General features: G+C 71.6%; 95 protein-coding genes, 1 tRNA gene and 1 pseudogene (2 of these 97 cut by a window edge). 45 read left to right on the top strand and 52 right to left on the bottom strand.

Annotated features, from left to right (window positions below; translation table 11 throughout):
* The 10 genes from secG to HC362_RS26175 all read right to left on the bottom strand — a co-directional run.
* Positions 1-69 carry the beginning of a preprotein translocase subunit SecG gene (secG, locus tag HC362_RS26220; RefSeq protein ID WP_209267090.1) on the bottom strand. 165 nt of this gene lie to the left of the window's left edge, so the window shows 69 of its 234 coding nt (coding positions 1-69); it begins with the start codon at positions 67-69; its stop codon lies off the left edge, out of view.
* Between the two features lie 147 nt (positions 70-216).
* On the bottom strand, positions 217-993 hold the full coding sequence (gene tpiA / locus HC362_RS26215) for a triose-phosphate isomerase (protein ID WP_243086607.1): 777 nt from the start codon (positions 991-993) through the stop codon (positions 217-219).
* 96 nt (positions 994-1089) lie between these two features.
* Positions 1090-2301 (bottom strand): phosphoglycerate kinase, encoded by a 1212-nt coding sequence (locus HC362_RS26210; RefSeq protein ID WP_243086606.1) that lies wholly within the window; start codon positions 2299-2301, stop codon positions 1090-1092.
* 118 nt (positions 2302-2419) lie between these two features.
* A complete protein-coding gene (gene gap, locus HC362_RS26205) occupies positions 2420-3424 on the bottom strand; it encodes a type I glyceraldehyde-3-phosphate dehydrogenase (RefSeq protein ID WP_209267087.1) in 1005 nt (334 codons plus the stop codon).
* Between the two features lie 199 nt (positions 3425-3623).
* Positions 3624-4601 carry a DNA-binding protein WhiA gene (whiA, locus tag HC362_RS26200; RefSeq protein ID WP_016468208.1) on the bottom strand — a complete coding sequence of 326 codons (978 nt, stop codon included), beginning with the start codon at positions 4599-4601 and terminating at the stop codon, positions 3624-3626.
* Positions 4592-5668: a uridine diphosphate-N-acetylglucosamine-binding protein YvcK gene (yvcK, locus tag HC362_RS26195; RefSeq protein ID WP_243086605.1), complete on the bottom strand. Its 1077-nt coding sequence runs from the start codon at positions 5666-5668 to the stop codon at positions 4592-4594. The genes whiA and yvcK overlap by 10 nt, the downstream gene beginning before the upstream one ends.
* Before the next feature lie 5 nt (positions 5669-5673).
* Complete coding sequence (rapZ, locus tag HC362_RS26190; protein ID WP_243086604.1) at positions 5674-6615, bottom strand: RNase adapter RapZ; 942 nt, start codon at positions 6613-6615, stop codon at positions 5674-5676.
* 76 nt (positions 6616-6691) lie between these two features.
* Positions 6692-8779, bottom strand: a complete 2088-nt coding sequence (gene uvrC, locus HC362_RS26185; protein WP_243086603.1) for an excinuclease ABC subunit UvrC — start codon at positions 8777-8779, stop codon at positions 6692-6694.
* Positions 8780-8880: 101 nt separating this feature from the next.
* A complete protein-coding gene (locus HC362_RS26180) occupies positions 8881-9537 on the bottom strand; it encodes an MBL fold metallo-hydrolase (RefSeq protein WP_243086602.1) in 657 nt (218 codons plus the stop codon).
* Positions 9538-9592: 55 nt separating this feature from the next.
* Positions 9593-10318, bottom strand: a complete 726-nt coding sequence (locus tag HC362_RS26175; RefSeq protein ID WP_243086601.1) for a maleylpyruvate isomerase family mycothiol-dependent enzyme — start codon at positions 10316-10318, stop codon at positions 9593-9595.
* A 196-nt stretch (positions 10319-10514) separates the two neighbouring features.
* On the opposite strand from HC362_RS26175, the gene uvrA reads away from it, so the two are divergent.
* The 3 genes from uvrA to HC362_RS26160 all read left to right on the top strand — a co-directional run bounded on the left by uvrA (position 10515) and on the right by HC362_RS26160 (position 17653).
* Positions 10515-13508, top strand: a complete 2994-nt coding sequence (gene uvrA, locus HC362_RS26170) for an excinuclease ABC subunit UvrA (RefSeq protein ID WP_243086600.1) — start codon at positions 10515-10517, stop codon at positions 13506-13508.
* A gap of 31 nt (positions 13509-13539) precedes the next feature.
* A complete protein-coding gene (locus tag HC362_RS26165; protein ID WP_243086599.1) occupies positions 13540-13977 on the top strand; it encodes a Rieske (2Fe-2S) protein in 438 nt (145 codons plus the stop codon).
* 412 nt (positions 13978-14389) lie between these two features.
* Complete coding sequence (locus HC362_RS26160; protein ID WP_243088822.1) at positions 14390-17653, top strand: phosphodiester glycosidase family protein; 3264 nt, start codon at positions 14390-14392, stop codon at positions 17651-17653.
* A gap of 136 nt (positions 17654-17789) precedes the next feature.
* Here the strand turns inward: HC362_RS26160 and HC362_RS26155 are convergent, their stop codons facing one another.
* From HC362_RS26155 to uvrB, 4 genes are all read right to left on the bottom strand, one after another.
* The gene (locus HC362_RS26155) at positions 17790-18785 is read right to left on the bottom strand and encodes a TerC family protein (protein WP_243086598.1); all 996 of its coding nucleotides are present in this window, start codon (positions 18783-18785) and stop codon (positions 17790-17792) included.
* A 263-nt stretch (positions 18786-19048) separates the two neighbouring features.
* Entirely contained in the window at positions 19049-21124 is a 2076-nt protein-coding gene (locus HC362_RS26150) for a TerD family protein (protein ID WP_243086597.1), read from the bottom strand.
* Positions 21125-21225: 101 nt separating this feature from the next.
* Entirely contained in the window at positions 21226-21804 is a 579-nt protein-coding gene (locus HC362_RS26145) for a TerD family protein (protein WP_243086596.1), read from the bottom strand.
* Positions 21805-21949: 145 nt separating this feature from the next.
* The gene (gene uvrB, locus HC362_RS26140) at positions 21950-24082 is read right to left on the bottom strand and encodes an excinuclease ABC subunit UvrB (RefSeq protein WP_279240138.1); all 2133 of its coding nucleotides are present in this window, start codon (positions 24080-24082) and stop codon (positions 21950-21952) included.
* A 205-nt stretch (positions 24083-24287) separates the two neighbouring features.
* Between uvrB and HC362_RS26135 the strand changes: the two genes are divergently transcribed.
* The 3 genes from HC362_RS26135 to HC362_RS26125 all read left to right on the top strand — a co-directional run bounded on the left by HC362_RS26135 (position 24288) and on the right by HC362_RS26125 (position 27506).
* Complete coding sequence (locus HC362_RS26135) at positions 24288-25286, top strand: glycerophosphodiester phosphodiesterase family protein (protein WP_243086595.1); 999 nt, start codon at positions 24288-24290, stop codon at positions 25284-25286.
* Positions 25287-25356: 70 nt separating this feature from the next.
* Positions 25357-25947, top strand: a complete 591-nt coding sequence (locus HC362_RS26130; RefSeq protein ID WP_243086594.1) for a methylated-DNA--[protein]-cysteine S-methyltransferase — start codon at positions 25357-25359, stop codon at positions 25945-25947.
* A gap of 221 nt (positions 25948-26168) precedes the next feature.
* Positions 26169-27506, top strand: coding sequence for an MFS transporter (locus HC362_RS26125; protein ID WP_243086593.1), 1338 nt, complete (start codon positions 26169-26171; stop codon positions 27504-27506).
* A gap of 82 nt (positions 27507-27588) precedes the next feature.
* Here HC362_RS26125 and HC362_RS26120 read toward each other — a convergent pair whose 3' ends face one another.
* The 6 genes from HC362_RS26120 to HC362_RS26095 all read right to left on the bottom strand — a co-directional run bounded on the left by HC362_RS26120 (position 27589) and on the right by HC362_RS26095 (position 35513).
* Positions 27589-28371, bottom strand: a complete 783-nt coding sequence (locus HC362_RS26120; protein WP_243086592.1) for a PIG-L deacetylase family protein — start codon at positions 28369-28371, stop codon at positions 27589-27591.
* 191 nt (positions 28372-28562) lie between these two features.
* Positions 28563-29036 (bottom strand): type II toxin-antitoxin system PemK/MazF family toxin, encoded by a 474-nt coding sequence (locus HC362_RS26115; RefSeq protein WP_243086591.1) that lies wholly within the window; start codon positions 29034-29036, stop codon positions 28563-28565.
* A 162-nt stretch (positions 29037-29198) separates the two neighbouring features.
* Positions 29199-29960: a hypothetical protein gene (locus tag HC362_RS26110; protein WP_243086590.1), complete on the bottom strand. Its 762-nt coding sequence runs from the start codon at positions 29958-29960 to the stop codon at positions 29199-29201.
* Positions 29961-30508: 548 nt separating this feature from the next.
* Positions 30509-31876 carry an SWIM zinc finger family protein gene (locus HC362_RS26105; protein ID WP_243086589.1) on the bottom strand — a complete coding sequence of 456 codons (1368 nt, stop codon included), beginning with the start codon at positions 31874-31876 and terminating at the stop codon, positions 30509-30511.
* A complete protein-coding gene (locus HC362_RS26100) occupies positions 31873-34920 on the bottom strand; it encodes a DEAD/DEAH box helicase (RefSeq protein ID WP_243086588.1) in 3048 nt (1015 codons plus the stop codon). The genes HC362_RS26105 and HC362_RS26100 overlap by 4 nt, the downstream gene beginning before the upstream one ends.
* A gap of 197 nt (positions 34921-35117) precedes the next feature.
* Positions 35118-35513 carry a hypothetical protein gene (locus tag HC362_RS26095; protein ID WP_243086587.1) on the bottom strand — a complete coding sequence of 132 codons (396 nt, stop codon included), beginning with the start codon at positions 35511-35513 and terminating at the stop codon, positions 35118-35120.
* Between the two features lie 142 nt (positions 35514-35655).
* Here HC362_RS26095 and HC362_RS26090 point away from each other — a divergent pair, with 142 nt between their 5' ends.
* Both HC362_RS26090 and HC362_RS26085 read left to right on the top strand, forming a co-directional pair.
* Complete coding sequence (locus HC362_RS26090) at positions 35656-36966, top strand: amidase (RefSeq protein WP_347568489.1); 1311 nt, start codon at positions 35656-35658, stop codon at positions 36964-36966.
* Positions 36966-37520 carry an HAD domain-containing protein gene (locus tag HC362_RS26085; protein WP_243086586.1) on the top strand — a complete coding sequence of 185 codons (555 nt, stop codon included), beginning with the start codon at positions 36966-36968 and terminating at the stop codon, positions 37518-37520. The genes HC362_RS26090 and HC362_RS26085 overlap by 1 nt, the downstream gene beginning before the upstream one ends.
* Positions 37521-37551: 31 nt before the next feature.
* Here HC362_RS26085 and HC362_RS26080 read toward each other — a convergent pair whose 3' ends face one another.
* The 4 genes from HC362_RS26080 to rpsA form a co-directional block, all read right to left on the bottom strand.
* Entirely contained in the window at positions 37552-37998 is a 447-nt protein-coding gene (locus HC362_RS26080; RefSeq protein ID WP_243086585.1) for a tetratricopeptide repeat protein, read from the bottom strand.
* A gap of 36 nt (positions 37999-38034) precedes the next feature.
* Entirely contained in the window at positions 38035-38631 is a 597-nt protein-coding gene (gene coaE, locus HC362_RS26075) for a dephospho-CoA kinase (protein ID WP_243086584.1), read from the bottom strand.
* Between the two features lie 37 nt (positions 38632-38668).
* Entirely contained in the window at positions 38669-39628 is a 960-nt protein-coding gene (locus tag HC362_RS26070) for a PAC2 family protein (protein ID WP_243086583.1), read from the bottom strand.
* A 375-nt stretch (positions 39629-40003) separates the two neighbouring features.
* On the bottom strand, positions 40004-41524 hold the full coding sequence (rpsA, locus tag HC362_RS26065) for a 30S ribosomal protein S1 (RefSeq protein WP_243086582.1): 1521 nt from the start codon (positions 41522-41524) through the stop codon (positions 40004-40006).
* A 341-nt stretch (positions 41525-41865) separates the two neighbouring features.
* Here rpsA and HC362_RS26060 point away from each other — a divergent pair, with 341 nt between their 5' ends.
* Positions 41866-42744 (top strand): class I SAM-dependent methyltransferase, encoded by an 879-nt coding sequence (locus tag HC362_RS26060; protein ID WP_243086581.1) that lies wholly within the window; start codon positions 41866-41868, stop codon positions 42742-42744.
* Positions 42657-45326: pseudogene (hrpB, locus tag HC362_RS26055) on the top strand (ATP-dependent helicase HrpB); the annotation flags it as partial. The gene HC362_RS26060 and the pseudogene hrpB, both read left to right, overlap by 88 nt.
* On the opposite strand, the gene HC362_RS26050 reads toward hrpB, so the two are convergent.
* The 4 genes from HC362_RS26050 to polA all read right to left on the bottom strand — a co-directional run bounded on the left by HC362_RS26050 (position 45230) and on the right by polA (position 51381).
* Positions 45230-46351 (bottom strand): DUF3068 domain-containing protein, encoded by a 1122-nt coding sequence (locus tag HC362_RS26050; RefSeq protein ID WP_243086580.1) that lies wholly within the window; start codon positions 46349-46351, stop codon positions 45230-45232. The pseudogene hrpB and the gene HC362_RS26050 overlap by 97 nt on opposite strands.
* A gap of 18 nt (positions 46352-46369) precedes the next feature.
* Positions 46370-46504, bottom strand: coding sequence for an SPW_0924 family protein (locus tag HC362_RS26045; protein ID WP_243086579.1), 135 nt, complete (start codon positions 46502-46504; stop codon positions 46370-46372).
* 184 nt (positions 46505-46688) lie between these two features.
* A complete protein-coding gene (locus HC362_RS26040) occupies positions 46689-48413 on the bottom strand; it encodes a lytic transglycosylase domain-containing protein (protein WP_243086578.1) in 1725 nt (574 codons plus the stop codon).
* A 223-nt stretch (positions 48414-48636) separates the two neighbouring features.
* Positions 48637-51381, bottom strand: coding sequence for a DNA polymerase I (polA, locus tag HC362_RS26035; RefSeq protein WP_243086577.1), 2745 nt, complete (start codon positions 51379-51381; stop codon positions 48637-48639).
* Positions 51382-51529: 148 nt separating this feature from the next.
* Here polA and HC362_RS26030 point away from each other — a divergent pair, with 148 nt between their 5' ends.
* From HC362_RS26030 to HC362_RS25995, 8 genes are all read left to right on the top strand, one after another.
* Positions 51530-53806: an FdhF/YdeP family oxidoreductase gene (locus HC362_RS26030; RefSeq protein ID WP_243086576.1), complete on the top strand. Its 2277-nt coding sequence runs from the start codon at positions 51530-51532 to the stop codon at positions 53804-53806.
* Between the two features lie 61 nt (positions 53807-53867).
* Positions 53868-54320, top strand: coding sequence for a hotdog fold thioesterase (locus HC362_RS26025; protein WP_243086575.1), 453 nt, complete (start codon positions 53868-53870; stop codon positions 54318-54320).
* Positions 54321-54397: 77 nt separating this feature from the next.
* On the top strand, positions 54398-54976 hold the full coding sequence (locus HC362_RS26020) for a Tat pathway signal sequence domain protein (RefSeq protein ID WP_243086574.1): 579 nt from the start codon (positions 54398-54400) through the stop codon (positions 54974-54976).
* Positions 54977-55262: 286 nt separating this feature from the next.
* A complete protein-coding gene (locus HC362_RS26015; RefSeq protein ID WP_243086573.1) occupies positions 55263-56507 on the top strand; it encodes a branched-chain amino acid ABC transporter substrate-binding protein in 1245 nt (414 codons plus the stop codon).
* Between the two features lie 94 nt (positions 56508-56601).
* Entirely contained in the window at positions 56602-57531 is a 930-nt protein-coding gene (locus HC362_RS26010) for a branched-chain amino acid ABC transporter permease (protein ID WP_209266862.1), read from the top strand.
* 5 nt (positions 57532-57536) lie between these two features.
* Positions 57537-59390 carry a branched-chain amino acid ABC transporter permease gene (locus HC362_RS26005; RefSeq protein ID WP_243086572.1) on the top strand — a complete coding sequence of 618 codons (1854 nt, stop codon included), beginning with the start codon at positions 57537-57539 and terminating at the stop codon, positions 59388-59390.
* Between the two features lie 6 nt (positions 59391-59396).
* The gene (locus tag HC362_RS26000) at positions 59397-60374 is read left to right on the top strand and encodes an ABC transporter ATP-binding protein (protein WP_243086571.1); all 978 of its coding nucleotides are present in this window, start codon (positions 59397-59399) and stop codon (positions 60372-60374) included.
* Positions 60371-61087, top strand: a complete 717-nt coding sequence (locus HC362_RS25995) for an ABC transporter ATP-binding protein (protein WP_243088819.1) — start codon at positions 60371-60373, stop codon at positions 61085-61087. The genes HC362_RS26000 and HC362_RS25995 overlap by 4 nt, the downstream gene beginning before the upstream one ends.
* Before the next feature lie 71 nt (positions 61088-61158).
* Here the strand turns inward: HC362_RS25995 and HC362_RS25990 are convergent, their stop codons facing one another.
* Complete coding sequence (locus HC362_RS25990) at positions 61159-61755, bottom strand: response regulator (protein WP_243088818.1); 597 nt, start codon at positions 61753-61755, stop codon at positions 61159-61161.
* Positions 61756-61941: 186 nt separating this feature from the next.
* Between HC362_RS25990 and HC362_RS25985 the strand changes: the two genes are divergently transcribed.
* Positions 61942-62016 (top strand) — tRNA-Leu (locus tag HC362_RS25985).
* A 45-nt stretch (positions 62017-62061) separates the two neighbouring features.
* Here HC362_RS25985 and HC362_RS25980 read toward each other — a convergent pair.
* Together HC362_RS25980 and HC362_RS25975 are read right to left on the bottom strand one after the other, a co-directional pair.
* A complete protein-coding gene (locus HC362_RS25980) occupies positions 62062-62361 on the bottom strand; it encodes a helix-turn-helix transcriptional regulator (RefSeq protein ID WP_243086570.1) in 300 nt (99 codons plus the stop codon).
* On the bottom strand, positions 62358-62711 hold the full coding sequence (locus tag HC362_RS25975) for a type II toxin-antitoxin system RelE/ParE family toxin (RefSeq protein ID WP_243086569.1): 354 nt from the start codon (positions 62709-62711) through the stop codon (positions 62358-62360). Before HC362_RS25975 ends, HC362_RS25980 begins: the two co-directional genes overlap by 4 nt.
* A gap of 138 nt (positions 62712-62849) precedes the next feature.
* Here HC362_RS25975 and pepN point away from each other — a divergent pair, with 138 nt between their 5' ends.
* The 5 genes from pepN (at position 62850) to pyk (ending at position 71140) form a co-directional block, all read left to right on the top strand.
* Positions 62850-65393, top strand: a complete 2544-nt coding sequence (gene pepN / locus HC362_RS25970; RefSeq protein ID WP_243086568.1) for an aminopeptidase N — start codon at positions 62850-62852, stop codon at positions 65391-65393.
* Between the two features lie 219 nt (positions 65394-65612).
* Positions 65613-67337: a pyridoxal-dependent decarboxylase gene (locus tag HC362_RS25965; protein WP_243086567.1), complete on the top strand. Its 1725-nt coding sequence runs from the start codon at positions 65613-65615 to the stop codon at positions 67335-67337.
* Positions 67316-68776, top strand: a complete 1461-nt coding sequence (locus HC362_RS25960; protein WP_243088817.1) for a SidA/IucD/PvdA family monooxygenase — start codon at positions 67316-67318, stop codon at positions 68774-68776. The genes HC362_RS25965 and HC362_RS25960 overlap by 22 nt, the downstream gene beginning before the upstream one ends.
* Complete coding sequence (locus HC362_RS25955) at positions 68773-69513, top strand: SIMPL domain-containing protein (RefSeq protein ID WP_243086566.1); 741 nt, start codon at positions 68773-68775, stop codon at positions 69511-69513. Before HC362_RS25960 ends, HC362_RS25955 begins: the two co-directional genes overlap by 4 nt.
* Before the next feature lie 199 nt (positions 69514-69712).
* On the top strand, positions 69713-71140 hold the full coding sequence (gene pyk, locus HC362_RS25950) for a pyruvate kinase (protein ID WP_243086565.1): 1428 nt from the start codon (positions 69713-69715) through the stop codon (positions 71138-71140).
* A 120-nt stretch (positions 71141-71260) separates the two neighbouring features.
* Here the strand turns inward: pyk and HC362_RS25945 are convergent, their stop codons facing one another.
* From HC362_RS25945 to HC362_RS25930, 3 genes are all read right to left on the bottom strand, one after another.
* Positions 71261-71584 carry a chorismate mutase gene (locus tag HC362_RS25945; protein WP_243086564.1) on the bottom strand — a complete coding sequence of 108 codons (324 nt, stop codon included), beginning with the start codon at positions 71582-71584 and terminating at the stop codon, positions 71261-71263.
* A gap of 184 nt (positions 71585-71768) precedes the next feature.
* On the bottom strand, positions 71769-72725 hold the full coding sequence (locus tag HC362_RS25935; protein ID WP_243086563.1) for a Ppx/GppA family phosphatase: 957 nt from the start codon (positions 72723-72725) through the stop codon (positions 71769-71771).
* A 116-nt stretch (positions 72726-72841) separates the two neighbouring features.
* Positions 72842-73138 carry a hypothetical protein gene (locus HC362_RS25930; protein WP_243086562.1) on the bottom strand — a complete coding sequence of 99 codons (297 nt, stop codon included), beginning with the start codon at positions 73136-73138 and terminating at the stop codon, positions 72842-72844.
* 299 nt (positions 73139-73437) lie between these two features.
* Between HC362_RS25930 and HC362_RS25925 the strand changes: the two genes are divergently transcribed.
* Both HC362_RS25925 and HC362_RS25920 read left to right on the top strand, forming a co-directional pair.
* Positions 73438-74325, top strand: coding sequence for a hypothetical protein (locus HC362_RS25925; protein WP_243086561.1), 888 nt, complete (start codon positions 73438-73440; stop codon positions 74323-74325).
* Between the two features lie 64 nt (positions 74326-74389).
* Positions 74390-74854, top strand: coding sequence for a PPOX class F420-dependent oxidoreductase (locus HC362_RS25920; RefSeq protein ID WP_243086560.1), 465 nt, complete (start codon positions 74390-74392; stop codon positions 74852-74854).
* 35 nt (positions 74855-74889) lie between these two features.
* Here HC362_RS25920 and HC362_RS25915 read toward each other — a convergent pair whose 3' ends face one another.
* From HC362_RS25915 to HC362_RS25905, 3 genes are read right to left on the bottom strand one after another with little or no spacing between them, the layout of a single operon-like run.
* The gene (locus HC362_RS25915) at positions 74890-75873 is read right to left on the bottom strand and encodes a carbohydrate kinase family protein (protein WP_243086559.1); all 984 of its coding nucleotides are present in this window, start codon (positions 75871-75873) and stop codon (positions 74890-74892) included.
* Entirely contained in the window at positions 75864-76343 is a 480-nt protein-coding gene (locus HC362_RS25910; RefSeq protein ID WP_243086558.1) for an SCP2 sterol-binding domain-containing protein, read from the bottom strand. Before HC362_RS25910 ends, HC362_RS25915 begins: the two co-directional genes overlap by 10 nt.
* Entirely contained in the window at positions 76340-77617 is a 1278-nt protein-coding gene (locus tag HC362_RS25905) for an NAD(P)-binding domain-containing protein (RefSeq protein WP_243086557.1), read from the bottom strand. The genes HC362_RS25910 and HC362_RS25905 overlap by 4 nt, the downstream gene beginning before the upstream one ends.
* Before the next feature lie 172 nt (positions 77618-77789).
* Here HC362_RS25905 and HC362_RS25900 point away from each other — a divergent pair, with 172 nt between their 5' ends.
* The 7 genes from HC362_RS25900 (at position 77790) to HC362_RS25870 (ending at position 85346) form a co-directional block, all read left to right on the top strand.
* Complete coding sequence (locus HC362_RS25900) at positions 77790-78296, top strand: hypothetical protein (RefSeq protein ID WP_243086556.1); 507 nt, start codon at positions 77790-77792, stop codon at positions 78294-78296.
* The gene (locus HC362_RS25895; protein WP_243086555.1) at positions 78293-79930 is read left to right on the top strand and encodes a multicopper oxidase family protein; all 1638 of its coding nucleotides are present in this window, start codon (positions 78293-78295) and stop codon (positions 79928-79930) included. The genes HC362_RS25900 and HC362_RS25895 overlap by 4 nt, the downstream gene beginning before the upstream one ends.
* Before the next feature lie 211 nt (positions 79931-80141).
* Entirely contained in the window at positions 80142-81344 is a 1203-nt protein-coding gene (locus HC362_RS25890) for a nucleotide disphospho-sugar-binding domain-containing protein (protein WP_243086554.1), read from the top strand.
* Positions 81332-83188 (top strand): asparagine synthase (glutamine-hydrolyzing), encoded by a 1857-nt coding sequence (gene asnB / locus HC362_RS25885; protein WP_243086553.1) that lies wholly within the window; start codon positions 81332-81334, stop codon positions 83186-83188. Before HC362_RS25890 ends, asnB begins: the two co-directional genes overlap by 13 nt.
* A 36-nt stretch (positions 83189-83224) precedes the next feature.
* On the top strand, positions 83225-83899 hold the full coding sequence (locus HC362_RS25880; RefSeq protein ID WP_243086552.1) for a TenA family transcriptional regulator: 675 nt from the start codon (positions 83225-83227) through the stop codon (positions 83897-83899).
* 50 nt (positions 83900-83949) lie between these two features.
* Positions 83950-85149 (top strand): cytochrome P450, encoded by a 1200-nt coding sequence (locus HC362_RS25875; protein ID WP_209242364.1) that lies wholly within the window; start codon positions 83950-83952, stop codon positions 85147-85149.
* Positions 85149-85346 carry a ferredoxin gene (locus HC362_RS25870; RefSeq protein WP_243086551.1) on the top strand — a complete coding sequence of 66 codons (198 nt, stop codon included), beginning with the start codon at positions 85149-85151 and terminating at the stop codon, positions 85344-85346. The genes HC362_RS25875 and HC362_RS25870 overlap by 1 nt, the downstream gene beginning before the upstream one ends.
* Before the next feature lie 147 nt (positions 85347-85493).
* Here the strand turns inward: HC362_RS25870 and HC362_RS25865 are convergent, their stop codons facing one another.
* From HC362_RS25865 to HC362_RS25845, 5 genes are all read right to left on the bottom strand, one after another.
* The gene (locus HC362_RS25865; RefSeq protein WP_243086550.1) at positions 85494-86681 is read right to left on the bottom strand and encodes a glutathionylspermidine synthase family protein; all 1188 of its coding nucleotides are present in this window, start codon (positions 86679-86681) and stop codon (positions 85494-85496) included.
* A gap of 30 nt (positions 86682-86711) precedes the next feature.
* Positions 86712-87146, bottom strand: coding sequence for a hypothetical protein (locus HC362_RS25860; protein ID WP_243086549.1), 435 nt, complete (start codon positions 87144-87146; stop codon positions 86712-86714).
* Between the two features lie 46 nt (positions 87147-87192).
* The gene (locus HC362_RS25855) at positions 87193-87966 is read right to left on the bottom strand and encodes a hypothetical protein (RefSeq protein WP_243086548.1); all 774 of its coding nucleotides are present in this window, start codon (positions 87964-87966) and stop codon (positions 87193-87195) included.
* A gap of 117 nt (positions 87967-88083) precedes the next feature.
* Entirely contained in the window at positions 88084-89703 is a 1620-nt protein-coding gene (locus HC362_RS25850; protein WP_243086547.1) for an FAD-dependent monooxygenase, read from the bottom strand.
* Between the two features lie 31 nt (positions 89704-89734).
* Positions 89735-90751: an acetylserotonin O-methyltransferase gene (locus HC362_RS25845; protein WP_243086546.1), complete on the bottom strand. Its 1017-nt coding sequence runs from the start codon at positions 90749-90751 to the stop codon at positions 89735-89737.
* A gap of 221 nt (positions 90752-90972) precedes the next feature.
* On the opposite strand from HC362_RS25845, the gene HC362_RS25840 reads away from it, so the two are divergent.
* Complete coding sequence (locus tag HC362_RS25840) at positions 90973-92613, top strand: FAD-dependent monooxygenase (RefSeq protein ID WP_243086545.1); 1641 nt, start codon at positions 90973-90975, stop codon at positions 92611-92613.
* Positions 92614-92628: 15 nt separating this feature from the next.
* The gene (locus HC362_RS25835; protein ID WP_243086544.1) at positions 92629-93654 is read left to right on the top strand and encodes an acetylserotonin O-methyltransferase; all 1026 of its coding nucleotides are present in this window, start codon (positions 92629-92631) and stop codon (positions 93652-93654) included.
* A gap of 48 nt (positions 93655-93702) precedes the next feature.
* Here the strand turns inward: HC362_RS25835 and HC362_RS25830 are convergent, their stop codons facing one another.
* The 3 genes from HC362_RS25830 to HC362_RS25820 all read right to left on the bottom strand — a co-directional run bounded on the left by HC362_RS25830 (position 93703) and on the right by HC362_RS25820 (position 96654).
* Entirely contained in the window at positions 93703-94803 is a 1101-nt protein-coding gene (locus tag HC362_RS25830) for a CDP-alcohol phosphatidyltransferase family protein (RefSeq protein ID WP_243086543.1), read from the bottom strand.
* A 194-nt stretch (positions 94804-94997) separates the two neighbouring features.
* On the bottom strand, positions 94998-95921 hold the full coding sequence (locus HC362_RS25825) for an NADP-dependent oxidoreductase (RefSeq protein WP_243086542.1): 924 nt from the start codon (positions 95919-95921) through the stop codon (positions 94998-95000).
* A 232-nt stretch (positions 95922-96153) separates the two neighbouring features.
* Positions 96154-96654, bottom strand: coding sequence for a MarR family transcriptional regulator (locus tag HC362_RS25820; RefSeq protein ID WP_243086541.1), 501 nt, complete (start codon positions 96652-96654; stop codon positions 96154-96156).
* Between the two features lie 117 nt (positions 96655-96771).
* Between HC362_RS25820 and HC362_RS25815 the strand changes: the two genes are divergently transcribed.
* The 3 genes from HC362_RS25815 (at position 96772) to HC362_RS25805 (ending at position 99911) form a co-directional block, all read left to right on the top strand.
* Positions 96772-97302: a hypothetical protein gene (locus tag HC362_RS25815; protein WP_243086540.1), complete on the top strand. Its 531-nt coding sequence runs from the start codon at positions 96772-96774 to the stop codon at positions 97300-97302.
* A 151-nt stretch (positions 97303-97453) separates the two neighbouring features.
* Positions 97454-98773, top strand: a complete 1320-nt coding sequence (locus HC362_RS25810; RefSeq protein WP_243086539.1) for a cation:proton antiporter — start codon at positions 97454-97456, stop codon at positions 98771-98773.
* A gap of 262 nt (positions 98774-99035) precedes the next feature.
* The gene (locus HC362_RS25805) at positions 99036-99911 is read left to right on the top strand and encodes a glycosyltransferase (RefSeq protein WP_243086538.1); all 876 of its coding nucleotides are present in this window, start codon (positions 99036-99038) and stop codon (positions 99909-99911) included.
* A gap of 319 nt (positions 99912-100230) precedes the next feature.
* Here HC362_RS25805 and HC362_RS25800 read toward each other — a convergent pair whose 3' ends face one another.
* Positions 100231-101049, bottom strand: a complete 819-nt coding sequence (locus HC362_RS25800) for a helix-turn-helix domain-containing protein (RefSeq protein WP_243086537.1) — start codon at positions 101047-101049, stop codon at positions 100231-100233.
* Between the two features lie 187 nt (positions 101050-101236).
* Between HC362_RS25800 and HC362_RS25795 the strand changes: the two genes are divergently transcribed.
* On the top strand, positions 101237-101599 hold the full coding sequence (locus HC362_RS25795) for a VOC family protein (RefSeq protein WP_243086536.1): 363 nt from the start codon (positions 101237-101239) through the stop codon (positions 101597-101599).
* A gap of 27 nt (positions 101600-101626) precedes the next feature.
* Complete coding sequence (locus tag HC362_RS25790) at positions 101627-102043, top strand: SRPBCC family protein (protein WP_243086535.1); 417 nt, start codon at positions 101627-101629, stop codon at positions 102041-102043.
* 311 nt (positions 102044-102354) lie between these two features.
* Here the strand turns inward: HC362_RS25790 and HC362_RS25785 are convergent, their stop codons facing one another.
* The 6 genes from HC362_RS25785 to HC362_RS25760 form a co-directional block, all read right to left on the bottom strand.
* Entirely contained in the window at positions 102355-103221 is an 867-nt protein-coding gene (locus tag HC362_RS25785; RefSeq protein ID WP_243086534.1) for an LLM class flavin-dependent oxidoreductase, read from the bottom strand.
* 11 nt (positions 103222-103232) lie between these two features.
* On the bottom strand, positions 103233-104276 hold the full coding sequence (locus HC362_RS25780; protein WP_243086533.1) for an acetylserotonin O-methyltransferase: 1044 nt from the start codon (positions 104274-104276) through the stop codon (positions 103233-103235).
* Positions 104273-105856, bottom strand: coding sequence for a peptide MFS transporter (locus tag HC362_RS25775; RefSeq protein WP_243086532.1), 1584 nt, complete (start codon positions 105854-105856; stop codon positions 104273-104275). The genes HC362_RS25780 and HC362_RS25775 overlap by 4 nt, the downstream gene beginning before the upstream one ends.
* Entirely contained in the window at positions 105853-107319 is a 1467-nt protein-coding gene (locus HC362_RS25770; RefSeq protein ID WP_243086531.1) for an NAD(P)/FAD-dependent oxidoreductase, read from the bottom strand. Before HC362_RS25770 ends, HC362_RS25775 begins: the two co-directional genes overlap by 4 nt.
* A 176-nt stretch (positions 107320-107495) precedes the next feature.
* The gene (locus HC362_RS25765) at positions 107496-108698 is read right to left on the bottom strand and encodes an FAD-dependent monooxygenase (RefSeq protein ID WP_243086530.1); all 1203 of its coding nucleotides are present in this window, start codon (positions 108696-108698) and stop codon (positions 107496-107498) included.
* A gap of 306 nt (positions 108699-109004) precedes the next feature.
* Positions 109005-110660, bottom strand: a complete 1656-nt coding sequence (locus HC362_RS25760) for a multicopper oxidase domain-containing protein (protein ID WP_243086529.1) — start codon at positions 110658-110660, stop codon at positions 109005-109007.
* A 148-nt stretch (positions 110661-110808) separates the two neighbouring features.
* On the opposite strand from HC362_RS25760, the gene HC362_RS25755 reads away from it, so the two are divergent.
* The 5 genes from HC362_RS25755 to HC362_RS25735 all read left to right on the top strand — a co-directional run.
* Entirely contained in the window at positions 110809-111495 is a 687-nt protein-coding gene (locus HC362_RS25755; protein WP_243086528.1) for an SDR family NAD(P)-dependent oxidoreductase, read from the top strand.
* A gap of 154 nt (positions 111496-111649) precedes the next feature.
* Positions 111650-112051, top strand: coding sequence for a VOC family protein (locus HC362_RS25750; protein WP_243086527.1), 402 nt, complete (start codon positions 111650-111652; stop codon positions 112049-112051).
* Positions 112052-112256: 205 nt separating this feature from the next.
* Entirely contained in the window at positions 112257-112703 is a 447-nt protein-coding gene (locus HC362_RS25745) for a VOC family protein (protein WP_209266907.1), read from the top strand.
* A gap of 115 nt (positions 112704-112818) precedes the next feature.
* Positions 112819-114051: a cytochrome P450 gene (locus HC362_RS25740; RefSeq protein ID WP_243086526.1), complete on the top strand. Its 1233-nt coding sequence runs from the start codon at positions 112819-112821 to the stop codon at positions 114049-114051.
* A 75-nt stretch (positions 114052-114126) separates the two neighbouring features.
* Positions 114127-115343: the 5' portion of an MFS transporter gene (locus HC362_RS25735; RefSeq protein ID WP_243086525.1), read on the top strand. It continues 487 nt past the right edge of the window; 1217 of the gene's 1704 nt are visible here — the first part of the coding sequence; the start codon lies at positions 114127-114129; its stop codon lies off the right edge, out of view.

Below are 115343 nucleotides of genomic sequence, written 5' to 3'. Positions count from 1 at the left end.
GTGCATCAGCACCAGCAGCAGCAGAAGCGCGCTGAAGACGATGAGGGCGATTGAGAACCCCATGACCACGGCTGGACCAACTCTCTCGGATCGTGGCTGGATACTTGACGTATGCGATTGCTTACGGGGCCGCGGCGCGAGCCCCGGCCCCGTAAGACTACGACGCGCGACAGTCGATCGTCACACGCCGCTACTGCTCACCGGTCGCGGCTGCGCTCACTGGTCACGGAAGCGGACGATCTTGACGAACTCGTCCGCGTCCAGCGAGGCACCGCCGACCAGCGCCCCGTCGATGTCGGGCTGCGCCATGATCTTGGCGACGTTCCCGGCCTTGACGGAGCCGCCGTACTGGATGCGGACCCGCTGCGCGGTCTCCTCGTCGTACAGCTCGGCCAGCCGGCCGCGGATCGCGCCGCAGACCTCCTGCGCGTCCTCCTCGCCGCAGACCTTGCCGGTGCCGATCGCCCACACCGGCTCGTAGGCGATGACCAGCTCGGCCACGGCCTCGGCGGGGACGCCCTCGAGGCCGCCGTCCACCTGGGCGAGAGTGTGGGCGACGTGGTTGCCCGCCTCGCGGACGGCCAGCTCCTCGCCGACGCACACGATCGGGGTCAGGCCGTGCTTGATCGCCGCCTTGACCTTGGCGTTGACGACCGGCTCGTCCTCGCCGTGGTACTGGCGGCGCTCCGAGTGGCCGATGGCGACGAAGGAGCAGTTGAGCTTCGCCAGCATCGCGCCGGAGATCTCACCCGTATAGGCACCGGAGTCGTGTGCCGAGACGTCCTGCGCCCCGTACTTGATCCGCAGCTTGTCGCCGTCGACCAGCGTCTGGACCGAGCGCAGGTCGGTGAAGGGCGGCAGGACCGCGACCTCCACGGCTTCGTAGTCCTTGTCCGTGAGCGCGAAGGCGAGCTTCTGGACGTGCGCGATGGCCTCGAGGTGGTTGAGGTTCATCTTCCAGTTGCCCGCCATCAGCGGGGTACGGGTAGCCATGCCCCTCCTTCCTTGTTCGCTTCTCCGCCCGCGCGGCGCAGTGCGAGTCTCGTAGTTGTCTGCGGCCCGGCAGCCGCGCGTGCGACGCTCACGGCGTCAATCCTCCAGTGCGGCCAGGCCGGGAAGCGTCTTGCCCTCGAGGTATTCGAGGCTGGCGCCACCGCCGGTCGAGATGTGTCCGAACGCGTTCTCGTCGAAGCCCAGCTGACGGACCGCGGCGGCGCTGTCGCCACCGCCCACGACCGTGAAGGCGGGAGAGTCGAGCAGACCCTGCGCGACGGCCTTGGTGCCCTCGGCGAAGTCCGGGTGCTCGAAGACGCCCATCGGACCGTTCCAGAAAACGGTGGCCGCATCCGCGAGCTTCGCGGCGTAGAGCTTACGGCTCTCCGGGCCGATGTCCAGGCCCTCCAGCTCGGCCGGGATGGCATCGGCCGCAACGGCCGTGGGGTTGGCGGGCGCCTTGGTCTTCAGGTCGGGGAACTCGGGGGCCGCCAGCACGTCCACCGGCAGCACGAACTCCACACCCAGCTCCTCGGCCCGCTCCAGGTAGCCCTTGACGGCCGGGAGCTGGTCCTCCTGGAGCAGCGACTTGCCGACCTCGTACCCCTTGGCCTTGAGGAAGGTGTAGGCCATGCCGCCGCCGATCAGCAGCCGGTCGGCCTTGCCCAGCAGGTGGTCGATGACGCCGAGCTTGTCGGAGACCTTGGCGCCGCCCAGGATCACGGCGTACGGCCGCTTGACGTCCTCGGTGAGCTTCTTCAGCACGCCGACCTCGGTGGCGATCAGATACCCGGCGGCGTGCGGGAGGCGCGCCGGGAGGTCGTAGACGGAGGCGTGCTTGCGGTGCACGGCGCCGAAGCCGTCGCTCACATAGGCGTCGGCGAGCGCGGCCAGCTCGTCGGCGAAGGCGCCCCGCTCGGCGTCGTCCTTGCTGGTCTCGCCGGCGTTGAAGCGGAGGTTCTCCAGCAGCGTGACCCCGCCGTCGGCGGTGTCGCCGACGGTGGCCTTCGCGCTGTCCCCCACGGTGTCGGTCGCGAACGCGACCGAGCTGCCGAGGAGTTCGCCGAGCCGCCGCGCCACGGGCGCGAGCGAGAACTGCGGGTCCGGGGCGCCCTTGGGGCGGCCCAGGTGGGAGGCCACGACCACCCGCGCGCCGCTGTCGGCGAGCTTCTTGATCGTGGGAACGGCGGCCCGGATGCGGCCGTCGTCGGTGATGGTGTCGCCGTCGAGCGGGACGTTGAGGTCGGCACGGACGAAGACCCGCTTGCCGGACACGCCCTCGCCGACGAGTTCGTCGATCGTCTTCATGGATGGCTCCTGTGGTGGGCCCGGGGAGGCGCCCCGGGAAGTACGCAGCAGGCAGAGCATGGGACGGGGCTCGTGCGCGGCGCACGAGCCCCGTGACTCACCTCGGTCGGCGCGGGTTCTAAAGCTGCGAGCCGACGTAGCTGGTGAGGTCGACCAGCCGGTTGGAGTAACCCCACTCGTTGTCGTACCAGCCGATGATCTTGGCCTGGTTGCCGTCGACCATGGTGAGGGAGGCGTCGAAGGTGCAGGACGGCGGCTGGTTGACGATGTCCGAGGAGACGATCTGGTCCTCGGTGTAGTCGATGATGCCCTGCAGCTGGCCCTCGGCGGCCTTCTTGAAGGCGGCGTTGACCTCGTCCTTGGTGGTCTCGCGCTTGAGCTCGAGCACCAGGTCGGTGACGGACCCGGTGGGGACGGGGACGCGCATGGCGATGCCGTCCAGGCGGCCCTTGAGCTGCGGGAGGACCAGCGCGGTGGCCTTGGCGGCACCGGTGGTGGTCGGGATGATGTTCTCGGCGGCGGCCCGGGCGCGGCGCAGGTCCTTGTGCGGGAAGTCCAGGATGCGCTGGTCGTTGGTGTAGGCGTGCACCGTGGTCATCAGACCGCGCTCGATGCCGAAGTTCTCGTCCATGACCTTGGCCATCGGCGCCACACAGTTGGTGGTGCAGGAGGCGTTGGAGATCACGTGGTGCTCGGCGGCGTCGTACTTGTCCTGGTTGACGCCCATCACCACCGTGATGTCCTCCTCCTTGGCCGGAGCCGAGATGAGGACCTTCTTGGCGCCCGCGGCGAGGTGCTTGGCAGCGTCCTCGCGCTTGGTGAAGATGCCGGTGGACTCGACCACGACGTCGGCGCCCAGCTCGCCCCAGGGGAGCTTGGCCGGGTCCTTCTCCGCCATCGTCTTGAAGGTCTGCTTGCCGACCGTGATGGTGTCCTCGGTGTGGCTGACCTCGTACGGGAGGCGCCCGAGGACGCTGTCGTACTTGAGCAGGTGCACCAGGGTGGCATTGTCGGTCAGGTCGTTGACACCGACGATCTCGATGTCCGCACCCTGGTTCAGCAGCGCGCGGAAGTAGTTACGACCGATACGGCCAAAGCCGTTGATGCCTACGCGGATCGTCACGAACCGATCTCCTCGCTAGGTACGCCGGTAAGGACACCGGCGAGGGCTGTTTGGGATGTCCCCGACCGACTCCGACCCTACCTCTCCATTGCGGCCGGGCTCACATCGGCTGGGCGGGCAAATCCGGACGGCTCAGGCGAGCACGAGGTGGCTCAACTGGCCATCCCGCCGGGCCGTTCTTCGCCGCTCTCCGGTCGTATCAGCCGACCATTTCCTCGGTCAGATTGGACTCGGTTCCGGGGATGCCGAGGTCCTGTGCGCGCTTGTCCGCCATGGCCAGCAGCCGCCGGATACGGCCCGCCACCGCGTCCTTGGTCAGCGGCGGGTCGGCGAGGGCGCCCAGCTCCTCCAGCGAGGCCTGCTTGTGCTCCATCCGCAGCCGCCCGGCCGCGGCCAGGTGCTCGGGCACCTCGTCACCGAGGATCTCCAGCGCGCGCTGCACCCGGGCACCGGCGGCCACCGCGGCACGGGCCGAGCGGCGCAGGTTCGCGTCGTCGAAGTTGGCCAGCCGGTTGGCGGTGGCGCGCACCTCCCGGCGCATCCGCCGCTCCTCCCACGCCAGCACCGACTCGTGGGCGCCCAGCCGCGTCAACAGTGCGCCGATGGCATCACCGTCCCGGACGACGACCCGGTCCACGCCGCGTACCTCGCGGGCCTTCGCAGCGATCTGGAGTCTGCGGGCCGCGCCGACGAGGGCCAGCGCCGCCTCCGGGCCCGGGCAGGTGACCTCCAGGGACGAGCTGCGCCCCGGTTCGGTCAGCGAGCCGTGCGCCAGGAAGGCGCCGCGCCAGGCGGCCTCCGCGTCGCAGGTGGCCCCCGAGACCACCTGCGGGGGCAGCCCCCTGATGGGGCGGCCGCGGCCGTCCACCAGACCGGTCTGCCGGGCGAGCTGGTCACCGCCGGCAACCACCCGTACGACGTACCGGCTGTTGCGGCGCAGCCCGCTGGGCGCCATCACCACCAGGTCGGAGGAGTGTCCGAAGATCTCCAGGATGTCCTTGCGCAGCCGCCGGGCCGCGATGCCCGTGTCCAGCTCCGCCTCGATCACGATCCGCCCGCTCACCAGGTGCAGCCCACCCGCGAAGCGCAGGATCGACGAGACCTCTGACTTCCGGCAGCAGGTCCGGGTGACGGGGAGCCGGGAGATCTCGTCCTTCACCGCAGGCGTCATCGCCATGGGCCGATCCTTCCATGCATCCGAAAAATACGGTCGTACGCGGCGGCCAGCAGCTCCGGGTCGTGCCGGGCGGTCCCTCCCTGGGGCTCCCGCTCCGGCCTGCGGCCGGGCGGTGTCCGGTGGGAGGTTCCCCCGGCCGCCGCCACCGGCGCCAGCTCGACCTTTCCGCCGAGCTGGTCGGCGGCCTCGCTCAGGGAGTCCTGGTCGGGCACGGCGTCCTGGTCGGCCAGCACCACGTCGAAGGTGAGTTTAGGGGCGTGTCGGGCCAAAACCTCCAAATGACGCTGCGGGGAAAAACCGTCCGTTTCTCCCGGCTGCGGAGCGAGGTTGAGAGAGAGGACCTTCCGGGCCTTGGTCTCGGTCAGCGCCTCCAGCAGCTCCGGCACCAGCAGATGCGGGATGACGGAGGAGAACCAGGAGCCGGGGCCCAGCACCACCCAGTCGGCGTCCAGCACGGCGCGTACCGCCTCGGGGACGGCCGGTGGATCGTTGGGGACCAGGTGCACCTCCTGGACCTCGCCGCGGGTGAGCGCGACGGTGGCCTGGCCCCGGACGGTGGACAGCTCATCGGGGCGCGCGGGGTCGTGACCGCGCACGCTGGCGCGCAGCTCCAGCGGCACGGCTGACATCGGCAGAACCCTGCCGTGCGCCCCCAGCAGCTTGCCGACCAGGTCGAGCGCCTGGACATGGTCGCCCAGCTGCTCCCACAGGGCGACGATCAGCAGATTGCCGACCGCGTGCTCGTGCAGCTCGCCCCGGCTCTCGAAGCGGTGCTGGATGACCTGGGCCCACGTGCGGCCCCATTCGTCGTCCCCGCACAGCGCCGCGAGCGCCTTGCGCAGATCGCCGGGGGGCAGCACACCCAGTTCGTCGCGGAGCCGCCCGCTGGAGCCGCCGTCGTCGGCGACGGTGACCACCGCCGTGAGGTCTCCGGTGATCCGGCGCAGCGCCGTCAGCGAGGCCGACAGGCCCATGCCACCGCCGAGCGCCACCACCTTGGGCTGCTTGGAGGTCAGACCGCGCAGCGTCGCGCGCCGGCCCAGATGCCGCAGGCTCCTACGGGCCATGGGCGTCACTCACGCCCCATGTCACGGTGGACGACCACCGTCTCCACGCCCCCGTCGGCCAGCCTGCGGGCGAGCTTCTCGGACATGGCGACGCTGCGGTGCTTGCCTCCGGTGCAGCCGACGGCGACGGTGACGTACCGCTTGCCCTCCCTGCGGTAGCCGGCGGCGATCAGCTGCAGCAACTCCGTGTAGCGGTCCAGGAACTCCTTGGCGCCGGGCTGGTTGAAGACGTAGTTGGAGACCTCCTCGCTGGTGCCCGTGTAGGGGCGCAGCTCGGGGACCCAGTGCGGATTGGGCAGGAAGCGGCAGTCGACCACCAGGTCGGCGTCCACGGGCAGTCCGTACTTGTAGCCGAACGACATGACGGTGGCGCGCAGTTCGGGCTCCTCCTCGCCGGCGAACTGGGCGTCCAGTTTGGCGCGCAGCTCGTGCACGTTGAGGCTGGAGGTGTCGATCACCAGGTCGGCGTCCCCGCGCAGCTCGCGCAGCAGATCGCGCTCGGCGGCGATGCCGTCCACGATCCGCCCGTCGCCCTGCAGCGGATGGGGCCGGCGCACCGACTCGAAGCGGCGCACCAGGGCGTCGTCGGACGCCTCCAGGAAGACGATGCGCCGGGCGACGTTGTAGGCGGCCAGGTCGGCGAGGGAGCCCTTGAGGTTGTCGAAGAAGTTACGGCCGCGTACGTCCACCACGACGGCGATCCGGGCCACATTCCCCTGGGATCGGGCGCCCAGATCGACCATCGTGGGGATCAGCTCGGGCGGCAGGTTGTCGACGACGAACCAGCCCAGATCCTCCAGACACTTGGCTGCGGTGCTGCGGCCGGCGCCCGACATCCCGGAAATGATCACCAGCTCCGGGATCGTCCCGCCCGCCTCCTGCGGCTGCGCCGGGTTGAGGGTACTCACCACTGCTCCGTCTCCGCGCTGCTCGCGCTCCGCACTCATGCTGTCATTCCCCGACTGTCGGTCTTCGTGCCGGCTGTGTCGCTCTCCGTGCCACAGGTTCACTCTTCTTCGCTCGTCACTCTTCTTCAACGATCTCACCGGTCGCGGTATTCACCGCGGGACGCGAGGGCGCCGCCTGGGACAGCGCCGCGGCGACCGTCTCGGCCGTCTTCCGGCCCACCCCGGGGACCTCGGAGATCTCCTCGACCGAGGCCGCGCGCAGCTTCTTGACCGAGCCGAAGTGCTTGAGCAGGGCCTTCTTGCGGGTCTCACCCAGGCCGGGGACGGTGTCCAGCGGGCTGCCGCGGAGCCGTTTGCCTCGCTTGCCGCGCTGATAGCGGATCGCGAAACGGTGCGCTTCGTCACGGACGCGCTGCAGCAGGTAGAGGCCCTCGCTGCTGCGCGGCAGCACCACCGGATCGCTCTCGCCGGGCAGCCAGACCTCCTCCAGCCGCTTGGCCAGGCCGCACACGGCCACATCGTCGACCCCGAGCTCGTCCAGCGCGGCCTGCGCCGCCGCCACCTGCGGCAGGCCGCCGTCGACGACGACCAGCTGCGGCGGGTAGGCGAACTTCTTGGGCCGGCCCTCCTCGTCCCGGCCGGCGCCCTGCGCGGGCTGCGCGTCCTGCGCGGGCTGTTCCCGGCCGGGCTCCGGGGTGGGCCGGGGAGCGGGGGCCTCGCCGGCCGGGCCGCTCTCCAGCTCGCCGCCCAGCTCCTCCTCCGGCCACTCCCCGGTCTTCTGCTTCTCCACCAGATAGCGCCGGAAGCGGCGGCTGATCACCTCGTGCATGGACCGCACGTCGTCCTGTCCCTCGAACGACTTGATCTGGAAGCGGCGGTACTCGCTCTTGCGGGCCAGCCCGTCCTCGAAGACGACCATGGAGGCCACCACGTCGTCGCCCTGGAGGTGCGAGATGTCGAAGCACTCGATACGCAGCGGCGCCGAGTCCAGGTCGAGGGCCTCGGCGATCTCCTCCAGGGCACGGGAGCGGGTGGTCAGGTCCGAGGCGCGCTTGGTCTTGTGCAGCACCAGGGCGTGCTCGGCGTTGCGGTTGACGGTCTCCATCAGGGCGCGCTTGTCGCCCCGCTGCGGAACGCGCAGGCTCACCTGGGCGCCCCGGCGCTCGGACAGCCACTGCGCTATGGGCTCGACGGGCTCGGGCAGCGCGGGGACCAGCACCTCCTTGGGGACGCCTCCGCTGCCGCCACCGGCCGCCGCGTCGCCCTGCTCGGCTCCGTAGAGCTGCTGGAGCGCGTGTTCGACCAGCTCGGCGGTGCCGACGGCCTCCACCTTGTCGGTGACCCAGCCGCGCTGGCCGCGCACCCGGCCGCCGCGTACGTGGAAGATCTGGACGGCGGCCTCCAGCTCGTCCTCGGCCACCGCGATCAGGTCGGCGTCGGTGGCGTCGGTGAGCACCACCGCGTTCTTCTCCATCGCGCGCTTGAGCGCGTCGATGTCGTCCCGCAGCCGGGCTGCCCGCTCGTACTCCAGCTCCTCGGCCGCCTCCTGCATCTCGCGCTCCAGGCGGCGCAGATGGGAACCGGTGTGACCGGCCATGAAGTCGCAGAACTCCTCGGCCAGTTCGCGGTGCTCCTCGGGGCTGACCCGGCCCACACAGGGGGCCGAGCACTTGCCGATGTAGCCCAGCAGACAGGGCCGGCCGATCTGCGCCGAGCGCTTGAACACGCCCGCGGAGCAGGTGCGCACGGGGAAGACGCGCAGCAGCAGGTCGACCGTCTCGCGGATGGCCCACGCCTGCCCGTACGGGCCGAAGTAGCGCACGCCCTTCTTCTTGGGGCCGCGCATCACCTGGACGCGCGGGAACTCCTCGTTCATCGTCACCGCGAGGGACGGGTAGCTCTTGTCGTCGCGGTATTTGACGTTGAACCGCGGGTCGAACTCCTGGATCCAGGTGTACTCCAGCTGGAGCGCCTCGACCTCGGTGCCGACCACCGTCCACTCGACGGAGGCGGCCGTGGTGACCATCGTGCGGGTGCGCGGATGCAGCCCGGCCAGGTCCTGGAAGTAGTTGTTGAGCCGCTGACGGAGGCTCTTCGCCTTGCCGACGTAGATCACCCTGCGGTGCTCGTCGCGGAAGCGGTAGACCCCGGGCGAGTCGGGGATCTCTCCCGGTTTCGGACGGTAGGTGGAGGGGTCTGCCATGGTGCCCACCCTACTGGCGCGCACCGACAACGATCAGCGTGCGCAGCTCCCGGGCGGGCGCGCGGCCGCCGTGCCCGCACCCGCCCGTACCGCGCCGCCGGCTACCAGCCGCGCTCGCGCCACTCCGCCAGGTGGGGGCGCTCGGCGCCCAGCGTGGTGTCGGCGCCGTGGCCCGGGTACACCCAGGTCTCGTCGGGGAGTTGGCCGAAGAGCTTGGTCTCCACGTCCTCGATGAGCCGGGCGAAGTTCTCCGCACTGCCGAAGGTGTTGCCCACTCCGCCGGGGAAGAGGCAGTCACCGGTGAACAGGTGCGGGTGGCCGCTCGGGTCGTCGTAGACCAGGCAGATCGAGCCGGGGGTGTGGCCGACCAGATGGCGCGCTGTCAGCTCCACCTCGCCGACCCGCACGGTGTCGCCGTCGTCCAGCGGCACGTCGGTGGGAACGGGGATGCCCTCGGCGTCGTGGCGCCCGGCGTACGTACGCGCGCTGGTGGCCCGCACCACCTCTTCGAGCGCCTGCCAGTGGTCGCCGTGCCGGTGGGTGGTGACGACGGAGGCGATGCCGTCGTCACCGATGAGCTCCAGCAGGGTGCCCGCGTCGTTCGCGGCGTCGATCAACAGCTGCTCGCCGGTGGCCCGGCAGCGCAGCAGATACGCGTTGTTGTCCATCGGGCCGACGGCGGCCTTGGAGATCATCAGATCCCGCAGCTCGTGCACGTCCGCGGGGCCGCCGACCTGAACCGTTCCGCTGTATGGCATGCCGCCAGCCTATGGGGTGCCCTCCACATTTCGGGTGCCCGGCACGGGGGGCGTCTCAAAGCGCGGGAAGCGCCGGAAGAGGGCCCCGTGCCGAGAGGCCGCTCCCGTTCGTGCGGCCGGTCAGCCAGCCGACGAGGGCGACAGGGCTGCCGGCCACGACGAAGGGGCCCTCCGGGCCTGCCTCCGCTGCGCCGGTGCGCCAGCTGCGGCCGTCCTCGGCGCGCAGCTCGATGGCGACGGGCACCTCGGGGTGCTCCGTGAAGCGGCGGGCCATGTTGGTCAGCTCGCGGTCCACGAAGGTGCCCGGCAGATCCTCCAGCGTGTAGCCGACGCCGAGGTCCACATGGTGCAGCTCGACCTCGATCCAGCGGCGGAAGGGGATCGAGGAGGCGAGATCGGTCACACCGTTGCGCAGGGTGACGGTGCGGTTCCAGCCGTCGTCGTCCAGCGCTGCGAAGGCGCTCTCCAGCCGGGAGGCGCTGGCGCGTACGTCGTCGACGAGGGCGTCGAGAGAGCGCTCGGCGCCGCGCTCGATGTCGGCCTCGCGGGCCTCGGCACTGGCGTACATGGGTTCGCCCGCGAGTACGTTGACGAGGGCGTCCGCGTTGCGGGCGAGGTGGGTGAGCACATGGGCGCGGGTCCAGCCCGGCAGCTGGGAGGGCTCGGCCACCTCGGGGGCCTCGAGCTTGACGGTGTCGCTCAGCAGCTGTCCGGTCGCGGTCCGTACGAGTTCGGCGTCGTGCGCGGGCGTGGTCGCAGGCGTGGTCCCAGACGTGGTCATGATCCAAAGCTACTGGTGTCCCCCGTTCGTGGGGAAGATGGCAAGGCCCGCCGCAATTCGAAAGAACGTGCTATATGGTCGAGCCCGGCTCCCGTGCCGGAAGCGAACGACACTCCGCGCGGCGCCGTCCTACTCTTGGTCGGGGACTCCCGCTCGCCGCGGGCTCCCGCTTCTCACACGAAAGGTGCCGACAGGCGTGGCCGACCGTCTTCTCGTCCGTGGCGCTCGCGAGCACAACCTGCAGAACGTCTCGATAGACCTCCCTCGCGACTCGCTCATCGTCTTCACGGGGCTCTCGGGCTCCGGGAAGTCCTCGCTCGCCTTCGACACGATCTTCGCCGAGGGCCAGCGGCGCTACGTCGAGTCGCTGTCCGCCTACGCACGGCAGTTCCTCGGGCAGATGGACAAGCCCGACGTCGACTTCATCGAGGGCCTCTCACCCGCGGTCTCCATCGACCAGAAGTCCACCTCGCGCAACCCGCGCTCGACGGTCGGCACCATCACCGAGGTCTACGACTACCTGCGGCTGCTCTACGCCCGTATCGGCAAGCCGCACTGTCCGGCCTGCGGCCGCCCGATCACCCGCCAGTCGCCGCAGGCCATCGTGGACAAGGTGCTCGACCTGGAGGAGGGCAGCCGCTTCCAGGTGCTCTCCCCGCTGGTGCGCCAGCGCAAGGGCGAGTTCCTCGACCTCTTCAACGAGCTGCAGACCAAGGGCTACAGCCGCGCCCGCGTGGACGGGCAGACCGTCCAGCTGTCCGAGCCGCCGAAGCTGAAGAAGCAGGAGAAGCACACGATCGAGGTGGTCGTCGACCGCCTGACCGTCAAGCCCACCGCCAAGCGGCGGCTCACCGACTCGGTGGAGACCGCGCTGGGCCTCTCCGGCGGCATGGTCATCCTCGACTTCGTCGATCTGGAGCCGGACGACCCGCAGCGCGAGCGGATGTACTCCGAGCATCTGTACTGCCCCTATGACGACCTCTCGTTCGAGGAACTGGAGCCGCGCTCCTTCTCCTTCAACTCGCCCTTCGGCGCCTGCCAGGAGTGCACCGGCATCGGCACCCGGATGGAGGTCGACCCGGAGCTGATCGTCCCCGACGAGGACAAGTCGCTGGACGAGGGAGCCCTGCACCCCTGGTCGCACGGGCACACCAGGGAGTACTTCGGCCGCCTCATCGGCGCGCTGGCCGACGCGCTCGGCTTCCGTACGGACATCCCGTGGGCGGGCCTGCCCGCACGGGCCAAGAAGGCACTGCTGTACGGGCACAAGACACAGGTCGAGGTCCGCTACCGCAACAGGTACGGCCGCGAGCGCGCCTACACCACCGCGTTCGAGGGCGTCGTACCGTTCGTCAAGCGGCGGCACTCCGAGGCGGAGACCGACAGCAGCCGGGAGCGCTTCGAGGGCTATATGCGCGAGGTGAACTGCCCCGCGTGCGAGGGCACCCGGCTCAAGCCGCTCATCCTCTCGGTGACCGTGCAGGGCAAGTCGATCGCGGAGGTCTCCGCGATGTCGATCACCGAGTGCGCGGAATTCCTCCGCGAGCTGGAGCTGAGCGGACGCGACAAGCAGATCGCCCAGCGGGTGCTCAAGGAGGTCAACGAGCGGCTGCGCTTCCTGGTGGACGTCGGCCTGGACTACCTGACGCTCAACCGCGCGGCGGGCACCCTCTCCGGAGGCGAGGCCCAGCGCATCCGGCTGGCCACCCAGATCGGCTCCGGTCTTGTCGGTGTGCTGTACGTGCTGGACGAGCCGTCCATCGGCCTGCACCAGCGCGACAACCACCGGCTGATCGAGACCCTGGTGCGGCTGCGCGACCTGGGCAACACCCTCATCGTCGTCGAGCACGACGAGGACACCATCAAGGCGTCCGACTGGGTGGTGGACATCGGTCCGGGCGCCGGCGAGCACGGCGGCAAGGTCGTGCACAGCGGCCCGTTGAAGGAGCTGCTGGCCAACGAGGACTCGGTCACCGGCGACTATCTGTCAGGCAAACGCGAGATCCCCACCCCGCAGGTGCGCCGCCCCGTCGACCCGGCACGGCAGTTGACCGTACGCGGCGCACGCGAGAACAACCTGCGCAACATCGACGTCTCCTTCCCGCTGGGCGTGCTGACGGCCGTCACGGGCGTGTCGGGTTCCGGCAAGTCCACGCTGGTCAACGACATCCTCTACACCCATCTGGCGCGCGAGCTGCAGGGCGCCAAGACGGTGCCCGGCAGGCACACCCGCGTCGAGGGCGACGATCTGGTCGACAAGGTGGTGCACGTCGACCAGTCGCCGATCGGCCGTACGCCGCGCTCCAACCCGGCCACGTACACCGGCGTCTTCGACCATGTGCGCAAGCTGTTCGCCGAGACGACCGAGGCGAAGGTCCGGGGCTACCAGCAGGGCCGCTTCTCGTTCAACGTCAAGGGCGGCCGCTGCGAGAACTGCGCGGGCGACGGCACGATCAAGATCGAGATGAACTTCCTGCCGGATGTGTACGTGCCCTGCGAGGTCTGCCACGGTGCGCGCTACAACCGGGAGACCCTGGAGGTGCACTACAAGGGCAAGAACATCGCCGAGGTCCTGGACATGCCGATCGAGCAGGCCATGGACTTCTTCGAGGCGGTGCCGGCGATCGCCCGCCATCTGCGGACCCTCAACGACGTGGGCCTGGGCTATGTGCGCCTCGGCCAGCCCGCGCCGACTCTTTCGGGTGGTGAGGCGCAGCGGGTCAAGCTCGCCAGCGAGTTGCAGAAGCGGTCCACGGGACGCACCGTCTACGTCCTGGACGAGCCCACGACCGGCCTCCACTTCGAGGACATCAGGAAGCTGATCGGCGTCCTGGAGGGCCTGGTCGACAAGGGCAACTCGGTACTGGTCATCGAGCACAACCTGGACGTCATCAAGACCGCCGACTGGGTCGTGGACCTCGGCCCCGAGGGCGGCAACGGCGGCGGCCTGGTGGTCGCGGAGGGCACCCCGGAAGAGGTGGCGGCGATCCCGGGCAGCCACACCGGGAAGTTCCTCCGCGAGATGCTGGGCGACCGTGTCAGCGACGCGGCGGCCCCGCCGAGGCCCGCCGCGAAGGCTCCCGCAAAGAAGGCCCCTGCCAAGAACGCTCCCGCCAGGAAGGCCCCCGCCAAGGAGGGGGCAGCGAAGAAGGCCGCCGCCGCGAAGAAGTCGGCAGCCCGCAAGCGCTGACCTGGTGCACCATCGGTGCGGCGGACGTAGAGTGCGGCGCGTGACAACGAGCGAGGAATCGACGGCCACGCGCCGCACCGTGCTGTGCGGTGCCGCGCTGGCCGCGCTGGGACTGACCGCCGCGGCGTGCGGCGGAGGCGGTGAATCGGACAAGGGTTCAGCGGAGCCGACCACCGACAAGCCTGTCGAGCTGGGCGACGCCGAGGCGGTGCCGGTGGGCGGAGCCAAGCTGTACGCGGATCAGAAGGTGCTGGTCTCGCAGCCCGAGAAGGGTGACTTCAAGGCGTTCAGCGCCGTGTGCACCCACCAGGGGAGCACCCTCGACCGGATCGACGGCGAGGTCGCGGTCTGCCCCCTGCACGGGAGCCGTTTCCAGGTGGACTCCGGCAAGGTGGCGAAGGGGCCGGCCACCACGGCACTGCCCTCGATGCCGGTGAAGGTGGAGAAGGGCAAGCTCCTCGCGGGATGACCCGTGCCGGGGTGTTCCGAGGAGGGGCTGCGCAGTTCCCCGCGCCCCCTGACGGGGCGCCTACGGCCAACCGGTGGAAGTAACGCACCGTTTCCCCCGACTTCGCTCCGGCCCTCTGGTGTAGACCGGTCCCCCTTGGGACCCTGTGCGGCACTGTGCGCAAAAAGTGCCGAGATCACTGGTCTTAGTGGGGGACGTCGTGAGACAGGTCCACGCTCGCGCAAGACTCGCCCGTGCCGGATTCGCCAGGTCGCTGCTGACGGCCGCGGCCGTCTCCGCGCTGCTCACCGGCGTGCTGCCGTCCGGCCCGGCCCTGGCCACGGCCGGGCGGCCCGCCGCCGCGACGGCGGCGACCGCGGCGCCCGAGCCGCCCGGCCCGCCGAAGCCCGGAGCCGTCCCCGACGGCGACGGCATGGAACTCTCCCGCACCACCCGCCCCCTCGCCCCCGGAGCCGAACTCACCTCCTTCGAACGGCTCGAGTCGGACAAATGGCTGCGTGCCGACGCGCTCACGCTCAAGCTGGGCGAGGCGCGCACCGGGGCGACTGCCGACCACCTCTCCTCCGGCAAGGTCACCGAGCGCCGGACGGTCAGGCAGCTCGCCGAGGAGCACGACCCCGGCAAGGGGCGCCGCACCATCGCCGCGCTCAACGGCGACTTCTTCGACATCAACGAGACGGGCGCCCCGCTCGGCCCCGGTGTACGCGACGGGAAGCCCACCCACTCGCCGGAGCCGGGCGTCTCCGAGGCGGTCGGCATCGGCCCGGGAGCCGCGGGGCGCATCCTGGACCTGTACTTCGAGGGCACCGTCACCCTCCCGGGCGGTACCGTGCCGCTCGGCGGCCGGGACGCGGCCAATGTGCCCGCGAACGGTATCGGCCTGTACGACGCCGACTGGGGTGCGGCGGACCGCGCCCTGACGGTCGACCAGGCGAAGGACGTCACCGAGGTGACCGTCGAGGACGGCAAGGTCTCCGGCGTGGCCGAGAAGCCCGGAAAGGGGGACATCCCCGAGGGTGTGAGCGTCCTCCTCGGCCGGGGCGACGGCGCCCAGCGGCTGGCGGCGCTGGACACCGGCGACCCGGTCGGCTTCGAGTACCGGGTGCGCACCGACGACGGTTCCCCCGTGCCGCGCACAGCGGTCGGCGGGCGCGGGGTGCTCGTCGAGAACGGAGAGCCGCAGAACTGGGACGGCAGGCCGAACAACACCGCGGCGCCGCGCACCGCGGTCGGCTTCTCCAAGGACGGCGGCACCATGCACGTGCTGACGGTGGACGGCAGGCAGGCGGCCTCGGGCGGGGTGACGCTGACCGAGCTCGCGCTGATGATGAAGAAGCTCGGCGCCCACAACGCGCTCAACCTGGACGGCGGCGGCTCCTCCACCCTGCTGGCCCGCGAGCCGGGCAGCAACACGCTCAAGCTGGAGAACTCCCCCTCGGACGGCGAGGAACGGGAGGTCCCCGACGGGCTGGCACTGACGGCGCCCGCGGGCTCGGGGCGGCTGTCCGGCTTCTGGGTGAAGACGGCCATCGACCCGGACGAGGCGGCCACGGCCGACAACATGCCCGGCGGTCACCCCGACCGCGTCTTCCCCGGCCTGACGCGCGAGCTCACGGCGGCCGCGTACGACGAGACCTACGGGCCCGCCGACGGCGCGCCACGGCCGCGCTGGCGTGCCCAGCGGCCGGGAGTGGGGCGGGTGGACGCGCGGGGCGTCTTCCATGCGCGCCGCGCAGGACACACCGACGTCACCGCGCGCGCCGGCGCGGCGCGGGGCAGCACCCGGCTGCGGGTCCTCGGGGAGCTGGACCGTATCCGGCCCACGACCGACCGGGTGGGGCTGGCGGACGGCGGGGCCGACGGCTCGTTCGGGCTGCTCGGCTACGACGCGGACGGCAACAGCGCGCCCGTCGAACCGGCCGACGCACAACTCTCCTACGACCGTTCGCTGTTCTCGATCGTTCCGGACAAGGACGCCGGAAGCGGCGCGTTCACCGTCAGGACCCGTTCCGGGCAGGGGTCCGCCTCCGGCACCGTGATCATCACGGTGAGGGGACACTCGACACGGCTGGCCGTCACGGTCGGGCTGCGGGAGCAGCAGGTGGCCGATTTCGAGGACGCCTCCAGCTGGACGTTCAGCGCCGCGCGGGCCAGCGGATCGGTGGCCTCGGAACCAGCGGGCAAGGAGGGGGCGGGGCTGAAGCTCAGCTACGACTTCACCCAGTCGACAGCCACTCGCGCCGCCTACGCCAAACCGCCCTCGGAGCGGGAGATTCCCGGCCAGCCGCGCAGCTTCACCCTGTGGCTCAAAGGCGACGGGTCGGGCGCGTGGCCCTCGCTCCATCTCAAGGACGCGGCAGGCACCGACCAAGTGCTGCGCGGACCACTGGTCGAGTGGCGGGGCTGGCAGCGGATCACCTTCGAGGTTCCCGAAGGGGTGGCCTACCCGCTGAAACTGCACCGCTTCTATGTCGCCGAGACCCGGCCCACCGCGCAGTACAAGGGCGAGGTGGTGCTGGACGAACTGGTGGCGCGGACCCCGCCGGACGTCGACCTGCCGACCGCGGGACGGCCGCACGATCCGCTGATCTCCACGGCGGCCGACACGGCGGGCCGCGACTGGCGGTTCGCCGTGATGTCGGACGCGCAGTTCGTGGCACGTGACCCGGACAGCGAGGGCGTACGGCAGGCGCGCAGGACCCTGCGGGAGATCCGCGCGGCGCGGCCCGACTTCGTCGTCATCAACGGCGACCTGGTGGACGAGGGAGCACCGGCGGATCTGGCGTTCGCGCGCAAGATACTCCAGGAGGAGCTGGGTGACGCCGTCGACTGGTACTACGTACCGGGCAACCATGAGGTGATGGGCGGCTCGATCGCCAACTTCATCAAGGAGTTCGGTCCCACCCAGCGCACGTTCGACCACCGCGGAACACGGTTCATCACGCTGGACACCTCGTCGCTGACGGTACGCGGTGGCGGATACGCGCAGTTCCAGGAGTTGCGGCGGCAGTTGGACGACGCGGCCCGCGACCGCCGTATCAGCTCGGTCGCCGTCATTCAGCACGTGCCGCCGCGCGACCCGACGCCGCAGCGGGCCAGCCGGCTCACCGACCGGATGGAGGCCGACCTGCTGGAGAGGTGGCTGGCCGACTTCCGCTCCCGCTCGGGGAAGGGCGCGGCACTGGTGGCGGGCCATGTCGGCGTCTTCGACGCCTCGCGGGTGGATGGCGTGCCCTATCTGGTGAACGGCAACTCGGCCAAGACCCCCGCCGCGCCGCCGGGCGAGGGCGGCTTCACCGGCTGGTCGCTGCTGGGCGTCGACCAGGGGCGGTCGCGGGACGGGGACTGGATCTCGGTGCAGACCCGCCCCCATGTGGACGGACTGCTGCTGGAAGCCCCCGAGCGGCTCTCGGTGGGCGGCGAGGCGAAGGCGTCGGCGACCGTGGAGCAGGGCAGCGGACCGACCGCTCGCCGGGTCCCGGTCGGCTGGCCGGTGAGCGCGGACTGGCCGGGCTCCCCGGGGCTGTGCGTCAAGGGCGCCGTGCCCCGTGGACGCTGCGTGGCCTCCTACGATCCGGCCGACGGCACCCTCACCGGGCGCAGTCCCGGCACGGTCGCTCTTTCGGTGATCGTCAACGGTGAACGCGCCACGCGGAAGGTGACCGTGGGCGGGTGACCGTGGGCGGGTGACCCTCGGCGGGTGACGCGGCAGGGCCGGGTCACCGCGCCAGTGGAAAGATCCCGGCCCCGCCCCCTACCGGAAGGAGGCGGGGCGGGGCCGGGAGACCGGATCAGCGCGCCGGGCCGCGCGCTCAGGAGTCGGCGTGGGCGCGCTCCTCCCGCTCGGCGTCCTTCTCGGCGGCGGCCTGCTTCCGGGAGGCGGCCAGCGAGGTGATCGTGGTGACGATCAGCACGGCGCAGATGACGCCCAGCGAGACCGGAATGCTGATCTCCGGCACATGCACCCCCGTCTCGTGCAGGGCGTGCAGCACCAGCTTGACGCCGATGAAGCCGAGGATGACCGACAGCCCGTAGGACAGGTGGACCAGCTTCTGCAGCAGGCCCCCGATCAGGAAGTAGAGCTGCCGCAGGCCCATCAGCGCGAAGGCGTTGGCGGTGAAGACGATGTACGGGTCCTGGGTGAGGCCGAAGATCGCGGGGATGGAGTCCAGCGCGAAGAGCACATCGGTGGTGCCGATCGCCAGCATCACGATCAGCATGGGCGTCATCAGACGCTTGCCGTTCTCGACCACGAACAGCTTGGTGCCGTGGTACTTGTCCGTCGAGGGGAAGCGCCGCTCGACCGCCTTGAGCAGGCGGTTCTCCTCGAACTCCTCCTCCTGCTCGCCGGAGCGCGCCTCCTGGATGAGCTTCCACGCGGTCCAGATGAGGAAGGCGCCGAAGATGAAGAAGACCCAGGAGAAGGTCGAGATGATCGCCGCGCCCGCCGCGATGAAGATGCCCCGCAGCACCAGCGCGATCAGCACCCCCACCATCAGCACCCGCTGCTGGTAGACGGACGGTACGGCGAACTTCGCCATGATCAGGACGAAGACGAAGAGGTTGTCGACGCTGAGCGACTTCTCGGTGATGAAGCCGGCGAAGAACTCGCCGGACGCCTGACCGCCGCCGAAGAGGAAGAGGCCGAGTCCAAAGAGCACCGCCAGCACGATCCAGACCGTGGTCCAGATGCCGGCTTCCTTGAGGGAGACGTCGTGCGGCTTGCGGCCGCCGATGAAGAAGTCGACCGCGATCAGGGCGCACAGACCGACGATGGTCAGCACCCAGGCGGTTGCAGAGATGTCCACGGGCGTTCCTCCGGCTTGCATTTCAAGCATGGGCCGGAGGTCTCTTCCACCCGGCGCGCCGCCCATAGCGACCGGGCCGGTGCCCCGGGACCGTCCTGTCCGGCCCGTACTGACGGGGACACCGCATGGCTGGGAATACTCCCCTCCGTTGAAGAGAGAGTAAAGTAATCCCATGAAAAGGTAAAGTGCGGGGTCCGGGAGGGCCCGCACCTCGCCGGAGGCGGGAAGAGATCAGTCCGCGGGGAGTGAGCTCCCCGGGGGGCTCAGCTCCCCGAGGAGTGGCGCGCGGCCACGACGCGCCGCAGCACCTGCGGCACGACCTGGCTGCCGCTGGGCGCCAGCGGCGGCTCGTACGTCCAGGCGTGCCCCACCCAGGGGTCGGCGAGATGGTCGTCGGGCACCGGCGTCAGCCGCAGCAGCGAGCGCCACAGCGGGTCGAGAACCGGCCCGTAGCCCCGTGCCTCCTCCCGGTCGGCCACCATCAGCAGGCTGACCCCCACCGACGGCCCCTCGTCCGCGAGGTAGCGCAGCTGGTTGACCGCCCGGTCGTCGAAACCGTGCGGGAAGTCGTGGACGACCAGGAGCTGATCGGCCAGGTCCAGGTCGGGCGGTAGCGCGTCGGTGGCGCGGCTGCGGACCGCCATCTGCACCAGATCCACCCGCTGCGTCAGCCGCTCCAGCGTGCGCGCCACCCCGGAGGCGCCGGCTGCGGGCGGCTCCCGCAGCACGCCCGACTCCACCAGCGGCAGCAGCGCCGTGGCGGCCGACCCCGCCGGGTCGATGACGTGCAGCGTCAGCTCGTCAGCCGGGTGCACGGCGACGATCCGGGCGGCCAGCGCCGTGGCCGTCGCCTGCGCGAGGCGGCGCAGCTCGTCCGCGTCCACCAAGGCGGACTCGCCACCCCGCGGGCGGCCGCTGTCGATCCACAGCCCCCGCTCCAGCGGCAGCCGCACCAGCATGGGTATCCGCAGCTCCGCGCGCTCGGGGATGCTCAGATCGCCCACCCGCAACGCCATGGGGGGCTCGGCGGGTGGCTCGTACGCCTGCCATACGGGGTTGTCCCAGCGGGCCAGCGCGGGCGGCAGGGCCGGTTCGACCACCTCGGACTCGGCCTCGAGCTGGCCCATGTCCCGCTCCAGGGCCGCCCGGGCCTGCTCGATGAGCGCGTCCCGCTTGGCCTGGGCCTGGGCGCGGGCCGCCTCCGCCGCCGGGCCGACCCGGGCCCGCGGGTCGTCGAGCACGCTGTCGAGCTCCCGGTCCATCCGGGAGTCGGCGAAATCGACGGCCGAGCGGTAGGCCGCCACGCTGCGCGCCAGGTCCTCGAACATGCCCCACACCTGGTTGTAGAGCCGCTCCTCCATCGACCAGCCGGGGGCGTCTCCGGCGACGGGCTGCGAACTGTCGGCCCCACCGGGCTGCCCCGGTGCGGGGCGCGGCCCCGGGCCCGGCTGCGGGGCCGTACCGGACTGCGCGGGCGGGCCGGACTGCGCGGGCGGGCCGGACTGCGCGGGCGGGCCGGGCTGCGCCGGGACCGCGCCGGGCCGGGGCTGCCCGGCGGGGGCGGCCGGTGGGGTGGGCGGTGAGGCGGGTGTGGCGCGGCGCGGGTGGCGGTAGTCGATCGGGCCGCCGCCATGGGTTCCGTCGGCCCCGTCGGCGGGCTGTTGTGCCCCGGGGGCCGGCCGGCCCCCGGGCGGCGGTGGCGGCGGCGAGGCCGACTGTGCCGGCTCCGTGCGGGCGCCCGTGGCGTGCCGGGTCGGCCCCTGGGGGGCGTGCCCGAACGAGCGGGCCATTCCGGCCGCCACCGCCTCGTTGATGGTGTCGGCGAGAGCGCCGGCCTCGGCCAGCCCCTGGTCGGCGAGCATTGCGGCGAGCCCTCCGGCGTACCCCTGTCCGACGGCACGCACCTTCCAGCTGCCCTGCCGCAGATACAGCTCCAGGGCGACCACGGCCGACTCGGCGCTCAGCCCCGTCGCCGTGTAGCTGACGATCTCCTCGCCGTCCAGACCGGTGACGGCGAGGAAGGGGGCGGCGAGAGAGGAGAAGTCGGGCGGGAACTCCGGCCCGGTGGGCAGGGCGAGCAGGATGTTGACCCGGTGCACGTCCTGCGGCAGCGCGTCCAGATCGACGGCGAGGTGGTGCACGGCCGCCGCCTGGCGGGAGACCTCGACCCCCGGCAGTTGGGGCGCTGCCGGGTGGGCCGTCCACCCCGCGTCACGCATCCGCCCCTGCTGGTCGTTGAGCGTCACCCCGGCGATGACCGGGGTGCCTGCCGAGACCCGGATCTCCACCCGGGTCCCGGGCAGCGGGCGGTTCTGTCCCCGGACCAACTCGGCCGTCATCGTCGTGCCTCTCCCCTGGCTCGTCACACCTACGACGGATTCCGGCCTGCCACAGCTGGGACAGCGCCGGGGACCGCTACAGCCGGTTCAGACCGGGCCGTTCACAGCTTCGGCAGGATCGTCGGCATCAGGTCCTGGAAGGTGCGGCCGTTGGCGGGCTCCCCGATGGCGGTCATCTGCCAGCCGTTCCCCTGCCGGTGCACCTTGGCCATGATCTGCGCCGTGTACTGGCCGCCGCCGGTGAGGGTGTAGCGGGCCAGCTCCTCGCCGGTGGTCTCGTCGACGATGCGGCAGAAGGCGTTCTCGACCTCGGCGAACGTCTGTCCGGTGAACGAGTTGACCGTGAAGACGATCTGGTCGATGTGGACCGGCACGCGCTGCAGGTCCACCATGATCGCCTCGTCGTCGCCGCCCTGGCCCGCGCCGCCCACCAGGTTGTCACCGGTGTGCTTGACCGAGCCGTCGTCGCTCACCAGGTGCCGGAAGAAGACCACGTCGACCGGCTGCTTGTCGGCGAAGAGCACCGCCGAGGCGTCGAGGTCGATCTCCTTGGTGCGCTTGCCGAACAGCCCGCGACGCGGTGCGGCCCGCCAGCCCAGGCCCATGCGCACCGCCGTGAGCGTCGCCCCGTCGCTCTTCTGCAGGCTGATCCCCTGGCCCTTGGACAAGTTGACCGACACGTGCGTCCCCTCTCTGAACCGGGGCCGCCACCGGCCGACGGCCACCAGGCACAGCACCCTACGCAAGGGCACCGACAGCCTGGGTGGCCGCCCGGGACTTGTGTCGGTCTTGCAACACTCCGCGCGGCACCGCCAGCGCAGGGCGCTACTTGAGCCCCGCCTCCTTCATCTGACGCAGCTCCTTCTTCAGCTCGCCGACCTCGTCCCGCAGCCGCGCTGCGACCTCGAACTGGAGCTCGGCCGCCGCGGCGCGCATCCGCTCGGTCAGGTCCTCGATCGTCTGCGCCAGCTCGGCGGCGGGCCGGTCGGTCAGCTCCCCGGCTCCGGCGCCCTTGGCGGCCTTGCCCTTGGCGGGGGTCGGCGCCTTGCCCTTGGCCGCCTTGCCGCCCTTGCCCGTCTCGTCCCGCTGGCGGTAGCCCGTATCCAGCAGCGCCTCGGTGTCGATCTGCTCCCGGGCGATGTCCGCGACGATGTCGCCGATCTTCTTGCGCAGCGGCTCGGGGTCGATGCCGTGTTCCGCGTTGTAGGCGATCTGCTTCTCGCGGCGCCGGTTGGTCTCGTCGATCGCCCGCTGCATTCCGGGGGTGACCTGGTCGGCGTACATATGGACCTGACCCGAGACGTTACGGGCCGCGCGGCCGATCGTCTGGATCAGTGAGGTGCCGGAGCGCAGGAAGCCCTCCTTGTCGGCGTCCAGGATCGCCACCAGCGAGACCTCGGGCAGGTCGAGGCCCTCACGCAGCAGGTTGATGCCCACCAGGACGTCGTACTCACCCGAGCGCAGCTCGCGCAGCAGTTCGATGCGGCGCAGGGTGTCCACGTCGCTGTGCAGATACCGGACGCGGATGCCCAGCTCGAGGAAGTAGTCCGTCAGGTCCTCGGCCATCTTCTTGGTGAGGGTGGTGACCAGCACCCGCTCGTCGCGCTCCTCGCGCAGCCGGATCTCGTGCACCAGGTCGTCGATCTGGCCCTCGGTGGGTTTGACGACGACCTCGGGGTCGACCAGCCCGGTGGGACGGATGACCTGCTCCACATAGCCGTCGGAGCGGGCCAGCTCGTAGGGGCCGGGGGTGGCCGACAGGTACACCGTCTGGCCGATGCGCTCGAGGAACTCCTCCCACTTCAGCGGGCGGTTGTCCAGCGCGGAGGGCAGCCGGAAGCCGTGTTCGATCAGGGTGCGCTTACGTGCCGCGTCGCCCTCGTACATGGCGCCGATCTGCGGCACCGTCTGGTGCGACTCGTCGATGACCAGCAGGAAGTCGTCGGGGAAGTAGTCCAGCAGGGTGTGCGGCGCGGAGCCGGGGTCACGGCCGTCGATGTGCCGCGAGTAGTTCTCGATACCGGAGCAGGTGCCGATCTGGCGCATCATCTCGATGTCGTACGTCGTACGCATCCGCAGCCGCTGGGCCTCCAGGAGCTTGCCCTGCTTCTCCATCGTCTCCAGCGTCCCGGCCAGCTCGGCCTCGATCGCGCTGATGGCGCGCTCCATGCGCTCGGGGCCCGCCACATAGTGCGAGGCGGGGAAGACGTACAGCTCCTGGTCGTCCGTGATCACCTCGCCGGTGAGCGGGTGCAGGGTGGAGAGCGCCTCGATCTCGTCACCGAACATCTCGATGCGGACGGCCAGCTCCTCGTAGACCGGGAAGATCTCGATGGTGTCGCCGCGCACCCGGAAGGTGCCCCTGGTGAACGCCATGTCGTTGCGGGTGTACTGCACATCCACGAAGCGGCGCAGCAGCTCGTCCCTGTCGACCTCCTGGCCGACCTTGAGCGGCACCATGCGGTCCACGTACTCCTGCGGGGTGCCCAGGCCGTAGATGCAGGAGACGGAGGCGACCACGACCACGTCACGCCGGGTCAGCAGCGAGTTCGTGGCACTGTGGCGCAGGCGTTCGACCTCCTCGTTGATCGAGGAGTCCTTCTCGATGTAGGTGTCCGTCTGCGGGACGTACGCCTCCGGCTGGTAGTAGTCGTAGTACGAGACGAAGTACTCGACCGCGTTGTTCGGCAGCAGCTCGCGGAACTCGTTGGCCAGCTGCGCGGCCAGCGTCTTGTTCGGCGCCATCACCAGGGTCGGGCGCTGGAGCTTCTCGATCATCCAGGCCGTGGTGGCCGACTTGCCGGTGCCCGTGGCACCCAGCAGCACGACATCCTTCTCACCCCCGGTGACCCGCTGCGCGAGCTCGGCGATCGCCGTCGGCTGGTCGCCGCTGGGCTGATAGGGGCTGACGACCTCGAAGGGCGCCACCTTGCGTTCGATCTCGGTGTTGGGCCGCATGTTCACCACGGTACGACTCACCACTGACAGCGGGCTCCGGTGCGCAAACTACCCCCCACTGGCAGATAGCTGCCAATTTCTTCCGTCGCAGGTCAGCGGCTTGGGCACGCCGTATTCAGCACTACGCCACTTTGTCCCCGCTTGTTTGTATTGCGCATCGGGAACTGTTTCCGCAGTCCGTGCAGGCACAAGCGAGGAGACCCGCATGTCGATACGCCCGCTGACCGCTACCGCAGCAGGGGCACTGCTGGGTATGAGCGCGCTCTTCCTCACCGCCGCGCCGACCGCCGCCGCCTCGGAACGCCCGGCGAGACAGATCCCGGAGCCGGGCGTAAACTTCCCCGGCTTCTCCGACCACGACCCCGACCCCGACCCCGATCTGCGGCCGCAGAGCGACGTGCGGAAGCCGCACCGGCCGCCCCTGACCGTGGCACACCGGGGAGCGTCGGCCTACGCGCCCGAGAACACCCTGGCCGCGGTGGACAAGGCACACGAGCTCGGCATCGACTGGGTCGAGAACGATGTGCAGCGCACCAAGGACGGCGAGCTGGTCGTCATCCACGACACCACGCTCTCACGCACCACCGATGTCGAGGACCGCTTCCCCGACCGCAGTCCGTGGAAGGTCTCCGACTTCACCCTCAAGGAGATAAAGACGCTGGACGCGGGCAGCTGGTTCGACCCGCGGTTCAAGGGCGAGAAGATCCCCACCCTGGGCGAGTACCTGGACCGCATCTCCCGGAACGGCCAGGAGCTCCTGCTGGAGCTGAAGTCGCCGTCGGCCTACCCCGGGATCGAGCAGGAGACCCTCGGCGAGCTGCGGCAGAAGGGCTGGCTGGACCGTCGGCACATCCGGAGCAGGCTGATCATCCAGAGCTTCGACAAGTCGTCGATCCAGGAGGTGCACCAGCAGAACCCCGAGGTGAAGACGGGCTTCCTGGGCACCCCGAAGGTCGCCGACCTGAAGGAGTACGCGAAATTCACCGACCAGATCAACCCCACGTACACGGACGCGACCAAGTCCTATGTGGACGCCGTGCACGCGCTCAAGGGTCCGCACCACAAGACGCTGGAGGTCTTCACCTGGACCGTGAACGACGCCGACACCGCCCGTAAGGTCGCGGACGCGGGTGTGGACGGCATCATCACCAACAAGCCGGACGTGATCAGCGGCGCCGTACAGCGGACGGCACGCGTCGGCTGATCCCTCCTCCCGCGAAGGCGCCGGCCGGCCGCCACCGGGCACTGTCAGTGGGGGCCTCTAGGGTGCCGATATGACTGACACCCCGGCGCGGCCGCCGGCCTGGACCCTGCGGGAGACGCCCATCGGGCCCCTGCTGCTCGCGGCCACGGAAAAGGGCCTGGTCAACGTCGTCTTCCACGCGGAAGGACGCACCGTCGACCGGGCTCTCGCCCGGCTCTCCGCCCGCCTCGGCGCCGAGCCGGAGCCCGCGGAGTCCCCACCCGCGCAGCCCCCGCCCGACGAGCAGGGCCCCGTGCCGACCGGCCACCTCGCCGCTGCCGTGGCGGCGCTCGACCGCTACTTCGGCGGCTCTCCCGGTCCCCTCACCGTCCCGCTGGACTGGTCGCTGTCGGGCGGTTTCAACGAGCGGGTGCTGCGCGCGCTGGCGGCCCAGGTGCCGTACGGGGCGACCGTCGGCTACGAGGATCTCGCGCGGCGCGTCGGCGAACCGGGCGCGGCCCGCGCTGTGGGCGTCGCCATGGGCTCCAACCCGCTGCCGGTCGTGGTGCCCTGCCACCGGGTGCTGGAGAGCTCCGGCGGGATAGGCGGCTTCGGGGGCGGCCTGGAGACCAAACGCGCCCTCCTCGCCCTCGAAGGCGTACTCCCCCAGCCCCTGTTCTGATCCGCCGCAGACGGTCCCCAAGTCCGTGGTGATGGCCGGGGCCGGGTGCCAGACTGCGCGACGTGACTGACATTCATGAAACGGCAGACGGTGGTGACACGCCGGGGGACATAGCGGCGGGGAGCACAGGGGGGACGGCGGGGAGAGCGGTGGAGAAGCCGGGGGAAACGGCGGCGGCGGGGAGGGCAGAAGAGTCGGCCGCCGGGCCGCGCGGAGAAGGCGTGCCCGGCAAGCTGCTCGCAGGGCACTCGGCGCCCGGCGGGATCGATCTGCCGGCCGCGCGACGGCGGGTGCAGCTGGCCCTGGTCATCAGCCAGATCCTCGGCGGCCTCGGGGTCTCCACGGCGGTGGCGCTGGCCGCCGTGCTGGCCGAGGAGGTGGGCGGCTCGGAGGCCGTGGCCGGTCTGGCGTCCACGTCCTCCGTCATCGGCACGGCGCTGCTGTCGCTGCCGTTCGCGGCGCTGATGGCGCGGCGCGGGCGGCGCGTCGGACTGACCTCCGCCTACGCGGTCGCCGCCGTCGGCGGGCTCGTCGTGGTGACCGGAGCCGCGATGCGCAACTTTCCGCTGCTGCTGGTCGGCATGGCCGCCTTCGGCGCCAGCAACACCGCCAACCTCCAGGCGCGCTTCGCCGCAGCCGACCTGGCCGAGCCGCTGCACCGGGCACGCGCCATCTCGACCGTGGTGTGGGCGACCACCATCGGCGCCGTGCTGGGACCGAACATCGCGGCGCCCGCGGGCAAGAGCGTGTCCGGCCTCGGCATACCGGAGGCGGCGGGGCCGTTCCTGTGGGGCACCGCCGTCTTCCTGGCGGCCGGCGCCGTGCTCCATCTGCTGCTGCGGCCCGACCCGCTGCTGACTGCCCGCGCGCTGGCACGCGCGGAGACCCCGGCAGCTGCAGAGGAGGCCCCCGCCGGTGCGGAGGGAGCCGCGCGAGGGGATCACGCGCCGAGCGCGAGCCAGAGCTCCGACAGTGAGCGCTCACTGCGGGCCGGGATACGCGCTGTGGCCGCCTCGGCGCCCGCCCGCGTCGCCCTGGTCTCGATAGCCGGCTCACACACCGTGATGGTCTCCGTCATGGTGATGACCCCCGTCGACCTGGGCGGACACGGCGCGGGCGTGGAACTGATCGGCCTGGTCATCAGCGGGCACATCACCGGGATGTACGCCTTCTCGCCCGTGATGGGCTGGCTCGCCGACCGGATCGGCCGGTTCAGCGTGATCCTGATCGGCGTGGCACTGCTGGGGTGCGCCACGGGACTGGCCGGGACGGCGGACGGGAACCATGTGCAGTCCGCCGTGGGGCTGTTCCTGCTGGGGCTCGGCTGGTCGGCGGGGCTGGTCTCCGGCTCCGCGCTGCTGACCGACTCGGTCCCCCAGCAGGCCCGCGCCGCTGTGCAGGGCTTCTCCGACCTGATCATGAACTCGGCCGCGGGCGTCGGCGGCGCCCTCTCCGGCCTCGTCGTCGCGCAGGCGGGCTACGGCTGGCTCAACCTGCTCGCCGCCGCGCTGCTGGTGCCGGTGGCCGCGGTGACGGTGGCCGTCGCCGCCCGGCGCTGAGCCGCCACCGTCTCTCCCCGCCGCGGCGGGGAGAGACCTGCCGGTGCACCACGGCCGTGGACGGGCACCGGGCACCGAGAGGTCAGCGGGCGTGGAGTTCGAAGGCGACCGAGCGGCGGCCGCCGTTCAGGTGACCGTAGCGGTCCAGGCCGCCGTAGACGACGGAGCGCGCGTACTCCTCGGGGTCCTGGTCGGTGAGCGCCTCGATATAGGCCCGGTGCTCCAGCAGTGAGGCAAGCCCCTTGCGGGCCGCCTCCTCCCCCACCTGCACGGCGTGCGTCACCTCCGGTGCGGCGGCGACGGCGACCCACCGCACCCCGCCCCAGGGCAGGACGCCGTCGCTCTCCAGCTGGTCGCTGAAGATCCAGCGATTGCCCGCGTCCCCCACGGCGTCGAGGACGGAGCGGCCCAGCGCCCGGTGGTCGGGGGTGTTCCAGGGGCTGCCGGGGCCGCCGCCCCAGGTGTCGTAGTGGTTGAGGGTGAGCACCAGTTCGGGCCGGTGCCGGCGGATCGCCGCCGCGATGTCCCTGCGCAGCGCCGGGCCCTCCTCCAGGACGCCGTCGCGATGGCCGAGGAACTCGACCTCGGAGACCCCCACGACCCCCGCGCTGGCGCGCTGTTCGGCCTCCCGGACGCGTGCGGCCTCGGCGGGGTCCATGGTGTCGATGCCCGCCTCGCCCCGGGTGGCGAGCACATAGACGACCTCCTTGCCCCGCGCCGTCCACTCGGCGACGGCGGCGGCAGCGCCGTACTCCAGGTCGTCCGGGTGTGCGACCACCGCCAGCGCCCTGGTCCAGTCCTCCGGCATCTCTGCCAACTGCGACACCGTGCCGTGCTCTTCCGTGCTCTGCGCCGTGGCCGTCATCCCGTTTTGCCCTTCGTTCGTGTGCGCCCCCGGTGGCGCTGGTCAACGATGCAACACCCGTGCTGCGGCGAACTGTTCCCACAGCACCGTTCAGCGTTCCAGCCCGGCGGTCCCGCCGCACGTCCGCGCGGCGTCCGGCGCGGCGCGCCGGGCCGACTCCCTGTGCCAGGACGGCTCCTTGCCAGGACGACTCAGTGCCACCCGTAGACCTGCTGCAAGCGGTGCACCACGGCGTTGAAGCGTGCGCGGTCCAGGGCGCACGCCTCGCGCCGCATACCGCCCGGGTGCACCCGCAGCACCCGATCGAGCCCCACCCATGACTCCCGCCCCTCCCGGTCCCAAGGGCCGGTACCCAGCGGCAGCCACTCCTGGTCGCCTTCCCTGGCCTTGGAGGTGAGCTGGACGGCCAGGCACGGTGACCGGTCGCTGTGTCCCTCCCGCGCGACGATCAGCACGGGCCGGTCCTTGCCGCGGCCGTCGGCCTCCTCGTAGGGCACCCAGGTCCATACGATCTCTCCCGGGTCGGGCTCACCGTCCGGGTCGGGCGCGTACCGCGTCCGCACGGTACCGACCGCGCGGGGATCGACCTCGACCGTCGCCGCCGCCCCGCCCCTGCCGGGAAAGCTCTCGTTCCGCTGGCCCCACTGGCCGACTGTCCCACTCATGAGCTCAAGCTATCGGCCGGTGAACGGCGTTGGTCCGCGGGGTCCGCAAGGCCGTTGAAGCGGGCGGGCGACGGCTCCGGAAACACCGACGGCGCCGCGCTCGGGGAGCGCGGCGCCGTGGGACAGAGGCGCGGCCGGCCGACGGACGGCCAGCCGGCGGTGTCACCCGTACGGGTTGTTGCGGGGGTCGGCGGGAGCGCCGCCCTGCTGGCCCGGGTTGCCGTAGTACGGGCCCGGCTGCTGGGGCGGGGCCGCCGGTGCGCCGGGGGCCTGCGGGTTGCCGTAGGGCTGGCCGGGCTGGGGCTGCTGCTGGGGCTGCTGGTAGCCGCCGGGGGCTTGCGGCTGGGCGTACGGCTGGCCCTGCGGCTGTGCGTACGGCTGCCCCTGCGGCTGACCCTGCGGGGGCTGCGGCTGGCCCTGCGGAGGCTGCGCCGCGTAGCCCTGCGGGGGCTGGGACGCCGGGGCGTACCCCTGCTGCGGCGCGTATCCCTGCGGGGCGCCCTGCGCACCCGGAGCGCCCCCCACGACGGCGAGCAGCTCCTCCAGCTCATTGCGCCACATGCGGTGGACGTTGATGCGCACCGGCTTGGCCTCGCCCGGCAGCGCCATGTAGTAGAAGCTCCACAGCGGGTTGAGCTGGATCTCACCGAAGACGGAGCGCGCCTGGTCGCGCGGGATCGCGTGCACGATTTCCTTCGGCCGCTGCGAGAAGCGGGACATCCGCTGCACCAACAGGGCCTGTTCGGTGACCGTGATGAAGTAGTACTTGATCAGAAACTGGCCGATCAGACCGAGGAAACCCACACTCAGCCACGGTGTCGGCCCTGCTACGGCTCCGACCGAGACCAGCGGCCGGTCTCCGGGCGCCTGTTGTGCAATGGCCTCGGCCACCTGCTTCTTCATCGTCGCCTTACGAAAGGCCATCGGACCGCTCCTCGCTCCGTTCGCCGTGCTGTACGGCGCTTTCTCTGCGTTCGGCGCAGAGTACTCGCCACAGGTGACGGAGCGCCCGGCTGGGGCGGCCGGCCGACGGCATCTGACGGGCATGAGCCAAGATTCGGGCCGGGACAGGTCAAAGAGCGGTCATCAGCAGTCAAACCCCGCCCACTCGACGCAGCCTCACCTTCCGGAAGGCGCAAAGGAGTTGGCGGGCGACGACGCCAGGGCGACCGAACCGCACACCGATACGCGCGGCAAGGCCGTGATGACAGTCACATCGGCGAGCGCACTCGCCCGGTCAGGCACCCTGCGCCTCCCGCTGGGCGACGCTCCCCTTCCGGAGCGGACGCGCGGGCCCGATGGCGCGGGCCCGATGGCGCGGGCCCGATGGCGCGGGCCCGATGGCGCGGGCCCGATGGCGCGGGCGCGGTGGCGCGGGCGCGGTGGCGCGGGCGCGGTGGCGCGGGCGCGGTGGCGCGGGCAGGCAGGTGCCGCGTTCCGCGTTCCGCGTTCCGGGTTGCGGGGAGTGCCGTTCACAGCTCGCGGAGTCCGGTGAGGGCCTGCACCGGGTCGGTCGCCGCGCGGCCCTCGGGCCACCAGTCGAGTGCGTCGGAAGGTGCGGACCCGTCCGGCGCCGCCCGGTAGGGGTACCAGCGGCCGTCCCGCCCGTAGCGGAGTTGGACGGGGCGGGTGGCGTGGGTGAGGTGGTTGCGGTGAATGGTCATCGCTATGCCCAGGGCTGCCAGGGAGCTGCGCCCGCGGTCGAAGTCGCCCGCGGGCGGGTCCCAGGCGGCCTCCAGCACCGCGAGCCCGGCCGCACCACCCTGCCGCCAGGCCGCCGCGGCCCGGGCCAGCTCCAGCGCGTCCCGGCCCGCCGACCGCGCCAGCGCCGCGAAGAGCGAGGAGAGGGTACGGCGTCCGGTCAGCCGCGGATGGGTGGCCGCGAGGCGGATGGTGTCGTGCCAGAGCGAGAGCTCGGCCAGCGGGTCGCCGTCTCCGTCCGCCGTGGCCGACGCGGCCGCCAGGGCACGCCGGGCCCGGGTGGCCGCGTCGGTCGCCAGAAAGGCGAGCGCGTCGGCGCTGGGCGCGCCGGGCAGCTCCGGGAACGGGCCCGGCTCGCCCGCCGCCTCCGGCAGCGGCAGCGGCTCGGGCAGCGGGGGCCGCACGGTGTTGGCGAAGACCTGCCCGGCGGGCAGGGTGCTGCTCAACTGCCGCTGGGCGGGCAGGGGGAGGGCGCCGCCCTCATCACCGTCCCCGCCGCTCCGGCTGCCCGAGGCAGCGTCCTGCTGTACGGCCTCCCTGCGTGTGCTCCTGCGTGTGCTCCTGCGTGCAATGTCCTCCCGCAGCTCCTCCGCCGCCCGGCCCCGCACCAGCAGCAGCGCCCACGGATCGGCGTCGAGCAGGCGGGCGGTCTCGTATCCGAGCGCTGCCGCGTGCTTGCAGGGATGCCCCTGGTCCGGACAGCTGCAGACCGGGACCAGCTCGTCCGCTTCCGGAAGGAGCCGCACGCCCGCCGATCCCGCCAGGGCCGCCACGCTGTGCGGTATCTCCCCGTCCAGCAGCGCCGCCGCGGCCGTGGGCCGGGCCGCGACCGCCGCCAGAATGGTGTCCCACTCCTCCTGGGGCAGCACGGGCAGCCGCCATTCGGCGCGGTAGGGACGGGCGCGGCTGCCGTGCACATACGCCGTGACGCGGCCGGGCCCCACCCGTACAGCGGCCACTCCCCCGGAGGCCCCGGGGGCTCCCCCGGAGGCCCCGGGGTCCGACTCGGCGTACGCGCGGCCCCGCTCCAGCCGGGCGGTGTCCCGTGCCGCGCCCTCCATCGCGCGCAGCCATGCGCCGCCCCAGCTCTCGTCGGTGCTGCCCGGTGCTCTCGTCCGGGGCCGTCCGCCGCCGGTCACGGCTGTCTCCGCAGCGCGACGAGATCGGCCAGCTCGGCGTCGGTCAGCTCCGTCAGCGCGGCCTCACCACCGCTCAGCACCGCGTCCGCCAACTGCTTCTTCGCGGCGAGCAGTTCGGCGATACGGTCCTCGATGGTGCCCTGAGCCAGCAGCCGGTGCACCTGTACGGGCCGGGTCTGGCCGATGCGGTAGGCGCGGTCGGTGGCCTGCTCCTCGACGGCCGGGTTCCACCAGCGGTCGTAGTGGACGACGTGCCCGGCCCGGGTCAGATTGAGGCCGGTGCCCGCCGCCTTGAGCGACAGCAGGAAGACGGGGACCTCACCGGACTGGAAGGCGTCCACCATCTCCTCCCGGCGCGCCACCGGCGTGCCCCCGTGCAGCAGTTGCGCGGGGACACGGCGCTCGGCCAGATGGGTCTGGAGCAGCCGCGCCATCTCCACGTACTGCGTGAACACCAGCGCCGAGTCGCCCTCCGCCAGGATCGTGCCCAGCAGTTCGTCCAGCAGACCCAGCTTGCCGGAGCGGCCGGTGAGCCGCCCGTCCGGTCCCTCGCGCAGATACTGCGCCGGGTGGTTGCAGATCTGTTTGAGCGAGGTCAGCAGCATCATCACCAGGCCGCGCCGCTCGATGCCCTCCGTCGCCTCGATCCGCGCCATGCTCTCGCGCACCGCCGCCTCGTACAGCGACGCCTGCTCCCTGCTGAGCTCGACCGTGTGGTCGGTCTCCGTCTTGGGCGGCAGCTCGGGGACGATGCCCGGGTCGGACTTCTTACGGCGCAGCAGGAAGGGCCGTACGAGCCGTGCCAGCCGCTCCGTCGCCTCCGGGTCCTCGCCGCCCTCGACGGCCCGCGCGTGCCGGGCGCGGAAGGTCTTGAGCGGGCCGAGCAGTCCCGGAGTCGTCCAGTCGAGCAGCGCCCACAGCTCCGAGAGGTTGTTCTCGACGGGGGTGCCGGTCAGGGCGATCCGGGCGGCGGCCGGGAGCCCGCGCAGGGCACGTGCCGTGGCGGAGTAGGCGTTCTTGACGTGCTGGGCCTCGTCCGCGACCACCAGCCCCCACGCCTGAGCGGCGAGCTGCTCCGCGCTGCTGCGGAGCGTGCCGTACGTCGTCAGCACGAACCCCGCCTCGCGCCCCGTGTCCGAGCCCGCGCTCCGGGCCGCCTCCTGCCGTGCGCTCGCGCTGTCCTCGCCCAGTCCCTCCAGGGTGCGGCCGGGCCCGTGGAAGCGGCGTACGGGAACACCGGGCGCGAACCGGGCCAGCTCCCGTTGCCAGTTGCCCAGCAGTGACGCCGGGCAGACCACCAGCGTGGGCGCTGTCTCGCCCTGCTCGGCACGGCGCAGGTGGAGCGCGATGAGCGTGACGGTCTTGCCCAGCCCCATGTCGTCGGCCAGGCAGCCGCCGAGCCCCAGCGAGGTCATCGACTCCAGCCAGGCGAGCCCTTGACGCTGGTAGCCCCGCAGCCGGGCGTGCAGCCGGGCGGGCGGGGCCGCCTCCTCGGCCGCGGGCCCTGCCGCGCCGCTGAGTCTGTCCCGCAGCGCCGCCAGCGCGCCCTCCGGCACCGCCTCGACCAGTTCGCCGTCCACCTCGGCCTCGCCCGAGAGGGCGGCGGCCAGCGCGTCGCCGGGCGAGAGCAGCCCCAGATGCCGCTTGCGCGCCTTGCGCACCAGCTCCGGATCGACCAGCACCCACTGGTCACGCAGCCGCACCAGCGGCCGGTGCGCCTCTGCCAGTTCGTCCATCTCGCCGTCGGTGAGGGGGTCGCCGTCGAGCGCCAACTGCCAGCGGAATTCCAGGAGCTGTTGTTCCTTGAAGAAGCCGAACCCGTCGGCGGCCGAACCAGGTGCCTGCGGGCTCGGCCGCACCACCGCCGTCGCGCTCAGCAGCTCGCGGGCCAGCGCGCGCGGCCAGTGCACGGCCACGTCGGCGGCGGCCAGCTCCCGGGCCGTACGCCCCAGCAGGTCGTTCAGCTCCTCCTCCGTCAGCGGGAGCACATCGGGTGCGGGCCGCTCCAGCAGCCGGCCGAGCGGCGGCCAGACGCGTGCGGCGCGGCGCACCGCCAGCACGGTGTCGACCCTGGCGCGGGGCCCGAGATACTCCGCCTCGCCCTGCCACAGCGTCGCGACGTCCGCGACGAGCGTGGCGTCGGCCGCGCTCGTCGCCTGGACGACCGCCGCCGCGACATACGGCTCGGCGGGCGCGGCTTCGTCCTGGGCCGGGGCTGAATCCGGGGTCGAATCCGGGACCGAGTCCGGGGCGGAAGTCGGCTCAGCGTCCGGTCCGCCGTCGAAGATCCGGTCCGCCGACAGGTCGAGACGGAGGGAGATCCGGATTCCGGCCTCCGTACCCGCCGCCACCTCGGCCGCCCACTCCCGCAGCCGTGGATACTGCTCCGACAGCCGCTGGGGCTCCCGGGCCGCGAACGCCGGTCCCGTGGCGGCGGGCCCGGCAGGCGTACGGGGCAGCACATCGGCGACCGCGTCCAGGAAGGCCCTCACCAGCCCTTCCGGCTCCGGAACCCGGACCGGACCGGCAGTCGGCCGCCGGGACCCGGCCTCGGCCGACTGCCCCTCACGGGCACCGCCAAGCCCGTCCCCGCCCGGCCGCGCGGGCACCGCGTGGGCCTCCGGGGGCATGGCGGCGGCGACGGCGGTCAGCTGGGCCACTTCCTCGGCGTCGAGCGGACCGGCCCGCCACACGTCCGTGTCCCCCTCGCCCACCCCCGGCATCAGGCGGCCGCGGGCGACCAGCCGCAGCCCGAGCAGCGCCGCCGCGCCCCAACAGGCAGCGGCCGGGTGCGCGCTCCCGTCCGTCCGCGCCCTCATCAGAACGGGCAGCGCCTCCCGCACCGGCATCCAGCGCGCCGCCACGGCTTGCCGCCGCACGGCCTTCCCGCGCGGGCGCACCACGGTGAGCTCTCCGGGCTCCCCCGCCTCGGGAAGCTCACCGCCGTCCTCCCGCCAGAACGCCACTCTCCCCTGGCGGGGCACCTCTCCCGGCAGAAACACCACGGCACACCGCAGGAGGTCCGCACCACTCCCTGACCCCATAGCCGCACCGCTTCCCGCACTCCTGACTGCAACCTCGCCGGCGAGTCTATGAGCGCCCACTGACAGTCCCCCCGACGATCAAGAGACCTGCTGGTCAGCCCGTGCTCAGCAGGGAAACCGGCGGAGCTCGGCCGGGACGGCACGGCAACGACAGCTCTCGGCGAGGGGCTGGCTGGGAGGGCGGCAGCCCGTGGTGGTCAGCCGAAGGTGATGCCGCCGTGGATGTCGCGGGCCTGGACGACGGGGCCGTGGACCTGGGCGTCACCGGACACCGTGTTGTGGACCTCGGAGTGCTCGGCACGCAGCGCGGGCGCGTGCCGTTCGGCCCATCCGCGCAGCAGGGCCGCGAACTCCTCGTCCGCCCGGGCCTGCTGGGCGAGCCAGCCGGTCAGGACGCGTACCTGCTCGCCGTCCGCCGGATCGACGGCGGTCAGCTCTCCCGCGCCGGGCCGGCTGTCCGGACGTCGACCGCCCACTCGCCTCACAAGTGACAGCAGAGACTCCCAGGCGGACTGCCCGGCAGCGCCGGCAGCACCGCCCGCGGCGGCCGTCGCGGCGGTGGAGACGAGAGTGAGGGCGGCGTCAACGTCCATACGGCATACGGTAGGTCGCCCACAGGCAGCCCCGCCAGACCGCACCCGGTTGTACCGTTTCCACAGCAGACGAGACCTCGAACGCGCGAGCGTGCGCGGCACGGCTCGGACGGCGGGGTTGGACGGCGGGGGGAGAAACGGGATGAGCCCGGTGCGGGGGAACAGCCTGGCCGCGCACGCGTCGCCAGGTCGCGAAACCCTGGGCCCCGCCGCGTACAGCCGTCTGTCGGCGGGCGAGATCGCCAGGGGAGTGACAGCGGGTCGCCTGACCGCGCGCGAGGTGACGGCGGCTGCCCTGGCCCGGATCGCGGAAGTCGACGAGTCGATACGGGCGTTCACCGAGGTATGGCCCGGGCGCGCCGCGGAACACGCGGCAGCCGTCGACCGCGCTGTCCGGGCGGGCGGGCGACTGCCGCTCGCCGGAGTGCCGCTGGCGGTCAAGGCCACCCAGCGCCTCTCGGCACCGCCGCTCGCCCGGCTGCTGGCGGCGGGCTGCATACCGATGGGTGCTACGGCGACGCCCGGCGCGGGCACCGAGTGGCAGACGTGGGGCGCCACCGACCGGGGCCCCACCAGAAACCCCCACGACCCCGACCGGTCTCCGGGCGGCTCGTCCGCCGGCTCCGCCGCCGCCGTGGCCGCGGGGATGGTGCCGCTCGCCACCGGGAGCGACGGCGCGGGCTCCATCCGGATCCCGGCCGCGTGGTGCGGGGTCCTCGGCGTGAAGCCGACGGGCGGCCTGCTGCCCCCACGGGACCGCTCCTGCGGTGGCGCCAGGCGGAGCGTGCCCGGGCCGCTGGCTCGTACGGCAGCCGATGCCGCCGCCTTTCTCGCCGTGCTCACCGGCACCGCCGTACCGCCGCCGACGCCTCCGGCGCACCCGCTGCGCACGGCGTGGTCGGAGACGTTGGGCTTCGCCGAGACGCGCCAGCCGGTCGCGGCGACGGCGCGGGCGTTTCTCGACCTCCTGGTCCGAACCGGTGCCCTCGCCCCGAGTTCCCTGTCCGTCCGGCTGCCGGACCCGGCCGACTGCTGGTTCTCGCTCCGCGACGACCTGCGGAAGGCGTCGCGAGAGACACCCCAAGAAATACGCCAGGGGGCACCCCAGGAGGCACTGCAGGAGGCACGCCCCGGGCCCGCTGTCCGCACGGCAGCCGCCCTCGCCACCGAACTCGACCAGGTCTTCGCCGAGGTGGATCTGCTCGCCACCCCCACCACCCCCAATCCACCGCACGGCCACGACGGGCCGGGAGACACCATGAGCACCGCCCTCACCTGGGCGTTCAACATCACGGGGCACCCGGCGATCAGCGTCCCGGCGGGCCTGACCGCCACCGGTGAACCGGTCGGCCTGCACCTCGTGGCCCCGCACGGCCGGGAAGCCGATCTGCTGGCCGTCGCGGCGGCAGCCGAAACCACGACAGCAGCCGAAACCGCGCCGGGGGCTCCCTGATGGCCGCCCACCCGCCGCAGCGCCCGCTGCTCATGCTGGACGTCGACGGTCCGCTCAACCCCTTCGCGGCGCGCGGGCTACGCCGTCCGCGCGGCTACCGCACCCACCGGATGCTGCCGCCCAGCTACGTGGCGCGGCGGGAGGCGGCCGGGCGCCCGGTGGGGCCGCTGCGCGTACGGCTGAACGCGGCTCACGGGGAGCGGCTGCTGGGGCTGGGCTACGAGCTGGTCTGGGCGACGACCTGGGCAGCCGAGGCGAACGAGTACATCGCTCCGCTGCTGGGGCTGCCACGGCTGCCCGTCGTCGAGTGGCCCGAGGACCTCGTGCCGGAGTCGGACGGGCTGCTGTTCAAGACCCGGCATGTGGTGGCGTGGGCCGCCGGGCGGCCGTTCGCCTGGGTGGACGACGCGCTGACGGCGAGGGAGCGCCGGTTCGTGAGCGCCCACCACCCGGGGCCCGCTCTCCTCCACCATGTGGACCCCAGGCGGGGGCTGCGCGAGGACGACTTCGCCACGCTCGCCCGCTGGGCCGGGCAGTGCGCGAAGGAGCAGTGACCAATACCGAGCAGTGACCAGTACCCGTCGCTCAGTTGCCGAGATCCGTCGCACCGGGCTCGGGCGGCTCGAAGTTGTCGAACCCCGCGGCCTCCACGAAGTCCGGCCGCGGGTTGAGCGCTGCGGCGAGCTTGAAGTGGGCCCGGGCCTCGTCGTCCCGGGAGGACCGCTGCAGGGTGCGGGCCAGCGCGAAGTGCGCGAACGCGTTGTCGGGCTCGCGCTCCAGCACCCACTGGAACTCCTGCTCGGCCGACTGGAGCCGGGCCTCAAGGAAGTAGGCACGCGCGCGCAGCAGCCGTGCGCCCCGGTGCTCGGGGTGTTCTTCGATCACATTGTCCAGGAGGTTGACCGCGCCGCGTGCGTCGCGGGCTTCCAGGAGCTGCTCCGCCGCGCGGAACTGGATGAGGTTCGTCTCGGGGCTCGTCACAGCACTGCCCTTCCTTCGGCTCTCGCCTCGGCACAACGTCGGGCTGTCCATGACCATTCCCTCAGGCCCTCGAGGCATCCCCGGGGATCAGCCGTGCAGTTCCTCCCACACCTCGCGGACCCGGGGGGCCAGCTTCTCCAGCGGACCGTCGTTGTCGATCACGATGTCCGCGACCGCGAGACGCTCCTGCCGGCCGGCCTGCGCGGCCATCCGGGCGCGCGCCTCCTCCTCGGTCATACCGCGCAGCCGTACGAGCCGGTCGAGCTGGGTCTCGGGGCTGGCGTCCACGACCACGACCCGGTCGTAGAGCGGGGCGAGCCCGTTCTCCACCAGCAGCGGCACATCGTGGACGACGACAGCGTCCGCGTCGGCCTCCAGCGCCCTGCGTTCCAGCTCCGCCGAGCGCTCCCCCACCCTTGGGTGGACGATCGCGTTCAGCGCGGCCAGCCGGTCGGGGTCGGCGAAGACGAGCGAGCCGAGCCGCGGCCGGTCGAGGCTGCCGTCCGGCGCCAGGATCTCCGCACCGAACTCGGCGACGACCTCGGCCAGCCCCGGCGTCCCGGGCGCCACCACTTCCCGTGCGATCCGGTCCGCGTCGACGACGACTGCTCCGCACTCGGCGAACAGCCGCGACACCTCGCTCTTGCCCGCGCCGATCCCACCCGTCAGACCTACCTTCACCATGCGGCACACGGTATCCGGTGCTCCGGGCCGCGCCGAGTCAGTCCTGGCGGCCGCGGTCGCCGTCGGGGCCGGGGCCCTGCTGGCCCTCCCGGTCGGCGAGGAACTGCTCGAAGACGGCGCCCAGCTCCTCGGCCGAGGGCAGCTCGGCGGGCTCGGCCACCAGGTTGCCGCGGGTCTCGGCGCCCGCCACCGCGTCGTACTGCTGTTCAAGGCCGCGGACGACCGAGACCAGTTCTTCGTCCCCCTCGGCCAGCTGCCGCTCGATCTCGTTCTGCGTCCGCAGCGCCTCCGTACGCAGCGCGTGCGCGACCTGAGGGAGGACCAGGCCCGTCGCGGAGGTGATCGCCTCGGTGACGACCAGCGCGGCGTCGGGGTAGGTGGAACGCGAGATGTAGTGCGGCACATGGGCGACGATGCCCAGGACGTCGTGGCCGCTCTCGGCCAGCCGGAGCTCGGCCAGTGCCGCAGCGCTGCCGGGAACCTGCGCCTCGTCGAAGACGGAACCCTGCGCCGGAACCAGATCGGTGCGGTTGCCGTGCGGGGTGAGTCCCACCGGGCGGGTGTGCGGGACCCCCATCGGGATGCCGTGGAAGGTGACGGACAACCGGGCGCGGACCCGTTCCACGACCTCGCCGAGGGCCGCCGTGAAACCCTCCCACTCGTTGTCCGGTTCGGGGCCGGACAGCAGCAGGAACGGGGCGTCCGTCGCGTCCCGCATCAGCCGCAGCTCCAGCCGGGGCGTCTCGTACGCCACCCAGCGGTCACGCCGGAACGTCATCATCGGGCGGCGCGCGCGGTAGTCGAGCAGGCGGTCCACGTCGAAGCGCGCCACGGTGATGTAGGGCTGGGTCTCCAGCAGCCGCTCCACGATCTGCTCGCCGGTGTCTCCAGCGTCCATGAAGCCCTCGAAGTGGTACAGCATCACCAGGCCGGCACTGTCCGGTTCCCCGACGATCGCGTCGACAGCGTCGAGGCCGGCCTGATCCCACGCGTACATAGCTTCTCGCCGCTTGTGTGCCATGCCTCTCTCAACGCCGCCGCCTCACAAGGCATTCCCTCCCACTGAGGGGCTGCCGCCCCTCCGGCGGTGCCGGCACCATTTCCGCCGCGCCGGCGGTCGGCCCGAACGACGGCAATGGGTGCGGCCGAACGGGCGGAGCCTGGGGTCGGCTCGGCACCGCCGGACACGCCGTGGGGGTGCGCCGCCGTCGCGGCGGGAGGGGGATGGCGGCAGACAAAGGGGCGGCGGGCAAGGCGCGGCGGCCGTGGGAAGGGCCCGCAATGGACCCACAAAGGACCCCTGAAAGGGGCGAGGCCCGCACCCTCAAGGGGTGCGGGCCTCGATTTCGGCTTGCGCCTCAGCGGCGAGCGTTCAGCTCTGGCCGCCGGCCAGCTTCTCGCGGAGCGCGGCGAGCGCCTCGTCGGAGGCCAGCGCGCCCGAGTCCTCGTCCGAGCCCTCGGACGAGTAGGAGCCGCCGCCCTGGCCGCCGCCACCGCCGCCCTGCTGGGCACCGGCGCCGCCGCCGGTGGCACCCTCGGCCGCGGCCTGCTCGTCGGCCTCGCGGGACTTGATGACCTGCGCCTGGTGCTGCTCGAAGCGGGCCTGCGCCTCGGCGTACTGGCGCTCCCACTCCTCGCGCTGCTTCTCGTAGCCGGGCAGCCAGTCGTTGGCCTCCGGGTCGAAGCCCTCGGGGTAGATGTAGTTGCCCTGGTCGTCGTAGGACGCGGCCATGCCGTAGAGCGTCGGGTCGAACTCGACCGCGGTCGGGTCCGCGCCGAAGGACTCGTTGGCCTGCTTCAGCGAGAGGCTGATGCGGCGGCGCTCCAGGTCGATGTCGATGACCTTGACGAAGATCTCGTCGTTGACCTGGACGACCTGCTCCGGGATCTCCACGTGGCGCTCGGCCAGCTCGGAGATGTGGACCAGACCCTCGATGCCCTCGTCGACGCGGACGAACGCACCGAACGGCACCAGCTTGGTGACCTTGCCGGGGACGACCTGGCCGATCTGGTGGGTCCGGGCGAACTGCTGCCACGGGTCTTCCTGGGTCGCCTTGAGCGACAGGGAGACGCGCTCGCGGTCCATGTCGACGTCCAGGACCTCGACCGTGACCTCCTGGCCGACCTCGACGACCTCGGAGGGGTGGTCGATGTGCTTCCAGGACAGCTCGGAGACGTGAACCAGACCGTCGACGCCGCCCAGGTCCACGAAGGCGCCGAAGTTGACGATGGAGGAGACGACGCCGGAGCGCACCTGGCCCTTCTGGAGGGTGGTGAGGAAGGTCTGGCGGACCTCGCTCTGGGTCTGCTCCAGCCAGGCGCGACGGGAGAGGACCACGTTGTTGCGGTTCTTGTCCAGCTCGATGATCTTGGCCTCGAGCTCCTTGCCGACGTACGGCTGGAGGTCGCGCACCCGGCGCATCTCGACCAGGGAGGCCGGGAGGAAGCCGCGCAGGCCGATGTCGAGGATGAGGCCGCCCTTGACGACCTCGATGACGGTACCGGTGACGATCCCGTCCTCTTCCTTGATCTTCTCGATGGTGCCCCAGGCGCGCTCGTACTGGGCGCGCTTCTTCGAGAGGATCAGGCGCCCTTCCTTGTCCTCCTTCTGGAGAACCAGGGCCTCGATCTCGTCACCGACGGCGACGACCTCGTTGGGGTCGACGTCGTGCTTGATCGACAGCTCTCGGGAAGGGATGACACCTTCGGTCTTGTAACCGATGTCGAGCAGGACCTCGTCCCGGTCGACCTTCACGATGACGCCGTCGACGATGTCGCCGTCGTTGAAGTACTTGATCGTCTCGTCGATCGCGGCGAGGAAGGCTTCCTCGGAACCGATGTCGTTGACCGCAACCTGCGGGGTGGTGGCGGAAGTCTCGGTGCTGCTCGTCATGTGGGAAAGGGTCTCCGGTACGGACATGAAGTCGTAGGTACTGCTACGCCGAGGACCCTTTGATCGCACCACATGCAAGTCAGCCGGAGAGCCTGGAAAGCCGGGAACCCGAGGGGACATACAGCCGATGCGAGCGCGGCCTGCTCCGTCCGAGGCACGCAGGCCCGCAGCGCAACTTGTAGCATACGGGGGCCGCTGGGCATGGTCAATGCGCGAAAGAGCACACCTGGGATGCAACACCCCATAACCGGCAGAACTCGCCGCTCCGCGCAGCCAGATGGCCCTCCGCCCGGGGTCCTCGACCGAGAGTACGGCTAACCGAGAGTACGGCTACTGGCGCAATGGAACAACAGCACGAGGTCGACAGGGGTGTCCCTCCCCTGACACACGGTGATCACCAGGGCGATCCGGACGACGGCGACGCCGTGCGGCGGCCGGCCGGGGGCCGGGAGAGCAGCCGGGCCAGCCGCGGCTGGTGGGACCGGAACGCCGACGAGTACCAGAACGACCACGGTGACTTCCTCGGCGACGCCCGCTTCGTCTGGGGCCCGGAGGGTCTGGACGAGTCCACCGCGTGTCTGCTCGGGCCCGCGGAGCAGCTGCGCGGCCTGGATGTACTGGAGGTGGGCGCGGGAGCCGCGCAGTGCTCCCGTTGGCTGGCCGCGCGGGGTGCGCGGCCCGTCGCCCTCGACCTCTCCCACCGGCAGCTCCAGCACGCGCTGCGGATAGGCGACGGACAGGGCGGCGAGCCGGGGTTCCCGCTGGTCGAGGCGGACGCGCGGGCGCTGCCCTTCGCGGACGGCTCCTTCGACCTCGCCTGCTCGGCGTACGGCGCGATCCCCTTCGTGGCCGATCCCGAACGGGTGTTCGCGGAAGTGGCGCGGGTGCTGCGCCCGGGCGGCCGGTGGGTGTTCTCACTGACCCACCCGCTGCGGTGGGCCCTGGCGGACGAGCCAGGACCCGAGGGACTGACCGTCCTCGCCTCCTACTTCGACCGCACGCCGTACGTGGAGCAGGACGCCGCGGGCCGCACGGTGTATGTGGAGCACCACCGCACGCTGGGTGACCGGGTACGGGAGCTGGCCGGTGCCGGCTTCCGGCTCGACGACCTGGTCGAACCGGAGTGGCCGGAATGGAACCAGCAGGTGTGGGGCGGCTGGTCCCCGCTGCGCGGACGGCTGATCCCGGGCACCGCGATCTTCGTCTGCACGCGCACGTGAGCGTCGCCGTGAGCATCGCCGCGCGTCATGACGAACAGCTGAACCGGCTCCCCATCGCCGAGGCCGTCCCCCGGTTGCGCGAAGCGCTCGCCGAGTGCGGCGCTGCCGTCGTGCACGCCCCGCCGGGCACCGGCAAGACGACGCTGCTGCCGCTCGCCCTGGCCGGGCTGTACGGCGACGGCGCGCCCTCGGGCACCGTCCTGGTGGCCGAGCCACGCCGGATGGCGGCGCGCTCGGCGGCACGCCGGATGGCGTGGCTGCTGGGCGAGAAACCCGGCGACAGCGTCGGCTTCACCGTGCGCGGCGAGCGCCGCGTCAGCGCCCGTACCCGCGTGGAGGTCGTCACCACGGGTGTGCTGCTGCAGCGCCTCCAGCGGGACCAGGAGCTGTCCGGCGTGGATGTCGTACTGATGGACGAGTGCCACGAGCGCCATCTGGACGCCGATACGGCGCTGGCGTTCCTGCTGGACGTACGGGCCACGCTCCGGCCCGAGCTGCGGCTGATCGCCGCTTCGGCGACGCAGGACAGCCAGGCGTGGGCGCGGCTGCTCTCGGCGCGTGTCGTACCCGGACGGGGGACAAGCCACCCGGTCGACATCCGGTACGCGCCGCCGCCCGCGGGGGTGCGTCCGCCGCACGGCATGTGGGTGGACCCGGCGCTGCTGCGGCATGTGGCGGCGACCGTCCGGCAGGCGCTGACCGCCGTACCGGAGGGCGATGTGCTCTGCTTCCTGCCCGGCGTCGGCGAGATCACCCGGGTGGCGGGGCTGCTCTCCGACGTCCCCGCGCGTGTCCTGCCGCTGCACGGCCGGGCGCCGGCGCGGGTGCAGGACGAAGTGCTGAGCGGGAGCCCCGGCGCCGGGCGCGGCGAGCGGCGGGTGATCCTCTCGACCGCGGTGGCCGAGTCGAGCCTGACCGTGCCCGGGGTGCGGGTGGTGGTGGACGCCGGACTGGCCCGCGAGCCCCGTACGGACCACGCGCGCGGTCTGGGCTCGCTCACCACCGTCCGCGTCTCACGCGCGGCGGCCGAGCAGCGCCGCGGCCGTGCGGGGCGCGAGGCGCCGGGGGTCGCCTACGCGTGCTGGGCTCGGGGCGAGGAAGCGGGACGGCCGCGGGAGCCGTCCCCCGAGATCGCGGTGGCCGACCTGACCGCGTTCGCACTGCAGGCCGCCTGCTGGGGAGATCCGGACGCGGCGCGGCTCGCTTTGCTGGACGCGCCGCCCGCGGGTGCGATGAGCGCGGCGCGGAGCACGCTGCGTGCGCTCGGCGCGCTGGACGAGGCGGGCCGGGTGACCGCGCGTGGACAGCGGATGGCCCGCCTGGGCGTGCATCCGAGGCTGGCACGCGCCCTGCTGGACGGCGCAGCGGCGGTCGGCAGCGAACTGGCGTGCGAGACGGTGGCGCTGCTGAGCGAGGAGCCGCCGCGTGCATACGGGGACGACGCCCTGGAGGCTCTGCGGCGGGCACGGGCGGCGCGCCGGGACGATCCGTACGGCGCCCGCTGGGCTGCCGAGGTGCGGCGGCTGCGGTCGCTGCTGGGCGGGGACAGCGAAAAGGACGGGAACGGCGGGAACGGCGACAGCGGCAAGGGCAAGGCGCGGACGCGCCGCGTCACCGACGAGCAGGGTGTCGGTCAGGTGGTCGCGCTGGCACAGCCGGAGCGGGTGGCGCGCGCACAGAGCGGGACCTCGTATCTGCTGGTCGGCGGCCCACGCGCCGAACTGCCCGTGGACAGTCCGCTGCGCGGCACGCCGTGGCTCGCCGTCGCCGTGGCCGACCGGCCGGTGGGCGCCGCCTCGGCCCGGGTGCGGCTGGCGGCGCCGATCGACGAGGAGAGGGCCCTCGCGGCGGCGAGCGCGCTGCACGACGTACGCGAAGAGGTGCGCTGGGACGCGGGGCAGGGCCAGGGCGGGGACGTGGTGGCGCGTGAGGTGGAGTCCCTGGGCGCCGTACAGCTGTCGGTACGCCCGCTGACGAATCCGCCGCCCGAGGCGCTGCGCCAGGCCGCGCTGGAAGGGCTGCGGCGCGCCGGAACGGGTCTGCTGCGGTGGTCCGAGGGTGCCGTGGCGCTGCGGCACCGGCTCGCCTTCCTCCACCGGACGCTGGGTGCGCCCTGGCCCGACGTCGGTGAGGAGGCGCTGCTGGAGGGGGCCGACGAGTGGCTGGGGCCGGTGCGGTCCCGGGCGGACCTGGCGCGGATGGACGCCTGGCAGGTGCTGTCGGGGATGCTGCCGTGGGCCTCCGGCGAGGCGGCGCGCCTGGACGAGCTGGCCCCGGAGCGGATCGAGGTGCCGTCCGGGTCACGCGTCCGGGTCGACTACGAGCCGGACCAGCCGGTGCTGGCCGTCAAGCTCCAGGAGATGTTCGGGGCGCGGGAGACACCGCGGGTGGCGGACGGGCGGGTTCCGGTGCTCCTGCATCTGCTCTCCCCCGCCGGGCGGCCGGCCGCCGTGACCGCCGATCTCGCGTCCTTCTGGGCGGACGGCTACCGCGGTGTGCGGGCGGAGCTGCGGGGGCGGTACCCCAAGCACCCATGGCCCGAGGACCCGGCGTCGGCCGAGCCCACCCGGCGCACGAAGAGCCCGAGGAGCCCTCGCGTCTCGTGAGGTGGTGCCCCTGCTCGTCGTCGTGGGCCACGGGGTCGTCGTGGTCGAACGCGCAGTTCCCCGAGCCTTTGCCGGGCGCGGGCTTCGAGGACCAGCGAGGCCGCGAGCAGGAGGCCGCCGAGGGCGAGGAAGCCCCAGGGGAGATAGCTGGTCATCATCAGCACGAGCTGCCGCTGTGAGGAGACCAGGTCCACCGTCGCGTCCTGGAAGTCGGGCCGCATCTTCACATGCCCGGCGAAGGCGGTGAGCGGCTTCTTGCCGGGCTGGTCCTTCCAGCGCATCTCCTCCTTGTGGATCTCCTGACCGTCGACGGGAGCTCCGGTGACCGGCTCGACCCAGAACATCCGCTTGGTGGTGTACCACCGCTCCAGGCCGATCTGTTCGACGGTCTCGGGAGTGGCGCCCAGCGGCAGCTTCTTGGGCACCTTCACCTTGGTCCAGGGGATGGTCTGCTCGAAGTAGTAGGTCTCGATGCCGCGTACGGTGCGGGTGCCCTTGTAGTGGATGGGCGCCGAGGTGCGGGTCTGGAAGTCGAAGTACGCGTAGTCGCGCTTCTCGGTGAGGAAGGGCCACTTGTACTCGATGCCCTGGCGGCGTACCGGGTCGCCGTCGACATGTTCGCCGCCCGCGTGCACGGGCTCCTGGGAGTGGGCGTCGAAGACATAGCGCTCGGGGATCTGCGAGACCATCTTCCCCTTGTCGTCGGCCACATAGCTGAGGGTGTCCCAGACGACGACGTCGCGGCCGGTGCGGTCCTTGATCTTCTCGGCGGCCGCCACATTGCCCTTGAGGGTCTGCACGATGCTGACCTTGGGCACCTTCTTCGACTTCATGGTGGCGTAGTCGAGGAGGGTGGCGTTCTTCGCCTCCAGGACCATGTCCTGGTACTGGCTGGGCGGGATCTTCGCCAGGCGCGGGAAGGCGTACCAGCGGATCAGGGGCGAGAGCGCGGCGAAGAACACCGCGAAGGCCAGGAGGACCAGGCTCGCTCTCCTGCGCATGCTGCCTCCTGCCTGCTGCTAGGGGTGCGCGGGGACGGTGGTGCGCAGCGGTTTCTCGGAGGTCTCACCGGGCGGGGCGCCGATCGCGGTGACCGCGAGGACGAGCGCGAGCGCGGCGGCCAGTCCGACCCCGGCGGCGATGAGGGCACGCATGCGCCGGCTTCACCTCTTCTCGGTGGCACTTCAGCTGACGCCCCGTCAATTCTGCGGTCGTACCGTAGCAACGCGCGCGTGGGGTGGGAACCGTGCGTCGCTGATTCCGGGCCGGGAAGGCCGGCCCCGCACAGAGCACCGCCCCCGGCGCTTCGGCGCCGGGGGCGGTGGAGAGCCGTCGCGCTCAGCCCTTGATGGTGAGCGTCACCTCGAGGGTGGCGCCGCCGTCGGCCTTGAGCGTGAGCGTGTAGGTGCCGGGCTGGTCGTCGGCGAAGAGGTCGGGCAGCTTGACGATGCCCCGGCTGTCCGTCTCGAGCCCCGCGAGGCTGCGGACGGGGTTACCCTTTGCGTCCTTGAAGTACGGGCCCTTGTCCGTGTCGTCCAGCGTGGCCGTCAAGGGGGTGTTCGCGACCGCCTTGCCCTTGCGGGTGGCCTTGACCTCCACGGCCTGGGCGAACTTCGTGTTCTCGGCGGCCTCCAGCACCGCATCGCTGGTGCGGGTCAGCTTGTCGGCCTGCGGCGCGGTGACCGAGGCGGCGAAGTCGACGGTGCCCAGGTCCTTGCCCGGGGCCGTCGCGCGCACGGTGAAGGAGCCCGCCTTTCCGCCCGCGTCCAGGGTGGGCGCCGTGGCGACACCGTCCGCGCCGGTGGTGACGTCCACTGTCCTGACGCCGCCCTCGAACCTCGCTTCGGTGTCGCCGCGGATCTCGAAGCGGACCTTGACGCCCTTGACGCCCTTGCCCTTGGAGGTCTCGGCCTTGACCGCGGGGCGCGCCACGAACTTCTCGCCGGCCATCGCGGTGAACTTTCCGGCGCCGACCCGCTCGATGGCGTGCGGCTTCGTCGGCTCCGGGCTGGGGCCGGGCTTGTCGGGGCCGCCGGGGTTGCCGCCCCCGCCGGGGCCGCCGCCCGGGTTGCCGGGCCTGCTCGGCTTGCTCGGCTTGCTCGGCTTGTGCGGCTTGTCGTGGCCGTTGCCGCCCTTGCCGGGACTCTTTCCGCCGCGCTCCGGCGCCCTCTTGTCCGAGCCGCCGGGCTCGCCCACGCCGGGCGTGGTGGGCAGCACCGACAGCTCGCGGTCCGGCACCGAGTGGGTGCCCTTGCGGTAGAACTCGTACCAGGCCAGCACGGTGCGCAGGTAGTCGCTCGAGTTGTTGTAGCTGAGGATGGCCCGGTCCAGGTCCGCGTCCGACGACAGATCACGGCCGCCCGCGCACAGGTAGTCGCCCGCCGCGAGTGCCGCGTCATGGATGTTGTCGGGGTCCTTGCGGCCGTCGCCGTTGCCGTCGGCGCCCCAGCGGTTCCAGGTGCCGGGGATGAACTGCAGCGGGCCGACCGCCCGGTCGTAGCTGGTGTCGCCGTCCCACTTGCCCCCGTCGGTGTCCTTGATACTGGCGAAGCCCTGGCCGTTGAGGACCGGGCCGAGGATGGGCCGCAGCGTCGTGCCGTCCTTGTCGACGGCGCCGCCGCGCGCGTGGCCCGACTCGACCTTGCCGATGCCCGCCAGCAGCTCCCAGCGCAGGCCGCAGCCGGGCGTGCGGGAGGCCAGCGACTCGGCGGCCTTCTTGTAGGCGGCCAGCACCGAGGCGGGTATACCGGACTTGTCGCCGGTACCGCCGGGCTCGGAGGTACCGGGCGGGCGCGGGGACTCCAGCGGCGGCAGCTCCGTCTCGTAGCTGTCGTCACCGGGTGCCGGGTCGCTCGCGGCGTCCGAGCGGCCCTTGCCGTGGTCGCCGCCGAGTTCCACACCGGGCGCCTGGGAGGCGGTCAGCGCCGCCATGACGACGGCCGCGATCGCTGTACCGCCCAGGCCCCTGCGGTATCTGCTGCTGCGAAGCCCGCCGCGGCGTCGGTGTCCCGCCGCTGTGGTGGCCGCCCGCTGCGCGGCGTGCCTGCCCCGGTTTCGCGCCATAGGTCAGTCCCCGTCCTCTCCCCTTCGGACGCAATCACCGTGACCTTACGGCAGAGTCAGCCCCCAAGTCAGCGGCTCTCGGACACTTCGGAGGCTTCTGACCCGCTTTTGTGGCCGGTTTTCCCGGTGTTCGCCCCTTGTTTCCCCAACGTCCCTTGTGGGAACGCCCGCTGGGGCACCCGGTCGGCCTTCCAGGCACCCCTGCCCCGCACCGCTGCGGCGCTCAGTGCGCCGCCGACTCCCAGTCCAGGCCGACGCCCACGGACACATCCAGCGGCGCCCGCAGTCCGACGGCGGTGGACATCTCGGAGCGGACCAGCTTCTCGACCTGCTGCCGCTCCCCCGGGGCGATCTCCAGCACGATCTCGTCGTGCACCTGGAGCAGCATCCGGGAGCGCAGCCGGGCGGCGCGCAGCGCCGCGTCGACCTTGAGCATGGCGACCTTGACGATGTCGGCCGCGGTGCCCTGGATCGGCGCGTTGAGCGCCATCCGCTCGGCCATCTCGCGGCGCTGCCGGTGGTCGCTGGTCAGATCGGGCAGATAGCGGCGCCGGCCCATGATCGTGTGGGTGTAGCCGGTGGCGCGGGCCTCCTCCACGGTGCGGTGCAGATAGTCGCGCACCCCGCCGAAGCGCTCGAAGTAGGTGTCCATCAGCTTCCGCGCCTCGTCCGGGGTGATCCCCAGCTGCTGCGAGAGCCCGAACGCCGAGAGCCCGTACGCCAGCCCGTAGGACATCGCCTTGATCTTGCGGCGCATCTCCGCGTCGACAGCGCTCTTCTCGACGCCGAAGACCTGCGCAGCGACCGTGTCGTGCAGGTCCTCGCCGGAGGTGAACGCCTCGATCAGGCCCTCGTCCTCGGACAGGTGCGCCATCACCCGCAGCTCGATCTGGCTGTAGTCGGCCGTCATCAGCGACTCGAAGCCCTCGCCGACGCGGAAGCCGCGGCGGATGGCGCGGCCCTCGTCCGTGCGGATCGGGATGTTCTGCAGGTTCGGGTCCGTGGACGAGAGGCGGCCGGTGGCGGCCACCGTCTGGTTGAAGGTGGTGTGGATACGGCCGTCGGGCGCGATGGTCTTGATCAGACCCTCCACCGTGGTGCGCAGCTTCTGCTGCTCGCGGTAGCGCAGCATGATCACCGGCAGCTCGTGCTCGGTCTGCGCAGCCAGCCAGGCCAGCGCGTCCGCGTCCGTCGTGTACCCCGTCTTGGTCTTCTTCGTCTTGGGCAGGCCCAGCTCGCCGAAGAGCACCTCCTGGAGCTGCTTGGGCGAACCCAGATTGAACTCGTGGCCCACCGAGGCGTGCGCCTCGGCGACGGCCTGCTGCACCGCGTCGGCGAACTGCTGCTCGAGGCCGGTGAGCCACTCGCGGTCCGCGCAGATGCCCGCGCGCTCCATCCGGGCCAGCACCTCGGAGGTGGGCAGCTCCAGCTCGCGCAGCAGATCGGCGGCGCCCACCTGCTCGAGGCGCTGCTCGAAGGCGCCGCCCAGGTCGAGAATGGTGCGCGCCTTGATCATCAGGGCCTGGGCCTCGGCCTGTTCGTCCACCCCGAGCGCGAGCTGTCCGTCGGCCTCGGCCGTGAGGCCCAGCTCGCGGCCCAGGTACTCGACGGACAGCGCGTCCATCGCGAAGGAGCGCCGGCCCGGCTTGTCCAGATAGGCGGCGAGCGCGGTGTCCATCCATACGCCGTCCACCTGCCAGCCGTGGTCGGCGAAGACCCGCATCAGCGCCTTGGCGTCGTGCATCACCTTGCGGCGGCCGGAGTCGGCGAGCCAGGCGGCGAACGCGCGCTCGTCGCCCTCGGTCAGCTCGGCCGGGTCGAACCGGACGGCCGGGCCCGTGCCGGTGGCCAGCGCGATCTCGCTGACGCTGCCGCTGCCCTGTTTCCAGACGTCCACGGTGGCCACGCCGAGCGTCGCGGCGCCGTGCTGCTCCAGCCAGGGGGCGAGCTCACCGGGCCCGGCGACCGTGCCGTCCAGCTCGATGCCGTCCCCCTCGGGCGGCTCCTCGGCCTGCGCCGCCGTGCCCGGGTCGACGCCGAAGAGGCGGTCGCGGAAGTTCTGGTGGCGGAACTCCAGGGTGTCCAGGACGACGGCGAGCGCGTCACGGTCGTAGGGGGCGCGGACCAGGTCCTCGGGGCGGTCGGGCAGCGCCACGTCGCGGACCAGCTCGGTCAGCCGGCGGTTGAGCAGCACCGACTCCAGATGCGCTCGCAGGTTGTCGCCCGCTTTGCCCTTGACCTCCTCCACCCGCTCGGCCAGCTCGGCGAGGGAGCCGAACTGGTTGATCCACTTGGTCGCCGTCTTCTCCCCGACGCCGGGGATGCCCGGCAGGTTGTCCGAGGGGTCGCCGCGCAGCGCGGCGAAGTCCGGATACTGCTCCGGGGAAAGGCCGTACTTCTCCCGCACCTTCTCGGGGGTGAAGCGGGTCAGCTCCGAGACGCCCTTGGTCGGGTACAGCACCGTGACGTTGTCGCTGACGAGCTGGAAGGTGTCCCGGTCGCCGGTGACGATGGAGACCTTGAAGCCCTCGGCCTCCGCCTGGGTGGCGAGCGTGGCGATGACGTCGTCCGCCTCGTAGCCGTCGACCGCGTAGCGGCGTACCCGCATGGCGTCGAGCAGCTCGCCGATCAGCTCCACCTGGCCCTTGAACTCGTCCGGGCTCTTGGATCTGTTCGCCTTGTACTCCGCGAACTGCTCCGAGCGCCAGGTCTTGCGGGAGACGTCGAAGGCGACGGCGAAGTGGGTGGGGGCCTCATCACGCAGGGTGTTCGCCAGCATGGACGTGAAGCCGTAGATCGCGTTGGTGGGCTGCCCCGTGGTGGTGTTGAAGTTCTCCGCGGGCAGCGCGTAGAACGCGCGATACGCGAGGGAGTGCCCGTCCATGAGCATCAGGCGGGGCTGCTCCTCGCCGCCCTCGTCCTGCGGGGTTGCCTTGGGTGCCGTCTTCGGTGCTGCCTTCTTAGCCACGGTGCCGATCCTCGCATGCGGCACTGACAACGGTGCGGCGCGGCACCATGCCGGATACGGAGCGTCGCGGTCTGGGCACGATTCGGCCGGCGACCGGTGGGCGCTCCCCCCTGCCCGCACAGCGGCACAGGTGGCACCATCAGGGGTTATGACGCGCAAGGCTCCCTCCAGTGACCCGGTTCAGGACGCGCCCCAGGTGGCGGCACCGAAGCATGCCGCGGCCGGGCTGCCCGCCGTCGCGCACTCGCTGCGGATGGCGCGGCAGCAGATGGGGGTCAAGCGGACCGCGCTGACACTGCTGCGCGTCAACCAGAAGGACGGCTTCGACTGTCCGGGCTGCGCATGGCCCGAGGGTGACAAGCGGCACGCGGCGGAGTTCTGCGAGAACGGCGCCAAGGCGGTTGCCGAGGAGGCCACCACGCGCCGGGTCACCCGCGACTTCTTCGCCGCGCACCCGGTGGCCGACCTCGCCGGGCGGTCCGGATACTGGCTGGGGCAGCAGGGGCGACTGACCGAACCGATGTTTCTGCCCGAGGGCGGGGAGCGGTACGAGCCGATCGGCTGGGACGACGCCTTCGCGCTGATCGCCGAGGAGCTGAAGGCGCTCACGTCACCCGATGAGGCGGTCTTCTACACCTCGGGCCGCACCAGCAACGAGGCCGCCTTCCTCTACCAGCTGTTCGCCCGCGAGTTCGGCACCAACAACCTGCCGGACTGCTCCAACATGTGCCATGAGTCGTCGGGCTCCGCACTGACCGAGACCCTCGGCGTCGGCAAGGGCAGCGTGCTGCTGGAGGACCTGTACCAGGCCGACCTGATCATCGTCGCCGGGCAGAACCCGGGCACCAACCACCCGCGGATGCTCTCCGCGCTGGAGAAGGCCAAGGCGAACGGCGCGAAGATCATCACCGTCAATCCGCTGCCCGAGGCGGGCATGGAGCGGTTCAAGAACCCGCAGACCCCCAAGGGACTGGCCGCGGCCGGCACCCCGCTGACCGATCTGTTCCTGCAGATCCGGCTCGGCGGGGACCAGGCGCTCTTCCGGGAGCTGAACCGCCTGATCCTGGAGCACAACGCTGTCGACGAGGACTTCGTACGGGAGTACACGCACGGCTTCGAGGAGTTCGCGGCGGCCTGCACCGGCGACTGGGAGGCGACGCGGGCCGCCACCGGGCTGGAGCGCGGCGAGATCCAGCGCGCCCTGGACATGGTGCTGGCCTCGCGGCGCACGGTGGTGTGCTGGGCGATGGGCCTCACCCAGCACAAGCACGCGGTGCCCACCATCCGCGAAGTGGTCAACTTCCTGCTGCTGCGGGGCAACATCGGCCGCCCCGGCGCCGGGGTCTGCCCGGTGCGCGGGCACAGCAATGTGCAGGGCGACCGCACCATGGGCATCTTCGAGCGGCCCGCGCCCGCCTTCCTGGACGCGCTGGAGAGGGAGTTCGGCTTCGCCCCGCCGCGCGAGCACGGCTACGACGTCGTACGGGCCATCCGCGCGATGCGCGACGGGCAGGCGAAGGTGTTCTTCGCGATGGGCGGCAACTTCGTGGCCGCCTCGCCCGACACCGAGGTGACCGAGGCGGCGATGCGCCGCGCGCGGCTGACCGTGCACGTGTCCACCAAGCTCAACCGCTCGCACTGTGTGACGGGCGCACGGGCGCTGATCCTGCCGACGCTGGGCCGCACCGAGCGGGACACCCAGCGGGGCGGCGACCAGTTCGTCACCGTCGAGGACTCCATGGGCATGGTGCACGCCTCGCGGGGACGGCTCGCCCCCGCGAGCGGTCAGCTGCTGTCCGAGCCCGCCATCGTCGCGCGGCTGGCACGCGCCGTGCTGGGCGACTCCTCCACCACCCCCTGGGAGGAGTTCGAGGGCGACTACGGGCTGATCCGCGACCGGATCGCCCGCGTGGTACCGGGCTTCGAGGACTTCAACGCCAAGGTGGCGCGCCCCGGGGGATTCGCGCTGCCGCACGCGCCCCGCGACGAGCGGCACTTCCCCACCGCGACCGGAAAGGCCAACTTCACCGCAGCGCCCGTGGAGCACCCCCGCGTGCCCGAAGGACGGCTTCTGCTGCAGACGCTGCGCTCGCACGACCAGTACAACACCACCGTCTACGGGCTCGACGACCGCTACCGGGGCATCAAGAACGGCCGCCGCGTGGTGCTCGTCCACCCGGAGGACGCGGCGGCTCACGGGCTCGCGGACGGGTCGTACGCCGACCTGACCAGCGAGTGGAGCGACGGCCGGGAGCGGGTGGCGCGCGGCTTCCGCGTCGTGCACTACCCCACTGCGCGCGGATGCGCTGCCGCGTACTACCCGGAGACCAATGTCCTGGTGCCGCTCGACGCGACGGCGGACACGAGCAACACCCCCGCCAGCAAGTCGATCGTGATCAGGCTCACTCCGTCCGAGGCCGACTGAAGCGCGTACGGGCTTAAGCTCGGACCGGCGGTTGAACAGCGCATGATCGGAGCAGCGGCGCATGGGTGAGCAGACCACGACCAAGTTCCCCCAGGAGATCCTGGACCAGTGGGCCGGGTCGGGCGTGGACCTGCCCTCGCTCTTCTCCGCCGGCAAGCTCGGCGAGCGCATGGGCCTGGAGATACTGGAGGCGGCGCCCGAGCGGGTCGTGGGCACCCTGCCCGTCGAGGGCAACACCCAGCCGTACGGGCTACTGCACGGCGGGGCCTCCGCCGTGCTCGCCGAGACGCTCGGCTCGGTGGGCGCCATGCTGCACGGCGGCCCCGGGAGGGCCGCCGTGGGAGTGGACCTCAACTGCACCCATCACAGCGGGCCGCGCTCCGGGCTGGTGACCGGTGTCGCCACGCCGGTGCACCGGGGGCGGACGATGACCAGCTACGAGATCGTCATCACCGACGAGAGCGGGCGCCGGGTGTGCACGGCCCGCCTCACCTGCCTGCTGCGGGACGCGTAAGTCGGCTGCCAGGGCCCGGGAGGGGGCGCCCTGACAGGGCGCGTGCGCGGGACACCCGGTGGCGCTAACGTCCCCATATGGGGGACATTCTCAGCAGCGGTCCTGACCGGCCCCGGCTCTTCGAGCGGTGGGAGGCGCTGCCGCGGCGTGCCCGGCTGCTGATCGTCGCCCTCGTCTGCTGTGGCCTCCTCGGCTGGGCTGTGGTCTCGGTGCTGCCGACCGACCGGCCGGCCCCGGCGGCGCGGCACAAGGTGCCGTACCCCGTGCACAGCACCCGGATCACTTTCGTCCGCGTCACCGATGTGGACGTGGCCAGGCGCAGCTTCCGGATCGAACTGCGGGCCGTGACCCGGGACCCGGTGCTGGTGCGGCGGGTCACCCAGGAGTACCGGGCGCTGACCATGGAGCTCTCCCCGGCGCAGCCGGTGACGGTGCGGCCAGGTAAGGCCGAGCGGGTGTGGGTGACGGCGCGGGTCACCTCCTGCCGCCTGCTGCCGGTACGGGCCCGGCTGCCTTTCCTGGACGTCACGTTGCGTAACGCGCGCGCGTCGCAAGATCTCAGCTTCATCCCCGGGGACCGCTACGCCCGGGCACTCACCCGCGTCTTCCGTACGGTATGCGGACCCGCCGCGCGGTCCCGGCCGGCGACCGGCTGAACCAACTGCGGCTTCCGGGCGGGAAATGCGTCCGCCATCTCGCCGTCATACCAGGCACGTTGAGGATCACCGGCCTCCGGTCTGCCGGTTCCGTGACGGTCATAACAAGAGAGTCACATCCTGGATCCGACCTCTGCCCGACTGCACCAGCAGCGCCATAGAGTCACCGCCAGTCACCGCGCCGCCGGGCGCGCACGACGAGCTCCGATCTGTACTACCCGTACGGCCCGGCGCGCGATACGGCCACTCACTCCATGGGGGCCGCGCCTCGGGGAAAGGACTGATCGTGCGTCACCGTTCCTTGCTCATACTCACCACCACCGTCACGGTGGGAGCCCTCACCCTGTCAGCGTGCGGCTCGCGCGACGACAAGAGCGGAGGCGGCGACAGCGGAGAGAAGACCACTGTCGTCATCGGCGTCGACGCCCCGCTCACCGGCGACCTGTCGGCGCTGGGCCAGGGCATCAAGAACTCCAGCGACCTCGCCATCAAGACGGCCAACAAGAACAACGAGGTCAAGGGCGTCACCTTCAAGCTGGAGGCGCTGGACGACCAGGCGCAGGCAGGCACCGGCCAGCAGAACGCCACCAAGCTGGTGGGCAACGACAAGGTCGTCGGCGTGGTCGGCCCCCTCAACTCGCACGTCGGCCAGTCCATGCAGAAGGTCTTCGGCAACGCCAACCTCGTGCAGGTCTCCCCCGCCAACACGGCCCCCGAGCTCAGCCAGGGCCCCCACTGGCAGAAGGGCGAGAAGAAGCGGCTGTTCGACACCTACTTCCGCACCTCCACCACCGACGCCGTACAGGGCCCGTACGCGGCGCAGTACCTGTACAACAAGCGGAAGCTGAAGAAGGCGTACATCATCGACGACAAGAAGACCTACGGCGCGGGACTGGCCGGCACCTTCACCGACGAGTTCAAGAAGCTCGGCGGCAAGGTCGTGGGCACCGACCACATCAACCCCGACGACCGTGACTTCTCCGCCGTCGGCACCAAGGTCGCCAAGTCCAAGGCCGACTTCGTCTACTACGGCGGCGAGTACCCGGCCGGCGCCCCGCTCAGCGCGCAGATCTCCAAGGCCGGCTCCGAGGCCCTGGTCGTGGGCGGTGACGCGCTCTACAGCGAGGAGTACATCAAGCTCGGCAAGAAGAACGTCGAGGGCGACCTGGCCACCTCCGTCGGCGCACCCCTGGAGACCCTGGACACCGCCAAGACGTTCATGAAGAACTACAAGGCGGCCGGCTACAAACTCCCCTACGAGGCATACGGCGGCTACTCCTACGACAGCACCTGGGCGATCATCCAGGCGGTCAAGGCCGTGGTGGAGAAGAACGACGGCAAGCTGCCGGGCAACATCGACGACACCCGCGAGCAGGTCACCAAGGCCATGCAGGACGTCGCGTTCAAGGGCGTCACCGGTGACGTCGCCTTCGACAAGTACGGCGACACCACCAACAAGCAGCTCTCCGTCTACGAGGTCAAGGGCGGCAAGCACAAGCCCGTGCAGACCGGCACCTTCGACGAAGGCTGATCCGCACCGCACGCCCCAACCCGAACCTCACAGCCGCGCGGGGGCGCCGAGCGCGCCCCCGCGCAGCCGTATCTGACACACCCAAGGAGTCCCGGTGCAAGATCTGCCGGATCAGCTGGCGAACGGACTCGCACTCGGCGCGTTGTACGGCCTCATCGCGATCGGGTACACGATGGTCTACGGCATCGTCCAGCTCATCAACTTCGCCCACGGCGAGATATTCATGATCGGCGGCTTCGGCGCGCTGACCGCCTACCTGTGGCTGCCCGACGGCACAGGGCTGGCCGTCGCACTCCCCCTGATGATCCTGCTCGGCGTCGTCTGCGCCGTCCTGGTCGCCATCGGAGCCGAACGCTTCGCCTACCGGCCGCTGCGCGGCGGCCCCAGGCTCTCCCCGCTGATCACCGCCATCGGGCTGTCCCTCGCTCTCCAGCAGGCGGTATGGGCCTTCTACCCCGACGCCAAGAAGGCCCGGCCCTTCCCGCAGATCGGCGGCAGCGACTTCGACCTCGGCTTCGTCACCCTCTCCCGCGAAGACCTGTTCATCTTCGTCTCCGCACCCGTGTGCATGCTCGCGCTGGGCCTGTTCGTCGCCAAGACCCGCACCGGACGCGCCATGCAGGCCACATCGCAGGACCCCGACACCGCCAAACTGATGGGCGTCAACACCGATCGCATCATCGTGATGGCCTTCGCCATCGGCGCCGCGTTCGCCGCGATCGCCGCCATCGCCCAGGGCTTCAAGACCGGCGAGGTCAACTTCCGGATGGGCTTCATCGCCGGGCTCAAGGCCTTCACCGCCGCCGTGCTCGGCGGCATCGGCAACATCTACGGCGCCATGGTCGGCGGCCTCGTCCTCGGCGTCGCCGAAGCCATGGCGACCGCCTACATCGGCGACATCCCAGGGCTCGAACAGTTCGGCGGCGGCTCCTGGAAGGACGTATGGGCGTTCATCCTGCTCATCCTCGTCCTCCTCGTACGGCCCCAAGGAATCCTCGGCGAACGCCTCGCGGATCGGGCGTGATACCCATGACGACTCAGCACACCACCGCCACCCGGGACAACGACGAAACCGCCGGCAACCCGGCGCGCGACTCCGCCGGAGGCCCACCGCTCCTGCCGCTCGGCTCCGACCCGCTGACCAGCCGCGCACGCGGCCGCATCCTCACCGCAGCCGGAGCCGTCGTCGCGTTCGCGAGTACCATGCTCCCCTGGACCTGGACCTCCGCCTTCCCCGGCGATCTGACCATCGCCATGTACCCGGCCGGACTGCAGCTCATCACCCTCGCCGGCGCCGTACTGACCGCGGCCGTGCTGCTGGCCACCGCAGGTGTCCCCGGACTGCGCTGGCTCACCCCCGGCGGCAAACACAGCGCCGTGCTGCTGCTGGCCGTCGGCAACCTCGTCGCCACCTGGTACACCGCCGGAGCCATCGCCGTCGACCTCGGCGGCCTCGTCAACTTCGAACCCGGCATGTGGATCGGCGTCGCCGGCACCCTGCTGGCCGTCGTCGGCGCCCTCGCCCTCCCCACCGACCTGCCGCCCGAGCCCGAAGCCGGCCCGCGGCGGCCGGCCCCCTGGAAGCGGCTCCGCCACGCGCTCGACGCACCCCCGCCCGGCACCGCGGCACCGCTGCCCGGCTGGGCCGAGATCCTGGTGATCTGCGCCGCCTGCGCCACCGGACTCTACGTCTTCGCCTACGGCATCGAAGCCGAGGACGGGCCACCCTTCATCGGCTTCCTGCTGCTGGCCGCGTTCGCCTTCCCCGCGCTCGGCAGGGCAGGACTGACCCGGCGGCTGTCCGTACTGGCAGGCCGCAACCGCAACACCACCCTCGCCGCCGCCTTCGTCGCGGCCCTGCTCTTCCCCATCACCCAGAGCAACGAGGCCTACACCAATATCGCGGTCAGCGTGCTGATCTTCGCCACCGTCGCGCTCGGCCTCAACATGGTCGTCGGCCTCGCCGGCATCCTCGACCTCGGCTACGTCGCGTTCCTCGGCGTCGGCGCCTACACCGCGGCACTCGTCTCCGGCGCCGAGACCTCCTCGGTCGGCCTGCACGTACCCTTCTGGGCCGCCGTGCTCATCGGCGCCGCCGTCGCCCTCGTCTTCGGCCTGGTCATCGGCTTCCCCTCGCTGCGGCTGCACGGCGACTACCTCGCCATCGTCACCCTCGGCTTCGGGGAGATCTTCCGTATCTCCGTCCAGAACCTCGACGGCGACTCAGGACCCAACGTCACCAACGGCCCCAACGGCATCCCCAATATCCCCGACCTGAAGATCCTCGGCTTCGACCTCGGACAGACCCACACCGTCCTCGGCTTCGAACTCGGCCGCTTCGCCAACTACTACCTGCTGATGCTGGTCTTCACCGCCATCGTCGTCACCGTGTTCCGGCGCTCCGACAACTCCCGTATCGGCCGCGCCTGGATCGCCATCCGCGAGGACGAGACCGCGGCACGCGCCATGGGCGTCAACGCCTTCCGGCTCAAACTGATGGCCTTCGCCCTCGGCGCCACCCTCGCCGGAATGGCCGGAACCGTCCTCGCCCACGTCGAGTTCTCCGTCACCCCCGAGTCGTACAAGTTCGTCCACACCGCGCCGCCCAACTCCGCGTTCCTGCTCATCGCCGTCATCCTCGGCGGCATGGGCACCGTCAGCGGACCCCTCATCGGCGCCGCACTGCTCTACCTCATCCCGGCCAAGCTCCAGTTCATGGCCGACTACCAGCTGCTGCTCTTCGGCATCGCGCTCATCCTGCTGATGCGCTTCAGGCCCGAGGGCCTCATCGCCGACCGCCGCAAGCAGCTCGAGTTCCACGAGGCGGGACAATCCGACACCCCCACGGCAGCGACCCCCGGCCTCGGCAAGACGGAGGCGTGAGACGAGATGACGACCACCACACCAGCCGACGCGCCCGCACCCGGAGCCGGACCCGCCCTGGGCGACGTCGTACTCGACGCCTCCGGAGTCACCATGCGGTTCGGCGGCCTCACCGCCGTACGCGACGTGAACCTCGACGTGCGCGCCGGAGAAATCGTCGGCCTCATCGGACCCAACGGCGCCGGAAAGACCACCTTCTTCAACTGCCTCACCGGCCTCTACATCCCCACCGAGGGAACAGTGCGCTACAGGGGCACCGTCCTGCCCCACCGCTCCCACCTGGTCACCCAGGCAGGCATCGCCCGCACCTTCCAGAACATCCGGCTCTTCGCCAACATGACCGTCCTGGAGAACGTCCTCGTCGGCCGGCACACCCGCACCCACGAAGGACTCTTCTCCGCCCTCGTCCGCGGCCCCCGCTTCCGCAGAGCCGAACAGGAATCCGAAGAACGCGCCATGGAACTGCTGCGCTTCACCGGACTCGAGGACAAACGCGAACACCTGGCGCGCAACCTCCCCTACGGCGAACAGCGCAAACTGGAGATCGCCCGCGCCCTCGCCAGCGAACCAGGACTGCTGCTGTTGGACGAGCCCACAGCGGGCATGACGGCCGGCGAGACCACCGCCACCCGCGAACTCGTCCTGGCCATTCGCCAACAGGGCACCGCCGTACTCGTCATCGAGCACGACATGCGGTTCATCTTCAACCTCTGCGACCGCGTCGCCGTCCTCGTCCAGGGCGAGAAACTCGTCGAAGGCACCCCCGAGACCGTGCAGCGCGACGAACGCGTCATCGCCGCCTACCTCGGCACCCCCTTCGAAGGCGAACCGGGCGAGGAGGAGGCGGCGGAAGTGCGGGCGGCCGAGGAGCACGCCGCCGAACCCGCCGCCGAACCGGCCGCCCCGCAGGACGGCCGGAAGGACGGGCAGCAGGACGGGCAGCAGGCCCCACCTGGCGCCCCGCAAGAAGGGGAGGCCGACTGATGGCCCTGCTCGAAGTCGAGGACCTGCGCGTCGCCTACGGCAAGATCGAAGCCGTCAAAGGCATCTCCTTCACCGTCGACGCAGGCGAAGTCGTCACCCTCATCGGCACCAACGGCGCCGGGAAGACCACCACCCTGCGCACCCTGTCCGGACTGCTCAGACCCGTCACCGGGAAGATCACCTTCGAAGGGCAGGTGCTCAACGGAGTCGGCGCCCACAAGATCGTCTCCATGGGCCTCGCCCACTCACCCGAAGGCCGCCGCATCTTCCCCCGGCTCAGCATCGAGGAGAACCTCCGGCTCGGCGCCTTCCTCCGCAAGGACACCGACGGCATCGCCAAGGACATCGACAGCGCCTACGAGCGGTTCCCCATTCTCGGAGAACGCCGCCGCCAGGCCGCCGGCACCCTCTCCGGCGGCGAACAGCAGATGCTCGCCATGGCCCGCGCGCTGATGTCCCGCCCCAAACTGCTCATGCTCGACGAGCCCTCCATGGGACTCTCACCGATCATGATGCAGAAGATCATGGCCACCATCAGCGAGCTCAAGGAACAGGGCACCACCATCCTGCTCGTCGAACAGAACGCCCAGGCCGCGCTCTCCCTGGCCGACCACGGCCATGTGATGGAGACCGGCAGCATCACCCTGTCGGGGACAGGGGAGGAACTGATGCACGACGAGTCGGTACGCAAGGCGTACCTCGGCGAGGACTGAGCACCGACAACAGCGGGAGGGGGCGCCCGGAACCTCCGGGCGCCCCCTCCCCTGTGCTGCTCATGTGCTGCTCACTGCTGCTTCTTGCGCTCCTCGGCGTCGGCGATGACCGCCTCCGCCACCTGCTGCATCGACAGCCGCCGGTCCATCGACGTCTTCTGGATCCACCGGAACGCGGCCGGCTCGGTCAGCCCGTACTGCGTCTGCAGCACGCTCTTGGCCCGGTCAACCAGCTTCCGCGTCTCCAGCCGCTGGGCGAGGTCGGCGACCTCCTTCTCCAGCGTCTTCAGCTCCGTGAAGCGGGAGACCGCCATCTCGATGGCCGGCACCACATCGGTCTTGCTGAACGGCTTCACCAGATAGGCCATGGCCCCGGCGTCCCGGGCCCGCTCGACCAGCTCCCGCTGGGAGAAGGCCGTCAGCATCAGCACCGGCGCGATGCTCTCCTCGGCGATCTTCTCCGCCGCGGAGATGCCGTCCAGCACCGGCATCTTCACATCCAGGATGCACAGGTCGGGGCGGTGCTCACGGGCCAGCTCCACGGCCCGCTGTCCGTCGCCGGCCTCGCCGACGACGGTGTAGCCCTCCTCCTCCAGCATCTCCTTGAGATCCATCCGGATCAGCGCCTCGTCCTCCGCGATCACGACCCGGGTCGTCGCCGGAGGCACATGCGCACTCCCGTCCGTCGTCGAAGCCTCCGCCTCGACCGGCTCGGCACTCTGGGCACTCTCAGGCTCGGGGAAGTCCGCCGCGCTCACTTGGCTCCTCGTTTCCGCACAGGTGGGACCGTCGAGCCTACCCAGGTCCTGTAAAGTAAGAGCACAGCGGGTGGGCGTTAGCCTTCGATTCCACTGGCCCCGGTAGCCCAATTGGCAGCAGGCAATGGATTCAAAACCCATACAGTGTCGGTTCGAGTCCGACCCGGGGCACTTCACCTTCGATTCGAAGGCGGAATCTCGGCCGACGGTTCTGCCTCAGCTCGCTTGATCCAAGGGCAGGAGCTCCACCGAGAGCCTGAGGTTCAAGGCGTGGGCGTAGCGCTCCAGCATCAGTATGGTCGGCATGGTCCCGCCCGCCTCGAACCGTGCCACGGCCGGCTGGTGCAAGCCTGCCGCGTCAGCCAGCTCTCGTTGGGACATACCGAGCGACTCCCTGCGTTTGCGTACCGCTGCGCCCAGCTCGAAGCGCAGGCCGGCGGCCTGGTAGGCAGCAGCTGCCTCCGGGTGCGCCAAGGCCTCGGCGCGCTTCTCGTTCCATGATGTCCGAGGCGTCATCCCTTGTCTCCCTCCTCCGCGGAGTGCGCTTCTGCGATACAGCGCTCCATGGCCATTCGGGCCCGCTCGATCTCTGCCTGCTCCCGCATTCTCCGCTTGCGGAAGACCGTCAGCAGGATGATCCTCCGATGGGCAGCGATCCAGTACGTGACGCGCACCGATTCGCGGTCCAGGTGGAAGCGCAACTCCCTGAGTTTTCCGTGTAATTGCCGCGTGTACGGCTCCCCCAGCAGCACTCCGCGCTCGGCCAGGAGGTCGATGTAGAAGGCTGCTGTTCCACGCTCCCCATGACTGAGCGCATCGAACCACTCCACAACTTCCGGTTCGAGTTCTACTTCTCCCCAAGTCATAACACGCACGTTATGGCCGTGCCAGTGCGCCCCGTGCGGAGATCCCGGGCGGACCCCTCGAAAGAGTGGCGCTCTGGTATGGCGCGCTGCGTCCGGAGGCCGGTGCGTTGTGTACCCGTGTGGGGCACCATGGCGCGCATGGTCGTGTTGACGCGTGCGGAGGCGCAGGGGCGGGCTCGGGCTCTCAGGGTCGAGCAGTACGCCGTGGATCTTGATCTGACGCGGGGGGAGGAGGTGTTCGGGTCCACGACCGTGGTGCGGTTCGCCGCGCTGGAGGCGGGGGTGGACACCTTCGTGGAGCTGCGGCCGCGGGAGCTGGTGCGGGCCGAGCTGGACGGGGTGGCTCTCGACCCGGGCGCCCTGCGGGAGGGGCGGCTGCCGTTGCGCGGGCTGGCGGCCGGGGAGCACGAGCTGCGGGTCGAGGCGCTGATGCCGTACTCGCGGGTGGGTGAGGGCATGCACCGCTTCACCGATCCGGAGGACGGCAACACATATGTGTACACGCAGTGCTGCGTCGCTGACGCTCCGCTGGTGTTCGCCTGTTTCGACCAGCCGGATCTGAAGGCGGTCTTCCATGTGTCGGTGACGGCGCCGGAAGAGTGGACGGTGCTGGGCAACGGTGTCGCCGCGCGCTCCGGTGCGGGCGGCGGCCGGTGGGTGTGTGCTCCGACGCCGCCGATCAGCACGTATCTGATGGCGGTGGCGGCGGGCCCGTTCCACTCGGTGCGAACGGAGCACGCGGGGCTGCCGTTCGGGCTGCATGTGCGCAGGTCGCTGGGGCGGTTCCTGGACGCTGACGCGGCGGAGCTGCTGGAGGTGACGCGGCGCTGTTTCGACCGCTATCACGAGCTGTTCGACGAGCCGTATCCGTTCGACTCCTACGATCAGGCGTTCGTGCCGGAGTTCAACTCGGGGGCGATGGAGAATCCGGGCCTGGTGACGTTCCGGGACGAGTACATCCACCGTTCGGCGGTCACGGAGACCGAGCGGATGTCGCGGGCCACGACGATCGCGCACGAGATGGCGCACATGTGGTTCGGGGATCTGGTGACGCTGCGCTGGTGGGACGACATCTGGCTGAACGAGTCGTTCGCTGAGTACATGGGCTATCAGGTGCTGAGCGAGGCGACCCGGTTCGTGGACGCCTGGACGGACTTCGCGGTGGCGCGGAAGAGCTGGGGGTACGACGCGGACGAGCGGCCGTCGACGCATCCGGTGGCGCCGGCTGCTGAGGCGGTTCCGGACACGGCGGCTGCGATGGGCAATTTCGACGGTATCTCGTATGCGAAGGGTGCTTCGGCGCTCCGGCAGTTGGTCGTGTGGCTGGGTGAGAAGAGTTTCCTGGCGGGTATCAACGAGCATTTCGCGCGGCACAGGTTCGGGAATGCGACGCTTGCCGACTTCCTGGATTCGCTGGCGCGGGCCTCGGAGCGTGATGTGCGCGGCTGGGCGGAGAGCTGGTTGCGGACCACGGGTGCGGACGCGCTGGTGCCGCGGGTGGGCGAGTCGGCGGCGCGGCAGTGGTATGTGGATGTGGAGCACCGTGGGGAGCGTCCGCACCGGTTGGCGGTGGGGCTGTACGACCGGGCTCCGGCGGACGAGTCGCGGCTGGTGCTGCGGGAGCGGCTGGAGCGGGATGTGCCGCCGGGCGGTGGCCGGCTGACGGTGACGCTGGACGGTCCGCGTCCTGATCTGGTGCTGGTCAACGATCTGGACTGGACGTACGCGAGGGTGCGGCTGGATCCGGTCTCGTGGGGCACGGTGCGTTCGGCGCTGTCGGGGCTGCCGGGGCAGTTGTCGCGTGCTGTGGTGTGGAACGCGGCGCGGGACATGGTGCGTGAGGGGGAGCTGGGGCCGCTGGAGTATCTGCGTACGGTGCGGGAACATCTGCGGTCCGAGACGGACAACGCGGTGGTGCAGGGGGTGTTGGCGTTCGCGCGGGGGCACGCTGCCGACCGGTATCTGGCGGGTGCGGGGCGGGTGGAGGCGCTGGGGCTGCTGGGTGAGGTGTGCCGTGAGCTGCTGGAGTGTGAGGAGGGGGCCGGTGCGGGGCGCGGTGCGGCTGCCGGTGGTTCGGGGGTGCGGCTGACGGCTGCGCGGTACTTCATCGACTGTGCGACCGACCCGGAGGAGTTGCTGGCATGGCGGGCCGTGGGCGAGGTGCCGGGTGGTCCGGTGCTGGACGCGGAGCTGCGGTGGCGGCTGCTGCTCCGGCTGTCGGTGCTGGGCGCGGTGGGCGAGGCGGACATCGAGGAGGCCGCGGCGGCCGACCGGAGCGCTCGGGGCGAGGAGGCGGCGGCTCGTTGCCGCGCCGCGCTGCCGGAGGCCGCGGCGAAGGAGGCGGCGTGGGAAGCGATGTTCGGTCCCGCGGACGCCCTGTCGAACTATCTGTTCACCGCGACGGCGCAGGGTTTCTGGCAGCCGGAGCAGGCTGGGCTGCTGCGCGGCTACGTGGGACGGTATTTCACCGATGTGCTGCCTGTTGCGGCGCGCCGTGGTCCGGCTCTGGCGGATGCGGCGGGCCGGCACGCGTTCCCTGCCGTGTTCGTGGACGAGGCGACGCTGACGTACGGCGAGGAGTGTCTGGCCTCGGGTGAAGCAGTGCCCGCGCTGCGGCGGCGGCTGGAGGACCAGGTGGACGACCTGCGGCGGGCGTTGGGGGTGCGCGCGGCGGTGGCGTGACGGGGGCGCCCGGGGTCGTTGGAGGGCTGCCGACGGACCCGTTGTGGGGATGCCGACGGGTCTTTTATCAGATCCGTCGGCCCGATCCGGGGCCGGCTACCTCCTTCGGGCGAAGTAGCGCGGAGATCGTCAGGTGGCGGGGCGCACGGCGCCTAAGTTAGGTCGCCCTAACCAGCCGTGGCCGCCGCTGTGTCCGGCCGCCGTGACGAGGGAGCCGCCATGTCCGCGTTCACCGTCGATGGTCTTCAGGAGGCCGCCCCCGGCCCGGAGGGGAGGGCGGGACCTGTCCCGGGGCCGGAAACGGGCGCGGGGGCCGGCACGGGAGCCGGGACGGGCGCGGAAACGGGTACGGGGGTGGCGCCGGATCCGGGTCGGCTGCTGGCGGGCGGGGCCGCCGGGCCCGCCGCGCTGCGTCCGCTGCTGGGCACGGTGGTGGGGGCGTTGTCGCGGGGCGCGCTGGAGCGCGGCGGGCCGCTGCCGCCGGGCGGCCCCGAGGCGGTGGCCGCGGGGGTGCGGGACGCGCTCGGTGCGGTGCTGCCGGAGCGGGGCGTGGGCGCCTCGGAGGCGCTGGATGTGCTGGTCGGCGCGGTGGCGCGGGGAGCGGCCGACCCGGCGGAGCCGCTGTGCGCCGCGCATCTGCACTGTCCGCCGCTGGCGGTGGCGGCTGCCGCTGATCTGGCGGCCAGTGCGCTCAACCCGTCGCTGGACTCGTGGGACCAGGCCCCCGCCGCTTCGGAGGTGGAGCTGCTGGTGTGCCGCGCGCTGGCGCGGCTGGTGTTTCCGCAGGCCGGGCCCGGGGGCGTCGCGACGGACACGGGGCCGGACGCGCTGGTGACGACCGGCGGTACGGAGGCCAATCAGCTCGCTGTGCTGCTGGCCCGGGAGCAGGCCGGAACCGGCGGGTGCGGTGGCCGGTTGCGGCTGGTGTGCGGCTCCAACGCGCATCACAGCGTGCACCGTGCGGCGTGGCTGCTCGGGGTGGAGCCGCCGCTGGTGGTGCCGACGCCGCGCGGGGTGCTGGACCCGGCGGCACTGGAGACGGCGCTGGGTGACCTGTCCGCGCCCGCCGACGGTTCGGGGTCGCGGGCCGTGCCGCTGGTGGTGGCCACGGCGGGGACGACGGACACCGGTGCGGTCGATCCGTTGCCGCGCCTGGCCGAGGTGGCGCACCGTCACGGCGCCCGGCTGCACGTGGACGCGGCCTACGGCGGTCCGCTGCTGTTCAGTGCGGCGCTGCGGGGGCGGCTGGCGGGGGTGGAGCTCGCTGACAGTGTGACGTTCGATCTGCACAAGCTGGGCTGGCAACCGGTTGCCGCCGGTTTCCTGGCCGTACCCCGCGCTTCGGCGCTGCGGGTGCTCGACCACCGTGCCGCCTACCTCAACGCCGACGACGACATCGAGGCGGGCCTGCCGGATCTGCTGGGGCGGTCGCTGCGCACCACGCGGCGTCCGGATGTGCTGAAGGTGGCCGTGACGCTGCGGGCGCTGGGGCGGGCGGGGATGGCCCGGCTGGTGGAGCGCACGTGCGCGGCGGCGGTGGAGCTGTCCGAACGGGTGGCGCGGGACGAGCGGTTCGAGTTGTTCGCGCGCCCGGCGATCTCCACGGTGGTGTTCCGCCCGGCGGGTGGCGGTGACGCGTTGGTGGCGCGGGTGCGGCGGCTGTTGCTGGAGCGCGGGCAAGTGGTGCTGGGCCGGGCCGCGCTGGAGGGACGGCTGTGGTGGAAGGTGACGCTGCTCAACCCGGCGGTGCGGGGCAGCGATCTGGCCGCGCTGCTCAAGCTCGTCGCGGAGGCGACTTCGGAGGCGACTTCGGAGGCGGCGGAGCAGACGGCCGCGCAGACAGCCGCGCAGACGGCGTGTGCCGACGCGGCGGGAGTCGAGGCTGCGGGAGCGGAGGCATGGGGAGAGGCAACGGGACCGGTATGCGAGGGAGCGGACACGTGAGTGATGTCGAGGGGACGCGCGCCGCGGCCGCCGAGGCGGCCGAGCCGCTGGATCTGGTGGGTGTCGGGATCGGCCCGTTCAACCTCTCGCTGGCGGCGCTGGGGGACGGGGTGCCGGGCCTGCGGTGCGCGTTCTACGAGCAGCGGCCCGCCTTCCGCTGGCATCCGGGGCTGCTGATCGAAGGGGCGACGCTGCAGGTGCCGTTCCTGGCGGATCTGGTGACGCTGGCGGACCCGGCGAGCCCGTGGTCGTTCCTGCGGTTCCTGCGGGAGCGCGAGCGGCTGTTCCCGTTCTACTTCGCGGAGCGGTTCCACATCGAGCGGGCCGAGTACGACGCGTACTGCCGGTGGGTGAGCGAGGGCGTGCCGGGGCTGCACTTCGGGCACCAGGTGGACGCGGTGCGCTGGAACGCCGAACGGGCGCTGTTCGAGGTCGACTTCACGCAGTTGGACGCGCACGGCGAGGCGGAGGCGCTGGGCCGGTCGTACGCGCGCAATGTGGTGCTGGGGATCGGTACGGCGCCGTATGTGCCGCAGGCACTGCGGCCGCTGGCCGAGTCGCCGTCGGTTCCGGTCCACCACTCGTCGGAGTATCTGGAGCGGCGCGAGGAGCTGTTGGCCGCGGGACATGTGACGGTGGTCGGCTCGGGCCAGTCGGGCGCCGAGGTGTTCCTGGACCTGCTGCGCAGGCGCCCGGTGGGGCGCGAGCGGCTGCACTGGCTGACGCGCAGCGCCGCGTTCGCGCCGATGGAGTACAGCAAGCTGGGACTCGAACATTTCACCCCGGACTACACCCGCTACTTCCACGCTCTGCCGGAGCGGGTGCGCGACGGGCTGCTGCCGCGCCAGTGGCAGCTGCACAAGGCGGTGGACGCCGAGACGCTGGCGGCGGTGCACGACGAGCTGTATCGCAGAGCGCTGCTGCTGGACAGCGGCGGGGCTGAGGGCGACGGCGGCTCCTGGCCGGACGCGGTACTCACTCCCGGGGTGCGGGTGCGCACGGCGGGGCGGGGCGGCGGGTCACGCCTGGAGCTGCATCTCGAGCACGCGGAGCAGCAGGAGCGCGGGGTGCTGACGACGGATGCGGTGGTGCTGGCGACGGGGTACGTAGAGCGACTGGCGGACGGGATGCTGGCGGCGCTGGACCCGTATCTGCGGCGGGACGCCTCGCGGCGTCCGGTGGTGGACGAGGAGTACCGGCTGGTGCTGGACCCGGCGGTGGCCGGCGCGGTTTACGTGCAGAACGCGGAGCGGCACACGCACGGGGTGGGGGCCCCCGATCTAGGGCTGGCGGCGCACCGCAGCGCGGTGATCCTCAACGCGGTGACGGGTCGGGAGTGTTACCCGCTGCCACGGCGTACGGCCTTCACCCGCTTCGGGCTCGGTGCGCAGCGGTCGGGGGCATCGGCGGCGGGGCGGTCTGCCACAGTTGGCGTATGACGCAGATACCCGGTGAAGTGCCGCTGTCCTCCGCTCCGTTGCCCGACGGCCCGGGCGCGCTGCCCTACGGCACGCCTGACGCGCCGCGGGTGGCGGTGCGCGGGGAGGCGACCTTGGAGTTCGATCCGGAGTACGCGCGGATCGGGATCTCGGTCTCCGCGCGCGGGACGGACCGGCGCGGCGCGCTGGAGGACCTGACGCAGCGCAACGCGACGGCGCTGGAGTTGGTCAAGAGCTACGGCGATGCCGTGCGGAAACTCTCGACGGGGACGTTCAGTGTGCAGCCCCGGTTGCGGGACGGTAAGCGGGAGCGGGTGCACGCCTATGACGGGCGGGTGCGGCTGAATGCGACGGTCACGGATTTCACGGTGCTGGGCGAATTGACCACGCGGCTCGCCGATCTGGAGCTGACCGAGGTGCAGGGCCCTTGGTGGGGGCTGTGGCGGAACTCGGAGGCGCACCGTACGGCGCGGCAGCAGGCGGTGCGGGAGGCGGTGACGCGCGCCCGGGAGTACGCGGAGGCGCTGGGGGCCCGTCTGGTGGCGCTGGTGGAGCTGGCGGACCTGGGCGCCGAGGTCAGTACCCCGCCACCGCCGCCGTATCCGGCGGCGCCCGGAGGTATGAGGTACGGCAGGGCGGCCGGGCCGCCTCCGGAGCTCGATCTGGAGCCGCAGCCGCAGACGGTGTCCGCTCAGGTGAATGCGCGGTTCGTGATGAGTCCGCCGCGGCTGGACTGATCCGCGAGGAGGACGCGAGGCGCTTCGCGCTGTTCCGTCTCACCCGGCGAGACGGAACAGCCCCCGGGTGCGCTCATCCGAGCAAATAGCCGCCCACTTTATTAGTTGTCCTCGGGATTGAATGGCTTTTCGGTAAAAGGCGGTTGGACAATTGTCCGGCAGCGGTTCTTTACGCGCCGGTAAGTCTTAGGCTCGGGCTATGCGCCGAGCAAAAATCGTCAGCACCCTGGGCCCGTCCACCGACTCGTACGAGCAGATCAAGACGCTCGTGGAGGCCGGAATGGACGTGGCCCGGTTCAACATGAGCCATGGCACGCACGCCGAGCACGAGGAGCGCTACCACCGGGTGCGCGCCGCCTCGGAGGAGACGAAGCGCAGCGTGGGGGTGCTCGCGGACCTTCAAGGCCCGAAGATCCGGCTGGGCCGTTTCCAGGAGGGGCCTGTACTCCTTGAACGGGGCGACGAGTTCGCGATCACCGTGGAGGACAGGGAGGGTGACCGCGCGATGTGCGGCACCACCTACCCGGGCCTCGCCGCCGATGTGACCGCGGGCGAGCGCATCCTGGTGGACGACGGACGGGTCACCCTGGAAGTCACCCGCGTCGAGGGCTCCGTGGTGCACACGATGGTCATCGAGGGCGGCATGGTCTCCGACCACAAGGGCCTCAACCTGCCGGGCGTCGCCGTCTCGGTGCCCGCGCTGTCCGACAAGGACGTCGAGGACCTGCGGTGGGCGCTGCGCACGGGCGCGGACATGATCGCGCTGTCGTTCGTGCGCAGCGGGCACGACATCAAGGAGGTCCACCGCGTCATGGCGGAGGAGGGCCGCTATCTGCCCGTCCTCGCCAAGCTGGAGAAGCCGCAGGCGGTGGCGAACCTGGAGTCGATCGTGGACGCCTTCGACGGCGTCATGGTCGCCCGTGGCGACCTGGGCGTGGAGATGCCGCTGGAGCAGGTGCCGCTGGTGCAGAAGCGGGCCATCAAGCTGTGCCGGCGCAACGCCAAGCCGGTGATCGTGGCCACCCAGATGCTGGACTCGATGATCGACGCCTCCCGCCCCACCCGCGCCGAGGCGTCCGACGTCGCCAACGCGGTGATGGACGGCACGGACGCGGTGATGCTCTCCGGCGAGACCAGCGTGGGCAAGTACCCGATCGAGACGGTGCGCACGATGAGCCGGATCGTGGAGGCCGCCGAGGAGGACGTGCTCGCCAAGGGCCTGCCGCCGCTGACGCAGAGCAGCAAGCCGCGTACCCAGGGCGGTGCGGTGGCCCGTGCCGCCGCCGAGATGGGGGACTTCCTGGGCGCCAAGTACCTGGTGGCCTTCACCCAGTCCGGCGACACGGTCCGCCGGCTGTCCCGCTACCGCTCCCCCATCCCCGTGCTGGCCTTCACCCCGGACCCGGCGACCCGCTCCCAGCTCAACCTGACCTGGGGCGTGGAGACGTTCCTCGGCCCGATGGTGCAGACCACGGACGAGATGGTGGACCAGGTCGACGAGATGCTGCTGAAGCTGGGCCGCTGCGAGCGGGGGGACCTGGTCATCATCACCGCCGGCTCGCCGCCCGGCGTCCCCGGCTCGACCAACCTGGTGCGGGTGCACCGGCTGGGCGAGGAGGACTCCTGAGTCCGCTCGGCGGACGAGCGGGCTGCGTGGCTGAGCAGGCCCCGCGGATGGACCCGCCCCGCGGATGAGCACCCCCGCGGATGACCGGCCCGGGCCGTTCGGCGGCCCGGGCCGGTGGCGTCACTTCCCGGCAGCGCCGGCGATCTGCTCGTGGTGGCGGATGACCTCCGCGATGATGAAGTTCAGCAGCTTCTCGGCGAAGGCCGGGTCCAGTTTGGCGTCCTGGGCGAGTTCGCGCAGGCGGGCGATCTGCCGGGCCTCGCGGTCCGGGTCGGCCGGGGGCAGGTCGTGGTCGGCCTTGAGACGGCCGACGCGCTGGGTGCACTTGAAGCGCTCGGCGAGCATGTGCACCACAGCCGCATCGATGTTGTCGATGCTGTCGCGCAGCGCGGTCAGCTCCGCGCGTACGGACTCGTCGGGCTGCTGGATGTTGCTGCTGGTCATCGCCCGACCTTATCCGCTGAGGCGGCTGCATGGGATGGTCGGCGGGTGGTCCGGGGCGGGGACGCGTCCGGCGTAGCCGCCGGGGACCTCGCGGGACCGGGTGGCGCGGAAGTGGACGGGCGGGGTAGGGGCGAGGCGGGCACGCGGCTCCCCATGGACAAGTGTGCGTGGTTGTCGGACTTCCTCACCCGTCCAACTCGTCCTGTTCGAACCGGAGCGCCGCTTCGTGTTCGAGCTGCTGGATCAGCACGCCCTCGCGCAGCGCCCAGGGGCACAGCGTCAGGGTCCGCAGGTCCAGCAGTTTCATGGTGGTGTGCGCGACGAGGGCGCCTGCCAGCGCCTGGCCGGCGCGGGCGGGCGAGATGCCGGGCAGGTCCGCACGCTCCGCGGCGGGCAGCCGAGCCAGTCTGCCCAGCTCTTTGCGCAGCCGGCCCCGCTTCAGATACCGCGGGGTGAAGGGCCCCTCCCGGCCCGGCGGTGCCCCGCAGAGCCGGGCGAGCTGGTGCAGGGTGCGGGAGGTGGCCACCGCGGTGTGCGGCTGCTCCCAGCGGACGCGCGCTGTGACATCGCGCAGTTGGTGCCGTATCTGTCGACGTACGGCGCGCAGCTGCTCGGGCGGCGGCGGGTCGGCGGTGCCGAAGTGCTCGCGGGTGAGCAGTCCGGCTCCCAGCGGGACGGAGACCGCCAGGTCCGGCACGCCGGAGCGGCCGAAGGCCACCTCGACCGAGCCGCCGCCGATGTCGAGCAGCACCATCGGTCCGGCTCGCCATCCCATCCAGCGGCGGGCCGCGAGGAAGGTCAGCTCGGCCTCCCGGCGCCCGGACATGATCGCGAGGTCCAGCCCGGAGTGTTTGCGTACGGTCTCCACGATCCGGGTGCGGTTGGGTGCCTCTCGAACGATCGCCGTGGCGAAGGCGGTCAGCCGGGACACTCCCCAGGAGCGGGCCTCCTCGTCGGCCGCCGTGGCCGCCTCGGCCAGCCGCTCGACCGCGTATTCGGGCAGTCGGCCGTCGCCGTCCACGTCGTCGGCTAGCCGCAGCCGGTATTTGACGGTGTGCACGGGGAGCGGCACGGCGCCGTCGGCGTCGGCTATCTCCAGCCGTACGGTGTTCGAGCCGACGTCCAGGACACCCACCCGCAAGCCGAACCTCCCGCCGACAGCCGCTCCTTCGCTTCGCGTACCCGTAGAGCCCCTGCCCGGCACCGGGCCTGCGGGGTGTACGGGGCCGCGGGGCCGGTGCCCCGCGGCCGCGGCCGTCAGACGGGGAGCACGCGTCCGGTCGCGTGCGCGCGTGCGGTGTGGTGCCCGGGCCCGGCGGACCGGTGCCGCCCCATCACACAGCAGTTGTTCATCGCCTCCAGCCCGGTCCGCACATCGTCTCCGGCCAGCCCGGTGTGCTGGGCGATCCGTTCGACGGTGGGAGCCTGGGGCCGGGTGGCGCGGGTCAGTTCTCGGACAGCGGCGCGCACCTTCTCACGCAGCTCGCCGACCCGATGGGACGTGTGGACGCCCCGGGCGTGGTCGCGAACGTGACGGTGGCGTGCGGCGCACATAGGAACTCGCTCCTCCCGGTCTCGTGTATTCCCGGCAACCGCGGGAGGCGGCTCGGGTGACACACCCGGGGCGACCTTTCGCGGTCACCTCCCGCGGATGTGCCTGTCCTCCCAAGCACCTGGCGTTTCGTATTACCGACAGCACCCGGCCGCAAACCCCTGATGATCCAACTTTTCGCGGACGACAAGAATCCGGCACCCGGTGCCGTGGCGCGGGTGGACGCTGCTGCCCGCTGTTGCCCGGCGGGGCGCCGGGGGCGGCGTTATCGTGGCGGTAGGCCGCGTGCTGGGGGTGTGGGATGGGTGGTTCGGTGGCTGACCCGGTGGAGCGGGGCTTTCCGCATCTGGAGACGGTGCGCGAGGCGATCACCGCGCTCTACCGGCGGATGTCGGCCGACTCGGTGCGGGGCTTCGACACCAGCGTGGCGCCCGGCGATGTGGCCTTCGCGGACGCGGACGACCTGTATCTGGGCGCCCAGCGCGTCGCGGGGGTGATGGTGCGGCATCTGCGGCTGCCCGAGGCGCGGGTGATCGTCAGCTTCCGCGAGATGACACACGCGGCGAACGTCGAACTGACGGCCGGGCCTGAGTACTTCGTCGAGCTGAACGCCCGCTTCAAACGCCACCGTCACGACATCGGCGCGGCCCTCGCCCACGAGGTCACCCATGTGTGGCTGCACCGCCTCGGCCTGGCGTTCGACGGCACCCGGGCCAACGAGATCCTCACCGACACCGCCACCACCTACCTCGGTGCCGGCTGGCTCCTGCTGGACGCGTTCCGGCAGGACGCCCTCACCTCGCAGAAGCTGGGCTACCTCACGCCCGAGGAGTTCGGCTACGTACTGGCCAAGCGGGCGCGGCTCTTCGGGGAGGACCCGGCGATCTGGTTCACCAGCCCGCAGGCGTACGAGGCCTATGAGCGGGGGCGCAAGGTGGCCGACCGGGAGGAGGAGGTGCCGCCGCTGGCCGCCGCGCCGTGGCTGGAGCGGCGCCGCTATGTGCGGGACCGGCGGCACGGTGCCGGTCCCGGCGGCGCCACGGGGTACGCCTTCGAGCACGGCGACGGCGCGGGGCTGCGGGTGTCGTTCCCGTGCCCCACCTGCCGGGTACGGCTGCGGGTTCCCGTGCGGGGGCATGTGCGGGCGCGGTGCGGGCTGTGCGAGTCGGTCTGGCCGTGTGACACCTAGGTCGTGGCCGGTGGGTCGCGACCGGTGAGGGGTGTGTCGTGGCGGGGCGCGGTAGGTTCGGGGTATGGCTCCTTCGATCGCTACCAACACCCGGGTCGGACTCGATGAACTGCTGGAGTTCGTACGGCCCCGGCACCGGGCCATCCTGCTGACGCGGCGGGAGGACGGCACACCGCAGGCGTCACCGCTGACGTGTGGTGTCGACTCGGCGGGGCGGATCGTCATCGCGACGTATCCGGAGCGTGCCAAGACGCACAACGCGCGCCGCGAGGCCGAGGTGAGCGTGCTGGTGCTGTCGGACGAGTGGAACGGGCCCTGGGTGCAGATCGACGGCGAGGCCGAGGTGCTGGATGTGCCGGAGGCGGTGGAGCCGCTGGTCGAGTACTACCGGGTCATCTCCGGCGAGCACCCCGACTGGGACGAGTACCGGTCGGCCATGCTCGAGCAGGGCAAGTCGCTGATCAGGGTCACCCCGCGCCGCTGGGGCCCCGTCGCCACGGGCGGCTTCCCAGCTCGGCTGGCCTCCTGAAGCGCAGGAGCCGGGCTTTCAGCAGGGGCGCCCCCTCACCGGGAGAGGTGGGGGGCCAGCTCCCGTGCGGCCTCGGCGCCGTAGGCACCACGCAGGCGGGCAAGGAACCCGTCCCGTTCCAGGGTGTAGGTCTGCGTACCGGTCACCTCCAGCGCGGTGGTGGCCAGGGCACCGCCCAGCTGGGCCGCACGCTGACGGCCGAGCCCCCGGGCGAGGCCCGCGAGAAAGCCCGCGCGGAAGGCGTCACCCGCACCGGTGGGATCGACGGCAGCGCCCGGCGCCAGGGGCACGGCCGCCACATCGACGGGGCAGACCCCCACTTGCTCGATGTGCACCCCGTCGGCGCCCCGGGTCGTGACCCAGGCGCCGACACGGCCGAGGATCTGCTGCTCCGTCCAGCCGGTGCGCTCCTGGAGCAGCACCGCCTCGTACGCGTTGGTGAACAGATACGCGGGCCCGGCCAGCAGCGCCCGCACGCCGTCGCGGTCGAGAACAGCCAGCTGCTGGGAGATGTCGGCGGCGAACGGGACGCCCAGCTCCGCGCATTCGCGGGTGTGGCGCAGCATCGCCTCGGGGTCGTCGGGCGCGACGACGACCAGGTCGAGGCCGCCGGTGCGCCTGGCCACCTCGGGCAGCGAGATGTCGCGGGCCTCGCTCATGGCGCCCGGGTAGAAGGAGCCGATCTGGTTGTGGTCGGCGTCGGTCGTGCAGACGAAGCGTGCGGTGTGCCGGCTGCTGCTGACGTGCACCGAGTCGGTGTCGACGCCGTGCTCCTTGAGCCACAGCTGATAGTCCGACCAGTCGCTGCCCGCGGCACCGACCAGCACGGGGGTCAGTCCGAGCGCGCCGAGCCCGAAGGCGATGTTGGCCGCGACGCCGCCGCGCCGGATCTCCAGCTCTTCCACGAGGAAGGAGAGCGACACCGTGTGCAGGCTCTCGGGCAGCAGTTGTTCGCTGAAGCGGCCGGGGAACGTCATCAGGTGGTCCGTGGCGATCGAACCTGTCACGGCTATGCGCACGGGAATTCTCCTTGCTCGGAATCGGGGGCGGTGCCGGAGCCGGGCGGGCGGCCGCTGCGGGCGCCGAACCACTCGATCCAGTTCATCGCGAAGAACGCGTCGCCCGAGATCTTCAGCCGGCCGCCGACGAACGCGTCCGTGCCCTTGAGCTCGCCCACGGCCAGCGCCACCAGATCGGGCAGTGCCACGCCGATGGTGGCGTCGGGCGCGTGGTCGAGCGTCGCGGACGTGGCGCAGCTGCCCTGGTCGACGGCGACATAGCGGTGGCGGACGCCGAGCGGGGTGTCGATCTCGTAGTGGAAGACGCCGGAGGCCAGCGCGGCGCGCTCGGGACTGAAGCGGGCCCGGAACCACTCGAAGACGAGGTCGAGCAGCGCCTCCACCTCGTCGGGCGGCGGCGCGGGCGTGGCGGCGGCGCGGGAGCGGGCGATGCTGCGCAACTGGTGGAACACCGCTTCGGGGGCGGTCACGAAGCGGCTCCCGTACGCCCGCCGCCGACCGTGTGTTCCAGCAGCACGGAGGCGTCCTTGTCGCCGTCGCCCGCCGCGCCGACGTCGGCGAAGCGTTCCCGTACGGACTCCAGAACGGGCAGCGGCACCCCGGCGACCGCCGCGTCGCCGAGGGCGAGGCGCAGGTCCTTCTCCATCAGCGTCGAGCGGAAGAACGCCGGCTCGTAGCTGCCCTTGCGCATCAACTCGGCGCGGAAGCGCAGCACCACGGAGCTGAAGCCGCTCTCCGCGACGGAGGTCAGCAGCCGGTCCCGGTCGAGTCCCGCGGCCACACCGTAGGCGACCGCCTCGGCGAGGGAGGCCACCTGGGCGCCGAGCAGCAGGTTGAAGATGAGCTTGAGGGTGGCGGCGGTGCCCGGCTCCCCGAGGTGGACGACCTGCGTGCCGAGGGTGTCCAGGATGTCCGCGACCCGGGCGATGTCGGCCTCGTCGCCGCTGGTGTAGACGCGCAGCTTGCCCTCGCGGGCCTGGAAGGGGTTGCCGACGACACAGGCCTCCACCCGGCGCAGCCCCAGCTGGTCGAGCCGCCGGGCGGAGGCGCGGGCGTAGGCGGGCGAGACGGTCGAGGTGTCGATGACGACGGCGCCCGGCGCCAGCGCCTCGGCCACCTGGCCGAACAGCACCTCCTCCACGGCCGCCTCGTCGGCCAGGCTGAGCAGGACGACCGAGCGGCCCCTGGCGGCCTCGGCGGGGCTCGCGGCGACCGTGGCACCCGCCTCGGCCAGCGGCGCGGCCTTGGCTGCCGTGCGGTTGTGGACGGTCAGCGCGCACCCCGCGTCCAGGAGGCGATGCGCCATGCCACCACCCATGTTGCCCAGCCCGATGAAGGCCAGCGGTTCGGCGGGGGCGGAAGCCGCCGTGTCGGTCCCGGACGCGGCGGCCCCGGAGGCGGCGGCCTCCGACACGTCGGCCCCGGACGCGGGTGGCACGTCGAAGACCGTCTCGGTGACGACCATCTCGCCGCCCCGGCGGAACGGCTGGAGCCTGCGCCGGTTCTCGACGTGGGCCTCGCTCAGCTCGAACGCGCGGAAGGAGGGCTCGTCGGCCCAGTCGGTGAGAACGTAGTAGACGTTCTCGTCCTCGGCCGAACGCACCAGCGACTGGCCCCGGTTGGCGGGCTCACCCGCGATGCCGGTGGCCACCTGGCGCCAGGTGCGCTCGAACTCCTGCCGCCTGCCAGGGTGGATCTCCATCCGCAGCAGGACGCGGAACGGTGGCCGGGAGTCAGCTTCCATGGTGCGCGCCTCCAATGCGTGGGAACGCCCCTACGGTCACCATCCGCGCTCGACATCCGATCGAGGCACGCTCCGGACCCGGTCGGCGGGCGGCCGGCGGAAAGACGGCTCAAGTCCTGCTCGAGGGCGCCTCCCTACGCTCGGTCGAGACCCCGACACCGGAGACCACGCCATGGCACACAATCCCGACGGGGGCCTCGCCGGCGCCCCGGAAGCCGCTCGCGGGCCCGCCCCGGGAGAGACCCTGCCACCCGCCGCCACCAGGGTGGACAGCCCCGCCGCCGCGCCGCGTAAGGTGCGCCGCTGGCCGATCGTGGTGCTGCGGTGCGTGGCGACGCTGTTCTTCGTGCTGCTGCTGATCCAGCCGGTGCTGGCGGGCATGTTCATCAGCGGCGATGTGGACCTGCTCGACCTGCACGAGGCCAACTCGTTCGTCATCAGCATCACCAGCTGGTTCCAGGTGCTGGCCACGGTGCTGGTGTGGCGGCCGGGACGCGGACCGCTGTGGCCGATCGGAGTGGCGGTGCTGCTGAGCTTCGCCATCGTCATGCAGGACGGCTGGGGGTACGCGCGCGAACTCCAGCTGCACATCCCCCTCGGCGTGCTCCTCGTCGCCGCCTCCACGGCTCTCCTCTACTGGTCGTACGGCCACCGCCCCGGACGCGGGAGGCGTGGATGAGCGCGGCACGCCGCAGGCCGGGCGCCGTGCGCGCAGAGCTCGACCGGCGCCGCTTCCTGGCCCTCGCCGGGGGTGCGGGGGCCGCGGCCGCGCTGGGCGGGGCTGCCGGATGCGGCTCGTCCGGCGCCGGTGACGAGGTCTCCGGCGAGCTGCTGCGCAGCACAGCGCGGCTGCCCGAGCCGTTCAAGGTGCCGCTGCCGGTGCCGCCGGTGGCCGAACCGGTGCGCAGCCGGGGCGGCGCCGTCGTCCACGAGGTGGAGCAGCGCGCGGCCCGCCAGGAGATCCTGCCAGGCCTGAGGACGGAGGTGTGGGGCTACGACGGGCGGTTCCCCGGGCCCACCTTCGTCGGCGAGTCGGGCCGCGAGCTGCGGCTTCGGGTGCGCAACACCCTCGCGGTGCCGACCTCGACCCATCTGCACGGCGGCGTGCAGAAGCCCGAGTTCGACGGGCACCCGACCGACCTGGTGCTGCCCTCCGGCTTCCCGGACCCGCGGAAGGGCCACGGGCACGGGAAGCACAGCGAGCACAGCATGGTGAAGCCGTCGGAGTGGACGGTCTCGCGCGGCCACAAGGAGTACGTCTTCCCGCTCGAACAGGCCGCCACCACGCTGTGGTACCACGATCACCGGATGGACTTCAGCGCCCCGCAGGTGTGGCGGGGGCTGGCGGGGATGTTCCTGATACACGACGACGAGGAGAGCGGGCTGCCGCTCCCCGAGGACACCCGGGACATCCCGCTGATGATCTGCGACCGGGCCTTCGAGGAGGACGGTTCGTTCCGCTACCCGTCGCTGGACCCCTCGCTGACCCGCGAGCCCGGAGTGCGCGAGAAGTACATGGAGGGGGTCACCGGCGACGTCGTCCTGGTCAACGGCGCGCCCTGGCCGGAGCTGGAGGTGAGCGCCGAGCGGTACCGCTTCCGCATTCTGAACGCCTCCAACGCGCGCCGCTACCGGCTCGCCCTCGACCCCGGCCCGCGAGAGGGTGCCGCGTTCGTGCAGGTCGGCAGCGACAGCGGGCTGCTGGACGCGCCTCGTTCGCACGAGGCGCTGCCGGTCTCGCCGGCCGAACGGTTCGATGTCGTCGTCGACTTCGGGTCCTACCCGGTGGGCTCCACGGTGCGGCTCGTCAACACGCTGGGCACCGGCGGCACCCGGGACGTGATGCGGTTCCGGGTGGCCCGGCGGCCGAAGCGCGGCGGCGGCGCGCCGGAGGTGCCCAGGCGGCTGGCGGACGTACGGAAGCTGCGGGCCGCACAGGCCGTCGCCGAGCGGCAGTTCGACTTCCGGCTCAAGCAGGTCGACGGCGTGCCGATGTGGACCGTCAACGGCAAGCCGTACGATCCGGGCTCGCCGCTCGCCTCACCCCGGCTGGACACCGTCGAACGGTGGCGCTTCACCAGCGACTTCCACCATCCCGTCCACGTCCATCTGGCGCATTTCCAAGTGCTGGCGCGGGGCGGGAAGTCGCCGCTGGCGACCGACGCGGGGTGGAAGGACACGGTGGATGTGCGGCCGTACGAGGTCGTGGACGTCCTCGTACGGTTCTCCGGCTACCGGGGGCGCTACATGCTGCACTGCCACAACCTGGAGCACGAGGACATGGCGATGATGGCGGACTTCCGGGTGGTGTGAGCCACCGCTGGGGCTGGGGCCGGCCGAACAGGAGATCCCGCCGCGACGGCGAGCGGCCACGGCGCAGGGTCCGGCGGAATCGAAGACGTCCCCGGCCACGACGTTCGGTGCCGAGCGGGCCGCAAGGCTCTAGCGAAGGGCGACCCGGCTCCTAGCCGGGTGCGCCACCGTCTTCCTCGTCATGTTGGCGGCGGAAGGGGTTGGGGCTGCGATGCGGGTACTGTTCACGACCTGGGCCTGGCCCTCTCATCTGTACGCGCTGGTCCCGCTGGCGTGGGCCTGCCGCAGCGCGGGGCACGAGGTGCTGGTCGTCAGCCAGCCGGAGCTGCTCCCTCTGATCGAGCGGACCGGACTGCCGGGTGCCGCCGTCGGCAAGGACGTCGACGGGGTCGGCATGGTGCGCGGCTATGTGCTGCCCAGCAAGGACGACCCGACGGGCGACCAGCGGGCGCCGCGCGGCGGCAAGGGGCCGCGGGCGCTGCGGATGTTCACCGCACACGCCGACTCGATGGTCGACGGGGTGGCCGAGACGGCCCGCGGGTGGGGTGCCGATGTGGTGGTGTCCGAACCGACGGCGCTGGCCGGACCGCTGGCCGCGGCCGCGGCCGGGGTCCCTGCCGTACGACTGCTCTACGGCGCCGACCTGATGGCGCGGGCCCGTCCGCTGCTGCCGGACGCGCTGGCGCCGCTGGCCGAGCGGGTGGGCGTCGACCCGGCGGGCTACCACCCGTTCGGGGACTTCACCATCGACCCGTGCCCGCCGGGGTTCCAGGCTCCGGCGCCGGCCGAGCACCCCCGGGTGCCGATGCGGTACGTGCCGTTCAACGGGCCGGGAACGCCGCCCGATCCACCGCTGCCACCGCCGCGCAGCGGCCGCCGCAGGATCGTGGTCACCTGGGGGCACACCATGGCGCGGCTCGACCCCGCGCTGTTCCTGGCCGGGCACGCCGCGCGGGCGCTGGCCGCGCTGCCGGACGCGGAGCTGGTGCTGGCGGTGACCTCGGCACAGCGCCCCCTGCTGGGCCAGGTGCCGGAGGGCGGCAATGTGCGAGTGGTGCTCGACGCTCCGCTGCACACGCTGCTGGGCGGCGCCGACCTGGTGGTCGCGCACGGCGGTGCGGGCACCGTGCTCACCTCGCTGCGCGCGGGGCTGCCGCTGCTGCTCGTACCGCAGTTGCCGGATCACGCAGGGCACGCGGCGCGGGTGCTGGCGACCGGTGCCGGTGAGGTGCTCACCAGGGACGAGGCGAGCGCGGAACGGCTGCGCGAGGAGGCGGCCGGGCTGCTGGACCGTACGGCGGGCGCGGCCCGGCGCGAGGCGGCGCGGGCGCTGCGGGACGCCATGCTGGAGCAGCCCGCGCCCGCCGTGGTCGTCGGCGAGCTGGAGAAGCGGGTGGTCGCATGTGCGGCATAGCGGGCTGGATCGACTTCGCGCGGGAGATGCGCGAGGAGGGCAGCACCGTACGGACCATGGCCGGCACCCTGGCCAACCGGGGCCCGGACGACGAGGCGGTGTGGACGGACGCGGACGCCGCGCTGGGGCACCGCAGGCTCGCCGTGATCGATGTGGACGACTCCACCCAGCCGATGACCGCCGAGCACGACGGGCGCACCCTCGCGGTCCTGGTGCACAACGGCGAGATCTACAACTACCGCGAGGTGCGGGCTCGACTGACATCGCTGGGTCACCGGTTCCGTACCGCCGGGGACACCGAGGTGGTACTGCGGGCCTATCTGGAGTGGGGCCCCGAGTGCGTGCGGCGGCTGGACGGGATGTTCGCGTTCGCCGTGTGGGACCCGCGCAGCAGGCAGCTGCTGCTGGCGCGGGACCGGCTGGGCATCAAACCGCTGTACTACGCGCGCACGGCGCACGGTCTCCTCTTCGGCTCCGAGCCCAAGGCGCTGCTGGCGCACCCGTCGCTGGAGTGCGTGGTCGACGCGGAGGGGCTGGCCGAGCTGCTGGCCTACATCGCGACACCGGGGCACGCCGTCTACCGGGGCATCCGGGAGCTGCCGGCCGGGCACACGGCGGTGCTGCGGGAGGGCGCGGGCGGTGCGGTGCTGAGCGAGTCGCGGTACTGGTCGCTGCCCAACCACGAGCACCCGGACACCCTCGAGCGCACTGTCGAGACGGTGCGGGGGCTGCTCGATGAGTCGGTCGGCTCCCATCTGGTGGCCGACGTACCGCTGTGCACGCTGCTGTCGGGCGGTGTGGACTCCAGCGCGCTGGCGGCCTTCGCGGCCCGCGCGGGGGCCGGGCGGCCGCGTACCTTCGCGGTGGACTTCGAGGGGCACACCGAGCGGTTCCGCAAGGACTTCTGGCACGAGGACCCGGACGCCCCGTACGCGGTCGAGGTCGCCCGCCATGTGGGCACCGACCACGAGCCGGTGGTGCTGCGTACCGCCGAGCTGGCCGACCACGTGGTGGACGCGGCCGCGCTGCGGGCCCAGGATCTGCCCCGGCCGATCCCCGACATGGACCGCTCGCTGTATCTGCTGCTGCGCGCGGTACGGCAGCGCTCCACGGTGGCGCTGATGGGCGAGGTCGCCGACGAGCTGTTCGGCGGCTACCAGTCCTTCCGCGACCCGACGCTGGTGGACACCGCGAACTTCCCCTGGGTGACGATGGGGCTGCGGGTGGCGCCGCACGGGATGAGCACCGGGCTGCTGGACCCGGGGCTGCTGCGCAAGATCGACGTACCCGGCTACTCGGCGCAGCGCTGGTCGGAGACGGTCGCCGAAGTGCCCGACGTGCCCGGCGAGTCGGAGACCGAGCGGGTGATGCGGCGGGTCGGGCACGCGCATCTGACGCGCTGGCTGCCGCTGCTGCTCTCCCGCGACGACCGGCTGAGCATGGCCGTAGGACTCGAGCTGCGGGTGCCGTACTGCGACCACCGGCTGGTCGAGTACGTCTACAACATTCCCTGGGCGATGAAGACGGCCGACGGCCGGGAGAAGAGCGTGCTGCGCTCGGCCGTCGCCGACCTGCTGCCCGAGTCGGTCACCCAGCGCCGCAAGAGCCCCTTCCCCATCACCCAGGACCCGGACTACGGGCAGGTGCTGCGGCGGCGCTTCAACGCGGTCGTCGCCGACCCGGCCAGCCCCGTACGGCCGCTGCTGGACGGGCCCGCCTGTGCGGAGCTGGCGGCCGAGGACCGGCCGATCGCGGTGGACGGGTGGGGCGAGCGCCGCAACGTCGAGATGGTCCTCCAGCTCGACGCCTGGCTGCGCCACTACCGCGTCCGGCTGGACCTGTGAGAACGAGATGCCGCGAGAGCGAACGGAGAGGGCGAGATGAAGCTGAGTGATCAGCTCAAGGAGCTGGCCGCGCCGGTGCTGGAGAAGGTGCTGGCACACCCGTTCTGGTCGGGGCTGCGGGACGGCTCCCTGCCGGGCGAGTCGCTGGCGTACTTCGTCGAGCAGGACACCGGGCGGCTGCTGCCCGCCTACGCGAGGGCGCTGGCCCGTACGGCGGCCGCCGCCGAGCGGGACGCGCACACGGCGCTGCTGGGCCGCTCGATCACCGGCACCCTGGAGGCCCGCGACCGGCTGCGGGAGAAGTACGCGGATCTGGCCGGGGGCATGGGCCTGCCCGAGCCGCCGACCCAGCCGCCGGAGGCCGGCCCCGTCACCCATGCGCACTGCGCGTTCTTCAACGCCTCCAGCGCCGCTTCCTTCGGCGCGGGCGTCGGGGCGCTGCTGCCGATGGTGTGGTTCAACCACCAGGTCTCCGACGACCTGCTGGAGCGCCGTACGCCCGGCTCCCGGTACGCCGAGTGGATCGGGATCTACCACCCGGGCGAGGGCTATCGCTACGCGGTGCGCGCATTCCTGGGGCTGGCCGACGAGCTGGGCGAAACGGCCTCACCGGCCGAACGGGACCGGCTGATCGAGCACTTCCGTACCGGTGTCCGCCACGAGTGGGCGTTCGCCGAAGCCTCCTGGACCCGCCCCGAGTGGCCCGTATGACGGCCGCGGCAGCAGGCACCCCATCACCGACCGACCCCGGAGGGACAACCGTGAGCACTCAGACCCCGCCCAGGTATCCGTTCGCCTGGACCCCGCCCATGCAGGTGCCCGAAGCGCTGCGGCACGTGCACGGCAGCTCCGCGATGGAGGTGACACTGCCGAGCGGGGACGTGGCGACGCTGGTGACCCGGTACAAGGACGTGCGCGCCCTGTTCGCCGACAAGCGCCTGTCCCGGAACATCGCGCGGCCCGACTGTGCGCGGATCTCCAAGGACAACGACCTGTTCATGGACCCGGAGATCGACCCGGACCCGCCCAAGCACACCCAGGTGCGCTCCCTGGTGACCAAGGCGTTCACCGCGCGCCGGATCGAGGCGCTGCGGCCGTATGTGCAGCAGGTCGCGGACGAGCTGCTGGACGAGATGGCAGCCGGGCCGCAGCCCGTGGAGCTGAACGAGGCGCTGGCGTTCCCGCTGCCGATCAAGGTGATCTGCAAGCTGCTGGGCGTTCCGGCCGAGGACCGCGACCAGTTCCGCGCCTATGTGGACGGCTTCCTTTCCGTCACCAAGCTGCCGCCCGAGGAGGTCGGGCAGTGCCGGCAGAACCTGTGGAAGTACCTGGGCGACCTGATCGACGCCAAGCGCGAGAAGCCCGGTGACGACCTGGTCAGCGAGCTGATCCGGGTCCGCGACGAGGAGGACAACCGGCTCAACGACCACGAGCTGCACTTCTGGTGCCAGGGGCTGCTGATCGCCGGCTATGTGACCACCGCCAGCCAGATCGGCACCGGAACCGCCGTACTGCTGCACCACCCGGAGCTGGTGCGGCAGATCCAGGAGGACTGGTCGCTGGTGCCCTCCACCGTGGAGGAGCTGCTGCGTACCCAGATCATGGGCTCCTCGGTGGGCACCATGCGGTACGCGGTGGAGGACATCCCGCTCTCGGACGGTTCGGTCATCAAGAAGGGCACCAGTGTGCTGCTGTCGGAGGAGGGGGCCAACATGGACCCCGAGGTCTTCGACAACCCCTTCGAGCTGGACATCCGCCGCCAGGAGAACCACCACATGACCTTCGGCGCGGGCATCCACTACTGCGTGGGCGCCGCGCTGGCCCGGATGGAGCTCCAGGTGGCCACCGAGTCGCTGCTGCGGCGCTTCCCCGACATCCGGCTCGCGGCACCCGCCGAGGAACTGCCGCGTGCGCTGGGCGGGTTCATGGAAGGCTTCACCGAGATACCCGTGGAGTGGTGATGCTCCGAGTGACGGCGAACTCCGAGACCTGCGCGGTCAGCAGCCTGTGCGTCTACCGGCTGCCCGGCGTCTTCGACCAGGACGAGGACGGGCTGGTCGTCGTGCTGGACGAGACCCCTTCGGGGGAGCTCCACGAGGAGGTGCGGCGCGCGGCCCGCGGCTGCCCCACCAAGTCCATCCGCGTCACGGAGGACTGACCTTCGGCCGGTTCCCCCTCACCGCCTCCCCGCGGAGCACGAACCGGCCCCACGACGCAAGGGTCCCGGCAGCTGCCGGGACCCTTGCGTCGTGGCTGCGGTACTGCCCAGTGCTCGTGTTGCTGCCGGTTCCGGTTCCGGTTCCGGTTAGAGGATCACGTGCGGAACGAAGCGCGCGTACTCGTCCGTGACGAGCCCCGCGGACTCCCGGATGCCCAGTCCCGCCGCCTCACCGTCCACCACCCAGGTGCCCAGCACCGTGCGGTTGCCGTCGAAGTCCGGCAGCGGGCACAGGGCCTGGTAGCAGCACGGCTCGTCCCGTACCGAAGCCTCGGTGCCCGGGTCGTGCAGGGTGACGCCCGCGCCCTCGCGGCCCAGCAGCGGCTTGGCCACCCAGCCGGTGGTCCCGGCCAGCTCGCGCGGCCCGTCCAGATAGGCGGGCAGCAGGTTGGGGTGGCCTGGGAACAGCTCCCACAGGATGGCCAGCAGCGCCTTGTTGGACAGCAGCATCTTCCAGGCCGGCTCGATCCACATGGTGGTGCCCGTGCCGCCCCCGTTGTCGAGGGTCTCCAGCACGTGCGGGCCGAACCGGTCGGAGGCCAGCCACTCCCACGGGTAGAGCTTGAAGCAGGCGCGGACGAACTTCAGCCGCTGGTCGACGAACCGGCCCGAGAGCCGGTCCCAGCCGATCTCCTCCACGGGGATCGCGACCGTCTCCAGACCGGCCTGCTCGGCCGTCTCCTGGAGGTAGGCGACGGTCATCAGATCCTCGCCCAGCTCGTCGCGCGCCGAGTGGGCGAAGTGCACGGGCGCGCCCGGCGGCAGCAGCGCCGCCTGCTTCTTCCACACCTCGACCAGCCGCTCGTGCAGCGAGTTCCACTGGTCGGCGCCGGGAAAGCGCTCCTCCATCCAGAACCACTGCGGGGAGGCCGCCTCCACCAGCGAGGTGGGCGTGTCGGCGTTGTACTCCAGCAGCTTGGCAGGCCCCCCGCACCCGTCGTAGCGCAGGTCGAACCTGCCGTAGAGGCTGGGCAGTTCGTCGCGCCGCCGCCAGCTCTCGGCGACGCGGTCCACCAGCGCCCGGTCGGTGATGCCCAGGTCGGCGAACCGGTTCTCCGCCACGATGTGCGCGGCGGCCCGCAGACACATGCCGTGCAGTTCCTCCACGACCTCCTCGAGGGCTTCCACCTCGGGCAGGGTGAAGGAGTAGTAGGCGCTCTCGTCCCAGTACGGGCGCAGCGAGCCGTCGGGGTACCGGGTCAGCGGGTAGATGCAGCCCTGCTCCTCGACGGTCTCCTGCCAGCCGGGGCGCGGGTCGATGGTGTGGCGTTCCACGCGGTCCCTCCTCTCGTCGGCCGCGCCCGTTCAGCCGCCGTAGCTGCCACCGCCGCTGCTGCTGCCGTACCCGTCGTCATCGTCGTCGCAGCCGAAGCCCGCCCGTTCGACGGCTGCCGCGTGGACGAACGTGCCGTCCTTCGCCCGGCCCTTCGCCTCGCGGCCGCCGTAGTACCAGACGTTCTCCCGCCCTTCGGCGCCCTCGGCGGCGGGAAATGCTGCGTTCCTGGCCGCAGCCGCGGTGCCGCCGGTCTCGCACTGGCTGGGAGGCAGGATGCGGTAGCCGCGCACCGCGTCGTAGCTGTCGGGGTCCACGCACCGCCGGTCCGGCTCCGACGAGTAGCCGGACAGCGCCACCGCGAGGGCGCCCATGCTGCCGAGTACGACGGTCGAGGAGCGGAGCTTCCGCCGCGGAGCACGTATGGCTCCCTTGTCGGTGCTGTGCGCTTTCGGCGTGCTGGTCATGCGAGTTCCCCCTGAGTACGACGGAGACCGATCTGCCGCGCACACCCTAGTGGGTGGGTGCGACGCTCTCGATCAGACGTTCACAGCCGGCGATGTAGTTCCGGGCCGCCCGAGCGGTGACCGGGGTCAGGTCGCGTACCGCCGCCTCACGCAGCCGGTGCAGCCCGTCGAAGACGGTGACGGTGCCGGGCGGGGCGCCCGTCAGTACCAGTCGCCGCCGCAGCGCTCTCACGTCCCGGCCGGGGAACGGATGGGGCGGAGCGGGCAGGGCGGCGTCCAGCTGATCCGTCAGCGCCGACCACGCGGCGGCCAGCGCCCCGACGGGCGAGGAGCCGAGGAGTTCCCACGCCTCCTCGAAGTCCCGGGGGGTCGCTCGCGGCAGTGGCCCGGCGGGCCGGGGCTCGGACGGTGGCCGGGGCTCCGGCGGACGCTCGGAGTCCGCCGGGGCGCTGCCCGGGGGAGGCTCGGGAAGCGGGAACGGCTCCGGTGCCGGGGAAGGGGCCGGGGCCGGCCGCGAGGGCGGAGGAGGCTGCTGCCGGGAAGGTGGTCCGGACATACGGAACCGCCTGGGCCGCCGGGTCCCCCGGGGCCGCGGCACGCCGTACGGCTCCGGAGAAATCGGCTCCCCCACCTCCTCGGCGCGCTCGCGCAGCACCCTGGCCTCCGCCTCGAACTCGATGGCTCCGGCCGGGGTTTCGATCCGCGTCATCCGGGCGAAGGCCTCCCGCAGGTACGAGCGCAGGTACCAGGCCACCGTGAGCGTCACCAGCGGCCAGATCACGGCCTCGACGTAACGGAGGACGAGTTCGGCGACATCCATGGGGATCATCCTGGCCCGGACGGCGGCCGTACCGCATGCGAAAGGGGCCGCGCACGCGAACGGGTCCGGCAGCATCATCCGCTGCCGGACCCGTTCGCACCGCGTTCCGGGCGCCGTTCAGCCGCGCGGATACTGCTCGCGCAGCGCCTGTCCCAGGACCGCCTTCGGGTCGGCTGCCGCGCCCTCGGAGCGCCAGGCCACGAACCCGTCGGGACGGACGAGAACGGCGCCGTCGGCGCCGATGCCGTACACCTCGGCAACGGACCGCCCGTCGACGGCCACCAGCGTGGCGCCGGGCCCGCCCACCCGGTGGGCGTCCAGCCGTACACCGGTGTCCGCTGCGACCGCCGCTGCCGCCTCGACCCAGGTCTGTCCCTGCTCGGCGGTCAGGAGCACGGGCGCCCGGCCGTACAGGTCGAGGGTGGAGATCCGCTCCCCCGCGCGGTCGAGTTCCATGTGCGGGGCGCGGGTGCCCGGCTCGCCGCGCAGGGCCTGCGGCGGTACCGGCGGTCCTTCGCCGTAGCGGTAGCCGAAGACGGTGGTGCTGTACGCCTCGGCGGGGTCGGGGCCCTCGCCCTCACCGTCGCCGTCCGGACCGGTGCGCTCCTGCATCATGCCGAGGGCCTGCTGGAGCGTCATCCAGGCGACCGGGTGGCGCTCGGTCTGGTAGGTGTCCAGTAGTTCGGGCCCCGACTCGCCGTCGAGCACCGCGGCCAGCTTCCAGGCCAGGTTGTTGGCGTCCTGGATGCCGAGGCTGGCGCCGAACCCGCCGGTGGGCGGCACCAGATGGGCGGCGTCACCGACCAGGAAGACCCGGCCCCTGCGGTACTCGCGGGCGACCTGCGCGCCGATGATGAAGCTCAGCCACTTGGCGCCGCCGGCCGGCAGCTGGGGCACGATCCGTACCTCCAGGTCGGGCTGGCCGATGGCGGCGCGCACCAGCTCGATCGCCTGCTGTTCGGTGATGGTCTCCAGTGTCTCGCCCTCGGGCATGGCGGTGGCGAAGATCCAGCGCTGTTTGCCGTCGTGCGCGAACAGGATGGTGGAGGGCGCGGGCTTGTCCAGGTAGCAGACGCCGACGTCGCGGCCGCGTGCCGCCTGGCTCAGGTCGGCCTCGAAGAGCACAGAGAGCGTGGTGGCGAACTCGCCGGGCCCGTCCGCGACGATGCCCAGCTCCTGGCGGATGGGGCTGCGGCTGCCGTCGGCCGCGACGAGGTAGGCGGCGTGTACCGTGCGCTCCTGGCCGCTCGCGGTGTCCCTCAGGACGGCGGTGACCCCGTCCTCGGACTGGGTGAAGGAGACCAGCTCGGTGCCGAAGGCCAGCTCGGCGCCCAGTTCGGCGGCGCGGCCGCGCAGCAGATGTTCGAGCCGGTCCTGGTCGATCGGTGCCCACTCGCAGGGGCTGACGCCGCCGGTGGGGTCGGGCTGGTCGGTGGGGCCGCTGAACATCTCGGGGCCGGCCAGGGTCTCGGCACGGATCATCAGCAGCTTGCTGAAGTCGGTGGCCAGGCTGGCCTCGGACCAGATGGGGCCCTCCAGCCCGACCTGCCGGTACAGCTCGACCGTGCGCGGGTTGACGCCGCGCGAGCGCGGGTGGCTGAGGGTGTCGGGGTGGCGTTCGACGACGAGCGAGCGGATGCCGTGCCAGCCGAGGAACACCGCGGTGGACAGCCCTGTCACCGCGCCTCCCACGACCAGTACCGGAACCTGCTGCGGGGCCTGCGGGGTATCGCTCATGGGTTGGGACTCCTCTTCTCGGGCGGCCCGCTCAGCCGGCCTTGCGGCAGATCACGAGCGTGTCGTAGTCGCTCAGCGGCAGCACCTCGGTCGAGGCGAACCCGGCGCGCTCGGCGTGCGCGACGGCCTCCGAGACCGGGTACTCCGAACCGCCGTCGGTGACCAGCAGCATGTCGAGGCTGATGACGAGGTTCTCGACGTGGTCCGGCTCGTCGTCCAGCATCCGGTCGTAGATCAGCAGCGCGCCGCCGGGGTTGACGGCCTGGTACGCCTTGGCGATCAGTTCGCCGCGCTGCTTCTCGTCCCAGTCGTGCAGCACGTGCCCGAGGTTGACGACGTCGGCGCTGGGCAGCGGGTCGGTGAAGAAGCTGCCGCCGTGGAAGGTGACCTTGCCGGTCAGCCCGTACTCGGCGACCTTCTCGTCGAACAGCGGCTCCATCGGCGGCAGGTCGAAGACGTGCCCTGCCAGGTGCGGCTGGGCCTTGACGATGATGGAGCACAGGTTGCCGCGGGCGCCGCCGACGTCCAGTACGGAGCTGTAGCCGCTCCAGTCGAACTTCCCCACCAGCTCGGGGCCCACGACATGGGTGAGGGCGTCCATCATGCCGACGAACTGCCGCAGGATGTGCGGGTTCCTGGTGACTTCCTCGAAGTCGCTGCCGGACTGCTGCTGACCGGTGCGCAGCGCCTCGGACAGCTTCCCCCAGGCGGGGTAGAGGTTGCGGTTGGAGCGCTCCAGGAAGCCGCCGACGTAGGTGTGCTTGCCGCGCACCAGATAGGTGCCGGCGCCCTCGGCGTTGCCGAACCTGCCGCCCTCCTCGCGGGTGAGCAGGCCCAGGGCCGCCAGCAGGTTGAGCCAGTCGCTCAGCCCGCGGCCGTGCAGACCCAGCTCCTTGCGGATCTCCTCCTGGGACTGGGGGCCCTTCTCGTCGAGGGTGGTGAACAGGCCCAGTTCGACGGCGGTCAGCAGCGCCTTCGCGTCGCAGAACGCGTTGCTCAGCCGGATGATTCCGGCCGGGGTGCTGACATCCAGGCTGGTGTGCGTCATGCGCAGGACTCCTTCCGAAACGGCACATGGCCTGGCGCCAGGGCCGCCCCGGGAGGGTCACACCGGAAAGTTGAGCGCCCCTCGAACGGCGGTGGGGACCCGCCGGGGCACGCGGGCCCCCGCCGGATCTCCAGCCGCCCTCAAGGGGCCGTGGCTACTCATCAGGGGTGCCGAAACCGGCCGAGCCCAGCCGTTCCAAGGTCCGTTCAGAGGGGACATGCATGTATGACGTGAAGATCCCGGTGCTGATCGTCGGCGGTGGTCCCGTCGGACTCTCCACCGCGCTGTTCAGCGGCCGGCGTGGCGTCCGCACGATGCTGCTGGAGAAGCGGGACAGCACCTCCATGCTTCCCCGCGCCCCCGGCCTGCAGGCCCGCACGATGGAGCTGTTCCGCGCAGCGGGGCTCGGGAAGGACATCCGCGCCCTGGAGAAGGGCAACTCGCACGCCTACTTCGAGGGCGGCATCATCAAGGTCGACACCTTCTCCGACATCGACAACGCCGAGCTGCTGGAGTCCCCGTCGCTGGACGGTCCCACGGTCAGCCCGGAGCGGGTGATGGGCTGCGGCCAGGACCGCTACGAGAAGGTGCTGGTCGCCAAGGCGCGCGAGTACGGCGCCGACGTACGGTTCAACACCAAGCTGATCTCCTTCCAGGCCGACGAGGAGGGGGTCACGGCCATCGCGGAGGAGTCCGCGACGGGCAACCGGCTCACCATCCGCGCCGACTACCTGGTGGGGGCCGACGGCGCGGGCAGCCGCATCCGGCAGGCGCTGGGCGTCGAACGGGTGGGCCGCGGCACCGTCTTCAACGCGCTGAGCATCTACTTCCGGGCGCCCGAGCTGGAGACGCTGCTCAAGGACCGCAAGTTCATCCTGTGCTACGCCTCGGCGGGCGGCTCGCTGATGGGGCTCTCCCGGCTGCACGGCTGCGACCCGTGGCTGGCCGCGCCGATCTACTACCCGGAGAAGGGCGAGAAGCCCGAGGACTACACCGACGAGCGGTGTGTGGAGATCGTCCGCCGTGCGGCGGGCAAGGACATCGACGTCGAGATCATGGACAAGGTGCCCTGGCAGGGCGCCCAGCTGGTCTCCGAGACCTTCCGCGTCGGCCGGGTCTTCCTCGCGGGCGACGCCGCGCATGTGCACCCGCCGGCCGGCGGCTTCGGCGCCAACACCGGCATCCACGACGCGCACAACCTGTCCTGGAAGCTGGCCGCCGTGCAGGACGGCTGGGGCACCGACGCGCTGCTGGACACCTACGACGCGGAGCGCCGCCCGCTGGGCACCGCGATGTCCGAGCAGGCGCTGGTGCGCAACCGTATCCGGCACGGCTACGCCACCGAGCAGGACCGGCAGGACTTCGTCGACGACGTGATCATCACGCTCGGCTACCGCTACCGGTCCTCGTCCATCGTCGGTGCCGAGGGCTCCAAGGTCCTCACCCCCGATCTGGAGCTGACCGGCGAGCCGGGCACCCGAGCGCCGCACGTGTGGCTGAACCGTTCGGGCAAGGGCGGCGACGAGCGGATCTCCACCATCGATCTGTTCTGGGACGACTTCGTGCTGCTGCACGGTCCGGACGGCGGCGCCTGGGCGAAGGCCGCTGTCAAGGCCGCCGAGCGGCTGGGCGTGCCGCTGCGCACCCACGCCGTCGGGCCCGACGAGGAGCTGCGGCCCGAGGACCGGGACTGGGCGACCGCATACGGGGTGGGCGCGGGCGGCGCCGTGCTGGTGCGCCCCGACGCGTTCGTCTCCTGGCGCTCCGCGGGCGACACCTCGACCGTCGCCGACCCGGACGCGGTCCTGGACGACGTGCTGGCACGCGCCTCGGCCGCGGCCGGCGCGAAGGCCGGCTCATGACCCGGAGGTGGCCCCGTGGCTGACGATGTGACGGCACGCGCCGGACAGGTGCTCGGCCAGGCCATGGCCTTCCAGCCGGCGAAGCTGGTGCTGGCCGGGGTACGCCTCGGTCTGTTCGCGACGCTGGCCGAGGGCCCGCTGCCCGAGGACCGGCTGCGCGAGCGGCTGGGCCTGCACCCGCGCGGCTGCGACCACTTCCTCGCGGCGCTGGCCGAGCTCGGCTTCCTGGAGCGCCGCCAGGACGGCGCCTGGGCCAACTCGCAGGTCTCGGCGCAGCTCCTGGTGCCCGGCGACCCCGCCTCGCTCAGCGGCTTCCTGCAACTGGCCGACCGGGTGATGTACCCGGCGTGGGAGCGGCTGGCCGACGGGCTGCGGACCGGCGAGCCACAGGCCGCGACGTACTCCGGCGAGGACATGTTCGACCAGCTCTACGACAGCGAGGAGAAGAAGGACGGACTGGTCGGCATGGCGGAGGACGCCAGCCGGCCGCTCATCCCGGCGCTGACCCAGGTCTTCGACTGGGCGTCGTACGGCTCCGTGCTGGAGCTCGGCGGCTGCCGCGGCAACGTGCTGGCCGGTCTGGTGGCCGCCCATCCGCACCTGGATGCGCGGGTCTTCGACCTGCCGCAGCTGGAGGGCGACTTCGAGGCGCACATGGCGGCGCTGGGGATGACGGGCAAGCTCGGCTTCCACGGCGGCGACTTCTTCGCCGGACCGCTGCCGGAGGCCGATGTGCTGATGCTGGGGCACGCGCTGGTCGACTGGAACGACGACCAGCGCGCCCAGCTCGTCAAGAACGCCTTCGCCGGAGTGCGGCCCGGCGGCGCCTTCCTGGTGTGGGACCCGGTGATCGTGCCCGAGGACGAGAGCTACCTGCGCAATCTGCTGCGCAGCCTCAACCTGCAGTTGATGACCCCGCACGGAAAGGGGTACACGCTCGCGCAGTGCGCGGCGTGGATGCGCGATGCGGGCTTCGCCTCCGTCGAACACCGCTCCCTGGGGCACGATGTGACCCTGGTGATCGCGCACAAGTCGGTGTGAGCGCCGCGCCGTCCCCTCCCCCGGCGGGGAGGGGACGGCGCGTCGGCCTCAGGCCGCCGCCGAGGTCTGGGCCACGGCGGGAGCGGGCGTTCCGGCCGTGGCGGACTCCCGGTCGAAGGCGTCGATGGTCCTGGTGAAGTCCCGGGTGGACAGCAGCAGTTTGTAGACGATGGCGAGTTCGAAGACGAGCAGCAGCGCGCCGGAGACGACGGTGACGGCCAGTACCTGGTCGAGCAGCGGGCCGACGATGAACACGCCCATCTGGAACTCGATACCGCTGACCAGGTGCGTACGGATGCGGTGCCGCAGCAGGAAGGAGCGCATCCGCAGGTACCACGGGAACCGGCTGCGGAACTCCTGGTGCAGGTCGATGACCGGCCGCCGGACCCGGGCGCCCTCCTCGGTGGGGGCGGTGGGGGCGGTGGGGTCGGCCGGTGCGTGGGCGGCGTGCTCGGTGGCGCCCTCCGCGGGGGTCCGCGTCACCGTCTGCGCCGCGAGCGTGCCCACCTGAGCGCCGGCGGTCTCCTCCTGGGCCGTGCGCAGGTCCTGCTCGACGTCGGCCTCGGGGTTCTCGCGCAGCAGGTCTTCCATGAAGGTGAGTTCCACCTGGTTCTCCGCGCGACGGGCCGCGCGGATCCTGGACTTGAGCTGCTTGCGCATGGTGTGCCGGGTCTTGAAGATCTCCAGCGAGTTGATGTAGCGCAGCCCGTCCAGGAAGATGACGGCCGCCGCGAGCCAGACGTACCGGATGTCGTCGGTGCGGTGGTACTGACCGGCCATCAGAGCCAGGGCGCAGAACATGACGCGGACGCGGTCGAAGATGTAGTCGAGCCAGGCGCCGAAGACGGAGCCGGTGCCGGTGAGGCGGGCCGTCTTCCCGTCCATGCAGTCCAGGATGAAGCTCAGGTGGTAGACGACGGCTCCGGCGACGAGCCAGCGCCAGTCGCCCATCGCGAAGCACGCGGCCGAGCCCAGTCCCAGCAGCAGGGCGCCCCAGGTGATCTGGTTGGGGGTGATACGGGTGCGGGCCGCGGTCAGCCGCACCAGGGGGGTGGCCACCGGGTCCACCAACAGCACCGTCCACCACGCGTCGCGCTTCTTCTGCGTTATGCGACGCACTTCGGACAGGGGCGGTATCTCTGCAGGCATGCTGGACTTCCTCGCGTTCACCAGATGTTCATGCGAAGTCAAAGTCCAGACCAGCGAAAGGACAAGATCCCAGTCGTACAACCTTTCACCACAGGTAAAGGTCACAGTGGGGCAAGGGGTCTGTAGTGGCCGCTTACCCATACGCCGATGGAGGCGCGCGCCCCTCAGGGGCGCGGGTCAGGCCGGGGGGTGGGTCAAGTGGTGAGCACCAGCTTGGCGTCGAGTCCCCCGGCCTCGCCGAGCCGGTGGGCCCGTGCCGCTTCGGCGAGCGGCACGGGCTCGTGCACCGGCACCACGAGTGTGCCGCGCCGATGGAGGGCGAGGGCCTGGTCGAGCGCGGGGCCGGTGCGGTCGAGGCCGGACCCGCCCGCGGAGAACCGCACCCCGTGCGCCTGCGCGGCCTGCGGATCGGCGAGGGTGAGCACCCTCGCCGCGCCGCCGCTCGCCAGCCGCGCCGAGTCGCCCAGTACGTCGGCGCCCGAGGTGTCCAGCACGGCGTCCACCTCGCGCGGCGCCACGGCCCGCACCCGCTCCGGCCAGCCGTCCCCGTAGGTGACGGGGGTGGCCCCCAGGTCGGCCAGCCGCCGGTGCACCCGCTCGGCGGCCGTACCGACGACATGGGTGCCGCGTGCCACGGCGAACTGGACTGCGAGGTTGCCGACGGCGCCGCCCGCACCGTGGACGAGCAGGGTCTCCCCCGCGGCGACGGCCAGTTCGTCCAGCGCGCGGTATGCGGCCTCCGCCGCGACGGGCAGCCCGGCGGCGCGGTGGACGTCGAGATCGTGCGGCCGCAGCCGCAGCTGCGCGGTGTCGGCGACGAGGAGGGTGGCGTACGCGGACGAGGCGCGGCCGAAGACCTCGTCACCCGGCTCCAGGGCGCTGACGCCGTCACCCACCGCGTCGACCGTGCCGGCGAATTCCAGCCCTGGGATGTGCGGGAGCGTCACGGGCATGGCGGCGGACAGGGCGCCGCTGCGCAGCTTCCAGTCGAGCGGGTTGACGCCCGCGGCCCGTACGGCGACGCGCACCTGGTCGGGGTCCGGCTCGGGGATGTCGATGCCGGTCGGCTGGAGCACCTCCGGCCCGCCGTACGCGGCGTAGGCGACGGCCTCGGGCATGGCGAACACCTGCTTCCTGTACCGGGTGCGTGACTCCCGCACCCCGCGTTCCCGACGGGCGCCCACCCATGCGCACCCCGCGTTTCGGAGGGCGCCGTCCCATGCGCACCCCGCGTTCCCGCAAGCGCCCACCCCTCGCCGCACCCTGCCTTCCCGGCAGGCGCCCGCCATGCACACCCCGCAATCCCGGGGCGCGCTCCCGGGCGCGCCCTCGCGTGAGCGGCGGCTCGGATCACGCCTGGCGCTCCTCCTCCCGCAGCCGGAGCAGGTGTCGCTCCTGGATCTCGCGGCTGCGCCGGGCGAAGTCCAGCAAGAGCTCCAGTTCGGGCAGCGAGTAGCGCTCCAGGAGCGCCGCGCCCTCCGCGGCGAGGGGGCCGTAGAGCTCGTCCGCACCGCGCTGGATGGCGGGCGTGGCGCGAACGACGGACTTGCGGCGGTCGTGCGGGTCGGGCTCGCGGGTGAGGTAACCGAGGCGGGCCAGCCGGTCGAGCATCGCCGTGACGCTGCCCGTGGTCAGGCCGAGCGCCGCGCCCAGCTGGCTGGGGGTGGCGCTCTCGCGCTGGGTGAGGACGTCGAGGCAGTGCAGGTCGGTGCGGTTGATGCCGAGCCGGCCGGCGGTGGCGGCGTCCACCGCGTCGGTCGCGCTCTGCAGGGCGCGCACCTCCTCGGCGAGTCGTCGGCGCAGCTCGGTTTCCTTCGGCTCCTGTGGCGGTGAGACCTGTTCACTTGACATACAAGTATCTCGACTCTCAAAATAAGGACTAACAGTTAACTTGGCTACCAAGATAGCCGGTTGCCAAGGGATTCACGCCATCGGGTTGTTGCCCGGGTTCCAGGAAGGAACACTGCGATGAGCAACCAGCACACCGAGCACATGCCGGACCTCCACACCGAACGGGTCGAAGCCTTCTACACCAGTGTGAAACGGCTGGGCCACTGGACGCGGTCCCGCACGATCGACGTACGCACCCGGCGCTCCTCCGTCCACCTCGACCTGCGTTCGGCGCAGCTGCCCGACGGCGACATCGAGCTGCGGCTGCTGAGCGAGCGGAGCATGCTCAAGCTCCTGCTCCCCCAGGACGCCGTCCTCGACGAGACCGAACTGGCCCTCGTGGGCCGCTGCAAGATCAAGGACCGCGAGCGGCACGTCCCGCACCACGGGCGCGTCATCCGGCTCACCGGCACGCTCCAGCGGGGCGAGATCCGTGTCGCACGCGGCGGCGTCGCCACCCTCAGCGCGATGTTCTCCCGCGAGTTCATCGACGACTGCCGCACCGCACACCGGGACGGCACCTGGCCGGTACTGCCCGACCCCGGCGGCGTGTACGGGCGACCCGAGGCCGAGGAGCTCCGCAAGGCGGGCGCGAGCCGCTCCCGCTGAGTCTCGACGCCCCGTCGAGTGCGCCCCCCTACCCTCACCGTCCGACGCCGGAGCCTGCCCGGCCGCGGCGTGAGCGCCGGCCGTCCCGGGCCGGCCGCGCGACCCGGCCGCGCCGCTCGGCACCGTCCGGTACCGCGCAGGGGGCGCACTCATGACTCCGGAGCAGCTCCAGTCCTTCTTCCTGGGACTCGCCGCCATCCTGGCGCTCAGCCGTCTGCTGGGCGCCGCGGCCCGCAGAATCGGGCAGCCGCCCGTGGTGGGCGAGCTGCTCGCCGGGGTGCTCGTCGGACCCACCCTGTTCGGCGGCGCGCTCGCCGACCACCTCTTCCCCACCGACATCCGGCCCATGCTCGGCGCGCTGGCCGACCTCGGCCTCGTGCTGTTCATGTTCGTGGTGGGCTACGAACTGGACCTGACCCGGCTCCGCGGCAGGGAACGCGTCGCGGTGAGCGTGTCCCTGTGCTCCGTACTGGTGCCGCTGACCCTCGGCGGACTGCTCGCGCTGTACCTCGCCGAGCAGCACGCGACCGGCAGCCGCACCGCGTTCGTACTCTTCCTCGGCGCCGCCATGGCGGTCACCGCGTTCCCCGTACTGGCCCGCATCCTCGCCGACAGCGGACTCGGCCGCACCCGGATCGGCGGCATCGCGCTGGCCGCGGCCGCACTCGACGACATCCTCGCCTGGTCGCTGCTGGCCGTCGTCGTCACCGTCGCGGGCGGCGACGGCCAGTGGCGGCTGCTGCTGGCGCCCGCCTACCTCGCGGTGATGCTGCTGGCCGTACGGCCCTGCCTGCGCCGGCTGTTCGAGGGGCGGCGCACAGCCCCGCCACGGGCCGGCTGGGAGGGCTGGGCACGCGAGCATGTGACCGCCGACCAGTTGATCGTCGTACTGGGCGGACTGCTGCTCTCCTGCCTGGCGACGGCCTGGATGGGCGCCCACTTCGTCTTCGGCGCCTTCCTGTTCGGCGCCGTGATGCCGCGCGACACCTCGCGTCGGCTGCGGTACCAGATCACCGACCGGCTGGAGTACGTGACCCGGCTGTTGCTGCTGCCCTCCTTCTTCGTCATCGCCGGCCTCCAGGTCGACCTCTCCCGCATCGGCGCCCGCGGAGTGGCCGAACTCGGCCTCATCCTGTTGACCGCCGTCACCGCCAAGTTCACCGGCGCGTACGCGGGCGCCCGGCTCAACCGGGTGCCCCACGCGCAGAGCGGAGTGCTAGCAGCGCTGATGAACACCCGCGGCCTGACGGAACTGGTCATCCTGACCGTCGGCCTCCAACTGAACGTCATCGACCGCGACCTGTACGCCCTCATGGTCGTCATGGCCCTGACGACCACCGCCATGACCGGCCCCCTGCTGTCGCTGCTGGGCCGCCGGTGTGGCGGCCCAGCAGCGCTGGGGGACTTCTCCTTCCCCGCGGAGCTCCGCGGGAGCGCGCCGGTGGCGCGGGCCCCCTCCGGGAGGGGCTGATGGGGCTGCCCCTGCCGGTTGCCTGCCGGCTGCGGGTGCTTTGTGGCTGATCGCGCAGTTCCCCGCGCCCCTTCGGGGCGCACGGCGAGCCACACGCATCACTCCTGCGGCGTGGCCGTCAGCCCATACCGCTCGAACCCGGGTTCGCCCTGGCTCCGCCACCGGGGCGAGCAGGTTCGGGCAGCGACACGTGTGTGAAGTGAGGTGGCCGCGTCGCGCGACGCTAGCATCGGCACTCTGCCGTCCACTGGAGTTTGCCGCTATGTCGTTGCCGCGTATCGGAGTCGTCATCGTGACGATGGGAACCCGCCCGCGGGAACTGGAGGCTCTGCTCGCTTCGGTGGAGAAGCAGAACGCCCCCGCAGCGCGGGTGGTTCTGGTGGGTAATGCGACACCCCTGACCGAGATCGCGACGGAGGCGACCAAGATCCCGCTGGAGGAGAATCTGGGCTGCCCCGGCGGACGCAACGTCGGTCTGAGGATGCTCCGCGACTCGGGCGAGGTCGACGTCGTCATCGAGCTGGACGACGACGGCCTGCTCATCGCCGAGGACGTGTTCCGCAAGGTCCAGCAGCTGTTCGCGGAGGACCCGAAGCTGGGGATCGTCGGTTTCAGGGTCGCTGACGAACACGGACACACGGAGCGACGCTGGGTGCCCCGGCTCCGTGTGGACGATCCGATGCGCCGCGGTCCGGTGACCGCCTTCCTCGGAGGGGGCCACGCCCTCTCGATGCCCATGCTCGGGCAGATCGACTTGTGGCCGGCGGAGTTCTTCTTCGGGCATGAAGAGTCCGATTTGGCATGGCGTGCGCTTGATGCGGGATGGAAGATCCTTTACGAACCCGAGCTCGTCCTCCAGCATCCGAAGACGTCTCCCGCTCGGCATGCGGTCCACTACCGGTTCACCGCCAGGAACCGCGTCTGGCTGGCCCGCCGCCGACTGCCGACGCCCTTGCTCCCCGTCTATCTCGGGGTGTGGCTCCTTCTCGCCATGGTGCGGATGCGGTCTCTGCCGGGCCTGAAAGCGTGGTGGGGCGGTTTCATCGAGGGTGCACGGACGCCGTGCGGCCCGCGCAAGCCGATGAAGTGGCGCACGGTATGGCGTATGACCCGGTTGGGTCGCCCGCCGATCCTCTGAAGCTCATCGCCTGAAAAGTGGCCGGCACGGGATACGGGTCTCGTCCTACCGGGCTTGAAGGAACTCGCGCGCGATGCTGCCGCGTGCGGCGCCAGCAGCCGCACAGCGGTCTCGGCAGTGGCTTTCGCCGCACCATGAGGGGTGGGGATCCCATGGTGGATCAGGGCTCTGGCACAGACCTTGGGGAGCGGTCGCGGAGCGTCACCCCGATGCTCGACTGCGATGGGTCGGGTTGTCGACGCCAAGTGATTCTCCACGTGCAACGGCTTGTGCGGCGCGTAATTCCCCGGGCGAGGACGTTGTCGAGCAACGGAGATCGTCAAGGTGTCCGAGGGGCGAGCAGGCGTCGCAGTGCTGTCGGTGTACGGCCCAGGTACTGGCGCATGGTCCTGGTCATGTGTGCCTGGTCGGCGAAGCCGAGCTCGGCGGCGAGGGCGCCGAGGCTGCTCTCGCCCCCCTCCAAGCGGTCCAGCGCGCGGCCGATGCGGATGCGGTTGCGATAGCGGGTCACTGAGACCCCCAGTTCGCGGCTGAAGGATCGGCTCAGACGGTAGGGCGAGACGCCTAGCACTTCTGCGAGCGGGAGCAGTCCCTCCGAGGCCGGGCGGCCTTCGGCGATCGCCTGGCGGGCCGCTGCGACGAGAGCCGCCTCATTTCCAGAGGCCTGTGCGCCGAGCGGGGTGGGGCCGGAAACGACTTGGCCGACGGTAGTGGCGAGCAGGCCGAGCAATTCTTCTGTCAGCGCGTAGTCGACGTCCCCGGTCCGGGCGGTCGCCAGGAGTCGGCGATGGGTGAGGTCGAGGCGGGCATCGACGTACACACTCTGTGCGGCCAGGCGGTCGACGTCGCCGGCCATTGCTTGCCAGAGCGCCGGCGTCAGGCTGATGGATGTGCAGTCGTCGCCTCCGGCGGGATGGGCGAAGCGCTCTTCCTGGCCTGGCACACCGATGTAGGCCATAGTCGCGTCGATGTCGGCGTCGGCTCCGGCTACGCGCCTACGGAACCGGCCACGGCGCACGAGCACCACCCGGTAGTCCTCATGTACTTCGGGCTGCGACCAGCGGGCATGGTCGTCCTGGCATGTCACAGCCATGACGCTGAAGTCGGCGCGGGCAGCGAGAGTGGTGGCTGAGAGCACCTTTGAACGCTACGCCGAGGGTCTGACAATCACCCGCGCAAGGATGTTCAAGACGGGGACCTGCTGCCGCGAGCAGGCTGGTCGACGTGCCCGGCCCGGCCGCCCGGCCCGGTACACCGGGGCTGTGTCGTCGGCACCGGCGGGGCACGCCAAACGTCACCAGCGCCCATACGAAGGGGTCATCGGCATGCCCGCTCTCGCGGAGTTCACCGCGGTCGTCATCGACTGCGCCGATCCGGCCATGCTCGCCGAGTTCTACAGAAAGGCCACCGGCTGGGAAATCACCTACAGCGACCAGGACTTCGCCTCCCTGGGCAACAGCGCCCGAATGCAGATCGCCTTCGTGCGCATCGAGGGCTACCAGGCGCCGGGCTGGCCCGACGCCCGCAAGCACGCACACCTCGACCTCAGCGTCACCGACTTGGAGAGCACCACCAAGGAACTGCTCGCCATCGGGGCAGCGAAGCCCGAGTTCCAGCCCGGGGAGGGCGAGTGGGTGGTGCTCACCGATCCCGAGGGGCACCCCTTCTGCCTCACCACCGCCGACTGACCACCCGGCAGACAGGAGAGACCCCCTATGGCGCACATCCACAAGGAATTCCTGATCGAGAGCGCCGCCGACAACGTCTGGGCGGCAGTCCGCGACGTCAGCGAGATACACCGGCGCCTGGCACCCGGCTTCGTCACAGACACGCGTCTCGAGGCGGATACCAGAGTCGTGACCTTCGCCAACGGCATCGTGGTGCACGAGCTTCTCGTTGACATCGACGACGAAGTCCGTCGGGTCGCTTATGCGGTGGTCGGCGGATCACTGGCCCCCAAGCACCACCATGCGTCGATGCAGGTCTTCGCGGACGGCAAGGACCACAGTCGGTTCGTCTGGATCACCGATGTGACGCCGGGCGACCTCGCAGGCCCTGTCGCCGAGATGGTCGCCCAAGGAGCACTCGTGATCAAGCAGACGCTGGAGACCCGAGCCACGCCGGGCAACTGACCGAGCGGCTTGGAAGTGCGGATGCGGCTCCATCGGGACCTGGCCTCGATGGAGCCGCATCCGCATGGGGCAGCTCGTGAGACCGCGTACGCCTCGCCGTCAAACAGATGAGGGTGACGCTCCGTCGGGTCTCTGCTCGTATCGCGCCGCGGTCGGCTGTGGTGGCTGGTGACAGTGCTGGTCATGCAGGTCCGGCAGCGCGCTCTCGCCAGGCATTCGCGGACTGGTCGCTGGTGGACGCTCCGTTCCGGGGACTGACGCGGATGCGGAGCCGTTCGAGCGGTGCAGCCCCCGCGGAGGCGGGGCCGGGTTCAGGGCAGGGCGGCCTCGGCGAGGAGGGCGAGTTGGTCCGGGGCCGCGGTGCAGGGGAAGATGAGGAGTTCGTCGCAGCCGGCTTCGGCGTAGGCCGTGGCCGTCTCGCGGAGCGACTCCGCGTCGGTGATGACGGCTTTGGCGGCCATCTCGGCCTTGGGGCCGATGAAGGCGTAGTAGGCGCGCAGGTAGTGCTCCGCTGTGGTGCGCGCTTCGGGGCCCAGGCAGGCGTAGACGAGGGCGACCAGGCGGGGGGTGTCGGAGCGGCCCTCGGTGCGCCAGGCGGTGCGGGCCTGTTGGGCGAGGTCGGCGTAGGCGGTGGCGGAGCTGCCGCCGGCGATCCAGCCGTTGGCGTGGCGGGCCGCGCGCCGCATGGCTGCGCGGGTGTGGCCGCCGACGATCAGTTCGGGGCCGGGTGGGGTGGGGCAGGGGCCGATGCCCGTGACGCCGGTGTCGGTCTCCTTGCCGTCCCAGATGTTGCTCAGTTCGGTCAGGATGGCGTCCAGGCGGCGGCCCCGGTTGCGGTAGGGCGCGCCTGTTGCCTGGAAGTCGTCCTCCCTGCCGCCCGCCGCGGCACCGACGGTCAGCCGGCCGCCGGAGATCTCGTGCAGGGTGGCCAGTTGTTTGGCCAGCAGCGGGGTGCCGGGGCGGTAGGCGGCCAGGAGGATGCTGGTGGCGAGGCGGATGCGCGTGGTGACGGCTGCCGCCGCGGTGAGCGCTGTGAGGGGTTCGTAGCTGTCGTAGACGAGGCGGTCGAGTACGCCCAGCGTCGAGAAGCCGTGCTCCTCGGCGCGGACCGCCCAGTCGACGAGCCGCCGCCCGTCGACGTCGGGCACGGTGGTGGGCAGGCCCACTCCGATCTCCACGGTCGGTCTCCTTAACGTCGGGCGGCCCGTTTGCGGGCGATCAGCAGGGTGTTGCCGAGCGGCAGCGGGTGGCTGGTCACGTCGGTGAAGCCGGCCTGCTCCATCCAGCCGGTGCAGTGGCCGGGGTGGTATCCGGCGCCTGCCGGGGTCATCACCAGCATGTGGAGGCTGGCGATCAGCGAGGCGAGCTCCGGTTTGTCGCCGTTCATCGGGTCGTAGACGAGCAGCGCGCCGCCCTCGTTGACGGCCGCGTACGCCTTCTCGATGAGCGTGCGGCGCTCGTCGCGGGAGAAGTCGGCGAGCACGTGGCCGATGACCACGACGTCGGCGGGCGGCAGGGGGTCGGTGAAAAAGTCACCCCCTGAGAAGGTGACGTTTTCCGGCACCCCCAGGTCCGTGGTGTGCTCCGCGCAGGGTTCGGCGTTCTGCGGGCGGTCGAAGACAGTTGCCGTCAGGCCGGGGCACTCGCGGACGATGCGCGCTGCGAGGTTGCCACGGGCTCCGCCCACGTCGGTGAGGGTGGTGTATCCGGACCAGTCGAGTGCGTCCAGGAGGTGCGGGATCAGCGGCTGGCTGAGTGAGTCCTGCATGGCCAGGAACATCCGCCGCGCGTGCGGGTCGCTGAGCATGGCCTCGAAGTCGCCCTCGGCCTGCGGCTTTCCGGTGCGCAGCGCCTCGGTGAGCCGTCCCCACGCCGGGTAGAGCACGAAGCCCGCGCCTTCCAGGAAGCCGCCCTGGTAGTCGGGGCCGCGGACCAGGTGCCGCTGGGCCGCCTCGCTGTTGCGGTAGCGGCCGTACTGCCGCTCCAGCAGTCCGACGGCGGTCAGCGCGTCGAAGAAGTCGGACGCGGCGCGCGGGTGCAGGCCCAGCGCGGCCCGTAGTTCCTCGGCTTCCGCCGTGCCGTCGGCCGTCTCGGCGAGCGCGGTGAACACACCCAGTTCCAGCGCGCTGAGCAGCAGCTTGGAGGCGGCGAAGCCGAGGCCGAGCTGGGCGATCCCGGCCGCCTGTGGCGAGTCCGGGGCGGTGGATTCCGGTACCGGGGAGACGGAGGTCATGCGGGGTCACCTTCCTGGACGGGCGTGGGCGCGGGCTCGGAGCCGGAGGCGGGCCCGGTCTCGTCGGCCTCCGGGGCCAGTCCGCGCGCCACCGTGTGCCGGCGCAGCGCGAGCGTGCCGCCGACGGTGAGGGCGAGTACGGCCAGCAGCAGGTAGTACAGCGCCTCGGGGATGACGTCGATCAGCCGGACGAGGCCGCTGCCCGCGCCGCCGCCGAGCGCGGCGAACAGCCACAGCAGCCCGAGCATGTGCGCGATGAAGCGGCGCGGCAGCACATCGGCGACGGCGGCGATACCCACGGCGGCGACGATGAGTTCACCGCAGGCGTGCATCAGGTAGACCACCAGCAGCCACAGCGGGGAGACCTTGTCGTCGCCGGATGCCAGCCCGGCCGCCAGCGCCATGACCAGGAAGCTGACGCCGGTCAGCAGCAGCCCGGCGGAGAACTTGGCCGGGACGCCGGCGCGCCCGCCGCCGTGCTTGAGCAGCAGCCACGCGAAGACCGGTGCCAGCACGAGAATGAACAGCGGGGTGGCCGATTGCAGCCAGCTGACGGGCACTTCGAAGCCGAGTACGTCACGGTCGGTGGAGTTCTTGGCGAACAGGGTCAGGGACGAGCCGTCCTGGGCGATCAGCGACCAGAACAGGGTCGAGCCGAGGAAGATCCACAGGAACGAGCGCAGCCGCCTGCGGTCGCCGGGCCCCAGCTCACGGCTGCGGTAGAGCACGGTGTAGGCGACCACGGGCGCCACGATCGAGGCCATGCCGACCAGCGCGATACCACTGCCGGCGGTCAGCGCGCCGGCTGCCGCCATCCCGCCCAGCAGCAGCGCCAGGGCGCCCGCGACGGTACCGGCCCGCCGTTTGACGCGGCGTGCCGTATCCGCGTCCAGTGGCCTGCCCGGCTTGTCGCCCACGCCCTGGAACTGCGGCCTGGCCAGGGCGACCTGGATGGTGCCGATGAGCATGGCGGTGCCCGAGACACCGAAGCCGAGCCGCCAGTCCACGCGTTCGCCGAGGAACCCGGCGATCAGCGGCGAGGTCAGGGCGCTGACCTGGATGCCGACGTAGATCAGCGAGATGCCCGCCTCGCGCCGCCCGTTGCCGGTGAACATCAGGTTGAGCAGGGCCTGGTGGTTGGGCTTGTACAGGCCCATACCGACGGCCAGCAGGACGAGCGCGAGCGGGGTGAGCCACAGCAGCGGCGTGGCCAGCGCGAAGTGTCCGGCCGTGGTGACGGCGGCGCCGAGCACCAGCGTACGGCGGGGGCCCAGCAGCCGGTCGGCGATCCAGCCGCCGGGCAGGCAGAGCATGAAGGCCAGCCCGATCCAGGCGCCGAACAGCGCGGCGGCGTCCGCCTTGGCGAGCCCGAGCCCGCCCTCGTCGCGGGGCGCGACGGCGAACAGCACCAGGATGGCCTGCATGCCGAAGAAGCCGAAGCGCTCCCACAGGTCGCTCATGAACAGGGTGCGGAACCAGTTGGGCCAGGGGCGCAGCGATCCGGAGGCGCTTTCCCGGCCGGCGCCGGGGTCCTCGCCGGACGCGGGGCCCTCGCCGGACGCTGTGTACTCGGCTGTCATGCCGCGGGACCTCCCTCGGCTGCGGCCCCGGCCGTGGTCCCGGCCGTGGTCCCGGCCGCGGTCCCGGCCGCCGCGCCCTCGGCACGCGCCAGGTGCAACTGCGGGCGGAAGGCGAGGTACAGCCCGCCGACGGCGTTCTGCTCGCTCATGGGGGCCTGCTTCTGCTCGTGGACCTTGTTGAGGTTGGCGAGCGGGTTGGGGTCGCCGCTCTCGGCGCCGTTGAGGTGGGCGTGCACGCTGGCGTACACGTCCTGCGCGTCCTCCATGTCGGCGATTCCGGTGATGATGCGGTCGAAGGCGTCCTGGAGGTTGAGGTTCTCGCGCTGCGAGGAGGTGAGCTTCTGGGCGTTGTAGAAGTGGTGCTCCTTGCCGCGATAGCTCTCGTAGAAGACGGAGACCAGCACCAGCAGCCGCTCGTAGGCGTGCCGGTAGACGGTGTTGAAGAAGTGCCAGGCCTCCTCTTCCTCGACCTCGCCGCGGATGACGCTGCCGAGGGAGGCGCTGGCCAGCATGGCGCTGTAGGTGGCCAGGTGGACGCCGGTGGACAGCAGCGGGTCGAGGAAGCAGGCGGCGTCGCCGCACATCAGGTAGCCGGGGCGGCCGAAGTTCTCGGCCGTGTAGGAGTAGTCCTGCTCGACCTTCATCCCGCTGACCTGTTCGGCGCCGCTCAGCAGCTTGGTGACGGCGGGGCACTCGGCCAGCACCTGGTCGTAGACCTGCTGGATGCCGCCGAGGCGGTTGCGCTTGTCGTTGAAGATGTCCCGCCCGGTGACCAGGCCGATGCTGGTGGTGCCGTCGTGCAGCGGGATCACCCAGAACCAGCCGTCGGGTGCCGAGCAGACGGCGATGGCGCCCTCGGGGCCGCGGTCCAGCGGTTCGACGTTCTTCCAGTAGGTCCAGGCCGCCACGTTGCGGAAGATCTCGTGGTACTGGCGGTTCTTGACGTGCCGGGCCGCCATGACGCCGCCGCGCCCGGAGGCGTCGATGACGTAGTCGAAGGTGATGCGTCCGCTCTCGGCGGGGTCCTTGGTGCCGGCCCACTGGGCGGCGACGGGTCGCTCACCGTCGAACTCGAGTTCCTTGACGGTGATGTTCTCCACGACCTCCACGCCCAGCGACTCGGCGTGCCGCAGCAGCAGCTCGTCGAACTCGGAGCGGATGACCTGCCAGGCGTTGGTGCCGTCGTCGCCCAGGTTGTCGAACTTGACCTCCCACTCCTCAGGGCCCCAGAAGAAGTAGGCGCCTCCCTTGGGCTGGAAGCCGTGGGCCTGCACCTTGTCCCACACTCCGAGCAGTTCGAGGATCGGCCGGCACGAGGGGAGGATCGACTCGCCGATGTGGTAGCGCGGGAACCTGTCGCGTTCCAGCAGGGTGACCTCGAATCCCTGCTTGGCCAGTAGTCCGGCCGCCGTCGACCCGGCAGGCCCGCCCCCGATGACGAGGATCTGGGTGGAACCACGCATGAACTTCTCCATTCCTCCGGGGTCCTGGACAGGTCGGTCGGAAGGCTCGGACCCTCCCCGGCACGGTGCGCCGGACTGCCGGAGGAGCAGTGGAGACAGCCTTGAAACGTCAGCCGCCCGCACACACGGTCAGGGGCGCGCCCGGATGGGCGCGCCCCTGCTGTGGTGGAGGGTGCTCAGACGCGGGCAGTCGTCACCGGGTCCTCCCACGGGACGCGGTAGGAGTAGACCGGCTCGGTGGCCTTGACGCCGAGCTTGAGGAAGAAGGGCAGCACCAGGTCGCGCACGGCGCGCTGGAAGCCGTTGGTGGCGGCCTTCTGGTTGCCGGTCTTGCGCCCCTCCTTGATGATCTTCTCGACGCGGCCCTTGCGGATGCCCTGGAACGCGGCGAACGCCCGCTCCGGCTCGGCCAGGTCCCGCAGGCACTTGGCCAGCACGATCGCGTCCTCCATCGCCATCGAGGCGCCCTGCCCGACGTGCGGCGAGGTGGCGTGCGCGGCGTCCCCCACCAGGCAGACCCGCCCCTTGTACCAGGTGGGCAGCGAGGGCATGTCGTAGATGGGGTAGCCGATGATCCCCTCCGGGGTGTCCTCGATCAGCTGCGGCACCGGGTAGTGGTCCTTGCGGTGCTTGGCCAGCAGCCGCCGCTGCCACTCCTCGTGGGAGACGGCCTCGATCTCGCCGCGCTCCGGCTCGCGCGCCTGGTGGTAGTTCTCGAACCAGTAGATCTCCCCGCCGGGCGTGGTCTGGTGGCCGAAGAACCCGTCGAGGCAGAACGACATCCGCATCGTGCCGTCCTCGGGAGCGCCGTACCGGGAGCGGGTGTAGCCGGCTGTCCCGATGACCCCCGTGTACGTCGGCCTGGGCGCGTCCGGCAGCACCGAGTAGCGCGTCCTGGAGTGGATACCGTCGCAGCCGACCATGAAGTCGCCCTCGGCGGTGGAGCCGTCGCGGAACCGTACGGTGACGCCGTCGCCGGTCTCGGTGACGCTCTCGAAGAACTTCCCGAACTCGATGCGCACCCCCCGCTCCACGGCGGCCTCGCGCAGCCCCTTGTTCAGCAGGCCGCGCTTGAGCAGCAGCGTCTCCGCCGGGTTCTCGCCGAGCTGCTTGCCCCGGTGGTTGAGGAAAGCGGTGCTGGTGGTGGGCGACCCGTACTGCTCGACGTTCTGCCTGATGCCCAGGGTCTCCAGCACCGCCAGCCCGTTGGGCGCGAGGTTGAGAAAGGCGCCCACGTCGTCGCGCGGCGCCTCGCTCGCCTCGTGGATGACGGCCTCGACACCGATCCGCTGGAGGTAGAGAGCCAGCACCGGACCGGCGATCCCGCAGCCGATGAGCAGCGCCCTGCGCGACGGTGCCGGCGCTTGTGGGTTACCCATGCTTTTCCTCGCCTCTCGTCAAGACAGCGGTTCTGCTGCCGCAGTGTCGGGAGCGTAGGCAAGGGCACTTGCGGACCACTCGAACGCCGGCGCCGTGGGGGCGCATCCGTCGCATCTCACGTACCCCGCGCTTGCCAGCCCTGCGCCTCTGGGGGCACCTCCCGGACGGAGTCTGGGGGAGCAGACCTCCCAAGCACAGCGGGAGGAATGCGCCCCGTCAGGGGCGCGGGGAACTGCGCGACCAGCCGAACACGACCCGCAGTCCGCAACGGCGAGCAAGGGGCAGCCCCTCACCGGAACAAGCCCTCAGTGGTGACCCCCTCGTACGCGGCGCGGTGCGGAGCTCTCGGTGCCCGGTTTCACCACGGTGAACTGCCCCATCATCCCCTGGTCCTCGTGCTTGAGCATGTGGCAGTGGAACATGTACGGCGTGGCCGGATCGACATGCTCCGGCATCGGTACGGCCAGCCGCACCGTCTCCTGCGGGCGCAGATAGACGGTGTCCTTCAGCCCGCGCAGCCGCGCGGGGACGGGCCGCCCGCCGTACGAGACGACGCTGAAGCTGGTGCCGTGCACATGGAAGGAGTGCGGCACCCCGTCGATGCCCTGCACGTCCCATACCTCGACGGCGCGCGCGGGTGCCACCTGGTCGATACGGTTCATGTCCATCGAGCGCCCGTTGATCTGGATGCCGGACAGCTCGAAGTACCTCCGGTGCGCGGAACCGGGGGCGGTCACCGGCTGAGGTGCGCCGGGGAGCTTCCCGGGCACTTCGCCGGAGCCGCGCAGCGTCTTCGCGGCGCGGAACTGGATGAGGTCGAAGGTGTCCTCGCCGCCGTCCAGTCGCCCGTTGGGGAAGCCCACGCCGAGGTCGGGCGGGTAGCTGCGCAGCACCACCTTCTCGCCCGACTCGAAGGGCACCACGATCTCGGCGCGTTCGGCGGGCGCGAGCTGCAGGCGGCGCATCCGCAGGGGGGCCGGCAGCAGGCCGCTCTCCTGCGCGACGAGGTGGAAGGAGCGGCCGTCGGTGAGGCCGAGGTTGTAGACGCGCGCGTTGGACCCGTTCAGCACGCGCAGCCGCACCAGCCGGGTGGTGACCTTCAGATGCGGGTTGTGGGTGCCGTTGACGAAGATGTTGTCACCGAGAACGCCGAGGGAGCCTGCGCCGGCCAGCTCCTCCATGAAGGAGACGCCGCGCAGCGACAGCGAGCCGTCGTCGTGGAAGGCCCGGTCCTGCAGGATGAGCGGCACGTCGTCCACGCCGTAGGTGTGCGGCAGTCCGGCGTCCCGGGAGTGCTCGTCCTCGATCAGGAACAGCCCGGCGATGCCGCGTGTGACGTGGTCGGCGGTCTTGCCGTGCGGGTGCGGGTGGTACCAGAGCGTCGCCGCGGGCTGGTCGAGGCGCCAGCTGGGCCGCCACACCTGACCCGGTGCGACAGCCTGATGCGGTCCCCCGTCGAACTCGGCGGGCAGGTGCATACCGTGCCAGTGCAGGGTGGTGGTCTCCGGGAGCTCGTTGGTGAACGCGACCGAGACGGTGTCACCGCGCCGGGCGCGCAGCGTGGGGCCGAGGAACGGCCCGTTGATGCCCCAGGTGGGGGTCTTCTTGCCGGGGATCAGGGTGCTGGTGCCGGTGCGGGCCTTGAGGGTGAAGTGCCGTCGGCCGCGGTCGTCCTTCTCCGGCTCCAGCAGCCGGGGTACGGCCACCGGGTTGCGGAAGTCCAGCTCGCCGACGTTGGACAGCTTGCGGTCGCGGTAGACCATCGCGAAGGTGACGCCGTAGGCACCACCGGTGAGCGCTCCCAGGCCCAGCAGCGAGCCCGCGGTGATCAGAATGCGGCGGCGGACGACCCGCTTGCGGCTGCGGGCGGGCGCCCCGGCCTGTGAGCCGTCGTGCCCGCCCGCGCCGGAGGGATCGTCACCTGCGGGGCCGGGTGTCGCGCTGTGCGGCGGTCTGGTCATCGCTCCATCATGCCGGAGGTTCGGCAACGCCCGCTGCGTTCCCGGCTGTTGGGGGTGGCGCGGTCGAGCGCGACTCCACCGGGACGCGGCATGCTGCCGCCGCGGCCTGCTGCTGCCGCGTTCCGACGACACGCGGGAGGGCGATCCCATGGCGGAGGTCTCCAGGACTGCTCTGGTCACCGGCGGCAATCGCGGCATCGGGCACGCGGTCGCCGAACTGCTGCACGGACGCGGTCACCGAGTGATCGTCGCCTCGCGGGACGGTGACCAGGCCCGGTCGGCGGCCGAGCGGCTGGGCGAGGGGGCGCGGGGCGCCCGGGTGGACGTCACCGACGCCGCGGCGGTGGCCGAGCTGCACGCCTCGGTGGGCGAGGTCGACATCCTGGTCAACAACGCCGGAGTGCAGCTCGACTGGGGCGAGGAGCCGACGGGGATCGACCTGGCGCTGGTGCGGAGCACGCTGGAGGTCAATCTGCTGGGCGCGTGGCGGATGGCGCAGGCGTTCGTACCGGACATGGTGGGCCGGGGCTGGGGGCGGGTCGTCAACATCTCCAGCGGCACCGCCTCGTTCGCCCTCGGCCTGCCCGGCCGGTGCCCGGCCTACTCCGTCTCCAAGTCCTCGCTCAACGCGCTGACGGTGCTGCTCGCGCGCGAGACCGAGGGCACCGGGGTGCTGGTGAACGCCATCAACCCCGGGCTGGTCCGCTCCCGGATGCGGCCGGATGCCGAGCAGTCGCCGCAGGAGGCCGCCGCACACATCGTGGGTGCGGCCACGCTGCCCGACGACGGCCCTTCCGGGGCCTTCCTGCGCCGGGACGCCGTCATCGGCTGGTGACCTCAGCCGCACCACAGCCCCCTCCCAACGCCCCATTCGGCGCCCCGGTCGCCCTGTTGGACGCGGTCCCCCGACCGCGTCCCCAGACATCTTCGAGGGCCGCTGGCTACTCCTGGGAGCGACAGCGCATCCCAGCCCTGCGGAGGTACTCCCAGTGATCAACGGCGTGAACAAGATCTTCATCTTCGTCGACGACCAGCAGAAGGCCAAGGAGTTCTGGACCCAGACCATGGGCTTCGGTCTCCACCTGGACTCCGAGGAATGCCCGGGCGCGGGGTGGGTCGAGGTGGTGACGCCGGACAAGCGGGCCATCCTCATCCTGGCGCAGCGTCCCGAGGGCATGCCCAGCACCGCAGGACAGCGCTCCCACACGGCGTTCTACTGCGACGACATCCACAAGACCGTGGCCGAGCTGCGGTCGCGCGGGGTCGAGATCGCGAACGACATCACCGAGGAGCACTGGGGCCTGTCGGCGGACTTCAAGGACCCGCTCGGCACCCTGTTCAACATCGGTGAGCGCACCCCCGAGGTCCAGCCCCCGCCGCCCGGCAACTGACGCCCGGCGACTGACGCACCGCACGCGGTTGTCGCGGCTCCCGACGATTCCGCCGGACCCGGACCGTCGTGGCTGACCACCGTTGCGGCGGAATCCGTTTCCGCCGCAACGGCGCAGCCACCACACGGAGGGCCCGGCGGAATCGTCTGCGGGCGCGACCCGCCGCGCACCGGCCCACTCACCACACCCGCAGGAGGTATCCACCGTGCCAGGGGAGAACACAGCGGCCGCCGGCGACGACATCCGGGCCGGCCAGCCGACCCTCTTCACCGGTGACATCGAGGCGATGGCGGCGTTCTACCGCACCATCGGCTTCGTGGAGACCTACCGGTTCCCCACCAAGGAGGAGCCGGTCTTCATCACGCTCAAGTGGAGCGCCTTCCATCTCACGCTGGCCGACGAGGCCGCCGTACGGGCCTCGACCGGGCTGGACGGCATCGGTGCCTCCACCGGCCGCCGGTTCGACATCACCGTCATCGTCGAGGACGTCGACAAAACCGTCGGCGCGCTGCGCGAGGCCGGTGCCCCGGTCGTGCTGGACCCCCGCGACCAGCCCTGGGGAGACCGGCACGCCTATGTGACCGACCCCGAGGGCAACTACGTGCAGATCACCACGCACAGCAACCACGACTTCGGGTGGAGCGGCGCATGAACGTCTCCTGCCGCACTCGAGCCGGGCTCGAGGCGCCGCTGGGACCCTGGCCGGTGCGTCCGGTCACATCGCTGCGACCTCCGCACGAACGAACAGCCTCCGAAGGGAGCCAGGTGTGACCACGACAGGCCCGCAGCCGGCCGCGCCCCGGCAGGAACCGCCGCCCCTCGCCTACCCGTTGGGCGAGCCCACCCGCCTCGATCTGCACCCCGGCTACGCCCGGCTGCTCGCCGAGGCGCCGCTCACCCGGGTGACCATGCCGCACGGCGGCACGGCCTGGCTGGCGACCGGGTACGAGGCGGTGCGCGAGGTGATGTCCTCGCCCGCCGTCAGCCGCGCGGCCGCCGCTGAGAACCCGGCGATACCCCGGCTGATGCCCGAGCCCCCGCCCGCCGGGACGATCATGACGCTCGACCCGCCGGAGCACTCCCGGCTGCGCCGGCTGGTCAGCAAGGCGTTCACGGCCCGCCGGGTGGAGGCCATGCGGCCCCGTATCCAGAAGGCCGTCGACGAGCTGCTGGACGAGATGGTGGCGCACGGCGCCCCCGCCGATCTGGTGCGCCATCTGGCCGTGCCGCTGCCGGTGCGGGTGATCTGCGAGGTGATGGGCGTACCCGTCGAGGACGAGAAGCACTTCCGCGCCTTCACCGAGGGCATCATGGGCACCACGGCCTTCGACTCGGACGAGGTCAAGGCCGCGATGGGCAGCTTCTTCGGCTACTTCGCCCAGCTGGTCGCCGAGCGCCGCGCCAACCCCACCGACGACCTGCTCGGTGCGCTGGTCACGGCGCGGGACGACGACGACAAGCTGAGCGAGCAGGAGCTGGTGTGGCTGGGGGTGGCGCTGCTCATCGGGGGCCACGAGACCACCCTGAACCAGATCACCAACTTCACCTATGTGCTGCTGAACAACCCGGCGCGCGCCCAGGAGCTGCGCGAGCACCCCGAGCTGTGGCCCAGGGCCGTGGAGGAGCTGCTGCGGTACGTGCCCACCGGCGCGGGCTCCGCGTTCGCCAGCCTGGTCACCGAGGACACGGTGCTGCACGGGGTACCGGTGGCCGCGGGTGAGGCGGTGATCGTGGATCTGGGCGCCGCCAACCGCGACCCGGCCGCCTTCGACCACCCCGATGAGCTGGACTTCCACCGGGAGCCCAACCACCACTTGGCAATGGGTCACGGTGCCCACTTCTGCCTGGGCGCCCAACTCGCCAGGATGGAACTGCACATCGCGCTGGGCACGCTCCTCGACCGCTTCCCCGGCCTGCGGCCGGCGGTGCCCGAAGAGAACCTCACCTGGCGCACGGGGTCGCTGATCCGTGGTCTGGACGAGCTGCCCGTCACCTGGTGACGGCCCGCCCATGATCCGCTCGAGAACCCCGGACCGCCCACAACCACATAGCACCGACAGTGCGGAGTTGGAGACATGACCACCACAGCGGACAACTCGGTGACCCCGGCGGCCGAGCCGTATCCCAAGCGCTGGATGGCGCTCGGGGTGCTGCTCGCCGCGGCCTTCATGGACCTGCTGGACGTCACGATCGTCAACATCGCCTTACCCGACATCCGCAGTGACCTGGACGCCGGCTACGCGGCCTCCCAGTGGGTGGTGACGGCCTACACCCTGGCCTTCGGCCTTGGGCTGATCACGGGCGGCCGGATGGGGGACCGCTACGGCCGCAAGCGGATCTTCCTGCTGGGCATCGGCTTGTTCACGCTCTCCTCGCTGCTGTGCGGTATCGCGCCCAACGTCGAGGTGCTGGTGACGGCGCGTGCGGTGCAGGGCATCGCCTCGGCGCTGATGGTGCCGCAGATCATGGCGACGGTGTACGCGATCTTCCCGGGGAACGAGCGGGGCGGCGCCAGCGGCGCCTACGGCGCGGTGACCGGGCTGGCCGCGGTGGCCGGCCCGCTGCTGGGCGGCGTGTTCGTCGCCTACGACGTGCTGGGCCTCGGCTGGCGCGCGGTCTTCCTCGTCAACGTGCCCATCGGCATCGCCGCGCTGTTCGCGGCCTCCGTCCTGGTGCCGGAGACCAAGTCGGACTTCCCGCTGCGGATGGACATCCTCGGCGTGGTCCTGGTCAGCGCCAGCCTGCTGCTCCTGCTGTATCCACTGGTACAGGGGCGCACCAGCGGGTGGCCCGCCTGGATGGTCGTGGCGATGACCGCGGCGCCGCTGGTCATGGTCGGCTACGCGCTGCACGCGCGGGCCAAGGAGCGAAGGGACCACTCCGCGCTGGTGCCGCTGCGGCTGTTCGGCCAGCCCGGGTTCAGCGCGGGCACCGTCGTGCTGTTCGTCTTCGACGCGACGATGATCGGCTTCTTCCTGGCCATCTCGCTCACCCTGCAGATCGGTCTGGGCTACAGCGCCATGCGCACCGGTCTGCTGTTCCTGCCGTGGGCGATCGGCGCCGGTCTCACCTCCGGTGCTGCCGACGGTCTTGTCGGCAAGCTGGGGCGGCATCTGCTCACCGCCGGGGCGCTGGTGATGGCCGCCGGCATGCTGTGGTTCGCGCTGGCCCTCGAGCCGGGCGCGGGCTGGTGGGAGCTGGCGCCGGGGCTGTTCCTGGCGGGCATCGGCATGGGCGGCGTCATCGGCCCGGCCTTCACCGTCGCGGGCGCCCATGTGGAGGGCAGGGACGC

Source organism: Streptomyces sp. 891-h (assembly GCF_022760275.1).
GTDB lineage: Bacteria > Actinomycetota > Actinomycetes > Streptomycetales > Streptomycetaceae > Streptomyces > Streptomyces spirodelae.
The sequence above is the reverse complement of the archived record's forward strand: the minus strand, read 5'-3'. Positions and strand labels throughout refer to the sequence as shown.

Coding starts and splice junctions, on each gene's coding strand:
- HC362_RS25805 (WP_243086538.1), top strand. CDS start 99,036: ATGTCGTTGCCGCGTATCGGAGTCGTCATCGTGACGATGGGAACCCGC.
- HC362_RS25850 (WP_243086547.1), bottom strand. CDS start 89,703: ATGAGCGATACCCCGCAGGCCCCGCAGCAGGTTCCGGTACTGGTCGTG.
- HC362_RS26070 (WP_243086583.1), bottom strand. CDS start 39,628: ATGTACGCGTGGGATCAGGCCGGCCTCGACGCTGTCGACGCGATCGTC.
- HC362_RS25825 (WP_243086542.1), bottom strand. CDS start 95,921: ATGCCCGAGGCCGTCGCCTACGCCGCGTACGGCGGGCCGGAGGTGCTC.
- HC362_RS26020 (WP_243086574.1), top strand. CDS start 54,398: ATGGGGGACATTCTCAGCAGCGGTCCTGACCGGCCCCGGCTCTTCGAG.
- HC362_RS25855 (WP_243086548.1), bottom strand. CDS start 87,966: ATGGATGTCGCCGAACTCGTCCTCCGTTACGTCGAGGCCGTGATCTGG.
- HC362_RS25810 (WP_243086539.1), top strand. CDS start 97,454: ATGACTCCGGAGCAGCTCCAGTCCTTCTTCCTGGGACTCGCCGCCATC.
- HC362_RS25860 (WP_243086549.1), bottom strand. CDS start 87,146: ATGACCAGCACGCCGAAAGCGCACAGCACCGACAAGGGAGCCATACGT.
- HC362_RS26210 (WP_243086606.1), bottom strand. CDS start 2,301: ATGAAGACGATCGACGAACTCGTCGGCGAGGGCGTGTCCGGCAAGCGG.
- HC362_RS25795 (WP_243086536.1), top strand. CDS start 101,237: ATGCCCGCTCTCGCGGAGTTCACCGCGGTCGTCATCGACTGCGCCGAT.
- uvrB (WP_279240138.1), bottom strand. CDS start 24,082: ATGCGGCCCAACACCGAGATCGAACGCAAGGTGGCGCCCTTCGAGGTC.
- HC362_RS25945 (WP_243086564.1), bottom strand. CDS start 71,584: ATGACCAGCAGCAACATCCAGCAGCCCGACGAGTCCGTACGCGCGGAG.
- HC362_RS26085 (WP_243086586.1), top strand. CDS start 36,966: ATGGCCGCCCACCCGCCGCAGCGCCCGCTGCTCATGCTGGACGTCGAC.
- pyk (WP_243086565.1), top strand. CDS start 69,713: ATGCGCCGAGCAAAAATCGTCAGCACCCTGGGCCCGTCCACCGACTCG.
- HC362_RS26175 (WP_243086601.1), bottom strand. CDS start 10,318: ATGACCACGTCTGGGACCACGCCTGCGACCACGCCCGCGCACGACGCC.
- HC362_RS26135 (WP_243086595.1), top strand. CDS start 24,288: ATGTCGATACGCCCGCTGACCGCTACCGCAGCAGGGGCACTGCTGGGT.
- coaE (WP_243086584.1), bottom strand. CDS start 38,631: ATGGTGAAGGTAGGTCTGACGGGTGGGATCGGCGCGGGCAAGAGCGAG.
- HC362_RS25820 (WP_243086541.1), bottom strand. CDS start 96,654: ATGTCAAGTGAACAGGTCTCACCGCCACAGGAGCCGAAGGAAACCGAG.
- HC362_RS25775 (WP_243086532.1), bottom strand. CDS start 105,856: ATGACAGCCGAGTACACAGCGTCCGGCGAGGGCCCCGCGTCCGGCGAG.
- HC362_RS25845 (WP_243086546.1), bottom strand. CDS start 90,751: ATGACGCACACCAGCCTGGATGTCAGCACCCCGGCCGGAATCATCCGG.
- HC362_RS25890 (WP_243086554.1), top strand. CDS start 80,142: ATGCGGGTACTGTTCACGACCTGGGCCTGGCCCTCTCATCTGTACGCG.
- HC362_RS26100 (WP_243086588.1), bottom strand. CDS start 34,920: ATGGGGTCAGGGAGTGGTGCGGACCTCCTGCGGTGTGCCGTGGTGTTT.
- HC362_RS25770 (WP_243086531.1), bottom strand. CDS start 107,319: ATGCGTGGTTCCACCCAGATCCTCGTCATCGGGGGCGGGCCTGCCGGG.
- HC362_RS26040 (WP_243086578.1), bottom strand. CDS start 48,413: ATGGCGCGAAACCGGGGCAGGCACGCCGCGCAGCGGGCGGCCACCACA.
- pepN (WP_243086568.1), top strand. CDS start 62,850: ATGGTCGTGTTGACGCGTGCGGAGGCGCAGGGGCGGGCTCGGGCTCTC.
- HC362_RS25975 (WP_243086569.1), bottom strand. CDS start 62,711: ATGACTTGGGGAGAAGTAGAACTCGAACCGGAAGTTGTGGAGTGGTTC.
- HC362_RS26080 (WP_243086585.1), bottom strand. CDS start 37,998: ATGGACAGCCCGACGTTGTGCCGAGGCGAGAGCCGAAGGAAGGGCAGT.
- yvcK (WP_243086605.1), bottom strand. CDS start 5,668: ATGGCCCGTAGGAGCCTGCGGCATCTGGGCCGGCGCGCGACGCTGCGC.
- HC362_RS26025 (WP_243086575.1), top strand. CDS start 53,868: ATGGGTGAGCAGACCACGACCAAGTTCCCCCAGGAGATCCTGGACCAG.
- HC362_RS25755 (WP_243086528.1), top strand. CDS start 110,809: ATGGCGGAGGTCTCCAGGACTGCTCTGGTCACCGGCGGCAATCGCGGC.
- HC362_RS26150 (WP_243086597.1), bottom strand. CDS start 21,124: ATGACGGCCGAGTTGGTCCGGGGACAGAACCGCCCGCTGCCCGGGACC.
- HC362_RS26115 (WP_243086591.1), bottom strand. CDS start 29,036: ATGAGTGGGACAGTCGGCCAGTGGGGCCAGCGGAACGAGAGCTTTCCC.
- tpiA (WP_243086607.1), bottom strand. CDS start 993: ATGGCTACCCGTACCCCGCTGATGGCGGGCAACTGGAAGATGAACCTC.
- HC362_RS26000 (WP_243086571.1), top strand. CDS start 59,397: ATGACGACCACCACACCAGCCGACGCGCCCGCACCCGGAGCCGGACCC.
- whiA (WP_016468208.1), bottom strand. CDS start 4,601: ATGGCGATGACGCCTGCGGTGAAGGACGAGATCTCCCGGCTCCCCGTC.
- HC362_RS25960 (WP_243088817.1), top strand. CDS start 67,316: ATGCGAGGGAGCGGACACGTGAGTGATGTCGAGGGGACGCGCGCCGCG.
- asnB (WP_243086553.1), top strand. CDS start 81,332: ATGTGCGGCATAGCGGGCTGGATCGACTTCGCGCGGGAGATGCGCGAG.
- HC362_RS26095 (WP_243086587.1), bottom strand. CDS start 35,513: ATGGACGTTGACGCCGCCCTCACTCTCGTCTCCACCGCCGCGACGGCC.
- HC362_RS26060 (WP_243086581.1), top strand. CDS start 41,866: ATGGAACAACAGCACGAGGTCGACAGGGGTGTCCCTCCCCTGACACAC.
- HC362_RS25880 (WP_243086552.1), top strand. CDS start 83,225: ATGAAGCTGAGTGATCAGCTCAAGGAGCTGGCCGCGCCGGTGCTGGAG.
- HC362_RS26120 (WP_243086592.1), bottom strand. CDS start 28,371: ATGACGGCCACGGCGCAGAGCACGGAAGAGCACGGCACGGTGTCGCAG.
- HC362_RS25925 (WP_243086561.1), top strand. CDS start 73,438: ATGGGTGGTTCGGTGGCTGACCCGGTGGAGCGGGGCTTTCCGCATCTG.
- HC362_RS26050 (WP_243086580.1), bottom strand. CDS start 46,351: ATGCGCAGGAGAGCGAGCCTGGTCCTCCTGGCCTTCGCGGTGTTCTTC.
- HC362_RS25980 (WP_243086570.1), bottom strand. CDS start 62,361: ATGACGCCTCGGACATCATGGAACGAGAAGCGCGCCGAGGCCTTGGCG.
- HC362_RS25895 (WP_243086555.1), top strand. CDS start 78,293: ATGAGCGCGGCACGCCGCAGGCCGGGCGCCGTGCGCGCAGAGCTCGAC.
- HC362_RS25920 (WP_243086560.1), top strand. CDS start 74,390: ATGGCTCCTTCGATCGCTACCAACACCCGGGTCGGACTCGATGAACTG.
- HC362_RS25955 (WP_243086566.1), top strand. CDS start 68,773: ATGACGCAGATACCCGGTGAAGTGCCGCTGTCCTCCGCTCCGTTGCCC.
- uvrC (WP_243086603.1), bottom strand. CDS start 8,779: ATGGCAGACCCCTCCACCTACCGTCCGAAACCGGGAGAGATCCCCGAC.
- rpsA (WP_243086582.1), bottom strand. CDS start 41,524: ATGACGAGCAGCACCGAGACTTCCGCCACCACCCCGCAGGTTGCGGTC.
- HC362_RS26130 (WP_243086594.1), top strand. CDS start 25,357: ATGACTGACACCCCGGCGCGGCCGCCGGCCTGGACCCTGCGGGAGACG.
- HC362_RS26180 (WP_243086602.1), bottom strand. CDS start 9,537: ATGCCATACAGCGGAACGGTTCAGGTCGGCGGCCCCGCGGACGTGCAC.
- rapZ (WP_243086604.1), bottom strand. CDS start 6,615: ATGAGTGCGGAGCGCGAGCAGCGCGGAGACGGAGCAGTGGTGAGTACC.
- HC362_RS26030 (WP_243086576.1), top strand. CDS start 51,530: ATGACGCGCAAGGCTCCCTCCAGTGACCCGGTTCAGGACGCGCCCCAG.
- HC362_RS25870 (WP_243086551.1), top strand. CDS start 85,149: ATGCTCCGAGTGACGGCGAACTCCGAGACCTGCGCGGTCAGCAGCCTG.
- HC362_RS26160 (WP_243088822.1), top strand. CDS start 14,390: ATGGAACTCTCCCGCACCACCCGCCCCCTCGCCCCCGGAGCCGAACTC.
- HC362_RS25790 (WP_243086535.1), top strand. CDS start 101,627: ATGGCGCACATCCACAAGGAATTCCTGATCGAGAGCGCCGCCGACAAC.
- HC362_RS25815 (WP_243086540.1), top strand. CDS start 96,772: ATGAGCAACCAGCACACCGAGCACATGCCGGACCTCCACACCGAACGG.
- HC362_RS25905 (WP_243086557.1), bottom strand. CDS start 77,617: ATGGAAGCTGACTCCCGGCCACCGTTCCGCGTCCTGCTGCGGATGGAG.
- HC362_RS25780 (WP_243086533.1), bottom strand. CDS start 104,276: ATGACCTCCGTCTCCCCGGTACCGGAATCCACCGCCCCGGACTCGCCA.
- HC362_RS26090 (WP_347568489.1), top strand. CDS start 35,656: ATGAGCCCGGTGCGGGGGAACAGCCTGGCCGCGCACGCGTCGCCAGGT.
- HC362_RS26005 (WP_243086572.1), top strand. CDS start 57,537: ATGACGACTCAGCACACCACCGCCACCCGGGACAACGACGAAACCGCC.
- HC362_RS25830 (WP_243086543.1), bottom strand. CDS start 94,803: ATGCCTGCAGAGATACCGCCCCTGTCCGAAGTGCGTCGCATAACGCAG.
- HC362_RS25840 (WP_243086545.1), top strand. CDS start 90,973: ATGTATGACGTGAAGATCCCGGTGCTGATCGTCGGCGGTGGTCCCGTC.
- HC362_RS26110 (WP_243086590.1), bottom strand. CDS start 29,960: ATGGCCTTTCGTAAGGCGACGATGAAGAAGCAGGTGGCCGAGGCCATT.
- HC362_RS26045 (WP_243086579.1), bottom strand. CDS start 46,504: ATGCGTGCCCTCATCGCCGCCGGGGTCGGACTGGCCGCCGCGCTCGCG.
- HC362_RS25760 (WP_243086529.1), bottom strand. CDS start 110,660: ATGACCAGACCGCCGCACAGCGCGACACCCGGCCCCGCAGGTGACGAT.
- HC362_RS25900 (WP_243086556.1), top strand. CDS start 77,790: ATGGCACACAATCCCGACGGGGGCCTCGCCGGCGCCCCGGAAGCCGCT.
- HC362_RS25765 (WP_243086530.1), bottom strand. CDS start 108,698: ATGGGTAACCCACAAGCGCCGGCACCGTCGCGCAGGGCGCTGCTCATC.
- HC362_RS25965 (WP_243086567.1), top strand. CDS start 65,613: ATGTCCGCGTTCACCGTCGATGGTCTTCAGGAGGCCGCCCCCGGCCCG.
- HC362_RS25930 (WP_243086562.1), bottom strand. CDS start 73,138: ATGTGCGCCGCACGCCACCGTCACGTTCGCGACCACGCCCGGGGCGTC.